This is a genomic window from Chromobacterium sphagni, from assembly GCF_001855555.1.
GTDB classification, from domain to species: domain Bacteria; phylum Pseudomonadota; class Gammaproteobacteria; order Burkholderiales; family Chromobacteriaceae; genus Chromobacterium; species Chromobacterium sphagni.
This window is the reverse complement of record NZ_MKCT01000017.1, coordinates 113126-228172: the sequence shown is the minus strand read 5'-3', so window position 1 is coordinate 228172 and position 115047 is coordinate 113126. Positions and strand designations below refer to the sequence as shown.

The window sequence follows — 115047 nt, the reverse complement described above, 5'->3', positions numbered from 1 at the left end:
GCTCGACGACGCCGAACAAGCCGCAGTGGCGGTCGCGGTGGACACCATCGAGCGAGCCATCGCCGACGGCGTCACCCGCCGCATCAACGAGGCCACCGCCGCGCTCAACCACGCCACCGAAACCTTCGCCGCCCGCCGCATGGACCGCAATATCCAACGCGCGTTGAAGGGCCACAAGATTACCGATCTGTAAGGATACGCCATGCCGCGCATCATCGTTTTGCCCCACGCCGACCTGTGTCCGGAAGGCGCCGTGATAGACAACGCCGAAACCGGCCAGAGCATCTGCGAGGTTCTGCTGGCCCACGACATCGAAATCGAGCACGCCTGTGAGCTGTCCTGCGCCTGCACCACCTGCCACTGCATCGTGCGCGAAGGCGGCGGCTCGCTGAACGAGGCCGACGAGCTGGAGGAAGACCTGCTGGACAAGGCCTGGGGCCTGGAAGCGCAATCGCGCCTGTCCTGCCAGGCCCTCGTCGCCGACGAGGACCTGGTGATCGAGATTCCGCGCTACACCATCAACCACGCCCGCGAGCACCACTGAGCCAGGAGAAGCGACATGAAATGGACCGACGTCAACGACATCGCCATCGAACTGGCCGATGCCCATCCCGAAGTGGACCCGAAAACCGTGCGCTTCGTCGACCTGCACAACTGGGTGGTGATGCTGCCCGGCTTTGACGACGACCATAGCCGCGGCGGCGAACGGGTGCTGGAGGCGATCCAGCAGGCCTGGATAGACGAAGCGGAATAATCCGCCGTTCCGCTCCCCAGCATGCCCCGCCCGCGCGGGGCATGCTGCTTTTTGCAAGCTACGCGGATGAAAAAGCGCGATGGCGGGGGTATGATCCAACAACCTGCGCCGGCAATGACGCCCGCCCGAGATACGGAGCCGCTATGTTCACCCTGGTCATCGGCAACAAGAATTACTCTTCATGGTCGCTGCGTCCCTGGCTGGTGCTGAAAATGCTGGACGAGCCATTCAATGAACAGCAGATAGACCTGTACTTGTCGGACAGCAAGGCCCGCATCCTCGCCGCCAACCCGGCAGGCAAGGTGCCGGTGCTGGTGGACGACAAGCTCAGGGTGTGGGATTCGCTGGCGATCTGCGAATACCTGGCGGAATGCTTCCCCGGCGCCCGCCTGTGGCCGGACGACGCCAGACTGCGCGCCGTCGCCCGCTCCATCGCGGCGGAAATCCACTCCGGCTTCGCCGCGCTGCGGCAGAGCCTGTCGATGGACATCTCGCTCAGGCAGATAGATTACGAAAGCTCGCCAGCGGTGGAGTCCGACATCGCGCGCATCATCTCGCTATGGGAAGAGCACCGGCAGCGGCATGCGGCCGACGGCGAGTTCCTGTTCGGCCGCTTCTCCATCGCCGATGCCTTTTTCGCGCCGATCTGCACCCGCTTCGAAACCTACAACGTCAAGCTGCCGCACGTCTCGCAGGCCTATGTCCGCCATATCCTGACCCTGCCGGCCATGCAGGAGTGGTATCGAGCCGCCCGCGAGGAAGGGCAACGGCAAGCTTAGTCAATTCTGTCGCAAATCGGGTGGAACAACGCGCCATAAGTCATTAGAATGGCGCGTTTTTTATCATTTCATTACACCAAGGAATCCCGACATGAGCACCCCCTTCATCATTGGCGTTGCCGGAGGTAGCGGCAGCGGCAAAACCACGGTTACCAACAAAGTGCTGGAAACCATTGGTTCCGAGATGGCGGCGGTGATCATCCAGGATTACTACTATCGCGACCAGAGCCACCTGACCTTCGAGCAGCGCCTGGGCACCAACTACGACCACCCTCAAGCTTTCGACTGGCCGCTGCTGATCTCTCACATCGACGACCTGCGCAACGGCCGCGCCATCGAAATGCCGGTGTACGACTTCGCCAACCACACCCGCTCCGACCGCACCGTCACCATCAACCCGGCGCCGGTGATCGTGATCGAAGGCCTGTTCCCGCTGTACGACGCCGCGCTGCGCGAAATGATGTCGCTGAAGATCTTCGTCGACACCGACTCCGACGTGCGCTTCATCCGCCGCCTCAAGCGCGACATCGCCGAGCGCGGCCGCACCATGGAAAACGTGATCGAGCAGTACCTGTCCACCGTGCGGCCCATGCACAACCAGTTCATCGAGCCGACCAAGCGCTTCGCCGACGTGATCCTGCCCCACGGCGCCAACGACCCGGCGGTGGACATCATCACCACCAAGGTGGCCAGCCTGATGGTGTAACCCTGTGTTTGGCACAGGCGACGCTCTGCGCCGCTTGTGTCCTCTCCCTGCTCCCATCTCCGGAACGCGCGTCCTGCCGCGCCAGACCGGAACTTTCCTGTCGCTCCCCGGCTCTGAACCGGCTCCCCGATGGCGTATGCCGTCAGCCCTGCTCAACCACCCCGTGATCGAAAGTGCCCATGCGCCCCGCCAAGCCACGCCTCCTCCCGCTACTGCCGTTTCTGATAGCCAGCCTGCTCTCCGCCGGCAGCCACGCCGCCTCCCGGGGCGATCCCGCCTTCGTCAAGCAAGCCGTGGATCAAACCATACAGCCGCTGATGGAAAGGCTCGCCATTCCCGGCATGGCGGTAGCCGTCACCATCGACGGCAAGCACTACCTCTACAACTATGGCCTGGCATCGAAGCAAGAGCACTTGCCGGTGACGGACAGCACCTTGTTCGAGATCGGCTCGCTCAGCAAGACCTTCACCGCCACGCTGGCGGCTTATGCCCAGGAACAGGGCAAGCTGTCGCTGGCCGACACCCCCGGAAAATACCTACCGGCCCTGCGCGGCAGCCCATTGGACCAGGCCAGCCTGTTGAACCTGGCCACGCAAACCTCCGGCCTGCCCCTGTTCGTGCCGGACAGCGTCAGCGACGACGACAAGCTGATGGACTACCTGAAACACTGGCAACCCAGCCAGCCGATAGGCAGCTACCGCGTCTACTCCAATCTGGGCATAGGCGCGCTCGGCATGATTTCGGCGCAAAGCCTGGGCATGCGCTACGCGGATGCGATAGAGAAGCGCCTGTTCCCCGCCCTGGGTTTGCGCCACAGCTACGTCGAGGTGCCGGCGGACAAAATGCCGGACTACGCCCAGGGCTATACCAAGCAGGATGCGCCGACCAGGATGAGCCCGGGAGTGCTGGCCGCCGAGGCCTATGGCCTGCGCGCCAGCGCCGCCGATCTGGCGCGCTTTTTGGACGCCAATATGCGGCAGGGCAAACTGGACAGCCAGTGGCAACGCGCCGTGGACGCCACCCATGTTCCATACTTCCAGGCCGGCGTGCTGACCCAGGACCTGATCTGGGAGCAGTACCCGTATCCGCTGCAATTGAAGCAACTGCTTGCCGGCAACGCGCCGGATTACATCTATCAAGGCATGCCGGCCCGCAAACTGCCACAGCCCCAGCCCGCCGCTGCCGATGTCCTGATCAACAAGACCGGCTCAACCAACGGCTTTTCCGCCTATGTCGCCTTCCTTCCCGCCCGCAAGCTGGGAGTGGTGATCTTGGCCAACAAGTCCTATCCGTTGGATGAGCGGGTCAGCGCCGGCTACCGGATACTCGGCAGGCTGGACGGGTCCGCCCCGTCCCCGCGCTGAGCCAGGCGGAACGGGCGCGGCCCGTTCCGGCTCCCCATTGACAGAAAGCCCGCGCAGGGTCAAGAATCGCCACGCCATCCGGCACAACCATCTGGAAACAAGCATGCACACCATCAAACCGCGCAATCCGCTGGCTTGCGCAGCCATCCTGAAGAAGGGCGGCGCGCACGCTCAGAGCCGCTCCGGCCAGCGTCGCGCGCAAAAACAGGCGCTATGGGCCGAACTGGAGCAAGACTGGGATCTTGAGCCAAACCACCGGCAATCCCACCATGCAACGGCCGCCGAACAAGACGCCGGCGAGGCGTTTTTGACTAGGCAAGCCGCAAAAGAAACAGGCCATCATCCGATGGCCTGTTTCTTTTGGGCGCATGCCGCCCGACAATTCAGCACAGTTCCTTTACACAACGGCACATGCCGCGCCGGTAAAATGACGGATTGCCTCATCGATGGAATCTCGCCATGAAATGGATCGCCACCACCCTGCTGCTATTGCTGCTTTCCGGCTGCGGCTCCTTCGGTCTCAAGAAACCGCAGGTCAGCCTCAGCAATATCGAACCGGGCAAAAGCACGCTGTTCGAACAGAACTTCACCGTCACCCTGCGCATCAACAACCCCAATCCGATACCGCTGAACGCCAGCGGGCTCAACTTCAAGCTGCTGCTGGGCGACGAGCAACTGGGGGAAGGCGCCAGCGCGCAGCAGCTGTCCATCCCGGCCCAGGGCGAGGGCCTGGTGGCGCTGCAGGTGCATACCTCGCTGGCCGCCTGGATCCGCCAATTGGCCAACTGGCAGAAACTGCCGGGGGGCAAGCTGAACTACGAAATCCGCGGCGAGCTGCAGGGCCTGAACGGCCTGGCCAACCTGCCGTTCAACAACAAGGGCGAATGGCAGCTGCCGGGCGCCGGCAAATGAGCGCTACTGGCGCGGCAAGGCCAGGCAGTTGTTGCCGTCGAAGCTGACGCTCAGCACTTCCTGGGTCTTCTTGTCCACCACAAAATTGGTGGTGCACTGGTAATGGATGCTGCCGCCGCCGCTGACGCCGCCATTCACCCAGCGGCCTGGGGTTTCCACCACCCGGGTCTGGCCGTTGCTGTCGGTGACGCTGAGCTTGGTGCCCGGCTCGAAGCGGGTGTTCTGCGTCAACGGCTGCTGCTCGGTGCTTTCCTTGTCATAGGTATAGAGCGTGTTGCCGTTGGGCATCTTCATGCTCTTGGTCGGCGCGCCCCAGGCTCCCAGCAGCTCGTTGATGTCGCGGCCCTGCCAGCGGTACACCTTCTGCGCATACCCCTCCTGGGTGGGAATCATCGAGCAGCCTGCCAGGCTCAGCAGCCATAGCGGTAACCACAGTTTGTTCATCGTCAGCCTTTTCTGATTAGCACGTTCTGCCATTTTCCCGCCTGAATAGCAAAAACGCCAGCACAGGGCTGGCGTCGGCGCGGGAAAAGCTCGCTTGTTTACAATTTGAAGCGGCTGAACGCTTCCTGCATGCTGCGCGCCACGCCGTCCAGCGTTTTCAGCGTCTGCTGCGCGCTCTGCAGGGCGGCGTCGGAATCCAGGATCTTGTTGTTGATCGACTCGGTGCTCTGCGCCATCGCGGTGGTGGCGTTGTGCTGCTCGCCGGTGGACAAGGCCACATCGCCGATCTTCTCCACCACCAGCTGCATCGCGCGAGTGATGTCCACCAGCCGGGCGCGCGCCTGCTCGGTCTGCTCCGCGCTGCTGTCCACCGCGCCTATGGTGCTGTGCATATTGCCCACCGCCTTGCCGGTTTCGGACAGGATGTTGTCCACCATCTTGCCGATTTCCACCGTGGCGGAGCCGGTGCGCTCGGCCAGCTTGCGCACTTCGTCGGCCACCACCGCGAAGCCGCGGCCCTGTTCGCCGGCGCGCGCCGCTTCGATCGCCGCGTTCAAGGCCAAGAGATTGGTCTGGTCGGCGATGTCGCGGATCACCCCGGTGATCTTGGAAATCTCCTGCGAGCGCTGCTCCAGCGAGGCCAGCAGGCCGGACAGCTCGCCCACCGACTGGCTGGTGCGCGCCATCGCGCCGCTGATGCGCTGCAGCTCCTCGGCGCTGGCCTGCGAATTGGCACCGGTGTCGCGCGCCAGCTCGTCGGTTTCGCGAGTGGCGTCGGCGATGTGGGAAATGCTTACCGTCACCTGCTCGATCGCCGCGGCGTTGGAACTGGAGATGTCGGCCAGCACATGCGAATCCTCGGCCAGCCGCTCCACGTCGCCTCCCACTGCGATCACGCCGTCGGCCAATTGCACCGCCTCACCGCGCAATTCGCGGAACAGGCTGTTCAGGCGGCCGACGAACTGGTTGAAGGCCTCGGCCATCTGCGCCACTTCATCCTCGCCGCTCGCGCTGATGCGGCGGGTCAGGTCGCCCTCGCCCTGGGCGATCTCGCGCAGCGCGTCGCGCACCTGCAGCAAGCCCTTGAGCAGGCGGCGCAGATAGGCGCCGGCCAGCAGCTGGGTCAGCGCCAGCACCGCCGCCAGCGCCAGCAGCATGTCCACCATCATCTGCCGCAGCGGAGCGTCCAAGAGCTCGCGGTCCACCACCACGCCCAGCACCCAGTCGCTGCCCGCCACCGAACTCAGGCGCAGCAGACGGCTGCTGCCTTCCAACTGCACCGTGGCCAGTTGCTGCTTGTCCAGCAGGCTGCCGATGCGGGCGGCGTCCATCTCCGGCATCAGCTCGGACAGCGGCTTGAGCGCGGTATCGGCCTTGGGATAGGCGATCAGCTTGCCGTCCTTTCCCATCAGGAACACGAAGCCGTTGCCCGGCAGCGACACCGACAGCACCGACTTCACCAGTTGGCCGATGGCGATGTCGCCGCCGACCACCTTGTTGCCGCCCGGCAGCGCCTGGGCCACGGTGATCACCAGATCCTTGATCGAAGCGCTGGCCGGCTGATACGGCGCGGTGACGATGGTCTGGCCGCTGGCCTTGGCCATCTTGAACCAGCCGCGCGAGGCCGGATCGTATTCAGGCGTCGGCTTCTGCTTGCCGGGAATGGAATAGACCATGCCCTTGGTGTCGCCATCGCCGACGAAGAGCTGGGTATAGCCGCCGGCTTCGGCCAGCTGCTGCAAGTAAAGAGTGGGATCGGCTTCGCCGCCATGGCGCAAGGCGCTGGCGATGATCTGCCTGCGCTGTTCCAGCCAGCTGGAGACAAAACGCTGCTGGCCGGTGATGGCCAGGTCGAGCTGGGTATCGACGCTGGAGGAAAGGTTGTCGCGGAACTTGAAATAAGCGCTGACGGCGGTGCTGCAGGTCGCCACCAGGATGGCTAGCGACAACAGCAGGGCAATCTTGCTACGGATGGATTTCATGGCAATCAGCTTCTCATCGACTGTTGCCAACCCGCTGAGCGCGAAGCAAGGGCCGAATTGCCCGGCCCTTCCCGCTACAAACCGCCCACGCATCGCGGGGCGGCAAGTCCATGCCTGGAGCTTGATTGACTGTCGTTTGGCGAGTTGGCGTTTTTTAAGACCGGGTGATTGTAAACAGCGCTTACAAATACCGCGATAGATTAAAACACAAATACTCGAACAGTCTGATTGTCATACCAATAATAGTTGTGCGACATGGCATTTTTGCCACACCCGCCTACGCGGACGCGGCAAGGCCGCCTGGTTTTTATAGCTTGAATCGGCCAAACGCTCCCTGCATGCTGCGCGCCAGCCGGTTCAGCGCTTCCAGCGTCTGCATCGCGCCTTGCAGCGCGGCATCGGAATCCAGGATCTGGTTGTTGATCGACTCGGTGCTCTGCGCCATCGCGGTGGTGGCGTTGTGCTGTTCGCTGGTGGACAGCGCGACGTCGCCGATCTTGTCTATCACCTGCTGCATCGCGTCGCTGATGGCGATCAGCCGGCCGCGCGCCTGGCTGGTCAGGTCCACGCTGGTATCCACCGCCGACACCGTGCGCTGCATATTGCCCACCGCCTTGCCGGTTTCGCCCAGGATGTTCTCCACCATCTGGCTGATTTCCACCGTCGCCTTGCCGGTGCGCTCGGCCAGCTTGCGCACCTCGTCGGCCACCACCGCGAAACCGCGGCCCTGTTCTCCGGCTCGCGCCGCCTCAATCGCCGCGTTCAGCGCCAGCAGATTGGTCTGGTCGGCGATGTCGCTGATCACATTGGTGATCTTGGAGATTTCCTGCGAGCGCTGCTCCAGCGAGGCCAACAGGCCGGACAGCTCGCCCACCGCCTGGCTGGTCTGCTCCATTTCCTTGCTGATGCGCTGCATGTCGCCGGCGCTCTCGCGCGAGTGCTCGCCGGTGTTGCGCGCCAGCGAATCGGTTTCGCGGGTGGCGTCGGCGATATGCGAGATGCTGACGGTCACCTGCTCGATCGCCGCGGCGTTGGAGCTGGAGATGTCTGCCAGGCGGTGCGAGTCGTTGGCCACCTGCTTCACCGCGCCGCCCACTTCGATCACGCCGTGCGCCAGTTGCTCGGCCTCGCCGCGCAGTTCGCGGAACATGCCGTTGAGGCGGCCGACGAACTGGTTGAACGCTTCGGCGGTCTGCGCCACTTCGTCTTCGCCGTGGATTTCGATGCGGCGGGTCAGATCGCCCTCGCCCTGCGAAATTTCACGCATCGCGTCGCGCACCTGGATCAGGCCGCGCAACAGTCGGGTCAGATAGCCGGAGCTCAAAGCCACCAGCACCAGCAGCACCACCGCCACGCCGCCGCTGATCAGCCAGATCAGCTGGGTCACCGGCGCCAGCACCGCCTCTTCATCCGCCGCCACGCCCAGCACCCAGTCGGTGCCCTCCACCTGGCGCAGGTCCACCAGGAAGGTTTTTCCGTCGATCTCCATCGGCGCCACGTCGCCGCTGGCCACCAGTTGCTGGAAGCGGCTGTCGTCCAGCGCCGGGATCAGTTCGCTGATCGACTTCAGCTCCTGGCCTGGCTTGGGATACGCGATCACCTTGCCTTGGCGGGTCAGCAGGAAGGCATGGCCGCCGCCCGCCAGCTTGATGTCCAGCACCGATTTCACCAGCTTGTCGATCAGGATGTCGCCGCCGACGACGATCTCCTGGCCCGGCGCCTTGTCGGCGATGGTGATCACCAGCTTGTCCTTGGTCTCCGGTTCGGAATCCTTGTACGGATCGGTGACGATCAGGCCGCCCTGGGCCTTGGCCTGCTGGTACCAGGGGCGCTGCGCCGGCTGGTAGTCGGCGCTGGGCTTCGCCCGGCCCGGCACCGAGTAGAACATTTCGCCGCTGTCGCCATGGCCGGCGTAAATGATGTTGAAGCCGCCGCCCTTGGCGATCTGCTGCAGATAGTAGCTGGCCTGCGGATCGCCGGCCTTGCCGAGGCTGGCGCTGATCAGGTTCTTGCGCACACCCAGCCATTCCGATACCAGCCCCCCTTGCAGCTGCAGCACCTGGGTGACTTCGCGCTTGGCTTCGTCGTAAGCGTGGTTGCGGATGTTCAGGCAGGCAATGATGGTGACGCTTAGGGTGGCAACCAGGATGGAGACCGCCGTCAGCAAGATGAGCTTGTGTCGGATGGAGCGCATAAGATGATTAGCCGATGCTGATAAAAGGGCTATTATCCGTCATGGCCAACAACATGCATCGTTAAAAATAACATTATATTTAAATAATCTTACCGTCTTTAAAGCAAATCCCGCAAAAAACAGCTGCAAACTACTCCTGCTCCCTGCCGGCCAAACCCGCGGATTGCTCTTGCACCAGCCTGTTGAAAAATTGCTGCAGCGGATCCGCATTGCGGCGCGGATGCCATAAATGCTCTATGCCGATCCGCAGATCGGCATCCGCCAGCCGCCGCATTTCCAGCGCATTGTCTCCCCGGCGCAACACGCCGGCTATCATGTCCGGCAGCACCGCCACCGCCGGCAGCCGCTCCAGGATCAACGGAATCGCCAACAGGCTGGCGGTGGAAGCGATCACCCGCCTTTGCCGCCCCTGGCCGCGCAGATAGTCGTCGACCAGGCTGGCGCTGTTGCCGGCGTAAGAGGTATGGATGTGCGGCGGGCGCGCCAGATCCTCCGCGCGCAGCGCGGCGGGCATATCGATCTGCGCTGCGTGGTAGAAGCAGACGAAGCGGCTGATAAACAACGGCTGCCGGCCCAGCCGGGCAGAAGCCTGCGGGAAATAGCCCAGCGCGCCGTCTATCCGTCCGTGCTCCAGCGCGCTCTCCACTTGGTCGGCCGGCATCGCCACCACCTGCAGGATCAATCCCGGCGCCTGCGCCTGCAGCGCGGCGATCAAAGCCGGCAGCAAGGCCGCCTCCAGCAAGTCCGGCATCGCCAGCCGGTACTCGGCCTGCAGCGCGGCGGGATCGAAGACCTGCGGCTGCAGCAGCCGCTGCCCCTGCTCCAGCCAGGCCTCCAGCGGCGCCAGCAGCGACTCCGCCAACGGCGTCAACAGCATGCGCCGGCCATGGCGGCACAGCAGCTCGTCGCCCGTCAGCGCCCGCAAGCGTTTGAGGATGTGGCTGACCGCCGGCTGCCCCAGGCACAGCCTGGCGGCGCTCAGGCTGACGCTGCGGGTGCTGAGCAGCGCATGCAGCGCCACCAGGCTGTTGAGGTCCAGCTTGCGCAGCTGGACGGCATCAATATTATTCACAGTAATATATTAGATGAAAAACATCGATTTTATTAAATAAATCGGGCTCTCTACACTGGGGCATCGCCATCGCCGAATGCCCGCCATGCCCCAGTCCTCCTCCGCCCGCCCTCTGCCGCAACTCCTCGCCATCGCGCTGATCGCCTGGCTGGAATTCCTGCAGAACGGCATGCTCAATTTTGCCTCCTCCCATGTGATGGGCGGCGTCGGCGCCGGACCGGAGGAATTCAGCCTAGCGGCGATGGCCTACGCGCTATGCGCGGTGGTGGCGCTGTTCAACCATCAATGGTGCGTCCAGCGCCTGGGTTCGCGCCGCCACCTGCAAATCTCGGTCGCCTTGTTCGGGCTGGGCGCGCTGATCGCCGGCAATGCGCAGACGCCGACCGCCTTCATCGCCGGACGGGCGGTGCAGGGCTTGGGAGGCGCGGCCTTCTTCACCGCCGCCCGGCTGGAAGTGGCCCAGCTACCGCCGGCCTGGCGCGCCGCCGGCCTGGTGGCCTTCGGCCAGGCGCTGCTGCTGGGTTCGGCGCTGGGCCCGCTGCTGGGAGGAATGATATTGCGCGCCGGCAACTGGCGCGGCATCTTCTGGGCCATCCTGCCCTGCCTGCCGGCCGCGCTGTGGGCCGCGCAGCGCCTGCCCCTGCGCCCGCCGGCGACATCCCGCCCCCGCTACCACTCTTCCGCCTTCATCTGGCTGATGGCGGCCGCTTTCCTGTTGCAATGGCTGATCCAGCAACTGCCCTATCAGTTGTTCGGCCATCCGCAACGGCTGCTGGGCCTGCTGCTGGCCGCCCTGGGCTGCTATGCCGTCCTGCGCCTGCGGCACCCCGGCCGCGCTTCGGACCGCGAGCACTGGCAGGCGCTGAAACAGCCGGCATACTTGCTTGGATTGCTGTGCTACAGCGGCTGCTACCTGCTGGTTTCGGCCAACAGCTACATCCTGCCGGCCATGGCCATCCAGGCGCTGGGTTTCGATGTGCCCGCCAGCGGCGCGCTGTTGGCCATCAGCTTCTTCGCCGGCATGGGCTTCGCCATGCTGTACGCCGGGCTGCTGCGCTCGCGCCGGCCGCCGGGCTTGGCGCCGACCATGCTGTGCGGCTGCCTGCTGCTGGCGCTGTACGGCTGGCTGATGAGCGGACTGAACGGCGAGGCCACCAAGCTGCGGCTGATGCTGATCCTGCTGCTCCACGGCGGCTTCATGTCGCTGTTCATCATGGCCACCGCGCAGCGCACCTTCCGCGACATCGCCCCCGCGGCGTTCGGCCATGCTTACCAGACCAAGAACATCGTGCGCCAGGTGTCCATCTCCGCCGGCATCGCGCTGGCCACGGTATTCATGCAGGCGCGCAACGCGCTGCATTACAGCCGTCTTGGCGAGAATTTTTCCTGGAATACGCCACAGTTTGTCGATGCTTTGCATCAATTGCGACAATTCATGCCCGATTTGAGCGATACTCAACGCTTGGGAGTGCTGGCCGGCGAACTCGCCCGGCAGGCCACGCTGCTGTCCTGCCTGGATTTCTTCCGGCTGGAAAGCTGGATCGCGCTCGGCCTTGCCGCCAGCGTGCCGCTTCTGCGCAAGCGGGTGTGAGCGCGGCCCCTCCCGACCATGTCCGAGTCATCAGGAAAAATCATCATGCGTAAAAGCGGCAGCCAATCGCCGACCTTTGACAAAATCATCGAAGCCAGCCTGCAGCTGTTCAACCAGGAGGGCGAACGGGTGATCACCACCAACCACATCGCCGAGCGGATGAACATCAGCACCGGCAAGCTCTACTATCACTTCCGCAACAAGGAAGAGATAGTCAACGAGCTGTACCAGCGCTACGTGAAGGGCATGGGGGAGCAGCTGTCCGCCGCCATCAACCATTGCAACTCGATAGAGGCGATGGTGGGCGCGATGGAGAAGACACTGCGCCACATCTGGAGTTTCCGCTTCCTGCCGCAAAGCCTGCCCAGCCTGTTCTGCGTCAACCCGGTGCTGGCGGAAAACCACCAGCAGATCTCACGCGGCCAGCTCAACAACAAGCTGGGCCAGCTGTTTGCCCGCCTGCGCGAACAGGGCATGTTGCAAGGCGACGACAGCCAGCTGCAACACCTGGTACAGCACTTCCAGATGGTGCAGACCGGCTGGGTCACCTCCATCCGCAACAGCGCCAGCGCAGCCGAGCTGGAGCGCATGGTGGAGGCCGGCTGCCGCAGCCTGATGTATCTGCTGTCGCCCTACGTCAGCCCGCGCTTCCAGCAGCCGTTCCAGCGCGCCTGCGCCCGCTTCGCCTGATCAGAACCCAATAAAAAACACCCCGAAGATCGCTCTTCGGGGTGTTTCGCATAGCCGGCCCGCTTCGCGGCGGGCCTGAGGCCGTGGCTTAGATCATGCCCTTGCTTTTCAGCAGTTCGAACATGGTTTTGCCGATTTCGGCCGGGCTGCGGGTATAGGCGATGCCTGCGCGCTCGAAAGCCTTGAACTTCTCTTCCGCGGTGCCCTTGCCGCCGGAGATGATGGCGCCGGCGTGGCCCATGCGCTTGCCCTTCGGCGCGGTGACGCCGGCGATGTAGCCGACTACCGGCTTGGTCACGTAGGATTTGGCGAACTCGGCCGCCTCTTCCTCGGCGGAACCGCCGATTTCGCCGATCATCACGATGGCGTCGGTGTCCGGATCATCCTGGAACAGACGCAAGGCATCGATGTGGCTGGTGCCCGGGATCGGATCGCCGCCGATGCCGATGCAGGTGGACTGGCCCAGGCCCAGCGCGGTGGTTTGCGCCACAGCCTCGTAGGTCAGGGTGCCGGAGCGGGACACGATGCCGATGCGGCCCGGATTGTGGATGTGCCACGGCATGATGCCGATCTTGCACTCGCCCGGGGTGATGATGCCGGGACAGTTCGGGCCGATCAGGCGGATGCCGGCTTCGTCGACGGCCTTCTTCACATACAGCATGTCCAGGGTGGGCACGCCTTCGGTGATGCAGACGATCAGCTTCACGCCGCTGTCGATGGCTTCCAAGATGGAATCCTTGGCGAAGGCCGCGGGCACGTAGATCACCGAGGCGTCGGCCTGGGTCTGACGCACGGCGTCCTTCATGGTGTTGAACACCGGCAGGCCCAGATGCTCGGCGCCGCCCTTGCCCGGAGTCACGCCGCCCACAACCTTGGTGCCGACCTTCAACGCCTGTTCGGCGTGGAAGGTGCCGTTCTTGCCGGTGAAGCCTTGCACCAGCACTTTGGTGTCTTTGTTTACCAATACGCTCATTTTGTATTCCTCAGCTCAGTGCGGGTCTCAGGCCACGGCCTTGACGGCGGCGACGATCTTCTCGGCAGCGTCGTTCAGACCCTGGGCGGAAGTCAGTTTCAGGCCGGATTCGTCCAGGATCTTGGCGCCCAGTTCGGCGTTGTTGCCTTCCAGACGCACCACCACCGGCACGGTCACGTTCACTTCCTTGACGGCAGCGATGATGGCCTCGGCGATCATGTCGCAGCGCACGATGCCGCCGAAGATGTTGATCAGCACGCCCTGCACCGAGGTGTCGGCCAGGATCAGCTTGAACGCCTCGATCACGCGCTCCTTGGTGGCGCCGCCGCCCACGTCCAGGAAGTTGGCCGGCTGGCCGCCCTTCAGCTTGATGATGTCCATGGTGGCCATCGCCAGGCCGGCGCCGTTCACCATGCAGCCGATATTGCCTTCCAGCGCCACGTAGTTCAGGTCGAATTCGGAAGCCTTCACTTCGCGTTCGTTCTCCTGGCTCTTGTCGCGTTGCGCCAAGAGTTCCGGGTGGCGATACAGCGCGTTGGAGTCCAGGTTGATCTTGCCGTCCACGCAGGCCAGCTCGCCGTTTTCGCGCAGCGCCAGCGGGTTCACTTCGAACAGCGCGAAGTCGTTTTCGACGAAGGCCTGGTAGGAACCCAGCATCAGCTTGCTGAAAGCGGCGATCTGCGCGCCGGACAGGCCCAGCGCGAAGGCGGCGTCGCGAGCCTGGAACGGCTGCATGCCCACCAGCGGATCCACTTCGATCTTGATGATCTTTTCCGGAGTTTCTTCGGCAACCTTTTCGATCTCCACGCCGCCTTCGGTGGAAACCATGAATACGACGCGCTGGCTGCCGCGATCCACCACGGCGCCCAGGTACAGTTCGCGCTGCACCGGGTACATGTCTTCGCACACCAGAACCGAATTCACCGGCTGGCCGGCGGCGTCGGTCTGATAGGTCACCAGGTTGGTGCCGATCAGGGTCTTGGCGACTTCGGCGGCTTCTTCGCGGCTCTTCACCACTTTCACGCCACCGGCCTTGCCGCGGCCGCCGGCGTGCACCTGGGCCTTGACGACGGCAAACTTGCCGCCCAGCTTGTCGTAAGCGGCAGCCGCTTCTTCCGGCGACTTGGCCAGAATGCCTTGTTGCACCGGCAGGCCGTAACGGCTCAGCAGCTCTTTCGCTTGGTATTCATGCAGGTTCATCTATGGTTTCCTTTCGGGGAAATGATGGCGGGCATGCGCCTCTGCCTCTATTCCTTGATCGCTTGCCAAACCTTGTTGGCGGGACCGGTCGCGAGCCCCCCGGCTCGGCGATCCGGCCCTATACCGGTCGGGTCGTGCGCATTGTACACGACCCGGCTCCCATCAACCGTGCAACGCGCGCTTGTCGGCGGCGAGCGCGGCTTCGTGGATCACTTCCGACAGCGACGGGTGGGCGTGGACAATGCGCGCCAGGTCTTCGCTGGCGGCCTTGAACTCCATCGACACCACGCCTTCGCTGACCAGCTCGGACACCATCGGGCCTATCATGTGCAGGCCCAGGATGCGGTCGGTCTTGGCGTCGGCCAAAATCTTCACCGTGCCCTGCGCCATGCCCAGGCCCAGCGCGCGGCCGTTGGCGCCGAAGCCGGAAGTGCCCTTCTTGTACTCCACGCCTTCCGCCTTCAACTGCTCTTCGGTCTTGCCGACCCAGGCGATTTCCGGCGAGGTGTAGATCACCCACGGAATCACGCCGAAATCGACATGCGGCTTCTGGCCGGCGATGCGCTCGGCCACCGCCACGCCCTCTTCCGACGCCTTGTGCGCCAGCATCGGGCCGCGCACCACGTCGCCGATCGCCCATACATTGGGCAGATTGGTGCGGCAGTGCTCGTCCACCGCGACGAAACCGCGCTCATCCAGCTGCAGGCCGACGGTCTCGGCGCCCAGGCCCTGGGTGTGCGGCACGCGGCCGATGGAGACGATCAGCTTGTCGAATTCCGCCTTGACCGCTTCGCCGTTCAGCTCGTAATTGACGACGACGCTCTTCTTGCCGGCCTTGATCTCGCCGATCTTGACGCCCAGCTTGATGTCCAGGCCGGTGTCGCGGGTCAGCGTCTTGAACGCTTCCTTGGCGATCTGCTGGTCGGCCGCCGCCAGAAAGGTCGGCATCGCTTCCAGGATGGTGACTTCCGCGCCCAGGCGCTTCCATACCGAACCCATTTCCAGGCCGATCACGCCGGCGCCGATCACGCCCAGGCGCTTGGGCACGGCGGTGAGCGCCAGCGCGCCCTCGTTGTCCAGCACCAGCTGGTTGTCGGTCGCCAGGCCCGGCAGCGCGCGCGGGCTGGAGCCGGTGGCCACGATCACGTGGGCGGCTTCCAGCGTGTCCACCACCGCGCCATTGTCGGTGACTTCGATCAGCCACTTGTCGCCCTGGCGGCCCTTGAAGGCGGCCAGGCCGTGCACATTGGCCACCTTGTTCTTCTTGAACAGGAAGCTGATGCCGGCGGCGTTCTTGGTGATGATGTCGGTCTTGCGGGCCAGCATCTGGCCCACGTCCATCTTGGCGCCGGAGACGCTGATGCCGTGCTTGGCGAAGTCGTGCTGCACCGCGTGGAAGTTTTCCGACGACTGCAGCAGCGCCTTGGACGGAATGCAGCCCACATTCAGGCAGGTGCCGCCCAGCGAGGCCTTGCCTTCCGGGTTCTTGAACGCGTCTACGCAGGCGGTATTGAAGCCCAGCTGGGCCGCGCGGATGGCGGCCACATAACCACCGGGGCCGCCGCCGATCACTACAACATCAAACTGTTGGCTCATGGGATTTCCCTTGAATCAGGCCTTGCTCACTTTGAACAGCAAGACCCCGAAAGCGATCATGAACAGAGCGATGACGATCTTGCCTACCCGGCTGTAGCCGTCCTCGCGCACGCCGCGCCGATGCTTCTTCCAGGTGAGGAAGAGCAGCACCACGCCGGCCAGTATCGAGGCGACGCCGTAAAACCAGTCAGGCAGATCCATTCATGCTCCGTTCTTGCAGATTCGGACAGGCCGGCTTGCGCCGGCCCGACGTGTTACAGGTCGAGAATCAGACGGGCCGGGTCCTCGATGGCGTCCTTGATCGCCACCAGGCTCAGCACCGCTTCGCGGCCGTCGATGATGCGGTGGTCGTAAGACTGGGCAAGATACATCATCGGGCGCACCACCACTTGACCGTTCTCAACCACGGCGCGCTCCTTGGTGGCGTGCATGCCCAGGATCGCCGATTGCGGCGGGTTGATGATGGGAGTGGACATCATCGAACCGAAGGTGCCGCCGTTGGAGATGGTGTAGGTGCCGCCAGTCAGCTCTTCAACGGTCAGCTTGCCCTCCTGGGCGCGCTTGCCGAATTCGGCGATCTGCTTCTCGATGTCGGCCAGGCTGAGCTGGTCGGCGTTGCGGATCACCGGCACCACCAGGCCGCGCGGGCTGCCCACCGCCACGCCAATGTCGAAGTAGCCGTGGTAGATGATGTTGTTGCCATCGACCGAAGCGTTGACGATGGGGTATTTCTTCAGCGCGGCGACCACGGCCTTGACGAAGAAGCCCATGAAGCCCAGCTTGATGCCGTGCTCTTTCTCGAAGCGGTCCTTGTACTTGGCGCGCAGATCCATCACCGGCTTCATGTTCACTTCATTGAAGGTGGTGAGGATGGCGTTGGTTTGCTGCGACATGATCAGGCGTTCGGCCACGCGCTGGCGCAGACGCGACATCGGCACGCTCTGTTCCGGACGGCCGGACAGGATGGAGGCCACGTTGACGGCGGACGGCGTGGACGACAGCGCCGCGCCGGCGGACGCGCCGATCACCGGGCCGGCTTGCGACGGCGCGGCCGGCTTGGCGGCGGCCTGCACGTCTTCCTTCAGCACGCGGCCGTCGCGACCGGAGCCGGCGACATTGGCCAGGTTCACGCCGGTTTCCGCGGCCAGCTTGGCGGCGGACGGCATGGCGGCTGCGCCGGCAACCGGGGCGGCGGCCTGCACCGGCGCCGGAGAGGCTGCGGGCGCCGGAGCCGCGGCGGCTGCCGGAGCGGCGTCGCCGGCCTTCGCGGCGGTGTCGATCTTGGCGATCAACTGGCCGGACACCACGGTGGCGCCGTCCTGCTCGATGATCTCAACCAGCACGCCGGCTTGCGGAGCCGGCAGTTCCAGCACCACCTTGTCGGTTTCCAGGTCGATCAGGTTTTCGTCGCGCTTGACGAATTCGCCGACCTTCTTGTGCCAGCTCATCAGCGTGGCTTCGGATACGGATTCCGGCAATTGCGGGACTTTGACTTCAATCAGCATGTTCTTCTCCATGGCGGGGCGGCGGCCATGCCGCCCCTGATCTTTCTCGTAGGCTCAGCGGGCTACCGACATTGCTTCTTCGACGAAGGCTTTCAGCTGGGCGACGTGCTTGCTCATATACCCCACCGCCGGCGAGGCCGACGACGGACGACCGGCGAACGACAGCTGCTGCTTGGCGGAAAGCAGGCCTTCCAGGCGGTGGCGGATCTGGTACCAGGCGCCCTGGTTGCGCGGCTCTTCCTGCACCCACATCACTTCCTTGGCCTGGGTGAAGCGCGCCAGCTCGGCGGCCACCTGCTCGGTCGGGAACGGGTACAACTGCTCGATGCGGACGATGGCGACCTCGTCCTCCAGGCCGCGCTCCTTGCGGCCGGCGGCGAGGTCGTAATACACCTGGCCGGCGCACAGCACCACGCGCTTCACCTTCTTCGGGTCCTGCACCGTCGCGTCGCCGATCACCGGGCGGAAGCTGCCGCTGGTGAAGGCTTCGATCGGGCTCATGGAATCCTTGAAGCGCAGCAGGCGCTTGGACAGGAAGATCACCAGCGGCTTGCGGTACGGACGCAGCACCTGGCGGCGCAGCATGTGGAACATCTGGCTGGCCTCGGACGGCATCACTACCTGCATATTGTGCTCGGCGCACAGCTGCAGCCAGCGCTCCAGGCGGGCGGAGGAGTGCTCCGGGCCCTGGCCGTCGTAGCCGTGCGGCAAGATGGTGGTCAAGCCGCACAGACGGCCCCACTTGGTCTCGCCGGAGGAGATGAACTGGTCGATGGCCACTTGGGCGCCGTTGGCGAAGTCGCCGAACTGGGCTTCCCAGATCACCAGCTGGTCCGGAGCGGAACAGGCGTAGCCGTACTCGTAGGCCAGCACCGCTTCCTCGTTCAGGATGGAGTCGATCACCAGGAAGTCGGCCTGGTTGTCGGACATATTGCGCAGCGGCACATAGGCGCCCTGGTCCCAGCTCTCGCGGTTCTGGTCGTGCAGCACCGAATGGCGGTGAGAGAAGGTGCCGCGGCCGGAGTCCTCGCCCGACAGGCGCACGCCGAAGCCGTTGGTCACCAGCGAAGCGTAAGCCAGCGTCTCGGCCATGCCCCAATCGACGTTCTGCTCGCCGGCGGCCATCGCCTTGCGCGCCGCCAACACTTTCTGCACGGTCGGATGCAGCTTGAAGCCGTCCGGTAGCGCGGTGAACTTGTCGGTCAGGCGCTGGATGTCGGCCTGCGGCAGCGAGGTGTCGGTGGGATGCGCCCAATGGGTGCCCAGATACTGGCTGAAGTCCAGCGCATGTTCGCGGCGGTAGTTGGTGAGCGCGGTCTGTTCGACGTGCTCGCCCTTGTCCAGCGCGTCGCGGTAGGCCTGGATCTGCGCGTCGGCCTCTTCGGACTTCAGCACGCCCTCCTGCACCAGACGCTCGGCGTACATGGCGCGCACGCCCTGATGCTTGGCGATCTTCTTGTACATCATCGGCTGGGTCAGGAAGGGATCGTCGCCCTCGTTGTGGCCCAGCTTGCGGTAGCAGACCAGATCGATGACCACGTCCTTCTTGAAGGTCATCCGGTAATCCAGCGCGGCCTGCATCACGTAGCAGACGGCTTCCGGATCATCGCCGTTCACGTGCAGGATAGGCGCTTCGATCATCTTGGCCACGTCGGTGCAATACATCGTAGAACGGATATCGCGGGTGTCCGAGGTGGTGAAGCCCACCTGGTTGTTGATGACGATGTGGATGGTGCCGCCGGTGCCGTAGCCGCGGGTCTGCGACAGGTTGAAGGTGCCCTGGTTGACGCCCAGGCCGCCGAAGGCGGAGTCGCCGTGGATCAGCACCGGCACCGCGGACTTGCGCTCCGCGTCCTTGCGGCGGTCCTGGCGGGCGCGCACCGAACCCTCGACCACCGGGTTGACGATTTCCAGGTGCGACGGGTTGAACGCCAGCGACACGTGCATCGGGCCGTCGGCGGTCGGGATGTCGGACGAGAAGCCCATGTGGTACTTCACGTCGCCGGAAGCCATCTGCTGGGCAGCCTTGCCTTCGAACTCGGCGAACAGGTCGCGCGGCTGCTTGCCCAGGGTGTTGACCAGCACGTTCAGGCGGCCGCGGTGGGCCATGCCGATGATCAGTTCCTGCACGCCCTGGGTGGTGGCGTTCTGGATCAAGTGGTCCAGCGCGGCGATGGCGGATTCGCCGCCTTCCAGCGAGAAACGCTTCTGGCCGACGTACTTGGTGTGCAGGTAGCGTTCCAGCGTCTCGGCCGCGGTGATCTGCTTGAGGATGCGCTGCTTCTTGGCCGAGTCATAGCGCGGCGTGGACAGGTCGCCCTCGAAACGCTTCTGCACCCAGTGCTTCTCGTCGGACTGGGTGATGTGCATGAACTCGACGCCGATATTGCCGCAGTAGGTCTGCTTCAGGCGCGCCAGGATGTCGGACAGCGGCAGCCTCTGCGGGCCCACCAGCGAGCCGACATTGAACTGCACCGCCATGTCGGCATCGGTCAGGCCGTGGGTGGCCGGGTCCAGTTCGCGCACGGTCTGCTGATCCATGCGTTTGAGCGGGTCCAGATTGGCCTGGCGCGAGCCCAGCACGCGGTAAGCCGAGATCAGCTTGAGCACGCCCACCTGCTTTTGCATCGCCTCCCAGTCGGCGGCGCTGCTGCGCGTGCCGGACTGGGGCTTCTTGGCCAGCTGGATGAACGACTCCTGGATAGGCTGGTGCGGCACGTCGCGCTCGGCGGCGCCCGGCGACTGGGCCAGCTTGTCGAAATAGTCGCGCCATTCTTGCGGAACGGCATTGGCGTCAGCGAGGTACTGTTCGTACAGCTCCTCGATGAACGGCGCATTCCCACCGAACAGGTAAGAATGGCTGTACATGGATTGCATCATGGTCTGGCTACCCTTTTGTCTTACGTTGCAGCATGGCTCAAAGCGCTTGGGCAAGGGCTGCCTTGCCCCAGCGCTCTGAAAAAAGGGCTGGCTGAAGCCCCCGCTCCAGCCAACCCCGCGTTCAGGCTGTCAGCGCTTGGCGACTTCCACGAAGTCGCGGCGCGGCGAACCGGTGTACAGCTGGCGCGGACGGCCGATCTTCATGCCCGGATCGGCGATCATCTCGCTCCAGTGGGCGATCCAGCCCACGGTGCGGGCCAGCGCGAAGATAGGCGTGAACATCGACACCGGGATGCCGATGGCCGACAGCACGATGCCGGAGTAGAAGTCCACGTTCGGATACAGCTTGCGCTCGATGAAGTACGGGTCGTTCAGCGCGATCTTCTCCAGCTCCATCGCCAGCTTGAACTTCGGGCTGTCGCCCAGGCCCAGTTCCTTCAGCACGTCGTCGCAGGTTTGCTTCATGATGGCGGCGCGCGGGTCCATGTTCTTGTACACGCGGTGGCCGAAGCCCATCAGCTTGTAGCGCTTGTCCTTCACGCCCTGCATGAAGTCGGCCACGTTCTCGACGCTGCCGATCTCGTCCAGCATCTTCAGCACGGCTTCGTTGGCGCCGCCGTGCGACGGGCCCCACAGGCAGGCGATGCCGGCGGCGATACATGCGAACGGGTTGGCGCCGGAGGAGCCCGCCAGACGCACGGTGGAAGTGGAGGCGTTTTGCTCGTGGTCGGCGTGCAGGGTGAAGATGCGGTCCATGGCGCGGGCCAGCACCGGATTCACCTTGTACTCTTCGCACGGGGTTGAGAACATCATGTGCAGGAAGTTTTCCGCGTAGGTCAGGCCGTTTTTCGGGTAGGAGAACGGCAGGCCCTTGTTGTAGCGGTAAGCCTGGGCGGCGATGGTCGGCAGCTTGGCGATCAGACGGTGCGCCGAAATGCGGCGGTGCTCCGGATTGGAGATGTCCAGCGAGTCATGGTAGAACGCCGACAGCGCGCCCACCACGCCCACCATCACCGCCATCGGATGCGCGTCGCGGCGGAAGCCCTTGAACAGGCTCATCAGCTGGTCGTGCAGCATGTTGTGACGCATCACGCCGCGCTCGAACTCCTTGTGCTGCGCCGCGGTCGGCAGCTCGCCGTTCAGCAGCAGGTAGCACACCTCCAGGTAGTCGCTCTTCTCGGCCAGTTGCTCGATCGGGTAGCCGCGGTAGTACAGGTGGCCCAGATCGCCATCTATGAAGGTGATGCCGGATTCGCAGCTGGCGGTCGCCAGGAAGCCCGGATCGAAGGTGAACATGCCGGTTTTGCCAAAGGAGCGGATGTCGACGACGTCCGGACCCAGCGTGCCCCCCAGGACCGGCAGGTCCATGGAGTCCTTACCCTCGTTGTAGCTGAGCGTGACTTTGCGATTAGTTTCCACAGCAATACTCCCAGTCGGTTTATATCGTTGTTGTTGGAGTGGTTTCAGGTTTCGGCCGTCACAGCGATCTGAGGATCACCACAATGGCCATCTCTTCCGGATCCTCGAGATCGGCCTTGCCGCTGACGATATCCAGAAAATCGGTGTCGGCCAGATCCAGCAGCCTGCGGTAGGCCTCGAACTCGGCCGGGGCCAGCCGTCCGAACGGGCCGGCGAGGAATTTCTCCAGCACCAGGTCCAGTTCGAGCAGCCCCCGGCGCGAGCGCCAGCGCATCCGTTTCAGCTCTATCGGATCGAAAGTCGTCATACCGCGCGCTTGACCATCAGGTCCTTGATCTTGCCGATGGCCTTGGTCGGATTCAGATTTTTCGGGCATACGTCCACGCAGTTCATGATGGTGTGGCAACGGAACAGGCGGTACGGGTCCTCCAGATTGTCCAGCCGCTCGCTGGTGGCTTCGTCGCGGGTGTCGGCGATGAAGCGGTAGGCGGCCAGCAGGCCGGCCGGGCCGACGAACTTGTCCGGATTCCACCAGAACGACGGGCAGGAGGTCGAGCAGCAGGCGCACAGGATGCACTCGTACAGGCCGTCCAGCTCCTTGCGGTCTTCCGGCGACTGGCGGCGCTCGCGTTCCGGCGGCGGCGTGTCGTTGATCACGTAAGGCTTGATCGAGTGGTACTGCTTGAAGAACTGCGCCATGTCGACGATCAGGTCGCGCACCACCGGCAGGCCCGGCAGCGGACGCAGCTCGATCGGCTGTTTCAGGCCGCGGAAGTCGGTCAGGCAGGCCAGGCCGTTCTTGCCGTTGATATTCATCGCGTCGGAGCCGCAGACGCCTTCGCGACAGGAGCGCCGGAACGACAGCGTGTCGTCCTTGGTCTTCAGCTTGACCAGCGCGTCCAAGAGCTTGTGCTCGGTCGCGTCCATCTCGATGCTGATGTCCTGCATGTACGGCTTGGCATCCTGGTCCGGGTTGTAACGGTAGATGCGGAATTTGATGGTATCGGTAGTCATCTCTGGTTCAACCCTTAGTAGGTGCGGGCCTTCAGCTTGATCGTGTCGACGGTCAGCGGCTTCATGTTCACCGGCTTGTATTCCAGACGGTTGCCGTCGCGGAACCACAGCGTGTGCTTCAGCCAGTTGACGTCGTCGCGGCCGTTGGGCGTAGCCTCGGTGTCCAGCGCGTCGTCGCGGACGTGGGCGCCGCGCGATTCGGTGCGGGCGTTGGCGGAAATCATGGTCGCCTTGGCCACTTCGATCAGGTTTTCCAGCTCCAGCGCCTCGATGCGCGCGGTGTTGAACACCTTGGACTTGTCGCCGATCTCGGTCCGCGCCACCATTTTTTCCACTTCCAGGATGCGCTCCACGCCCTCGGCCAGCATGTCCTTGAAGCGGAACACGCCGCAGTGGGTCTGCATGGTGCGCTGCAGTTCGGCGCGCGCCTCGTGCACCTGCACGCCGTCGGTCTGGTTGTCCAGGCGGGCGACGCGGGCGATGGAACGCTCGACATCGGCCTCGGCCAGGTCCGGCAGGTCCTCCGGCTGCTGCTTGATGAACTCGATCATCGAGTTGGCCGAGCTCTTGCCGAATACCAAGAGGTCCAGCAGCGAGTTGGTGCCCAAGCGGTTGGCGCCGTGCACCGAGGCGCAGGCCACTTCACCGGCTGCGTAGAAGCCGTGCACCGGCGCGCCGTGGATCACCACTTCGCCGTGGTAGTTGGTGGGAATGCCGCCCATCTGGTAATGGCAGGTCGGCACCACCGGGATCGGCGCCTTGATCGGGTCCACGCCAGCGAACTTGATCGAGATCTCGCGGATGCCCGGCAGCTTGGACATGATCACCTCGGGGTCGAGGTGGGTGATGTCCAGCAGCACGTGATCCTTGTTCGGGCCGCAACCGCGGCCTTCGTTGATCTCGGTCACCATCGCGCGCGACACCACGTCGCGGCTGGCCAGATCCTTGGCGTTGGGCGCGTAGCGCTCCATGAAACGCTCGCCCGCGCTATTACGCAGGATGCCGCCTTCGCCACGCACGCCTTCGGTGATCAGCACGCCCGCGCCGGCCACGCCGGTCGGGTGGAACTGCCAGAACTCCATATCCTCCAGCGGAATGCCGGCGCGCGCCGCCATGCCGATGCCGTCGCCGGTATTGATGAAGGCGTTGGTGGAGGAGGCGAAGATGCGGCCGGCGCCGCCAGTGGCGAACAGGGTGGCCTTGGCCTGGAACACGACGATTTCAGACGTTTCCATTTCCATCGCCACCACGCCCTGCACGCGGCCTTCGGCGTCGCGGATCAGGTCCAGCGCCATCCACTCGACGAAGAAGTGGGTGTTGGCGCGCACATTGCGCTGGTACAGCGCGTGCAGCATCGCGTGGCCGGTACGGTCGGCGGCGGCGCAGGCGCGGCGCACCGGCTTGCCTTCGCCGAAGTCGGACATGTGGCCGCCGAACGGACGCTGGTAGATGGTGCCGTCCGGATTGCGGTCGAACGGCATGCCGAAGTGCTCCAGCTCGACGACCACTTTCGGCGCCTCGCGGCACATGAATTCGATCGCGTCCTGGTCGCCCAGCCAGTCCGACCCCTTGACGGTGTCGTACATGTGCCAGTGCCAGTTGTCCGGCTCGGAGTTGCCGAGCGAGGCGGACACGCCGCCCTGGGCGGCCACGGTATGGGAACGGGTGGGGAAAACCTTGGACAGCACGGCGGTCTTCAGGCCGGCTTCCGACAATTGCAGCGCGGCGCGCATGCCGGCGCCGCCGGCGCCCACAACCACCGCATCAAAATGACGAACAGGTATGCCCATTACAGCCCCCAAACCACTTTAACGGAATAGATAAAACAGGAAACCAGCCATACGATGGTGAACATGTGCAGCGCCAGGCGGATGCCCACCGGCTTCACATAGTCCATCCACACGTCGCGGATGCCCACCCATACGTGCAGGAACAAGGCCAGCAGCGTGGTCTGGGTCAACACTTCCACCCAGGTGTGGCTGAACAGTTCTTTCCAGCCATCGTAGCCGGACGGCAGCGCCAGCAAAAACAGCGCCATCGCCACGGTGTAGATCACCATGACGACGGCGGTGACGCGCTGCATGATCCAGTCGCGCAGGCCGTAGCCGGCGCCGACAACGTTGCGGTTTACCATAGAGCGACTCCCCCCAGAACCACGGTCAGCACCAAGCTGACTACCAGCACGGTCTTGGCGGTCGCGCGGGCGGTCTCAAGTTCCAGACCTTTGTGAATATCGAGAAACAGGAAGCGGATGCCGGCACAGAAGTGATGCATATAGGCCCAGATCAGACCCAGCAGCACCAACTTCATCAACGGGTGCGACACCACGGCGCGGTAGGTTTCGAACGATTCGGCCGAGCTGAGCGAACCGTGCAGCAGATAGATCAATAGCGGGAGGGAAAAGAACAGCGCCACACCACTGACCCGGTGCAGGATGGAGACGAAGCCCGGCACGGGCAGTCTGATCCTGGCCAAGTCCAGATGCTTCGGTCTTTGCTTCTGCATAAGGCTTTCCTTGGATGTTTTTGTGACCACGAGGGTTACATGACGGACTGCCCACCACGGACCGCCCGCCTGGCCGGTTCTGCCCTTGTGTTCGGGCGATGCCTGCCAATACCTGGCATATTGCCGACAATTCATTTGCAATATGCGCCGGGGATTCTAACAAATCTCGGACTACCCCGTACTGCTTCCGGACCTATTTAATCTGCGTCAAACCGGCGACGCTTCAATCGTGCTTTACTGTATAAGCCAGCTGGTGCGTCAGGCAGTAGCGCTGCCGCCACTCCAGCGGCCTGCCGTCCATCGACTCCGACAAGCGCAACAGGCACAGCGCCGGCACATCTGCCACCATGCCGGTCACGCCCAGGAGCCCCGCCTCTTCCCGCGGCAGCATCTCGGCGCGGAACTGTTCGCTGCGCACCCGCAGCCGCACGCCGAAGCGCTGCTGCAAGGTGGCGTACACGCCGGCGGAGTTGCGCAGCCAGCGCGCCTCCATCCCTTCAAACGCCTCGGCCGGCAGCAGCACGTCGTCCAGTGCCACCGGCGCGCCGTGCCAGCGCCACAGCTGGCGAATTCTCAATAAAGGCGCTAAGCGCCGCAATTGCAACGCATCGGCGATGTCTTCGCTGGCATTCAGCCGCGACAGGCCGAGAAATTCGCGCGCCAGCTCGTCCGGCGGCTCGGAAAACAGGCCCGGCGTCAGCAGGACGGCGTCGCCCCAGTCGCCCGGCACCGGCGCCACATAGGTGCCGCGGCCCTGCTGCCGGTAAAGCAAGCCGGCGGACTCCAGCTCAGACAAGGCCTTGCGCACCGTACCCTGGCTCGCGCCCAGCTCGCCGGCCAGCTCCCATTCGCTGGGCAGCGCGTCGTGCGCCCGCCACTCGCCTTCGCCCATCCGCTGCAGCAGCAGCTGTTTGACTTGGACATAAAGCGGCTGTCTTTTCAGGGTATTGGCCGTCATGATCTGTGTTTTAACACCAAACAAATCAAGCGTAAAGGCAAGTCTTATATAAGACATAATACTTAAACGGCTGTTTGACTCCACATTCTTGACCAATTAGCCCAAATCGATAAACAGCCGTGATACACTTCCTGCCACACCTATACTGCAGAGCAACATCTGCAGCTCATTATCGGATACGTCAAAGGAGACTCCGCCAATGAAAGCCCCCGTTCGCGTTGCCGTAACCGGCGCTGCCGGCCAGATCGGCTATAGCCTGCTGTTCCGTATCGCCAGTGGCGAGATGCTGGGCAAGGACCAGCCGGTCGTTCTGCATCTGCTGGATCTGCCGCAAGCCCAAACCGCGCTGAAGGGCGTGATGATGGAGCTGGAAGACTGTGCCTTCCCGCTGTTGGCAGGCATGGTAGCCACCGACGACCCGAACGTGGCCTTCAAGGACGTGAAAGTGGCCCTGCTGGTCGGCGCCCGCCCGCGCAGCAAGGGCATGGAGCGCAAGGACCTGCTGGAAGCCAACGGCGCCATCTTCACCGTGCAGGGCAAGGCGCTGAACGACCACGCCGCCCGCGACGTCAAGGTGCTGGTGGTGGGCAACCCGGCCAACACCAACGCCTGGATCGCGATGAAGTCGGCTCCGGATCTGGACCCGAAAAACTTCACCGCGATGTTGCGTCTTGACCACAATCGCGCGCTGTCGCAAATCGCCGCCAAAACCGGCAAGCCGGTGGCCGCGATCGAGAAGCTGGCCGTGTGGGGCAACCACTCGCCGACCATGTACGCCGACTACCGCTTCGCCACCATCGATGGCCAATCGGTCAAGACCCTGATCAACGACGACGTGTGGAACCGCGACGTGTTCCTGCCCACCGTCGGCAAGCGCGGCGCCGCCATCATCGAAGCGCGCGGCCTGTCGTCCGCCGCCTCCGCCGCCAACGCCGCCATCGACCACATCCGCGACTGGGTGCTGGGCAGCAACGGCAAGTGGGTGACCATGGGCGTGCCGTCCGACGGCTCCTATGGCATCCCGGAAGGCGTGATGTACGGCGTACCGGTTGTGTGCGAAAATGGCGAATACAAACGAGTTGAAGGCTTGGAAATCGACGCGTTCAGCCGCGAGCGGATGGACCTGACCCTGGCCGAACTGGAAGAAGAGCGCGCAGCCATCGCTCACCTGTTTGGCTGATACCCGAGCCGGATCGAAGAAAGCGCACCGCAAGGTGCGCTTTTTGTCTTTGATCAAACCAGAATTTCATATTTGAATTTACTAATATCGACTGCCATTTGGAGTAGAGCATGATTGAAGTTGAAGTCCTGAACCAAATCGCGGCCAAGATCGAAGACCTGGCCGCCCGCGCCGCCGACATTCGGGGGTATCTTTGACTACGACGGTAAAAAAGACCGTCTGGAAGAAGTCTCCCGCCTGACCGAAGACCCGGATATCTGGAACGATCCCAAGCGGGCGCAGGATCTGGGCCGCGAGCGCAAACAGCTGGAAGACGTGGTGCTGGTGCTGGACGGCATCAACGCCACCCTCGCCGATAGCCGCGAACTGTTCGACATGGGCAAGAGCGAGGACGACGACGACACCATCTTCGCGGTGCAGGCCGATCTGGAAGATGTCGAGGCCAAGGTGGCCAAGATGGAATTCCGCCGCATGTTCCATGACCCGATGGACCCCAACAACTGCTTCCTGGACATCCAGGCCGGCGCCGGCGGCACCGAGGCCCAGGACTGGGCCGGCATGCTGCTGCGGATGTACACCCGCTACGCCGAGCGCAAGGGCTTCAAGGTGGACGTGTTGGAAGTGTCCGAAGGCGAAGTGGCCGGCATCAGCAGCGCCACGCTGAAGATCGAGGGCGAGTACGCCTACGGCCTGTTGCGCACCGAAGTGGGCGTGCACCGCCTGGTGCGCGTGTCGCCGTTCGACTCCAACGCCCGCCGCCACACCTCGTTCTCGTCGGTCTTCGTCTACCCGGAAGTGGACGACAGCTTCGAGATCGACATCAACCCGGCCGATCTGCGCGTGGACACCTATCGCGCATCCGGCGCCGGCGGCCAGCACATCAACAAGACCGACTCGGCGGTGCGGATCACCCACATCCCCACCAACACCGTGGTGCAGTGCCAGAACGACCGTTCCCAGCACCGCAACCGCGACGAGGCGATGCAGATGCTGCGCGCCAAGCTGTACGAGCTGGAACTGAAGAAGCGCAACGAAGCCAAGCAGGCGCTGGAAGACACCAAGACCGACGTGGGCTGGGGCCACCAGATCCGCTCCTACGTGTTCGACCAGTCCCGCATCAAGGATTTGCGCACCAGCCACGAGGTGGGCAACATCAAGGGCGTCATGGACGGCGACCTGGACGGCTTCATCGAAGCCAGCCTGAAGCACGGCGTCTAAGCCAAACCGGCCGGCTCCCCAGGGGGCCGGCCAAGCCGTTTTTATTGTTTTGCCGCAGGAAACCAACCCGGCACGGAGTCATCATGTCTGATCACGAACAAGCACAGGCGCAAAGCCAAGACGAAAACCAGATCATGGCGGAACGCCGCCTGAAACTGCAGGCGATCCGCGAAAAAGGGATCGCCTACCCCAACGACTTCAAACGCAGCCACTTTGCCAAACCGCTGCAGGACGACCACGCCGCTAAAGAAGCCGAAGCGCTGGAAGCCGAGAAAATCGAAGTCGCCGTCGCCGGCCGCATGATGCTTAAACGTGTGATGGGCAAAGCCAGCTTCGCCACCATGCAGGATGTCAGCGGCCGCATCCAGGCCTTCATCTCCCGCGACAACGTCGGCGAGGACATCTACGCCGACTTCAAGCGCTGGGACATGGGCGACATCATCGCCGTCAAGGGCCTGCTGTTCAAAACCAAGACTGGCGAACTGACCGTGCAGGCCACCGAAGTGCGCCTGTTGTCGAAGAACATCCGTCCGCTGCCGGAAAAATTCCACGGCATGACCGATCAGGAACAGAAATACCGCCAGCGCTACGCCGACCTGATCATGAGCGAGGAAAGCCGCGCAACCTTCATCAAGCGCTCCAGGATCGTGCAGAAGATCCGCGACGTGATGGTGGGCGAAGGCTATCTGGAAGTGGAAACCCCGATGATGCACCCCATCCCGGGCGGCGCCACCGCCAAGCCGTTCGTCACCCACCACAACGCGCTGGACATGCCGCTCTACCTGCGCGTGGCTCCGGAGCTGTACCTGAAGCGCCTGGTGGTGGGCGGCCTGGAGCGCGTGTTCGAGATCAACCGCAACTTCCGCAACGAGGGGATGAGCACGCGCCACAACCCCGAGTTCACCATGATCGAGTTCTACGAAGCCTACAGCGACTACCAGCGCATGATGGAGATGACAGAAACCATCATCCGCCAGTGCGCGCTGGTGTCCTGCGGCTCTACCACCGTGTCCTACCAGGGCAAGGAAGTGGACTTGGGCAAGCCGTTCGACCGCTTCACCATCGTCGGCGCGATCAAGCACTACAACCCGCAATACACCGACGAACAACTGTCCGACTCCGCCTGGGTAGCCAGCGAGATCAAGCGCCTGGGCGGCAAACTGCCGCCGGCGCCGGGCCTGGGCAGCCTGCAGCTGGCGCTGTTTGAGGAATGCGCGGAATCGCTGCTGTGGAACCCGACCTTCATCGTCGACTACCCGGTTGAAGTCTCCCCGCTGGCTCGCGGCTCCGACACCCAGCCGGGCCTGACGGAGCGTTTCGAGCTGTTCATCGTCGGCCGCGAGCACGCCAACGGCTACTCGGAGTTGAACGACCCGGAAGACCAGGCCGCGCGCTTCATGTCTCAGGTGGCCCAAAAGGACGCCGGCGACGACGAGGCGATGCACTACGACGCCGACTACATCCGCGCGATGGAATACGGCCTGCCGCCGACCGGCGGGTGTGGCATCGGCATCGACCGTTTGGTGATGTTGTTGACGGATGCGCCGTCGATTCGGGATGTGATCTTGTTCCCGCAGATGCGTCCGGAGTAAGATTTAGTCCAGACACTGGGCTGATGAGAAAGCCGCTCACTGCAAGGTGGGCGGCTTTTTTTCAGCCTTTAAACGCGGTCTATCTCCTATCTCATGTCGCCAATCAAATTTAACCGAATCTATTTTTACCTAGAGTACCGGGAATGACCAGTATCGCCAAAAAGAAGAAAACCCCAAATGCTGGAATAAGATTCAAAAGCACATAAAAGCCGCTTCTATCCATATCATGCCAGCGCTTGATTTTCAGTGTAAAAAAACTCCACATGAAAATACCAATGAATGGATATACCAAAAGCATCAAAACTGGGGAGATTGAATACAGCAACGGTATCAACACTGCAGTAAAAGTTGAAAAGGCCACAAAGAGCCCCAACAGGCCAAGCAAAAATGGCCATCGAGAAATACGGCCCCCAAAGCTAAACCAGAATCGAGTAAATTTTCTTTGTTCAAAGAAATAGTTTAAAGCATCTAGCATAGTGTTCTCGGAAAAATATTGTTATTCGCTCAGCTGATCAAACGTCGCCTCAAAATAGCTGAATGTATTGGAATGCGCCGGCCACGGACAACCGGTTTTAGTAGGAGTAACCCCCGGCCGCCAAACTATGGTGTGCTCGTCATTATCGCATACGCCATACCGCCTATGGTTAGACAATAGTCTAAACCTCTTCCCGACCACTCCATAGAAGCGATCAAGTACTACAACCCGCAATACACCGACGCGTAGCTGTCCGACTCCGCCTGGGTGGCCAGCGAGGTCAAGCGCCTGGGCGGCAAACTGCCGCCGGCGCCCGGCCTGGGCAGCCTGCAGCTGGCGCTGTTCGAAGAATGCGCCGAATCGCTGCTGTGGAACCCGACCTTCATCGTCGACTACCCGGTTGAAGTCTCCCCGCTGGCTCGCGGCTCCGACACCCAGCCGGGCCTGACGGAGCGTTTCGAGCTGTTCATCGTCGGCCGCGAGCACGCCAACGGCTACTCGGAGTTGAACGATCCGGAAGACCAGGCCGCGCGCTTCCAGGCGCAAGTCGCCCAGAAGGACGCCGGCGACGACGAGGCGATGCACTACGACGCCGACTACATCCGCGCGATGGAATACGGCCTGCCGCCGACCGGCGGTTGCGGCATCGGCATCGACCGTTTGGTGATGTTGTTGACGGATGCGCCGTCGATTCGGGATGTGATCTTGTTCCCGCAGATGCGTCCGGAGTAAGCTTTAGCAAGCTTACATTGGGCTAAAGAGAAAGCCGCTCACTGCAAGGTGGGCGGCTTTTTCTATCCCCCTGCCCCATACTCAACAGAAACCTTGCAGGTCAGCACTAGGCTGTCAGTGTCTGTGACTACGGCCACACTCAGTACGACAATCAAGTAACAATGGGTGCATCTGGTGAGTGCATTCATGCGTACCTTCCGCTATGATCACAAGACTCCTTGCAAATATCTCAACTTGAGATACGATGACGCCATGCGCCTGATCAGCAACAAAAAACTGCTCGATTTTTCAACTCATCATCCGAGTGCACGCATCCAATTGCAAGCATGGCGGCGCATCATCGAGAAGAACTCATTTGCAAACCATTCTGAACTTAAGAACACCTTCAATAGTGTCGATAAAGTAGATGAACTTTATGTTTTCAACATTGGAGGCAACAAGTATAGACTCATCGCATTTATCATGTTTAAAAAACAAACGCTATACGTAAAGCATATTTTAACTCATAGAGAATATGACCAAGGAGGCTGGAAATCATGAGCGCCTACCTTAAAAAAATTCAAACCGCGTGGGAAGTTTTTGCCAAAGAAACTCAAATCGGTCCGATTCGAGATGAGCAGCACTACGAATCAATGCTATCAAAACTCGAAGAATCTCTAACCAGTATTAATGGCGACGAAAACCACCCACTGTGGGAGCTTGCCGAGTTAATGAGTGAGCTTGTGCATTGCTATGAAACTGAGCATCATCCAATTCCCGAAGCTTCAGGAGTTGATGCTCTTCGCTTTCTTATGCAAGAGCATGGACTCTGCCAAGGTGATCTACCTGAAATTGGAAGCCAAGGTGTAGTATCTGAAATATTAAACGGTCACCGTGAACTCAACTTGCGCCAAGTGAAAAACTTAGCAGAACGTTTTGGTGTTAGCACTGATACTTTCATTAGCTAATAAAGTGCCTCTTGAGATGCTTCCATGACAGGAAGCATTTTTATTTAAATTTAACTATATACTGACAAGTCTAAGTTATACAAATCTTAAAATTTACACACAAGACATGCAAGTACGCCCTCTGTCCGTGGAAAACTACTAAATCTCCATTCCACGCAGCGCCGAGTAACTGATACTTTAAAATCTTGAGCTAGCTTCCGAGACCAGCTTGAACTGATAAACATAGATATGTCGGTTCGACTCAGCCAATAGGCATGGCCGCGCGAATTAATACTAAAAGCTCACAAAGAGAGGAAATATTATTCTCAAATATATTCTCTGTAAAATATTAGGATTAACATTATTCAAATCTCGCAACAGTCTCTCAGACAGCATCCCCACATTGTTTTACAATGATGACATTCCAATTGCCCCTCTAAAAAACCATGAAAAAGAATTGCTATCCATAATAAGGAAGCTTTCCCAGTCTACCTCCTCAGATGGAACCAGCCAGATCGACATTTCGATACTGATTACTGCAACATTCAAGCTCTCACTAACAAACCTGGAGAGGTTAGAGCGAACTATCCGCTGGGGCTTCTCTGAAATAATCGAAACACCCACGACACCTCACTCAAGTGCTGAAAAACCAATTAGCCGTCCTTTAAGCTGGTTGGATCTATGTCACGGAAGTGGGTTTCAGCGAGAAAAAGCTTTACGCGCTACACTTGGCCCCGCCCCCAATGCTTTTTTCTTTGCCATTGCCATGCGTCGGCTTAATGACTGGGCTCCCAAGGTTAGAGAGGCGGCCCGTGAAAGACTGTCCGCTATCGCAGAAAATACAAATCCAGAATTTGTCGCAGAAGTTCTATGTGCCACCTTGCCGCACTGGGTCTCTTGGGGACGCATAGAAGAGGAAGATAGGCAAGTTTTATTGGAAATTGCCTCTATCAATCAGGTGAGCGAATCTCTCAAAGAAAAAATCATGTCAGCCACATCAGGCCCAATGGCATCTGTACTAACACAGTTAGGCCGCAGGGATATATTTGATTTTCACCTCAACGATATTTCGAAAAAAGCCTTACAACCATCTGTTCGAGCAAAAGCCTATCGCTATTTACTGGAAGGAAAGATTACTTGGTGTGCAGGCAGAGAATGGCAATGGATTGATCAGCGCTACGGAAAAGGACGATTCAATCCCATACTATGTAATCGAGCCTTAACTGTCGTGACGCCATTCTTGGAGACATTACAGTCCGCTGCTGTCGATCGTTCGCCAATAGTCAGGCGCGTAGCTGGCGAAATTCTTATTTTCAATCTAGACAGACTCGGCGATGCAGCCTTTCCTCTTGCGGAACAACTGGCATCAGACTCTTCCCCATCTCTAGCTGAACGCGGACGATTTATTTTGCAAGAGTTGGAAAAATAAAATTGAATAGACCCGTTGAGCTTAACCACGAAAATCCCAACGTTTACCGAGCAATACAGATTGGTTTTGTGTCCGCTCCGCGGACAGATATTTTAGTGCCGGTTCCGCCCGGCAGGACGGGTCTATTTCTTTTGCTTCGCCAAAAGAAATGGACGAAAGTAAAGGCGACCCAACAGCGCTGCGAAACCCCGCCCCAAAGCTATTTTCAAGGAGCCGCCGGAACTAGCCGCGCGCGAGCGTCGCGCGGCGTCGAACAACCGGCGTCTTAAAACCTTGAAAATAGCTTCGGAGTCGGCTTGCGCTGATGGGATAGGGGCAAGTCGGTTCGGTTCTACTGAAACGGAAAAACTATACAACCATGAACCGTTATGGAACGATAAAGATTTTCCATCTAATCCTCATCCTCAATCACCACAACTAAAGCCTTTAGATTATTTTTTATAATCAAACAGCTATCGAATGTTGAATTTGTTGCAGGATCATAGCCTCCTGCCCAATTAAAATTATGCATTCCTTTTGTATTCGTTAAGAATCCAGCAGGATCAATTATTCTACTTAAAATTTTTCTCCAAAAAAATTCTGCCATCTTCATAGACATTAAATCTATTGAATGAGCCATATCATGGGTCATTAGATAAACAAACTGCTCCTTGGCCTCGACTTCACCAATTTTATGCAATTGAACTGATGAGTTAATTCCATGCATTGGAAACTGATTAAACAACCAACCTAGCTCATTTATCTGGCTCAGCGAATAAGTTTCGAATAACCGCACACAACCACAATTACGAGCGATATCAATTTTAGACTCAAGGCCAACAAGCTCCTCAAGGGGATTGAGCATTACTTTTAAATATCTCTTAGTTAATAACTAAACATAGCAGCGGACTAGCCAAGCCTTACAAGTTACACACCTTGCACGACTATTTATTCGCCTTGTCCAGCAGCCCGCCAAACATCTCCGGGTCTACCAAGTCTCTCAGCGCCACGCCCAAGGCGTCAGCCAGTGCGCCCATGTTGTCGATGGAGACATTGCGCTCGCCACGCTCGATCTCCGAAACATAGGTTCTGCTCATTCCCGCCTGCAAAGCCAATGCCTCCTGCGACACATCCTGCAGGCGTCTGGCAATCCGCAGGTTGCGGGCGAAAACCGCGCGGGCGGTTAAGGGTTTCGTTGTGTTTTCCATACCCCGATAGCATCAGCGCTTGCCAGCGCTCAAGCCACACGTTATGATTTGCAAAATGTTAACTATAAGTGACTTTTTGATAGTTATTGATATCTCCATGACACTCATTATGTGCTATGTCCTGCTTTGCCAGCCACACATGGAGGTGCTTATGCAGAAAATTCCCATTCCTTGATCTACAGCGCTTTGCCGCTGCCGCTCTGCCTTGACCACATCCAAAGCGTTCCAACCATCCACGACAACGCTCAATCAGAATGAGGGTTTTGCCATGCCTAGCATCACCCGCAGTTCCCCGCGCCTCGCGCTTTCCCTGAACAACCATCACCCCGCCCGCAGCCGCTGGCTGCTGCACAATCAAGTCCCCACCCATCCGCCCAGCCTGCTGGCCATGACCCGGCTGCATGAAGCCTTCGCCGCCTTGCAGGAGCAATTGACCGGCAAGGACCAAGCAAAGGTAAGAGAGCCGGCCGCGCGCGTGGCGCATCTGTGCCGCGACATCGAGCAGGCGGTGGTGGAGTCCATCTGCCACCTCGCCCACGGCCAGTTGGGTTTGCAATCGGTGATTGATCTGCTCGCTTGCCTGGGCGACGACGTCCGCCTGCCGTCCAGCCGCATCAAGGAATTGCTGGAGCCGCTGGATAAACGCATGGGCGAATCGCTGACTCTGCTCACCCGCGTTTTGTAAGCCGCGTTCCATAAAAGCCAACAGCCTGTCCGCTTCCCAGCGGCAGGCTATTTTTGATTTCGCGGAATGCCAAGGCGGTGCAATGCCCGGCTGGAAGGTAGTTACATCCAATCGTTTCAAGCCGGGTATTGCACCCTACTCTTACGACGTGCGCCTGCCATCCAGCCGCATCACGGAGTTGCTAGAGCCACTGGACAAACGCATGGGCGAATCGCTGACTCTGCTCACCCGCGTTTTGTAAGCCGCGTTCCATAAAAGCCAACAGCCTGTCCGCATCCCAGCGGCAGGCTGTTTTTGATTTCGCGGAATGCCAAGGCGGTGCAATGCCCGGCTGGAAGGTAGTTACATCCAATCGTTTCAAGCCGGGTATTGCACCCTACTCTTACGACGTCCGCTTGCCATCCAGCCGCATCACGGAGTTGCTGGCGCCGCTGGACAAACGCATGGGCGAGTCGCTGACGCTGCTCACCCGCGTGCTGTAAGCCCTGGGCTATACAAGCCAACAGCCTGCCCGCTTCCCAGCGGCAGGCTGTTTTTGATGTTGCGGTACACCGAGGCGGTACAATGCCCGCCACGAGGGTTGCCTCACCAGAATGTTTCTGGCCGGGTATTGCACCCTACGCTTGCCACATCCACCTGCCATCCAGCTGCATCAAGAATTACCGGACGCGGATGGGTAGCTTCTTGACCTTGCCGATCAGGGAGCGGCAAACCCTGTCAAGCGCGCCAACCTCGCCAGGCCGATTGGTCCGCATCGCTATCAGTTTGCGCGGCGCGTGGTGTAGCGCCAGGTGAAGCAGCCTTCGTGGTCGGCAAACAATTGCACGGTCTGGGCATCGGACGTGCGCAAACGCGCCCGCAATTTATCCAGCGGGAGCGCGGCCAGAGCGGGAGCCTCGACAGGCAGCGTCAAGGCGCGGACTATGGTTTCGCCGGTGAGTTCTTCTAATTTGCAGCGTATGCCGGCCTCGGCGGCTTCGCGCGCCGCGTCCAGCTCTGCGGTCTGGGTGCCGATGGCGGATTGCGCGTCCTGCAGAGACTTCAAGCCGGCATTGAGCTGGCTGAGTTGCTTGAGTTTCGGCGCAAGCTGTTCCGACATGCGTTTCCAGCTGGCTTGCTGTTCCGCCGATAATTGCAGTTCGCCTTTCTTGAGGCGGGCCGCCAGCCCGAAATAACGCTTGAGTTCCTCGGTTTCAGCCAGCGCCGCCCGCGCTTTTTGCATGATTTCAATCTTTTGCAGGCAATCTTGTTCTTGCTTTTGCAGGGCTTCTAGCTTGCGGGTGAAACCGGACAAATCCGGCAGCAAGATGGAAATCGCCGTTTCCTGATTCGCGCGCGCGCCAGCCTTGCCGATATGAAGCTGTTTGGCCGCGATGGCGCAGCCCATCGCGCGTTCGATATCGACATCCTCGGCCAGAATGACGCAGCAGCTTGCCTCGGCGATGCGCACTTTGCGGGCGATCACCAATGCATTTTCGGCGCGATTGAGCGTTATCTCGCCATGCTCGGCGCGCACTTGGGCATTGGATACCAGGCCCTCCACGCTGATCGGCCCGGCATCGTTCAGCAAGACGCCGCCCACTAGATTCTCTTTCAGCAGGATGCGTCCGCCGGTTGAGCGAACCGTGCCGTATACATTGTTGAACATGGTCAGGTTCTTGCCGGTGACGGTGCGGCGCTCCTGCACTTCGCCATGCTCTTCGTACTCATCGCCCTGCAGCGCCAAATCGCCGGTGGTGCGGACGCTGACCCCGTCGCGGTTGATGATTTTGTCGACAACCGATATCTGGTTGGTGGCGCTGTCTATGTTGAGGAAACCGTCATTGACCGCGACGATGCATTCATTGCCATCCTTGTCTATCCGCACCTCGGTGCCGGTGCCGCCCAGCGTGTCCAGCTCAAAGTCCCGGGCTTCGGCCGCGCTGATGAGGCCGCCATCGATGGCGCGTCCGGGCCGGCCGGGAATGCACGGCGTTTTCATCAGCAGCACGGTATTCGCTTTGATTTGCGGGTAGCGGTTCTGGAACTGCGTCAGATCGACGCGTCCATCGGCAAGCGTGCGTGGATGGTCATCGCGATGCATCGCCGTCGTCTGCTCCTTCACCCCGGCATCCACCCCGGGAACAGGCGGGCGCGGGCTGGCAATGCGGTAGCGGCCGGTCTTGCGCTGGGCGAGGATGTCGCCGATCGCCGCTTCGTTCAGTCCGAAGCGCACGCCCTGCTGCCACAGATAAGCGACCAGTTCGTCGAACTGCAGTTGGGTCGGGGCGGTGTAAACCTCTTCGCGGCTGCCGACAATGATGTCGTGGCCAGCCTGGTCCTTGCCGTAGACCGGCACCTCGACGCTCTGCGTCAGGTAAATCTGCTCGAACAGGTACTCTGCGCCCCCTTCCACCTCGGAAACTCCGCGGTAGAGCGAGCGCCGCTCTTCCGGGAAGGGCAGGATGGACTGCGCGATGCGTTGAGGCGGCGCGGAACCGACGTTGGCCGGGTCGAAGTCGTATGCATAGTGGCAAAGCTGCGAGTAATTGAGCCCGGATAGATAAAAGCCGGCCGCAAACAGCTGATCGATCGCTTGGAGACAGCCTCCAGCCGAAGCCAAGACGCCGGGCGCGATGAAAAGTCCATCGTCGCGGACCTGAAAGAAATCGGACAAAGTCAGTTGCTGGCTGGAATCGGACGGTCGGACTGTCCTGGAGGGCTGGGGTTTCGGGGGATCTGTCGTACTTGCCATGATCTCGCCTGCCTGGACTCTTCGCTGAGTATCCGTCGCGGCCCTGGGGTTGCACACAGCCGGCTGCGACCATCTGTTTGCTTGAAATTGAAAACCACTCCTGCTTTAGAAATGTAGCAAACTCTCGCCCGTTTTGCTGGCTTTGCGCCAGCGGCGCGCCCGGAATGCGGGTGCCTCGCCGCCGCATTCACGCCGCAAAATCCGCCAGGATCTGCCACAACCGCCGCTAGCCGCAACCTGCGCCCTGGCCGCTCTGCGCTTGCCCGCAGGCCAGCACCGCGGCCATGCTGCTTGGGCCGCTGCACGGCCTTGGCGCCAAGAACGGTCTCTGGCAGCATCGCGCCCGCCATTCACGATAATGACATTGTCTTGCTTTATAACCCTGTTGCGCGCCGCGCATCGATATCCCACATCCAACAAGGAGAAACTGCATGAACACATTCTTTTCACGGGCCCGCCGCACCGTGCCGGCAATCTTGCTGCTGCTGGCCGCCCACGCCAATGCGGCCACCGAAACCATCGTGATGATCCGCCACGGCGAAAAGCCGGATCAGGGCCTGGGGCAACTGACTTGCCAGGGCCTGAACCGCGCGCTGGCGCTGCCCAGGGTGCTGACCAGCGCCTTCGGCACGCCGGACGCCATCTTCGCGCCCGATCCCGCCACCCAGGTGTCGGACTCCGGCAGCAACTACTACTACGTGCGCCCGCTGGCCACGATAGAACCCACCGCAATCAGCCTGGGCATGCCGGTCAACACCGGCTACGGCTTCACTCAGACATCCGACTTGGCCGCCAAGCTGACCGGCGCCGGCTACGCCAACGCCACCGTGTTCGTCGCGTGGGAACACAAGAAGATCGTCACGCTGGCCAAGCAGATTTTTGCCGATCTCAAGCAGTCCGCCAATATTCCATCTTGGTCCGGATCGGACTTCGACAGCATCTACGTCATCACCATCAACGGCTCCGGCAGCCAGCGCAGCGCCTCGTTCTCCATCCAGACACAGGGCTTGAACGGCCAAAGCACCGTCTGCCCCGGCGCCAACTAAACGCCTGCCGGCCCGGCTCATCGGCAGCGGTTAGCTAAGCCTGCCAGCCGGGCTGGAGGGTGTGAACAAGTCAAAATCCACATGGCCGAAATAACAGTCCACCAAAAATGATATTGTCATTTATTCATAATAAACAGTAGCATCGCAAAGCTGTGAATCATCTGGTACCAACCCAACCACAAGGAATATGCGATGAAGAAACTATTGTGTGCGATGGCTGCCTGCTTGATGCTGTTCGGCTTGTCGGCCCAGGCCAAGTCCTTGGCCTCCGGCCAAACGCTGTCCCTCAACGACCGGATCTACTCGGACAATGGACAATACTTCCTCACTCTGCAGACAGACGGCAATCTGGTGTTTTACGGCCCCAGCGGCGCGCTGTGGGCTAGCAACACTGTCGGCAGCGGCGCCATCCGCGCCATGATGCAGCCCGATGGCCATTTCGTGCTCTACCGCCCCAACGGCGCGGTGGCATGGCAGCTCAACACCGGCTGGGCAGGCACCTTCCTCAATGTGCAGAGCGACGGCAACCTGGTGTTTTATCGCCTGAAGCCCGTCTGGGACAGCCATACCAGCGACCCGGCCACCATGCAAAATCTGCCCTCGCTGCAATTTACGCCGCCGGCGCATTTCGCGCCGGGCAGCAGCTACACTGTCGGCCAATACTTTCTGATCTTCCAGACCGATGGCAACCTGGTGCTGTACAAGAATGGCAGCCAGATTATCTGGTCCAGCGGCACGGCTGGGTCGGGCGCAACCGACATCTGGATGCAGGCCGACGGCAACTTCGTGATCTACACCAATGGCCGGCCGGTTTGGCAGTCCGGCACTGCCGGCACGCCCAATCCCTTCCTCGCCATGCAGGCGGACGGCAATCTGGTGGTCTATGGCCAACTGCCGGTATGGGACAGAAACAAGGGTCCGCTGCCGCAGGCTCGATAAGGCGGCGCGCGATTCAGGTTTAGCCAAGCGCGCGGCAATCCCGAAGGCGGAAACAACACTAGCCATCCTTGGCAAGCCGGACGGCGAACCAGCCGCCGCAGTAAAAAACAGCCAGTCCACCATGAGGTGGCCTGGCTGTTTCTCATTGCTTTGCCATCCAATTTGGATCACGTTTTATAGAAAATAGATACTGTAAGACCTAGCAGGGCACGACTCTCACTCCATCAACTATAGATTGATGGCAGGGCTCTCTACTAATCAACCACTGTCGTAGTTTTAGGAGAATCAGTCATGTCGTCCGTACCGCAAACCGGGAATTATATTTCCGCAGACAAGAATTTCACCTTCAAGATCACTTCGGCCAATCCGGCCAATGGCGTAATCACTGGGGTCTATCAAGCGAACTACAGCCCTATCGGTTCGTTCCATACCGAAGGCGACGTTGGCCATTACGGCTGGGTCTTCAACAAGGGACAAGGCAAGGATGGCGTAGCGCCGTTCAACCTGTCATTTGGCGGCAGCCAACGTCCGGACGGCCGCGCCTACAATATTGTCGACAGCTGGAACGGCGCCTACCTGACCAACAATACCATTTTGGCCGAAGGCTCCCGCGCCTTCGTCAATAGCGACGGCGTCATCCAAGTCGGCAGCCTGGGCACGCAGATCTTCACCCTGGCATAAGGGCATGGCGCGGGCGGGCCTCCGGGTCGCGCCCGCGCTCGGCAAAACACCCCCTCTCACATCCGCGCTTTTCCTGAACCCTGCTCTCCTTCCCTACCCAAGTTTTCCGCCGGCGAAACCGCTTGCGCCAGCCGAGAATCCGGAATTGGCGTTCCCACGCCTTGCCGCGCCGCAAGACACGCGATGCGCTGTAACCGCGACTGTCGGTCTTTTTCAGTGTGCTAGCGCTCCACATTATGTCTTTTGCATTAAAATGATCCATTCGACTCGACACCACCCGGCTTAAGCGCAATTCACGGTCAAGCCATGCCGGCAACGGCATGGCAGCCCGGCTACCGCCAGGAGTGTGCGCCGCCGCGCCTGCGCAAGGCGGGTATAACATCATCAATGGATAGAGGTGCAGAATGTGGAAGGATATTGTTGTCAGACCAGCGGAACAGAACGATTACCAAGCCTGGCGACCGCTGTGGGATGGCTATAACGCGTTTTACGGCAGGAGCGGCGAGACGGCGCTGTCGGAAGAGATTACCCGGCAGACCTGGGCGCGCTTTCATGATGACGCGGAGCCAGTCAACGCGCTGGTGGCCGAACATCAGGGGCGGATCATCGGCCTCGTCCATACCGTCATTCACCGCAGTACCACGCGGCTGGCCGATGTCTGTTATCTGCAGGATTTGTTCACCGTGCCGGAAGCCCGAGGGCAAGGCGTGGCGCGCGCGCTGATCAAGGCGGTCTACCAGCAAGCCACCGCGCGACAATGCAATCGGGTCTACTGGCAGACCCATGAAACCAACCAGACGGCGCGCGCGCTTTACGACAAGGTGGCGGAGAACAAAGGCTTCATCATCTACGGGCTGGAATTGCCCGCGTAACCGGCGAACACCATCGCGTGCGCAAGGCAAAGCCCGGCCGGATTGGCCGGGTTTATTTAATTGCGGTACCGGTTTATTTCCACCGCCCCATCCGTACCGCCAGGGCTGCCAGCGCCAGCAGAGCGGCCACTGCGGTGACGGCAAGCCAGCCCCACTGGGCCAGCAGCAAGCTGCCGCAAACCGCGCCGGCGGCCATGCCGATGAAGATGCTGACAAACAGCACGGCATTCAGGCGACTGCGGGCGCCGGGCTCGATGCCGTAGACGATGGTCTGATGCGCGATCAGCGAAGCCTGCACGCCCAGATCGAAACCGATGGTGCCAATGCCAAGCAGCCACAACTGCGCAGCTAGACTGAGCATCGGCGCCAGACACATGGCGGCGAAAGAAAGCGCGGTCAGGCCCGCTCCCAGCCGTGCCACCACCGCCGGACCGCGGCGGTCGGCCAGATGCCCGGCCATCGGCGCGGCAAGCGCCCCGGCGGCGCCGGCCAGGCCGAACGCGCCGGCGGCGGCGCTGCCCAGATGGAAAGGCGCGGCATGCAGCATCACCGCCAGCGTCGACCAGAAAGCGCTGAATCCCATCGACAGCAAGCCCTGGGCAAGCGCCGCCTGGCGCAGGTTGGCGTGCCGACGCAGCAAATCCCACAACGAAACCAGCAATTGTCGATATGGCAGCGTGGTGGTCGGGGCAAACTTCGGCAGCCAACGCCATGCCGAAACGCCGATCAGCGCCACCCCTGCGGCGGCGAGCATGAACATGCTGCGCCAGCCCCAATGCTCGGCCACCAGTCCGCTCACCACGCGGGACAGCAGAATCCCCATCAGCAGGCCGGTCATCACCGTGCCCACCACCTTGCCCCGGCGCTGCTCATGCGCCAGGCTGGCCGCCGCCGGCACAATGTCCTGAGCGACCGTGGCGGTCAGGCCGATGGCTAGGCTGGCGGCCAGCAGGCAAGCCAGCGAAGGCGCCAGGCTGCAAGCCAGCAGAGCCAGCACCAGCAGCACCGACTTCAGCAGAATGATGGCGCGCCGGTCGTGGCGGTCGCCCAGCGGCGCCAGCAACAGAATCCCCAGCGCGTAGCCAAGCTGGGTCAGCGTCGGCACAAAGCCTATCGCCCGACTGCTGGCGCCGATATCGGCAGCCAGGATGCCCAGCATCGGCTGGCTGTAGTACAGCGAAGCCACCGACAATCCGGCTCCGGCCGCCAGCAGAAAAGTCAGCGCCCTGCCTGGCTGGCCGGTACCGGCGGAAGTGGCGGCAGAAACTTGGTCATGCAATTTTTGGATGGAAGTCATGGCGGCGTGCCCCAGTTAACAAGTGCATGGAGTTTGCATTCCGCCGTGGGTAAAGGGTAGTAGGCCGACACGTAGATTTGTTATACATTTTACGTATGAAAAAACCCGTAATCGCCGATCTGCGCCCGCAACAGAGCGCTAGCCTACCGGCCAATGCCGGCGACCGCCTGGAACTGATGCAGACTTTCGTCCGCATCGTCGAAGCCGGCAATCTGTCAGCGGCCGCCCAACAACTGGGCACCACGCAACCAACGATCAGCCGCCGGCTGCAGACCCTGGAAAAGTCGCTGGGGATGAAATTGTTGCAACGCTCCACCCACAGCATGCGGCTGACCGACGACGGCGAGCGTTGCTTTGCCCGCGCCAAGGAATTGCTGGCCAACTGGGCGGCCTTCGAGTCCGATCTGAGAGGCGCCCGCGAAGAACCGGAAGGAATCTTGCGCGTGGTGGCGCCGCATGCCTTTGGCCAGGAGCGGCTGATCCATCCCCTGGCCGACTATCTGCGGCGCTATCCGCGCATGAAGGTGGAATGGCTGCTGCACGACGACAGCTCGATCCAGGATTTCATCGCCGCCGGCATCGACTGCGCCATCCAGGTGGGCGAGGTGACCGACTCGTCGCTAGTGGCCATCAAGCTGGCGGAAGTGCCGCGCATCGTGGTGGCGTCGCCGTCGCTGCTGCCGGACGGCGTCATTCCGCAAAGTCCCGCCCAGCTGGCCGGCCTGCCGTGGCTGGCGTTGCGAACCTATTACCGCCACGAAATCAGGCTGCGCCGGATAGACAGCGGCGAGGAGGCGCGCATTCCAATAGAGCCGCGCATGAGCACCGACAGCTTGTATGCGCTGAGGAGCGCGGCCGCGATGGGGCTGGGCGTGGGAGCGGGCTCGGCATGGGTGATGGCCGAGGATCTGGCGGCCGGACGCCTGGTCCAACTGGCGCCGGCCTGGCAGGCCTCTGCGCTGCCTGTCAGCCTGGTTTATCCCTACAGTCGCTTTTATCCGGCGCGGCTGCGCTGTTTTGTCGAAGTGATGCGCGCGGCGCTGCCGGATGCGATTCAGGCCGATAAAAAGCCTTAGCCCCCCAGGCGGCGTTTGTCGACAAGCCGGAAAACGGCAATGGCGGCCTGCCAAATTGAGAAAACGGCAGGCGGACAAAACCGTACTGAATTGGAAAAGGCCGACTCCGCCATGGCCTGGCTCTTGCTACCCGAATGCGCGCATCCGCGCAGACTGCGATCCGCACAGCGATCAAAGGCGTAGGCTTGCTTATCGCAGTCAAAACCCAATCAAACCCACGCCTCCGAAATTGATCAGACATGCCAAAAGCAAATAATGCAGAAAAAAATGGAAAATGTGCAGTGCAGAAAGATGGCCGCGCCTCGGCAAGAAAACCAAGCGCTGTGGCGCTGCGGAATCAACAGGAGGCAGGGCTGCGACGCCCTGCGTCTGAGGAACCAGGCTGCGCTGCTTGATGAAATCGGGGAGTGCCGCAGAAATTCTTTTCAAGAAACCATCGAATGAATTGCGGGAAAGCAATATCCTCGCCGCGGTTCGTCATTCTGAGTATTCATAAGCCAGTTGATAAAAACCATCTGGAAAATTAAAAAAATTCCCCTTAAATTCCACTCCGCCAAGACAGTTATCCCCCATCGAATAAATGGCCAAAATATCGCTCTGCATAAGTAGAATTACCAGTCAGGTCCCCATTTAGGATTAGTTTATTAACCAAAATGGCAATTGCCGCCCATCCATTCATGGACTAGAAAAATAGAATACCATGCTCGACAAAGACGGAGTCAAATGCCATGACCGTATCCAAAAAAATCTTGCTGCTCATTCTGCTTTCCATCCTGGCCTTGATAGGCATCAGTTCGTTCAGCCTTTACGTCCAATCAAAACTGGCTACCACCGCCACCAACTTCGCCACCAACGACTATCCCAGCCTGACCGCCATGGACAAGTTCAGCAATGCCGTCTCCTCGCTGCGCCTGGCTGGCCTGCAGGACTTGACCTCGGTGAACCCGGCCGACCAGGCCATAGCCAAAGCCAACGTCGAAAAGGAATACCAGGGCGCCAAAGCGGCTCTGGCCGAGTACGACAAGATGATCAACGACGATGTGGACCGCGGTCTCTACCGCAACGATGCCCAGTTGCTGGACAAGTATTACACCGCGCTGCAACCCATGCTGGCGGCAGCAGAGCACAGCGACATGGATGGCGCGCGCAAGATCAGGGCAAACAAGGTGACTCCTGTCGGCAACGAGCTGCGCCAGGCGATTGTGGCGCACATCGACTACAACCAGCGCTATGTCAACAAGGAGGTGGCCGATGCCCAATCCCTGATCGACTCATCGCGCAATATCAGCATCGGCGCCACCCTTCTCCTCACGCTGCTGCTGGGCTTCATCGGCGCGCGCAGCTTTCTGTCCATCACCCGGCCGCTGAACGAACTCAACAACGTGATGAACCAGATAGGCGAAAAGCTGGACTTCACGCTGCAAGTGAGAGTGCACAACCCCAATGACGAAATCGGCAATACCGCCACCACCTTCAACCAGTTGATGGACCGCCTGCGCCGCAGCCTGAGCCATATCTCGGAAAACTGCGGCAAGGTGTCCGGCTACACCTCGGACCTCGCCCGCACCGCCGGCAATGTGCTGACCGCCGCCCAGCAACAGAACGAGGCCTCCGCCGCCATCGCCGCCACCATGGAGCAGCTGACTGTCAGCATCAATCATGTGGGCGACCGCGCCGAGCACAGCAATGTCCAAACTGGCGAAGCCACTCGCCATGCCGGCAATGGCCAGCAGGTGATCGCCAAGACCGCGGAAGAAATTCGTTCCATCTCAAGCACCGTTGGCCATGCCAGCAACAGCCTGACCGAGCTGGAAGAGCAAAATGGCAGGATTGCCAGTTCGGTCAGCAGCATCAAGGACATTGCCGAACAAACCAATCTTTTGGCGCTCAACGCCGCCATTGAGGCGGCCAGGGCCGGCGAAACCGGCCGCGGCTTCGCCGTGGTGGCGGATGAGGTGCGCAAGCTGGCGGAACGCACCGCCACCCTCACCAGCGAGATCGACCAGGTGATCCGCGGCGTCACCGACACCTCGCGCAAGACCACCTCTCGCATGAGCGAAACCCAGCAGTTGGTTGAATCCGGCGTGATCCGCGCCGACGAAGCCATGGCAGCCATCGGCGAAATTGGCAAATCGTCCAATACCGCGCTGCAGATGGTGGGCGAGATCGCCGACTCCATCAGGGAACAGGCGATTGCCTGCAACACCATCGCCGGGCAGGTGGAGAAGATCTCCCAGATGGCCAACCAGTCGAGCACCGCGGCGAAAGAGACTGCGGACACCGCGCAATCCCTGGATGACGCCATGCAGACAATGAACAAAGTAGTTGCCCGCTATAAGCTGTAACCACAGACTCTTGCCGGGATGGTTTCAAGATTGCGGACAGCCCATGAATGAGCTAGCCGCTTTTGCTTCCCTCTCGGCAGGACGCTGCCGCTCCCATCCCCCATGCCGATGCGGAAAACGCTAGCAGCCATGATGAACGGGCATTGGTCTGGCCTGATCTCCGCCGATGCCAGAGTTGTCCAATGCTACTATTCACACTCGCGCCGCAACCGCACATCCGTCACTGCTGAAAAACCCTAAATCCATATACAATACGTTTACAAATTAATTTGGCATTTTTTTGCCGGAATGAGCATCAGGCTGCGCCATCCCGGCCCGTTCAACCCAGAAAGACCATCATGTCGCCGCAAGAAACCCAAGCACTGCAAAATTTCCTGAACCAACTGGTACAAACCCGTGGCGTGGCCAAAGACCCGCAAGCCAACGCCGCCATCACGCAGGCTGTGGCCGCGCAACCCGACGCCGCCTATCTGCTGGTGCTGCGCTGCATGCAGCAGGAACAGGCGCTGAATGCCGCCAAGGCGCAGATCGCCCAGGTGCAAAACGATCTGCAAGCCGCCCGCAGCGCTCCCCCGGCCACCGCTGGCGCGCCCGGCACTTTCCTTGACCCTAGCCCCGGCGCCGCCTGGAGTGGCGCGCCCGCCGCGCCGCGTCCGGCCGCCCCGGCTCCCGCCTACCAGCAGCCTGCGCCGGCTTACCCTCCGGCCGCGCCTGCCTACCAACAACCGGCTCCGGCATATCAGCCACCCGCGCCGGCCCAGCGTTCCGGTTTTCTGAGTGGCGGCGTCGGCAGCTTCCTCGGCAATGTAGCCACCACCGCCGCCGGCGTAGCGGCCGGCACCTTCCTGGTGCAAGGCATTGAAAGCCTGTTTGGCGGCAACGAGCACAGCGGCCACAGCGGCGGCGGCGGTTTTGACCATGGCTCAAGCCAAGGCTTTGCCGAACACGAAGCGCCGGTGGAGCAGTACATCACGGTCAACAACTACTACGAGTCCGACTCCGCCGGCGGCTACCAACAGGCATCCCAATCGCAGGACGACTACCCGTCGGTGTCCGACACTTCCGACGACACCGCGGATGACAACAGCGACTACGTCTAAGCGTCTGCGCAGGCTTGGCAGCGCACACCACGCTCAAGCCTGGCGATGACAGATCGGCCCCGCGCGGCTTGCCCGGGGCCGATCGCGTTTCCGCGCCGCGATGCGATGCGATGCCGGCAGGTGTGCGATCAGCAGGAGAATAACGGCGATCAGCAGCGAACGCGCGCCATGATTAACCGCCATCTCTTAGCCAGCCGACAACCGCGAGCGCGCCGGAGCCTGGCCATGGCGGAAACGCAGGCCCGATGCATAAGCGCAAGGCCGCTAAATGAAAAACCGCCGCATCCGCGACGGTTTTTCCATCCGGCGGCGCCTAGATCAGCCGCCACAGCGTGATGGCGGCGTCCGGCATCCAGCCCGGATTCGACTCATGCGCCTGCAGGCACTGGTAACGGCGGCCCTGGTAGCTGACGCCATCGCCCACCTGGTAGTAATGGCCGTTCCACCATTCCGGAAAATCCGGCTCGCCCCCTCCGCCTTCGGTATGCGCAACCACGCTGTTGCTAGGCAAAGATTCGCGGCCGGCCTCATCCAGCGCCGTCGCTTGGTAACGGTAATCCATACCGGGCCGCAAGCCGTTGTCGCGATAGCTGGTGGAAGTGGTCAAGCCCACTGCCTGGCCGTCGCGGTAGACACGGTATTGCGCCACGCCGACGGGCGCCTGCCAGTTCAGCGCGACAAAATCCTCGCCCGCTTCGCTTGCGCGCAGATTGCCCGGCGCGGCAGGACGCTCTCCCTCCGCTCCGCCTTCCAGCAACGGCGCGTAATCGGCGATGAAGCCCCAGTCGTACGATGCGCCGGCGGCATTGCGGCCACCGTCCCAGTTGACCGACCAGGTCATCAGGCCGCGGATCGGGTTGCCGGCCGCCTCCAGCCGGCTCAGCGCGCCGAACACCGCCTCTGGATCACGGACGAAGCCGGTGGCGGCGGCATCGACGTTGGCCGGCAGGCCGATGGCGAACTTGTCGGCCGGGATGCGCAGATAGCCGCGGGTGCCATGGATCAGGCTGTCGGTCAGGTAGTACAGGAAGTCTTCCTTGTGCTCGTCGTCGCTCTGCGCCAGCCACATGTTCAACTCGTCCACCCATACGCCGTCACCGCCCTGATTGTAGTATTGCGGAGCGATGAAATCGTAGTAGCCGTCCAGCGCCGCGAGATAGGCCGCATAGGCGCCGTCCGGCTTCAGGTAGGGAAACTCCGGCGCCATGCTGATGATGAAGTGCAGGCCCTGCGCCGCGTAGTGGTCCTTCACCCGCTTGAGCGCGGCCGGGATCACCGTGGCGTTGTCGGCGGCGGAAATCGCGCTCTGCTCCAGGTCGATGTCCAGCCCGTCGAAGCCGTAGGTTTCCACCAGCCGGATGATCTCTTCCGCCAGCGCGCCTTCCTGCCCGGCGTGCAGCTCGATATGAGCGTCGGCTCCGCCCAGCGAGATCAGCACCGACCGCTCCTGGCGGTTCAGCTCCGCCACCTGGGCGCGGAAGGCTTCGTCGCTCATATCGTACGGTTTGAAAGTCGGGATGCCGGCGCCCTTCATGAAAGCCACCGCTACCACGCCGTAATCCTCTGGGATGTCGGTGAGCGCCATATCCGCCGATTGTCCCCGTTGGTAGCCGTTGCCGGGCGACGATGGCCAGTTATGCCAGAAACCCATGATGAAACGGCCAGGAAGCTGCGGCATCGGCGATGCGTCGTCAGCCAGCGCGCGGCGCTCGGGTTTGGCGAATAGGTTCATGCATGACTCCTTTGCGAGTGGAAGGATCAAGGAACGGCTCCGGCCGGTTGCGGCTTCACCGCTGCCCTAACTGAGCCATCGGCATGGTATGGCCAGGACCGGAAAAGGGGTGCTGTCCCTTCAGCCAGCCACGACCGCTTTGCGATCCGCGCGCCGCCGGCATCGACACTAGCCGGTGGCTGGCAAAACCGGCCACATCTCGCTTATCCGGCCATGCTCGTATACCGCGATGTCGCCGAATTGCTGCAGCACCGCCTCGCTCTGGCGCGGGCGGAAGAACACCGTATCGTCCACCGCCAGCGCCTGGCGGCCGGAACCCAGCAGAACCTGCTGGTTGGATGAGGCGCCGTACAAGCCGCTGCCGCTCAGGCCCGGCGGCGAGACTGGGTCGGCCAACCAGTTGCCGCCATAAATGAAATAGCCGCGCCGGGCGTTGTCGTCCCAGGCGCGCAGCAGGCCGCCCAGCCATTCCACGCCGTAGGGCAGCTCGAATGGCGCTTGCGCCTTCAACACCGGCGCGGCGATGAAGCAGGCCGGCTGCAAGTCCGCCAGCATGGCGCTGTCGAAGCCGCTTGGCTTGACCATGGCCGAACCCAGCGCCACTTCGTTCTCCACGCCGGAACCGTCGTACAGCCGGTAGGTCGGCGAACCGCCGGCATTGAAACATGGCGTCTTGGCGCTGCCGAACACCCCTGGCCTGGCTCTCACCTCGTCGGCGAAAACCGCGTACCTCGCGCGCGCATGGGCGTGGGCCTGCTCGCGCAGGCCGGGCAGATTGGGAATTTTGGCGACGTGGGCGTCGTAGCCCATCAGTCCGGCCCATTGCAGCCGCGGTTCGGCCTGCACGATGTCGAGCATGCTCCGCATCGTCTCCAGGCTGGCGATGCCGCCGCGGTGCAGACCCACGTCTATCTCGAAATTGACTCGCAGCCGCAGATCCTGGCCGCGCGCCAGCTCGCGGTATTGCGCCAACCGCTGCGGGGTGTCCACCAGCCATTGCAGTTGCCGCTCAGGCTGGAAGCCGCGACCATCGAACTGACGGTAGAAAGCCAGCGCCGCCGGCGCCGGCAACGGCTTGCCCAGCAGGATGTCGCGATCCTGCCGCGCCATCGCCAACAGCTGCGGCAGGCTGAACAGCATCTGCCTTTGCGTGCCGGCAAGGCCCGCCACCTCTTCCAGCAAGGCCGGGCAAGGCAGCGACTTCACCACCACCCGCAGCGGCAGGCGGCCATTCAGATTGCGCAGAATCTGCCGCGCGTTGGCGTGCAGCCGCTCGCGGTCCAACACCAGCGTCGGCGTGCCGATGCCGGCCTGCCGCAACGCGGCGGACAATTTGCGGAAATAGCCGTCATGCGGACCGCCGCGCACCGCCGGCCGGAGAGCGTATGCCGCGGCGGCAAGCGCGCCCAAAGCGCAAGCGGCCAGCACTTGGCGCCGGTTCATGCGCGGATCCCGAATACCTGGCGCAGATGCGGATTGAGCAGGCGGCCCTTGGGATCGAACTGCCGCCGGAGCTGCAGAAAATCGTTCCAGCGCGGATACAGGGCGGCGAAATCGATAGCCCGGTGCGCATGCAGTTTGCCCCAATGCGGCCGGCCCTGGTATTTGCGGAAGATGGGCGCGATATCGCTCACCAGATAGTCGTAGGCTTCGCCCGCCGCGGCATGCACGGCGATGGAGCAGGAGTCGCGCTGGTAGAAGGGGCTGAGCCAGGCTTCGTCGGCCCCGACGAAGCGGAACTCCAGCGGGAAGAACACCTCGTTGCGCTGCTCAAGCTTGCGTATCACCTCGCGCACGCAGCGGATGCCGGCCTCGCGCGGCACATGGCATTCGGACTCGTTGAACGGAGTGGGCCGGGCGGTGGACAGCAGGCGCCAGGACTTGTCCAGCGCCAGCTCGGTCTGCGCCGGGTCTATCAGCTTTTGCGCCACCCAGCGCCGCAGGTCGGGCACGCGGCCCAGCCAGTCGCGCAGCCGGCGCAGTTCGCGCAACATGTCCTCGTCGTTCGACTCCGGGTGGGACACCGCGCCGCCGGCCCGGACGTCATGGGTGATCGCCGCCGCATAGCCGGTGAAGGGCAGGTAATAGAATTCGAAATTGCGATGCTGCCGCGCCAATTCCGGAGCCGCCTCCAGCAGCTGGGCCAACGGCCTCAACCAGACCTTGCGTTGCAGATAATAAGCCGGCACCACGCTGATGGTGGCCTGGGTGACCACTCCCAAGCTGCCCAGCGACACCCTGGCGGCCTGCAGCAGCTCCGGATCCCGGTCCCGGCTGAACTCCAGCGCCTCGCCCGCCGGCGTCAGCAGCCGCAGCGCCAACACATCGGCGTGCAAGGCTTGCAGCCGCGCGCCGGTGCCATGGGTGGCGGTGCTGATGGCGCCGGCGAAGGTCTGCACATCCACATCCGGCAGATTGCGCAGCGCCAGGCCTTGGCCATCCAGCTGCCGCGACAGCTGCGCCAGCCGGGTGCCCGCCAGCAGCGTGGCGGTCAATGCCGTCCTGTCTTGCGCCACCACGCCCGACATCCGGTCCAGCGACAGCAGCCGGCCCGCGGTGGGCACCAGCGGCGAAAACGAGTGCCCGGAGCCGACGCAACGCAAGGCGGCGTCGTTGCCGCGCAGCAGCGCCGCCAGCTCGGCCTCGTCCGCCGGCATCTCCAGCGCCAGCGCCTGGCAGCGGTTGATGCCGGTCCAGCTGCGCCAGCGGTAAGCGCTGGCGGATCCGGCGGCGGCTTGCGTCCCTCCCCGGCCGGCGATGCCGGCCAGCATCGCGGCGGAGCCCAGTTGCAGCCAGCGTCGGCGGGTCATCGCGAGTGGTTTCATTGATTGGCTCCGGTTGGCGCGCCGGCCATGAAGACGATCAGGCGTTCCAGTTCGTCGTCGCTGCAGTCATTGCAATAGCCTTGGGCCGGCATCGCCTGGAAACCGTCGCGGACATGCGCCAGCAAGGCCGGCATGCCTTGCCGCAGCCTGGGCTCCCAAGCGGGGGCAAAAGCGGTCAGCGGCGCCTGGCTGGCGGGCGCGCCATGGCAGATCAGACAGGAGCGCTGATATTTTTCCGCCAGCCCCGCGTCGCCGGGACGCAAGGCCTCGGCTTTTTGCATATCCGCCGCTTGCGGCCTGGCCTCCCGGCCGCCGCAGGCTGCCAGCCCCAGCGCAATGGGCAAACAGACCCACCACCACGCGCCAGTTCCTGCCCGGACGCGGCCTGCCGGCGCGCCGCTCCCGCGTTTTGCTCTGCAATGGATCCGCATATTTCGACTGGCTCGCTTTCCGTAACGGCCCGGCGCGGCGAAAACGGCTTCGCCATGAGCCTGGAGCAAAATATAACGCCGGTTTTTTCCGGATCGCCGCCGTCTTTATGACAGTAGATATTTACCCGCCAATGCCATCCAAAAGACCAACGCAATGCCGGCGAAGGCAAGAAGGGGACAGCGTCGACCACCCAGGGCGGCCGGCTTGACAGGATCGGGCGGGATAACCGCGCCGGATGTGAGAGAAAAACAACAGCAATCGTAAGTAGTGTTTCTTATCTTGCCATTGAGTAATTTTTTTCCAAGACGGGATTGACTATGGTTGGAACAGTCTTTTCAAATTCAATTTCCATTGAAACATTGTACGCGAGGTTCAAGTCCGGCATTGAACTCCAATAGACATTCTCATCGCTTGCCGCTGACGATAAAACTGTCCAAATTGAACTGCTTCAGTTGATGTCGCTTTGGCTCAGGCATATAGGCTTTTGCCAAAATATTTACTCGGCGCCGTTTTGTTTTTCAAACGGCAACGCCAAAAACTGACATGAATGCCCGCATTGCCGCTGGCAAAATCGCCATTTAAAACCAGCTTGATTGAATTAGCAAAGTGCCGCTTCCAATTAACTCCGCCATTCGGCAAACAGAATCCTATTCGGTTATCCGCCAGCTGCAAGCTTTGCTCCGCCATTCATGAACGGGATCGGGTGCCTGCCGCCATCGCCACGGCGTCGGCAGCCCTTCTCCGGCACTGTGGATCAACACCGAAATGGTAAAGGCCCCAGTCCGGCCCGGCGCTGCCGCGCCAGCCGGAAAACACCGGGCCATGACAGCGCCGCCATCTCCAGCCCGCCTTGCCCGGCTGGCTGCCGTGACTGGCGGTTGCGATGCCGCGCGGCCCGTTCCAGGCGCCGGCATCGCCTTCCGCGCCGGGCAGGTTCCGGCGCCAGCCCTGATGTCACCGGACTTTGCAGCATTTCAACCACTCAATGGAGAAGCAACCATGTCATCAGTCAACCAGTTCGCCTATGTTCCGAACACCAGCACCTACAAGTTCGCCTATGGCGGCGCCATCCCCAATATGGCGATCCGCAACATGCCAAGCGATACCAACTGGACGCGCTGGACCATGCTCAATGACGGCGAGTATTACCGGATGTATTTCTTCAAGGGCAGCAGCGCCAACACCTTGTACCAGGCCGCCTTCAACCCGGCCACCTCCTCCTATGAGTTCGGCTTCAACTCGATTCCGGAGTTGCAGATCACCGGCGCGCCGCCGGATGCCGACGCCAGCAGCCTGTCCATGCTCTACGACAGCAGCACCAGCACCTACCGGCTGTATCTGCGCCGGCTGGGCTCCCCCACCGTGCTCTACCAGTTCGGCTTCAACCGCGAAACCAACCACTACGAGTACGGCTACAACTCGATTCCCACCCTCAACGTCACCGGCGCGCCACCCGATACCGACTGGCACCGCTGGTCGATGCTGTTCGACGGCAGCAACTACCGGCTGTACGCCTTCAAGGTGGGCAGCACCGACACCTTCTACCAGTTCGCCTTCAACCGGCAGACCAACCATTACGAGTTTGGCTACGACTCGATACCGGAGCTGACTCTGGTCGGTACCCCCGCCAACAGCAATCTGACCAGCATGTCCATGCTGTTTGGCCAAGGTGATTACCGCTTCTACTTCCAGACGATCTGAGGCAGGCCAGCCACCGCGGCTGAAACGGCAAGGCAAACGGCGACAGCCGCCTTGCCGTTTCATCAAACAATCCCTGCCCGCCCCCCGCCAAGCCAGCACGCGAAAAACTTGCCGCCACCGCCGGCCATCCGGCAGCCGGCTATCCACACGCGGCAAGCGCCGCACCGATTCCATCGCTCAGGACAGATCGACGATCAGGGCACAATCATGTTTGTAAACGTATACAAATCGACATCACTGCTGTTGCAATCTTTGCGCTTGCGAAACAAAACGCTGCCATAGTCCGAACATACGTTTGCAACCCTGCATGCCAGAAAAGGACAGATAACATGAAACGCGTGATGACTGCCGCGGCGCTGATCGCCGCATCCCTGACCAGCATGCCCAGCCAGGCCGCCAATGTCGGCGTATCCATCAGCATTGGCCAGCCCGGCTTCTATGGCCAGATCGACATCGGCGGCTACCCGCCACCGCAAGTGGTCTATGCCCAACCCGTGATGGTGCAGCCGGTGCCGGTGGGCGTGCCTCCCATCTACCTGCGGGTGCCGCCGGAACACGCCCGCCACTGGAGCCGCTACTGCCGCCAGTACCATGCCTGCGGCCAGCGCGTGCTGTTCGTGAAAGACGACTGGTACAACCGGGTATATGTGCCGCATTACCAGCAACGCCACTTCGATCATCACGACCGCTACGATCATCGCGACCATCATGACGAGCGCCGCGACGAGCACCGCGACTACCCGCGCGACCGCTAAGCCGCGCCCAGCCTGATCTTCCCCAACCGGACAGCCGGCAAGCCCCTTGCCCCTGCCCGGTTTTCACGCCTCCCCGCCCCGCTTCATACAAATTAACCACCCTGAATTGGCAGCGGCGGCCAATACTCCTGGCCTTTCCGGACAGAAAAGGCCAGCGTCCCGGCAAAATGCCGTCAATCATGCCAAACTGCCTTGCGCGCATGCTTGGCTGCGACGTTTTGCCGCAGGCCGGGAGCCCGCCAAATGGCCATACTGCGGCGCGCCATGCCACTACAAGGAAAAACCATGCCTGCTCGCCATGCCTCCCTGCCGCGCCTGCTGCCCGCCCTCTTGATCGCCGCGTCGTCCGGCTCCGCGCTGGCCTGCGCCAGCTGCGGCTGCACCCTGAGCTCCGATTGGGAAAGCCAGGGCTTCACCACCCAGCCCGGCCTGAAAATGGACATCCGCTACGACTACCTGGACCAGAACCAGCTGCGCAGCGGCAGCGGCGCCATCACGCCGGCTGCGGCCAGCCAGTTGAGCCAGGGCAATCAGGAAGTGGAGCAATACACCCGCAACCAGTATCTGACGCTGGGCTTCGACTACACCTTCTCGGACGACTGGGGCGTGAATGTGCAGCTGCCCTACATCGACCGCAGCCACAGCACGCTGGGCACCGGCTCGGACGGCGCCAGTCCGGCCGACGGCGCCTACACCTCCAGCACTTCGGACCTGGGCGATGTGAAAGTGATAGGCCGCTACCAGGGCTTCGCCGCCGCGCGCAACTTCGGCCTGCTGTTCGGCCTCAAGCTACCCACCGGCAGCCACACCCAGGCCGGCATCTCCACCGACCCCAGCGCGCCCGGCGCGCCGGCCCCGATAGACCGTGGCCTGCAGCCCGGCACCGGCACCACCGACGCCATCGTCGGCGCCTATTACTTCGGCGACTTCAACCGCAGCTGGAGCTACTTCACCCAGGCCACGGTTCAAAGCGCGCTGGACTCGTCCGATCAGTATCGCCCCGGCACCGGAGTCAACCTCAATCTGGGCGTGCGCTACACCGGCTTCGCCGGCTGGATGCCGCAGCTGCAGATCAACGCCCGCTACGTCCAGCACGATGCCGGCAACAACGCCGACACCGTCAGCACCGGCGGCACCCTGGTCTACCTCAGCCCGGGCATCACCGCGCCGCTGAACCGGCAGATTTCGCTGTACGGCTTTGTGCAATTGCCGCTGTATCAGCACGTCAACGGCGTGCAGCTGGCGCCGCGCTACACCACGTCGATCGGGGCGCGCTTCTCGTTCTGAGCCTCAGCCGCGCAGCAGGCTGGCGGCCTCGCGCCGCTCGCGCTGCAGATAGGCGGCCAGCTCGTCGGCCGGCAACGGCATGCTGAACCAGAAGCCCTGCAACACATCGCAGCTCAGGCGGGTCAGCACATCCGCCTGTTCGCGGCTCTCCACTCCCTCGGCTATCACCTCCAGGCCCATGGCGTGGGCCAGGGAAATGATCATTTCCACCAGAGTCATCGCTTCCGGCTGCTGCTGCATGTCCCGGACAAAGGAACAGTCTATCTTCAGCGCCTGCACCGGCAGCCGGGCCAGATAGGCCAGCGATGAGTAGCCGGTGCCGAAGTCGTCGATGGCGATCGCCAGGCCAAGCTCGCGCGCCTGGCGCAGCTTGGCGATATTGCAGTCCATATCGTCCATCATCTGGCTTTCGGTGATTTCCAGCTCCAGGCCCATGTCGTCCGGATACAGCGCCAGCGCCGCCTGCAGCACCGACACGAAGTCCGCCTGCCTGAGCTGCAGCGGCGACACATTGACCGCAATCCTCGGCGCGTCCAGTCCGGCCGCCCTCCACGCATGGTAGTCGCGCGCCGCCTGGCGCAGCACCCAGGCGCCGACCTCGACGATCAGCCCCAGCTCTTCCAGCATGGGAATGAACTGCGCCGGCGGCACCAGGCCCAACTCCGGGCTTTGCCAGCGGATCAGCGCCTCCACGCCCACCACGCGGCTGCTGCCGGCATCCACCTTGGGCTGGTAATGCAGGACAAACTGCTCCTGCTCTATCGCCAGCCTGAGCTTGTTGGCCAGCGCCAGCGCCGCCACCGCCCGCTGCGTCATTTCCTGACGGTAGAACAGGAAGCGCTCCCCGGCCGCCTTGGCGCGCTTCAAAGCGGATTCGGCATGCTCCAGCAAGGTTGCCGCATCCTGGCCGTCGTCCGGATACATGGCGATGCCCAGCTTGGCGGACAACCTCAGATCGCTGCCCTCCACCGCATCCATAGTCGCGCCCAGGCAAGACTGCCGCACTTGTTCCACCCGTCTGGCGGCCTCCTCCTCATTGCCGGCATCGGGCAGTATCGCCGCGAACTGGTCGGCGCCGATGCGCGCCAGCAGGCTGTCGTCGGCAAAATACTGGACCAGCCTTGCGGTCAGCAGCCGGAGCAAATTGTCCCCGGTCTGGCGCCCAAATACATCGTTGACCGCCTTGAAATGCTCGATGTCCAAAAAGACCACCGCAAACCGGTCCCCCTTGCGCTCGGCCGCCGCCATCCGCAAGCCCAAGCGCTCCCCCAGCAGCGAGCGATTGGCCAGGCCGGTCAGGCTGTCGTAATAGGCCAGATAATCCAGCCGCTTTTCATTCTGGATGTGCTCCATGGCGAAAGCGATGTCGCCGCCCAGCTCGCGCAACAGGCTGATTTCCTGCTTGTCGAAAGCGCCGGCGTCGCCGGCGAACAAGGCCAGCACCGCCGCCGTCCTGTCGCCCACGGTAATCGGCAGACAGCACACCGCCCTCACGTTGAACTTTTCCAGATCTGCTCGCAGCGGATCAAGCGACGCGTCCGACTGCACATCATTGCACACCACCATCTCGCCCAGCCGCGCGGCGCGGCAGCCAGGCCGGTCGCGGAATGGCGAGTCGTCTCTGGCGCTCAGCTCTATCTTCTGGAAATAATCCCGCTCCACGCCGCAATCGGCGACAACACTGCCTTCCAGGCTGTCCGGGTCTATCGTTCCGACCCAGGCCATCCGGTAGGCGCCGGCCTCCACCGCGATGCGGCAGACGCCCTTGAACAGTTCATCCAGGTCGTGGCAACGCGCGATCAGGGTATTGATCCGGCTCAGCACCTCGTATACCCGGTTCAAACGCTCCACCCGCTCCCGCAGCAGCGATTGCTGCAGCCCTATGGCCAATTGCCGGGCATAGGCTTCGGCGATGTCCTGCTGTTCCGCGCTGAAGGCCCCCGGCTCCTTAGAGGCCAGGTTCAGCACGCCCAGCAAGGCGTTTTCCGCCAGCAGCGGGATGCGGATATAAGAGCCCATCCCCTGTTGCAGCAGCCGCTCCAAGGTAACCGAGCGTCGCGGCAATGCGGCCAGGTCGTCCACCCGGCAGACCTGGCCCTTCGCCAACAGCTCCAGATCGTCCAGGCCGTAGCTGTGCAAGCTCAGGCGCTGCCCCGGGTCGTAACTGGAGCCAGGGGAGCGCTCCACCGCCAACACCTTGGCGAAACGCTCCTCCCAGTCGATGATCATCGCCGTCGCGCCCCAGAACGGCACCAGCTTGCGCAGATGGCGCAAACCCACTTGCGCAATCTGGAAAGGATCGTGGGCGGCCAGGATCGCCCGGCTCAGATCGTTCAGCGATTCCAACTGCTGCAACTGGCGCGTCAGCTCCGCCAGCGTCCGTTCGCGCTCGCTGACGTCGCGCAAGATCACGCTGAACGACATCTCCCCCTTGATTTCCAATTGGGAAATGGAGGCCTCCAGATCAAAAACCTGGCCATTGGCCCGCACCCCCTGCACCTTCACTCTGCCCTGCCCCCCCATCATCCGGCTGGTCTTGCCGGTTCTGCCAAAAGCCTCCACCAGTTGACCATGCCGCTCGCGATGCTGGACAGGCAGCAAACGATCCAGCCGCTGGCCAAGCATGGCCTCTCGCGTCAGCCCGAACATGGCTTCGGCGGCGGGATTGAACAGGGTGATCCGCTGCTGCTGGTCTATGTTGATGATGCCATCCATCGCGGAGTGGATCATGCCGGCATAACGCGCCTCGCTGTCGCGCAGCCCCTGCTCCACCGCCTTTTGCTGCGTCAGGTTCTGGGTGATCTTGGTGAAGCCCAATAACTCGCCGTCCTCGCCGCGTATCGCGTACAAAATGGCCTTGGCCCAGAAACGGCTGCCGTCGCGGCGCACCCGCCAGCCTTCATGCTCATCCCGGCCAGTGCGCGCCGCGTGCTCCAATAAATGCTGCGGCACCTGATCCGCCCTATCCTCTTCGGTATAAAAACAGTCAAAACGGCGGCCTATGATTTCTTCGGCGGTATAACCCTTGATGCCCTGAGAGCCCAAGCTCCAGCTGAGCACCCTACCTTCCGGGTCCAGCCAGAAGAACGCATAATCGGTGGTGGCCTCCACCAGCAGCCGGAACTGGTATTCGCTTCTCTCCAGAGCCTTCTGCGCAAGGTATCCGGCGCTGACATTCAGCACCACGCCATGGATGTAGTCCGCTCCGGCGAAACTTATCTTCTTGAAGGAGATCAGGCCGTACAGGATGCCGCCGTCTGCGCGCGCCAGTTGCACCGGCGCGCCGCTTACCCGGCCACGGGCACGCAACTCTTCCAGCAACTGGTCTCGATCCGCCCGCGCTCTCCAGATGCCCAGTTCCAGGGTGGTGCGCCCCACCACCTCCTTCCGCTCCAGGCCGAACATTTCCAGGAAAGCATCGTTGACCTCCACAACCTTGCCGTCGCTTTGCCGGGAAATCGCCATCGCCACCGGACTGCCGGCAAACAGCGCGCGAAAGCGCTCGTCGCTTTGCTGCAGCTCGCACGACTGCGTCTGCAATTTCTGCAGCGAGGCCTGCAGCGTGGTTCGGACCCTTAGGCGTAGTTCGCTGAGCACGCTCAGGATCACCCCGTTCAACACCAGCAGGCTCAGCGGCAGGAACGCCTCGGCAGGGTGCTCGGTCGAGCCGGCGGTGTAGACGAACAGGTAGGCTAGGCAAGCGCTGGTCAGCCCGGTGGCGGTCAGTCCCGGCCCCAGTCCTCCCAACAGGGCGCTCAGGCTGATCGGAATCAGGAACAGCATCGTCATGTGATGCTGGGCAAAGGCCGGATGCAGGCTGAGCCGCACCGCCGCCGCCAGCAACGCGCCGGCCACCGCGAATCCATAGGCGAAACCGCGCCGCAGAGGCTGGCCGAAGCCTTCCACCACCGCATCGTCACCGCCCAAGCGGCGCAAACCATATATCAGCGCGGCGGAGGAAAGACCGACAAACAACGCATCCCAGGCCACAGTCAACCAGGTTTTCAGCCGCTCGCTTCCCATGTCCGCAAACAATAGATCGGGAACCGTCATCGCCAACAAGGCCAGCGCGGCATATGAGCTCGTGATCAGGATGGGGAGATATTTGGCCGACACCCGCAGCCAGAAGACCAGGCGGCCCAGCGCGGCAAGCTGGCCGGGCGGCGATCCGCGCAAGCCCAAAAACAGCAGCGAAGCGGACACAAACGTGAAAAAACTGTCCCAAGCCAGGCTGCCCGGAGAAACACCGCGGCCATCCTGCCTGCCCGCCAGCACATCCGGCACCACCACCCAGATCGTCGCGATCAGGATGTAGGCCAACACAATGATAAGGTTTAGGCGCTGCTTATGGGCTGCCATCGCGTCCCCTTGCGAGGTCCATCAGGCCGATGCTGCAGGCTTGGGATGGAATAAGGCTTGCCCGCCCGGAACGGCGGCGGCCGGCGCCATGAAATATTTATCAGTATGGCAAGTCGGCCGGGCAATGCTGCAAGATTTTGACAGGCGGCAGCCATCTCCCTAAAAGACAAAGACAAGGCCCGCGGGCGGGGCGCGCGGGCCGGAATGGAAAGGATGCGGGCAGGCTCAGCTTTGCGGCAGCAGGCTGTCGCGGGTCAGCAGGTCGGCGAAGTCGTCGGCGGCCAGCGGCTTGGCGATCAGGTAACCCTGGACGAAGTCGCAGCCCTCCTGCTCCAGAAACTGCCACTGCTCCATCGTTTCCACGCCTTCGGCCACCACCTGCATGTTCAGGTTCTTGGCCATATTGATGATGGCGCGGGCGATGGCGCTGTCGTCGGCGTCCTGCGGGATGTCGCGCACGAAGGAGCGGTCGATCTTCAGCTTGTCGGCTTTGAAGCGCTTGAGGTAGGACAGGCTGGAGTAGCCGGTGCCGAAATCGTCGATAGACAACCTCAGCCCCATGTTCTTCATATTGTCTATGGTCTGGATGGTGGCCTGGGCGTCTTCCATGATGATGCTCTCGGTCACCTCGATGTCCAGCGCATGGCCCGGCAGGCCGCTGGAGGCCAGCGCGTGCTGCAGCTGCTCGGCGAGGTCCGGCTGGCGGAACTGCAGCGCCGACAGGTTGATCGCCAGCGTCAGCTCCGGCAGGCCGGCGGTGCGCCAGGCCACCAGCTGGCGCGTGGCCTCGCGTATCACCCAGTTGCCTATCTGCACGATGAAGCCGCGCTCCTCCGCCACCTGGATGAAGCGCACCGGCCCCAACAAGCCCAGCGACGGATGGTTCCAGCGTATCAGCGCCTCGGCGCCGATGATGCGGCCGCTTTGCATCTCCACCTGCGGCTGGTAGTGCAGCACGAACTCGTCGCGCTCCAGCGCGAAGCGCAGCTGGCTCTCGATGGCCAGGATTTCGCGGGCGCGGGCGTTGAGGTCGGCGGTGTAGAACTTGTAGCTGTTGCGGCCGGACGATTTGGCGTGGTACATCGCCGCGTCGGCGTTGCGCACCAGGGTTTCGTAATCGCGGCCGTCGTCCGGGTAGACGCTGATGCCGATGGACGGGGTGATGGTGATCACGTGGTTGTGCAGCTCGATCGGATTGGCGAACACCTCGCGCACCCGCTCCGCCGCCAGCGCCGCCTCGCCCGGATCGGAAATCAGCGGCAGCAGCACGATGAATTCGTCGCCGCCCTGGCGCGCCAGCATCTCGCCCGGCCCCAGCACCGTGCGGATGCGGTCGGCCGCCACCTGCAGCAGCGTGTCGCCGGCGGAGTGGCCCAAGGATTCGTTGACGGTCTTGAAGCGGTCCAGGTCCAGCAGCAGCAACGCCAGCCGCTGGCCGTCGCGCACCGCGTTGTGGATGGCCAGCTCCACCCGGTCCTGCATGTGCATGCGGTTGGGCAGGCTGGTGAGCACGTCGAAGTGGGCCAGGAACTGGATGCGCTCGTCGGCCGCCTTGCGCTCGGTCAGGTCGCTGAAGATCGCCACGTAATGGGTGATCTCCTCCAGGCTGTTGCGCACCGCGTTGATCGCCAGCCATTCCGGGTACACCTCGCCATTCTTGCGGCGGTTCCACAGTTCTCCCTGCCAGGAGCCGTATTCGGCGATGGCCTGCCACATCTGGTCGTAGAAGGGCTGGTCATGGCGGCCGGAGGACAGGATGCTGGTCTTCTGCCCCAGCACCTCGTGCTGGGTGTAGCCGGTAATCTCGGTGAAGGCGCGGTTGACGCTGCGGATGCGGCGGTCGGCGTCGGTGATCATGATGCCTTCGACGGTGTTCTCGAACACCTTGGCCGCCAGTTGTACCCGCTCCTCGGCCGCGCGCTTTTCCGAGATGTCGCGCACCATGCGCCACACCGCGTTGATGCGGCCGAAGGCGTCGCGCATCGCCACCGTCTTCACGCTGACCGGCACCTGGTTGTCGAAGCGGTTGAGATAGGTGGCCTCGAATTCGTCGCAATAGCCGAAGCGCAGCACCTTGTTGTCGAGGTTGAAGCGCTCCAGCGCCTCGCTCTCCTCCGCCACCAGGCTCCAGAAGTTTTGCTGCTTGAGCTGGTCCAGGCTGTAGCACATCAGGTTGAGGAAGGCCGGGTTGGCGTCTATCACCTGGCCGTCCAGCGAGCTGATGACGATGCCGTCGAGATTGGACCAGAACAGTTCGCGGTACTTGTTCTCCGAGCGGCGCAGCGCGTCCTCCACCTCGCGGCGGCGGGCGATGTCCGCTTCCAGCGCCAGCGTCTTGGCGCGCAATTCGTCCACCAGGCGCTTGAGCTCGGAGCGGGTCCACTCCAGGTGGGTGCCCAACCGGCCCAGCTCGTCGCGGCGCGACCACTCGAACGGCGCATCCAGCCTCAGTTCCGCCAGCAGCCGCGCCTGCTCGGTCAACAGCCGCATCGGGCTGAGGAAGCGCGAGTGCAGAATGCTCATGATCAGCATGATGGACAGCACCAGCTGCGCCGCCAGGATCATCAGGATGTTCTTCACCTGGTTGCTCAGCGCGATGGCCAGGTTCTCGTTATCGAACTCCATCGTCACCTGGCCGATGGCCTCGCCGCGGTAGATCACCGGCTTTTCCACATAGGACACGCTGCCGATGCGGCGCTCGCTGCGCACCGCCGACAGGAACACCTGGTTGGACTGGGTATCCGTCACCCGGATGGAAATCACCCGCGGGTCTTCCATCACCGACGAGATCAGCGGATTGCCGGCCTGGCGGCTGAGGTTCCACAACGGCTCCTGCATGCCCAGCGCGACAATGTCGAGCAGACGGCGCTGGTCGGTGTCCAGCTGGGTAGTCAGATTGTCCTTCTGGATGTTGAAGCTGAGATAACTGATGATGGAGGCGGGAATCAGCAAGCCGAGTATCACGGCAATGAGAAACACATCCCTCAGATTCAGGCCAGAGCTGGCAGTGGATTTATCGTCTGCTTGTTGAGCCATGTCGCGCTAGTCTTTGTTCGCCGAAGAGTCGGAGATCGAATGCCCTGAGTTGAATTCGGTTGTGCAATCAGCAGTATACACCGGCAAAGACGGGCTTTTGGCCGGAATATTCACCAGTCATCCATCACCGTCATTTTCAAGCATATCCGCGGCATGTTCCTGGAAAATATTAAGGAATCAAAGCAGCACATTGCCTTGCCTGCCTGCTGGGCCTAAAATCCACGACACTTTTTGACCACGCATTCAGGATATGAGCCATGCCGCAGTCACGTTATGAAAAGATTATCTCCGCCCGCTGGATCATCACAGTGGAAGCTGACGGCGAAATCCTGGAAAACCACGCAATCGCGATCAAGGATGGCAGGATTGCCGCAATAGTTCCAGCGGCGCAGGCTGCGGCCTTGGACGCCGACGAACGGCTGGAATTGCCCGACCACGTGCTGATGCCGGGCCTGATCAACCTGCACGGCCACTCGGCGATGACGCTGCTGCGCGGCCTGGCCGACGACAAAGTGCTGCATGACTGGCTGAACAACCACATCTGGCCGGCCGAAGGCAAACACGTGCACGACGACTTCGTCTTCGACGGCGCGCTGCTGGCGATGGCGGAAATGATCCGCGGCGGCACCACCACCATCAACGACATGTACTTCTACAACGGCGCGATGGCGCGCGCCGGCCTGGCTTCCGGCATGCGCACCTTCGTCGGCTGTTCCATCCTGGAATTCCCGACCAATTACGCCAGCAACGCCGACGACTACATCAGCAAGAGCCTGGCCGAGCGCAGCCAGTTCCTGGGCGAAGAGCTGGTCACCTTCACCCTGGCCCCGCACGCGCCCTACACTGTAGCGGACGATACCTTCCGCAAGGTTGTGACGCTGGCCGAGCAAGAAGACATGCTGATCCACTGCCACATCCACGAAACCGCGGACGAGGTGAGCAACAGCGTCAAGGAGCACCATCAGCGTCCGCTGGCCCGCCTCAAGGAGCTGGGCCTGCTGTCGCCGCGGCTGATCGCCGCCCACATGGTGCACCTGAACGACGCCGAAATCGAACTGGCAGCCAGGCACGGCGTATCGGTGGCGCACAACCCGGCCTCCAATATGAAGCTGGCCTCCGGCATCGCCCCCATCCCCAAGATGCTGGCCGCCGGCATCGCGGTGGGCATAGGCACCGACGGCGCCGCCTCCAACAACAAGCTGGACATGCTGGCGGAAACCCGCCTGGCCGCGCTCCTGGCCAAGGTGGGCTCGCTGGATCCGACCTCGGTGCCGGCTGCCACCGCCATCCGCATGGCCACCCTCAACGGCGCGCGCGCGCTGGGCATCGCCGACAAGGTGGGCTCGGTCAAGGTGGGCAAGCAGGCCGACCTGATCGCCATCGACCTGTCGGCGCTGGAAACCGCCCCGGCCTTCGACCCGATCTCGCACGTGGTGTACGCCGCCGGCCGCGAGCAGGTCAGCCACGTCTGGGTCAAGGGCCGCGCCTTGATGGCCGGCCGCAAACTGGCCACACTGGACGAATCCAACCTGAAAGCCCGTGCCGACGACTGGCGCAACCGCATCCTGGCGAAGTGACACCATGAGCAATGTAGACGAACTCGAAATCGACAAATTCAGCCAGCTGGCGCACAAGTGGTGGGACAAGGACAGCGAATTCAAGCCGCTGCACGAGATCAACCCGCTACGGCTGGACTTCATCGACCGCCACGCGTCCATCGCCGGCAAGAAGGTGCTGGACGTGGGCTGCGGCGGCGGCATCCTGGCCGAGAGCATGGCCTTGCAGGGTGCCCAGGTAACCGGCATCGACCTGGCGAAAAAGTCGTTGAAGGTGGCGCAGCTGCACAGCCTGGAGTCCGGGGTCCCCATCGACTACCGCTGCGTGCCGGTGGAGGAGCTGGCCGCCGAGATGCCGGCCAGCTTCGACGTGGTCACCTGCATGGAAATGCTGGAGCATGTGCCCGATCCGCAAAGCGTGGTGCGCGCCTGCGCCGCGCTGGCGAAACCCGGCGGCTGGGTGTTCTTCTCCACGCTGAATCGCAACGCCAAGGCCTATCTGTTGGCGGTGGTGGGCGCGGAATACGTGCTCAACATGCTGCCGCGCGGCACGCATGAATACGCCCGCTTCATCAAGCCGTCGGAGCTGGGCCGGATGACTCGCCACGCCGGGCTGGAGCTGCACACGCTGAGCGGCATGGCCTACAACCCGCTCACCCGCATCTACTCGCTGAACGACGACACCGCCGTCAACTACCTGATGGCCACCCGCCTGCCGGCAGCCTGAGCCGCCGACGGCCCCTCCCCCCCAAGGCCCGGCCGTCCGCCGGGCCTTTTGCCTGCCCGCGCACCGATCTTGGCTTTTTCCACCCTCTGGCAGTCTTTTTCGCCAAAACCGTGCTCAACGGCAGAAAAAAGCCGCCCTACCGGTCAACACAACATCAAAACATGCGTTTTAACCATCTGGTTGATATCATGGCCGCCCCAAGGCTGGGCGGCGTGATGCGCGCTCGGCGACATGGCAGTGTCGCGGACAAGCATGGCCGCTGCTTTTGGATACAAACCGGCTGACCAACAGAATATTGCCGGACAATCCGGCATTGCCATGCCGTACAATACTTATGAAAACGAAAAAACCGCTTTCCGGAGATGATTCATGACTTTCAAGGCCAACGACCTGCTGACCGAGCAGATCGCTCAATACTTAGGCACACAGATCATCCAGGGCGACATGAAGCCGGGCGAACGCATCCAGGAATTACGCATCGCCGCCGAACTGGAGGTCAGCCGCGGTTCGGTGCGCGAGGCCTTGCTTATCCTGCAGCGCCGCCACCTGGTGGACATCTTCCCGCGGCGCGGCGCGGTGGTGGCCAGCATCAGCGCGCGCGACGTGCGCGACTTCTTCGACCTGTGGTTCCTGCTGCTGGACCGCGTGGTGCAAAACCTGGCCGCCTGTTGGCAGAACGACGACCTGGCGCGCTTCATCGAGCTGATGGCGCAGCTGGAGGAGGACAACCGCCGCGACGAGCTGCAGGCCTTCTACGAGCACGGCATAGAGTTCCTGTCGGCGCTGTACCGCCACGCCGACAACCGCTACCTGACCGATACCCTGAACGACATGCTGCCGCTGACCCAGCGCTGCCTGTACGCGATACTGCGCGCCGGCAAGAGCCAGATGAACAGCACCTACCACTTCCTGGAAAGCCTGCTGAAAACGCTGATCGCCCGCGACACCAGCCGGCTCAAGCAGATGGTGGCGGTATTCGGCCAGGATTACAGCCAGTTGGCGCAAACCTCGGCCGAGGCGCTGGAGGGCAAGGGCTGAGCCGCATCGCCGCAGGCCCTTGCCGCTCGATCTTGCGCGCCGAGTCAGGGCGACGGCCAGCGGCGCTGCCCGTTCTCGTCGTACAAGGTCTCCGTCAGCACGCTGCCATTCAGCTCCAGGCGGATGAAACCGTTCAACACCCGCTCCGGATACTGGCTGTCGTCCGCCGAGCGCGTTTCCGCCCACGCCACCTGCGGCTTGCCGTTCAGAACGCTGGCCGGGCCGTAGGGAATGGCGCCGTGGCCGATGCAGCGTCCCAGCATGCCGTTGCGCGGCTGGTAGCAGATCACATTGTGCAGATGCCCCCAGTACCAGTAGTCCGGCACGCGCCCCAGCGCCGCCACCGCCTCGTCGTAGAGCGCGGTCGTCGCCGATCCGTCCATCGAATAGCCCGCATGGTGCGACAGTAGCATGATCCTGCCCTTCCAGCCGGCGGCCGTCTGCTTCAGCCAGGCTGCCTGCTCGTCGCCCAGCGCGCCGTCCATGTACAGCGCGTACTTGTCCGACCAATAAGCGGTGTCCAGGCCCACGATCAGCCAGTTGGCGTTGTACAGGCTGAAATAGCCGGTGCCCTGCTGCAGGGGAAAGCGCTGCGCCAGCTCCTGGTAGTAGCCCAGCGCGCCGTTGTACATCTCGTGGTTGGAGTTGAGCGAAAACTGGCCGCTCGCGCCCGCCGGCCAGCCGGAGAAATCGCGCGCCTCGTCCGGGCTGGAGCCGGCGTAATAGACGTCGCCCAGATGGATGGTGTAATCCGCCGGCTGCCCGGCCATCGCCGCCGCCACCTTGCCGGCGATATAGTCGCCGCTGCCCCAGTCGCCGGCGATGTTGAAGCTGACCTGGTTCGCAATGGCCAAACGGGCCGGCGTCGCCGCCCATGGGGCGCGGTTCTGCAGGCGCTCGAACCACGCCACCAGCGCCTCGCCCCATAGCGGGTCCAGCAACTCCCACTTGCGGCAGCCCAGCAGCGTGCCGTCGTCCATCACCCGCGTGGGCAACTCCGCCTCGGTGGTGGGAAGCGGCTTGCCGTCCAGCACGCCCTCCAGGATGGACAGGCCATGGGCAAACTCCCACGGAATGCAGGCCGGGGAGGTGGAGCCGCTGTTGATCACATCCCACACCTGATCGTGCACTTGCTGCAATCGCGCCAGCATCTGCTTCTTCTGCTGCAGGCTCTGCTCGGCATCGGCCAGATCGCTCTCGATCCGGCTCTTCCAGTCGTCAAACACGCTCATCGCACACCTCCTATGCTGCTCTCCAAACCCGCTACAGGGTCTTCATGTACTCGATCAGGTCCCACTTTTCGCCGTCGCTCAAGTGGATGCCGTATGCGTGGCCGGTATTGTGGTTGCCCGGCAAACGGGTATCGAACCTGAAGTAGCCGCCCCCGCTGGCGTCCGGTCCGCCGCTGGCAAAGCCCACATTGCGGGTGTCGAACACGCTGGAGCCGCGGTAGAACGTCTTGGGCCGCTTGTCCGGCGGCTGCAGCAGGTCCCATAGCGTCGGCACCGAGCCGTTGTGCAGATACGGCGCGCGCAGCCAGATGCCGTCGGTCGGCGTGTTGCTGTAGCTCTGCGTCTTGCGGTAAGCGCCGAAATCGAACGGCGCTTTCCTGAACTGGTGGAACTTGTCCACCAGGCCGACGGTGAAGGAATTGACGCGGTACGGGTCGGTGCCCAGCTCGTCCAGGCCCACCGTCACCTGGCCGGTGGCGACCTTGCCGAAGTCATGGCAACTGGCGCAGTTTTGCTCCCATAGCGTCCGCCCGCGCGCCACCCGCACCTGGTCGAGGCCGCCGAACGGCCACTTGGGCGGCTCGTGCGTCAGCAGCCAATCGGTCACGCGCTTGAACTCGGCCGGCAGCACCGACTGCGGCGTCGCCCCCACCGCCATCGCCGCGGCGTAGTTGCGCTCATGGATGTCGTTGTTGTTGCCGTCCCAGTGCAGGTACAACGATTCGCGCGGCTTCTGATTCCAGATCTGCGGCAGATCCACCGTGCCGATGGTGGAGTCATCCGGGAAGCCGAAGATCGCCATTTTGGTCGGATTGAAGGTATCGGTGCGGCCCGGCCCCTGCAGCGGCCGCAGCTTCTGCCAGGCGTACTGCTTCTCCTGCTTGAGGAAGGCCTGCTGGGTGGCCGGCACGATCAGAAAGCGGTAGAACAACTTCTCGATCGGCCCCAGATCGTAATGCCGCTCGATCGCGTCCATTACCTTGCCCTTGAAGTCAGGATCGCCGGCGCAGTCGTACAGGAACCACTGGAACGACTCCAGATCCAGCAGCGCCGCCGGCGCGGTGGGCACCGGCACCGGCACGTCGTCGGCGCTCTTGCGATACATGCCGGTGTGGCACAGCGCGCAGTTGGGCTCCACCGACGGATAGCCTATCTGGCGCTTGGCCAGGCCTATCGGCAAATCATGCCCGCCCTCGTAGATGAAGCCGAAAGTCTGCCAGCCGCTGCCCATCCTGGGCATGCGCTGCGCGCACACCTGCGGCAGCACCGCGAACACGTACAGAGGGATGCGGGCGTCCTGTCCCAGGCCGATGGCGGCGTATTTGAAATGCTCGACATCCGACTGCAGCGCAGGCTGCGGCACCTCGCGCAGCAGATTGGCCCACGTCTCGTAGCCGACGAAGGCCAACACCAGCACCACAACGATGGCGATCTTGCGGCAGGCGCCGGCAAAGCACTTGGCCAGGCAGCGCCACAAGCCGCACAGACCGGCGAGGATCAATGGCCACGGCCGCTGCTCCGCCGGCAGGCCGATGTACAGCAAGACGCCCAGAATCACGAACATCGCGCCGTCGGTGTACAACAGCGGCTGGAAGGCGTCCGGATAGCCGGAGGTCTGGATCAGGTAAATCCAGAACGCCACCGCAATCAACCGGGACAGCACGCACAGCCAGGAATACACCGGATAGCGCGCGGCGTTGATGCCGGCGGGCGCGTAGAACAGGCTGACGCCCACCAGCAGCATGCCGGCGTTCTGCAGCCACGGGTACACCGCCTGGCTGGGCAGGCCGAAACTGCTGTTCAGATAGTCCGGCCAGAACAGCGCCGGGATGGCGAACACCATATTGATGGCGATGCCGATCCAGATGAAGCGCTGGAACCAGCGTACGCCACATTCCGCGCAACGAATCTTGTCCATGGGAATGTCCTTGTGAAGACGGCGTCGAATGGCCTAGGCGCGACCGGGGCCGGCCAGCGGCCCCGGCGCTTTCGCCTCAGCCGCCTGCGGTCTTGTCCAGATGGGCGACGATGGCCGGGTAGACATCGGCCGCCGCGTTCTTGCCGAACATGCAGTCAATGTGCCCGTAGCCCGGCACCACCAGACGGCTGTAGCGCTCCGGTCCGAAACGCTCCACCAGCTTGTTGAACGTGCGCTCGGTGCTCTCCGGCAGATAGCACTCGTTCTGCCCGCCGCTGATGAACAAAATGGGCATTTGCAACCGGTCGAAGTGCGGCATGTAGATGTCCGCGCCGTCGAACGCCACCAGCCTCCCCTCGCGGCACATCCGCGCCAGGTGCTCCATGGTTCGCATATTCGCCACGCCGAACAGCTCGTGCAGATTGTCGTGCAGCGTCTCGTTCAGGGTTTCGTGGCGGTACAGCGGCGCGTACATGAAGGTGATGCGGTGGCAGACCGGGTTGTCGCAGTAGCCTTGCGCCTCCGCCAGCGCGTAGCCCTTCAGCGCGGTGTCGTACAGCTTCTCGAACCAGTTGGAGTCGGACGCGGTGTAGGCGGTCAACGATTGCACGCCCAGCTTGTCCAGCACCGAGGGCAGATGCAGGCCGGTCTTCACCTGGGTAGCCGCCGGCACCACGATGTCGGCGGCGATCTGCGAGCACACCACCGACCTCACCCCCTCCAGCCCGGCCAGCAGGGACATGAAGAAGGTGGTAGCGCCGTAGCAGTGCACCACGCACTGCACGTCGGCCGCGCCGGTGGCCTGCCGGATCTGCCGGATCGCCGCCGGATAGTCGTAGCGCGCCACCTGGTCGCCGTCCCACTGCCCCCGGCTGGCCTCCAGCAGGATGCTGACGCGGAAGTCCAGCAGCCACACGTCGTAGCCGCGCTGGTACAGGTACTCCAGCAGATTGGTGGAAATGGTGTCGGTGGAGAAGATATTGGAACCCACGCCCAGGCCGTGCACCAGCATCACCGGCCCCTTGTCGCCGCCCTGGTAGCGGGTGAGGCGCAGGTTGACGCCATCGTCGGTCGGAAAGAACAGCACTTCGGGCGCGCCGACATTGAGCGGACGCTTCTTGCGCGGCGCTGAGTCCGGGTTGAAATAGATGTTGGGCGCCAGCACGCCGCCATAACTCTCCCACAGCGCGCCGGCGAAATACTCGCCGAAGCGGGCCATCCGCTTCAGCCGTTCCGCCTCGCTGGAGACGTTGAGCACCTTGATCGTGGCCATCTGCCGCGCGAAGTCGGCCGGCGCGATGCGCAGCACGCCGCTGCCCACCACCTCGCCGCCGCCGTCGGCGCCGCGGCATACCGTGACGTACAGCGTGCTGGTATCGGACCACACGCTGAGCACGCTGTGATTGCTCGGCACCCACTTGAAGGCGTTGAAAAAATATTCGCCGCCGTCCTCGGCCATCAGCCGCATCTGGTAGTTCATGCGCCGCACGCCCACCTGCCCGGGAAACGTCTCGAACAGGTTGAACACGCCGTGGGTGACGGTCAGCGGCAACGGTGACAGCGCCGGCGCCTCCAGCGTGCCGACGATGGCGGCCGGATGGCTGGAGTCGGAAATCAGCCGGTCCAGATCGTCCGACGCCACGGTGACGGTAAAGCCCATCGTCGAGCCCGCGTCCTTGCCAGCCTGCCAGGCGGCCTGGTAGGCGGCCAGATCGGCGCCGGCCGGCTGGCGGTGGGCGGTGGAGAAGAAGCCCTTCATCGTCTCGGTGAACTCGATGCCCGGCTTGTCCGACTGCGGTTCGGCGCGGCGGGAAGCCGATGGCAGCGTATAGTCGATCTTCCAGCCGTGGTCGGCGGCCAGCAGCGCCATCGCCCGCTCGCTGAGCGCGGAAATGGTGAGCAACGGATTGACTGCCAGCGAAGTGGGAATCACCGAGCCGTCGGTCACGTACAGGCCGGAATAGACATCGCGCCCGCTCGTCCCGCTGAACACCTGACCCTTGTGGTTGACCACGCCCTGGCTGGCGTCCTCGCCCATCACGCAGCCGCCCAGCGGGTGCACGGTGATCAGGCTGTGCTTGAACAGATCGGTCCAGATCGGGTTGCGCACATAGATGCCGCCCAGCGCCCGGGTGGCCTCCTGCAGCCTGTCGTTGCCGATCTTGAAGTTGGGCTGCTCGCCCACGTTTGGCCAGTCGAGCCGCAGCTGGTCATGTCCGTCCAGCGCCATCGTCCCCGCGCCGTCGTCGTGGCTCATGATCAGATAGGTCTGCAAGCGGTTCATCGCGCCGTGGTAGGGCCCGCGCAGCGCGCTGTCGGCCTCGCGCGCGGCGTATTTCAGCTTGGCCAGCGCCCCGGCCTCCGCCGCCTGGCCCAGTTCGGCCGCCGCCGCGGCCATCGCCGGCGCCATCATGCCGCCGATGGCGCCGGGAATCGAGCCCTCCTCTATCACCATGCGCTTGCGCCAGTCGGTCTCGTCGCGCAGGTCGATGATGGAGGTGATACAAGGTCCCACCGGACCGACCTCCCTGGCCGAATGGCTGCCGAAGCCGATGCCGTTGATCCTGTCGTCGTTGTTGTAGCCGAAGCTCAGGATGTCGCCGTTGCCGCTCATATGCCTGCCCAGCTCTCCGGACAGCGAGAGACCTTGATCGCGCGAGCGCAGCAGAATCTCGGTGGAGCCCAGCGTGCCGGCGGACAGGATGACGATATCGGCCTTGACGAACAGCGTCGGCGCGTCGAATGCCTCCCGCCCGGTACCGACGTACTGGTAGTGCACGATCCAGCCGTCGCCGTCGCGTTGCAGGTAGCGCACCGACGCTTGGCAGAAGATTTCCGCGCCGTGGTTGCACGCGTCGGGCAGGTAGTTCATCAGCGTGGTGTTCTTGGCCTTGTTGTTGCAGCCGGAAACGCAGTCGCCGCAGTAGTTGCACGGTTGCTGCTCGACGCCGACGTGGTTGCGGCCGTCCGGCAGCGGCTCGAAGGTGACGTTGATCGGCGGCCGGTAGAAGCTGTGCTTGTCCTTGAGCCGCTCCGAGGATTTCTGGTTGGCCTGCAGCTTGGGCAATGCCGGCGCGGCGTCCGGGTAAGGATTGGGCCGCAGCATGTCCCGCGCCCGGAGGAAACCGTCTTTCAGCAGGGTGTCGGCGTGTTCCCGCAGCAGGCGCGGCCAGCGCGGGTCTTCGAACACCTGCGGCTCAGGCTGCAGCGAGACGTTGGCGTTGATCAGCGAGGTGCCGCCCAGGCCGCAGCCGACCATGACGTTCTGCTGCGGATTGACGTGCAGATCGTAGAGGCCGGTGCGCGAGCCCAGGTGGCCGTCCGGATGGTGCACCTGGAATTCCGGCGTGGCCTCGGCCAGCGTCGCCGGGTATTCGCCGGGGATGATCTCGCGTCCGCGCTCCAGCAGGCAGACGCTGCGGCCGGCCCGCGCCATCCGGGAAGCGGCGATGCCGCCGCCGTAGCCGGAACCGATCACCACGACTTCATAATGCGCCTTGATCTCGCTGATGGGGGTAGCAATGCGCGCCATTTTCGTGCTCCTGTACCGAATCGGACTTCAGGCCACGAATACCATGCAGAAGGCGCGGCGCAGCCAGGCTGCGCGAGCGCGATGCCGGCCAGGCCGGCAGCGTTATCGTTTTGTAACACCTAATATTCGCTCTAGATCAAAAAAATTCCCATATCAATAATTAATGCGCGACAAACGGCGCATGACATGCCAGGGCCGCAAAAAAAGCCGGGAGCGCATGCTCCCGGCCCGGCATCTGGCGCAACGGCAGGCCCGGACGGGCCCAACGCGCTCAGCGGCGCAGATACTCGACAAAGGCGTAGGCCAAGCCGCCGGCGCCCACCGCCGCCTCGCGCGCGGCTTCGCGCCAGTCTTCGGCGGCAAAGGCCGGAAAGTGCGCGTCGCCATCGAAAGGCTGGGCGATCTCGGTCAGGCACAGCTTGTCCGCCCGCGCCATCGCCTGGCGGTACAACTCGGCGCCGCCTATCAGGCACACCTCTTCCACGTCGCCCGCCAGCGCCAGCGCCTCGTCCAGCGAATGCGCCGCCTCGGCGCCTTCGGCGCGCCAGCCCTGCTGCCGCGTCACCACGATATTGCGCCGCCCTGGCAGCGGCCGGCCGATGGAATCCCAGGTCTTGCGGCCCATGACCACCGGTTTGCCCAGCGTCACCGCCTTGAAATGCTTCAGGTCTTCCGGCAAACGCCAGGGCAGGCGGTTCTCTATGCCTATGGTGCGGTTGGCGGCCATGGCGGCCACCAGCGTCAGCCGCGGTTTCTTGCTTGTCGTCATACCGCCACCGGTGCCTTGATGTGCGGATGCGGGTCGTAGCCTTCCAGCGCGAAGTCCTCGAAACGGAAGGCGAACAGGTCTCTGACCGCCGGATTGAGCTTCATTGTCGGCAGCGGACGCGGCTGGCGCGTTAATTGCAGCTGGGTCTGCTCCAGATGGTTGCTGTACAAGTGGGCGTCGCCCAGCGTGTGGACGAAGTCGCCGGCCTCCAAACCGCACACCTGCGCCACCATCATGGTCAGCAAGGCATAACTGGCGATATTGAACGGCACGCCCAGGAAGATGTCGGCCGAACGCTGGTACAACTGACAGGACAGCTTGCCGTCGGCCACGTAGAACTGGAACAGGCTGTGGCAGGGCGGCAGCGCCATCTGGTCCACCAGCGCCGGGTTCCACGCCGACACGATCAGCCGGCGCGAGTCCGGGTTCTTCTTGATCATGTCCAGGAGCTGGCTGATCTGGTCGATATGGCGGCCGTCCGGCGCCGGCCAGCTGCGCCACTGGTAGCCGTAGACCGGGCCGAGCTCGCCGTTTTCGTCGGCCCACTCGTCCCAGATCGACACGCCGTTTTCCTTCAGATAGCGGATATTGGTGTCGCCGGACAGAAACCACAGCAGTTCGTGGATAATGGAGCGCAGATGGCACTTCTTGGTGGTGACCAGCGGGAAACCGTCGGCCAGATTGAAGCGCATCTGGTAGCCGAACACCGAACGCGTGCCGGTGCCGGTGCGGTCGGCCTTGTCGTGGCCATGTTCCAGCACATGGCGCATCAGGTCGAGGTACTGTTGCATGTTGGCGATCCCATCGATAATCACTGTATTGTACCGCCTGCGCCGCGGACAGGCGAGGCGGCGATGCTGGCCGGAACGCCCCGGCATAGGCTACCATTCAGTTTAAAATCAAGACAAAAGCATTATTAAAGCGAGCCCATGGCAGAAGATTCCGACCTCGAACGCACCGAACCCGCGTCAGCCAAACGGCTTTCGATGGCGCGGGAAGACGGCAACATCCCCCGCTCGCGGGAGCTGTCGACGTTCGCCGTCACCATGGCGGGCGTATCGTTGCTGATGGTGCTGGGCGGCAAGATGGCCAGCTTTCTCGGCGACACCATGCGCCATTTGCTGACATTCGACCAGAGCACGGTGCAAAGCACCGAGCCGGTGCTGCTGCGCTTCAAGGAGGCGATCTTCGGCGCGCTGTGGCAGCTGGCGCCGTTCTTCGCCGGCCTGGCGCTGGTGGCGCTGTTCGTGCCCATGCTGATCGGCGGCTGGAACCTCACCCTGAAAGCGGTGGGTCCCAATTTCGGCAAACTCAATCCGCTGCCCGGCATCGGGCGGCTGTTCTCGCTGAACTCCGCCGCCGAGGGATTGAAGGCCATCCTGAAAAGCATGCTGATCGGCGGCATCGCCACCTGGTATATCTGGCGCGAACGGGGCGAGATCATCGGTCTGCTGGCGATGCCGCTCGAATCCGGCATACTGAAGATGACCGACATGATCATCCACACCTTCTTCATCGTCGCCTCGGCGATGATCCTGCTGGTGGCGCTGGATGTTCCTTACCAGCTGTGGACCTACTACAAGAAGCTGCGCATGACCAAGGAAGAGGTCAAGCAGGAATACAAGGAAGCGGAAGGCTCGCCGGAAGTGAAGGGCCGCATCCGCCAGATGCAGCGCGAAGCGGCGAGAAAGCGCATGATGCAGGAAGTGCCCAAGGCCAATGTAATCGTCACCAACCCGACCCACTTCGCGGTGGCGCTCAAGTACGACGAAGGCATGCGCGCGCCGCAGGTGATCGCCAAGGGCTCGCTGAAGCTGGCGGAGAAGATCATCGACACCGGCAAGGACTGCCGCGTGCCGGTGATGCGCTCGCCCAGCTTCGCCCGGGCGCTGTACTTCAACGCCGAACTCGGCGAGGACATCCCCGCGCCGCTGTACGCGGCGGCGGCCCAGGTGCTGGCCTACATATTCCAGCTGCAGCAGTACCAGGCGGTCGGCGGCATGGCGCCGGTGTTCCCGGACAAGCTCGAAGTGCCCGCCGAGCTTGACCCCTACAGCAAACGTCCGCAAGATTCGGCGCCTGAAGAAAGCCTATAAGCCAGCATGGACTCCATCCTACAGATCCTCAGAAGCCTCAAGATCTCCCAGCTCGCCGGGCCGCTGCTCATCATCCTGATCCTGACGATGATGGTGCTGCCGCTGCCGCCGGTGCTGCTGGACATCTTCTTCACCTTCAACATCGCGGTGTCGGTGATCGTGCTCTTGGTTGGGATCAACGTCAGGAAGCCGCTGGACTTCTCGTCCTTCCCGTCGGTGCTCTTGGTCACCACCCTGCTGCGGCTGTCGCTGAACGTCGCCTCCAGCCGGGTGGTGCTGCTGGAAGGCCATACCGGACCGGACGCCGCCGGCAAGGTGATCGAATCGTTCTCCCACTTTCTGGTGGGCGGCAACGTCGCCATCGGCATCGTGGTGTTCGTCATCATCACTATCATCAACTTCGTGGTGATCACCAAGGGCGCCGGCCGCATCGCCGAAGTGTCGGCCCGCTTCACCCTGGACGCGATGCCCGGCAAGCAGATGGCGATCGACGCCGACCTCAACGCCGGCCTGATCGGCGAGGACGAGGCCCGCAAGCGCCGCTCCACCATCGCCGAGGAAGCCAACTTCTTCGGCGCGATGGACGGCGCCTCCAAATTCGTCCGCGGCGACGCGATGGCCGGCATTATGATCATCCTGATAAACATCATCGGCGGCCTGATCGTCGGCGTGGTGCAACACGACCTGCCGGTGGGCCAGGCGGCCGAAACCTACACGCTGCTGACCATAGGCGATGGCTTGGTGGCGCAGATTCCGGCGCTGATCATCTCCACCGCCGCCGGCATCGTGGTGTCGCGCGTCGGCACCGATCAGGACATGTCGGAGCAGTTCCTGACCCAGCTGTTCACCAAGCCGCAGGTACTGTACATCACCTCGGCGGTGATAGGCATGATAGGCCTGATCCCCAATATGCCCCATCTGTCCTTCCTGCTGATCGCCGGCGCGCTGCTGGCGCTGGCCAGGACGATGGAGCAGCGGCACCAGCGCGAGCTGGCGCGCGAGCAGCAGGCGGCGCTGCCGCCGCCGGCGCCGGAACAGCAAGGCGCGGAAGTCAGCTGGAACGATGTCCAGCACGTGGACCAGCTAGGCATGGAAGTGGGCTACCGGCTGATTCCGCTGGTGGACCGCACCCAGGACGGCGAACTATTGCGCCGCATCCGCGGCATCCGCAAGAAGATCGCTCAGGATCTGGGCTTCCTGGTGCCGCCAGTGCACATCCGCGACAACCTGGAAATCAAGCCCAACGCCTACCGCATCCTGCTGAAAGGCGTGGAGCTGGGCAAGGGCGAGGCCTATATCGGCCAGTTCCTGGCGATCAACCCCGGCCGGGTGAGCAAGGAAATCGCCGGCAACGCCACCACCGACCCGGCCTTCGGCCTGCCGGCGGTGTGGATAGACGCCGGCAAGCGGGAAGAGGCGCAGTCGCTGGGCTATACCGTGGTGGACGCCAGCACCGTGGTCGCCACCCATATTTCCAATTTGCTGCAAACCCATGCGGCGGAGTTGCTGGGCCGCGAGGAAGTGCAGGCGCTGATCGACCATCAGGCCAAGGAGTCGCCGAAGCTGATCGAAGACCTGGTTCCCAAGGTGGTGCCGGTGGGCACGCTGCAAAAGGTGCTGCAGCAACTGCTGAACGACGGCATCCACATCCGCGACTTCCGCACCATCATAGAAACGCTGGCCGATCACCTCCCCGCCAATCAGGATGTGGACGAATTGACCAGCACCGTGCGCACCGCGCTGTCGCGGGTGATCGTGCAGCAGCTGTTCCCCGGCGAGGCGGAACTGCCGCTGATGACGCTGGAGCCGGCGCTGGAAAACGTCTTGATGCAGGCGGTGCAATCGAAGGCAGGCGGCGGCCTGGAGCCCGGCCTGGCGGAAAACCTGCTGTCGAGCGCCGCGCAACAGACCGAACAGGTGGAGATTCAGGGTTACAATCCGGTACTGCTGACCGCACCCGGTCTGCGGCCCCTGCTGGCGCGCTTTCTGCGCCGGGCATTGCCGCAACTGCGTGTGATTTCGCATAATGAGATCCCGGACAATAAATCCATTCGTATAATTGCGGTAATCGGCGGTAGCAAGGGCTAATCGACAATGGTGGTGAAAAAGTTCTTCGGGAAGACCACTCGAGACGCACTCAGGCAAGTTCGCGAAGAACTGGGGGCGGATGCCCTCATTTTGTCCAACCGCCCCACCATGGGCGGCGGGGTGGAAATCATGGCGGTGGCCGACGCCGACGTCGCCAACCTGGCCAGCACCCTGTCCACCTCCAGCAGCAAGCATCCGCCGCGCAACGCGCCGCCGGCGGTCAACCGCCCGCAGCAGCCCGCCCCCATCCCGCCCAACGGCAGCGCGGTGAACCGCGCCATCGCCCGCACCTACGCGATGCCGGTGGAGCCGCTGGAAAGCCCGGCGCCGCCGCGGCTGGAAAGCGCCAGGCCGCGGATGGAGCCGGTCTACTCCCCGCCGGAGCCGGCCCCGGCTCCCCTGCCCGCGCAGCCGGCCGCCGCGGCGGCCCGGTCTGTCAGCGCTCCGGCGACAGCGCAGCCGCGTCCGGTCGCGGCCCGGCCGCCGCAGGCGCAACCGTCCAATGGCGAGGAGCCGGAGCAGATGGCCCAGGAACTCAGGCAGATAGGCGACGAAATCAAACTGCTGCGCAGCCTGCTGCAAAGCCAGTTGGCCAGCTTCGCCTGGTCGGACATGGAAGGCAAGGCGCCAAACCGCATCGAGCTGTTCAAACACCTGCTGGCGATGGGATTCTCCGCCCAGCTGATCCGCCAGCTGATAGAAAAGATGCCGGCGCAGTACCAGGCCGAAGTCGCCGTCAAATGGGCGCGCTCGGCGCTGGTGCACAATCTGAAATGCGCGGACGCCGACAAGGAAGTGATGGACCGCGGCGGCATCTTCGCTCTGGTCGGCCCCACCGGCGTCGGCAAGACCACCACCGTGGCCAAGCTGGCGGCTCGCGCCACCATGCGCTTCGGCGCGCAGCACGTGGCGCTGATCACCACCGACAGCTACCGGATCGGCGCGCAGGACCAGCTGCGCATCTACGGCAAGATACTGGGCGTGCCGGTGTTCTCCATCCAGAACGAGGGCGATCTGCAGCTGACGCTGGCCGACCTGTCCAACCGCCACATCGTTTTCATCGACACCGTGGGCATGGGCCAGCGCGACGCTCGCGTGCTGGCGCAGATAGACATGCTGCGCACCGCCGGCCGGCCGATAGAACGGCTGCTGCTGTTGGCCGCCAATACCGACGGCCACACGCTGGAAGACGTGGTGCGGCGCTACCGCGGCGACGGCCTGGCCGGCTGCATCCTGTCCAAGATAGACGAGGCGGTGGCGCAGGGCCCCAGCCTGGACGTGATCATCCGCAACCGCCTCAAGCTCTATTTCATCACCAACGGCCAGCGGGTGCCGGAAGACCTGCACTCGGCCAACGCCGCCTTCCTGGTGGACCGCGCGATGCGCGCCCAGCAGATAGGCTCGCCGTTTTCGCTGCAGGCCGACGAGCTGCCCATCATGCAGGCGGCCCAGGCCGGATGGCTGTAAACGTCATGCAGGACCAAGCCGCCAGCCTCCGCCTGCTCGCCGCGCAACAGAACCGCGCGCCCAGCTTCGCCTTCATCGGCTCCGAGCACTCCGGCACCAGCACGCTGGTGACCGAGCTGTCGCTGGGCCTGGCCTACGCCGGGCTGCGGCCGCTGGTGGTAGACTGTTGCCTGGGACAGGTGCAGACGCGCCGTCTGGGCGTCCCATCCACCGCCACCCTGGAAAGCCAGGTGGTCAGCGTGGGCGGACTGGATGAAATGATGATCACCTCGCGCCAGGGGGTACAGCTGGTCAACCTTTACGCAAGGCCGGAACAGCGCGCGCTGTTCTCCACCCAGCTGTGGCTTAGGCTGGGCAGCGAGTTCGGCGCGCTGGAACGCGACGCCTCGGCGCTGCTGATCGACGTGCCCAACCCCGGCCTGGACGCCATCCCGGCCAGCGTGGCCGACAATCTGGTGCTGGTGCTGACGCCAGCGGCCGAGTCGCTGACCACCGCCTACGCCAACATCAAGCGGCTGGCCAGCCAGTATGGCCGCCAGCGCTTCAATGTGTTGATCAACCGCGCGCGCCACCTGGACGAGGCGCGCGAACTGTTCACCCGGCTGTCGGCGGTCACCGGCGAGTTTCTGACGGTTTCGCTGCGCTGGGTGGGCTTCGTGCCGCACGACAATACCGTGCGCCGCAGCCAGACGCTGCACCGCCCTCTGATGGAGGCCTTCCCCGACAGCGAAGCCGCCGCCGCGTTCTCGCAACTGGCGGCGGTGCTGCTGCACTGGGATGCGCCGGAGACCGCGCGCGACAGTACCGGATACATGGACTTGCTGATTGCCGCCTCGCGCGACTGGGCCGAGGCAGATGGAGCCAAACCCTTATGAGTATCCCGTCATTCCGCCGATCGGGCTATGCCAACGCGGCCCCCAGCGTCGAGATAGACGTGGAGGCCTACGCCCCGCTGGTACGCAAGCTGGCCAGCATCATGATCGCCCGCTTGCCGGCCTCGGTGGACTTGGGCGACCTGATCCAGGTGGGCATGATCGGCCTGATCGAAGCCGCGCGCCAGTTCGATCCGGCGCAGGGCGTGATGTTCGAAACCTTCGCCAGCCAGCGCATCCGCGGCGCGATGCTGGACGAACTCAGGCGAGAGGACTGGCTGCCGCGCCAGGCCAGGCGCAACGCCCGCCAGATAGAGGAAGCGATATCCCGGCTGGAACAGCAGCTGAGCCGGGCGCCGCTGGAATCGGAAATCGCCGCCGAACTCGGGATCGATCTGGATCAATACCAGGACATGCTGGGAGAATGCAAAGGCACCACCCTGCTACACTTCGAGGACTTCAGCGGCGACGATGGTGAAAACCCGCACAACCCGGTGGCCAATGTCGCCGACGAGGATTCGCCGGACCCGCTGGCCGCGCTCGCCGACGACAACTTCCGCCAGCATCTGATCAGCGCGATCAAGTTCCTGCCAGAACGCGACCAGCTGGTGATGGCGCTGTACTACGAACAGGAACTGAACCTGAAGGAAATCGGCGCGGTGCTCGGCGTGACCGAGTCCCGGGTCTGCCAGCTGCACAGCCAGGCCATCGCCCGGCTGCGGGCCAAACTGAAAGACTGGCTGTAAGGGAGGGCCCGGTTGACATGATGCCGGGCTTCAGACCAGCTCAATAACGGAAACACCTAGTGGACAAGATCAGTCTAATCGCCATCATCCTGGGCCTGACCGCCATCATCGCCGGCCAGGCCATAGAAGGGGGCAGCCTCGGTTCGCTGATGCAGCTGACCGCCTTCATGATAGTCATCGGCGGCACCGCCAGCGCGGTGATGCTGCAAAGCACGCCCAAACAGTTCATGGCCGGCCTGCGCATGGTCCGCTGGATCTTTCGTCCGCCCAATTTCGACCACGAGAAAATGATCCGCGAAGTGGTGAACTGGAGTCAGACCTCGCGCAAGGGCGGGCTGCTGGCGCTGGAAGGGGTGATCAACATGCAAAGGGACCCGTTCACCAAGAAGGCGTTGCAAATGCTGGTGGACGGCACCGAGCCGGACACGCTGCGCGCGGTGATGGACGTGGAGATCAGCATGTTCGAGCACGCCCGCAAACAGGCGGCACGCATCTGGGAATCGGCCGGCGGCTATTCGCCCACCATGGGCATTCTGGGCGCGGTGCTGGGCCTGATCCACGTGATGGAAAACCTGTCGGACCCGTCCAAGCTGGGCGGCGGCATCGCGGTGGCCTTCGTCGCCACCGTCTACGGCGTCGGCTCGGCCAACCTGTTTTTCCTGCCGGTGGGCAACAAACTCAAGCACCTGGTGGCGTCGGAGCTGGCGATGAAGGAGCTGGTGGTGGAAGGCATCGTCGCCATCGCCAACGGCGAAAACCCGCGCATCATCGAAAGCCGGCTGCGCGGCTTCCTGGCGATGCATGAATAAACCGGCGCAGCCCCGCCGGCCAATGAAAAAGGCAAGCCCGCGCGGCTTGCCTTTTTCCATCGCTACGCTGTCTTACAACTCGATCAGCTCCCGCTCCGGCCTGCGCAATTCGCTCTCCAGCAGCTTGTAGTAGTCCAGATCGAAAGCCGGCTCGCCGGTCAACTCGCCGCCATTGCGGCGCGATCCCAGGTAGCACCAGCGGTCGAACAGGTGCTGCACCACGTCGCCGCACACCTCGTCCCGCTCCACCACCGCCACCGCGGCCTCGAACGGCCATGGCTTGACCTTTAGCCGCTGCAGCGCCGACAGCAGCCGCAGATTGTGGCTGTCCGCGCCCTCCTTGCCGACGCAGGCGCCGCGGCAGCGCTGCAGGCTGTAGGCGTTGCAGGCCGCGCCCTTGCGGCTGGTCACCTGCTCCACCCCCAGCACCGCCTGGCACAAGCCTTGCGCCAGCGCGATCTGCGCCAGCGCCTTGCGCGCCTCGCGCGCGTTGCGGAACAGGCCGTACAAGTCTGTGGTGCGGCTGAAGTCCATGTCCTGCGCCGATACCGGCCGCAGCCGCACGAAGCCGTCCGCGTCGGTCTGCAATTGCAGCGAACAGGCCTCGCCCAGCATCCGCGCGCGCGGATTGTGCAGCGGCAGGTGGTAACGCAGCCATTGCAGCTCCTGCAGATGGGCGCCGAACTCGCCCAGGCTCTCCCGCCACTCCACCCTCGCCACCGGCTCGTCTATGCGCACCTCGTGGCTCTTATGGCCGGGTTTGGCCCTGGAGAAGTGGCCCAGCACCTTGCGGTACAGATTGGCGGCGCGACCGACATACAGCGCGCGGTCCTCCAGATCGAACAACACATACACACCGGCCGAATCCGGCAACTCCTCGATCTGCTGCTGCAGTTGCGGCGCCAGGTCGCTCAACTCGGCCGGCTGCGACAGCAGTTGCGCCGCCTCATGCGTCAGCCGCTCTTGCCCCAACTCGGCCGCGGCTATCTGCAGGAAGCGGTGCACCGCCTCGGCATCGGCCAGCGCGCGATGCCGCTCCGGCATCTCGATGTCGTGCCGCGCGATCAGGCTGTCCAGGCTGTGCTTGAAGTGCTGCGGATACAGCCGGCGCGACAGCTTGACCGTGCACAGCGTCTGCGTCTGGAAACGCAGGCCATGGCGGCGGAATTCATTTTTCAAAAAACCGTAATCGAAACGGGCGTTGTGCGCCAGCAGCAGGCGGCCCTGCAGCCGCGACAGCAGTTCGCCGGCCAGCGCGGCAAACGGCGGCGCCCCGGCCACCATCTCATTGCGGATGCCGGTCATGTTTTCGATGAAGGGCGGAATCGGCTGACCGGGATTGACCAGCCAGGACTGGCGCTCCACCCGCTCGCCATCGATCAGGATCATGCCCACCTCGGTGATGCGGTCGCGGCTGATATTGCCGCCTGTGGTTTCCAGGTCGACAATGGCGCAGGGCTGTTCAAACAAGGTATTCAATCTATTTAGTCGCTTTCAGTCGTGCAGCGTCGCTCGCCGAACATGCCATTTGCCTAATCATGTTGGAGCGCTGCGACAGCAATAGCAGGCCAGTTTACCGGCTTTGCAAAAAAAATCCTACGGGGTGTTGACAGCCCAAAACACCATCTGTAATATTCACCTCCTCGCAAGACACAACGTCTAGCGAGGCAGTGCACCCGTAGCTCAGTTGGATAGAGTATCTGGCTACGAACCAGAGGGTCGGGCGTTCGAATCGCTCCGGGTGCACCACAATTCAGCGTCCCTATAGTTTAGCGGTTAGAACACCGCCCTTTCACGGCGGTAGCCGGGGTTCGATTCCCCGTGGGGACGCCAAAGCTGCACCCGTAGCTCAGTTGGATAGAGTATCTGGCTACGAACCAGAGGGTCGGGCGTTCGAATCGCTCCGGGTGCACCACAGTTTAAGTCCCTATAGTTTAGCGGTTAGAACACCGCCCTTTCACGGCGGTAGCCGGGGTTCGATTCCCCGTGGGGACGCCAAATTCAAGAAAAAGCCCAGCATGCAGATGCTGGGCTTTTTCGCATTCGTCGCGCAAACATTGAAACAAGCCGCCCAGCGGCGGACGCCCGGGACTGGCAGTGCCCGACAACGACCCAAGCGCGTCAAAGCAACGGATAGAACAGATATTCACCCCGTTTTACCCCACTAAAACCAAAGGCTGAAGCATAGGCCCGCCACCGGCGCGACAACTGATCAACAGCAACGGCAGCACCGTGCGCCATGCCCGCCGCCAGGAATAAGGAGTCCGCCTGCCGCCGACGTTCTAGCAAAGACAATATATTCTAAAAGCATTAACTATGCTTATTTTGTTTAATACACAAAAATGACAAAGTGATACATTGTATTTTTCAAAGTTTCCACAGGACCAGCCTTGCCTGGAGACATTTCGTGAAAATACATAAACAATTTAACTCATATATCATTTATGCATTACTGAGCGGAGCCGCCTGGCCTGCGCTGGCCGACACTGCCAGCTCCGACAATAGCACCGCACTGGAACGCGTCACCGTCACCGGCTCGCGCATCTCCCGATCGGAGCAGAAAGGACCGACCAGCGTCACCGTAATCACCGGCACCGACATCGAAAAACAAGGCTACACCAATGTCTATGACGCGCTGAACAGCCTGCCCCAGAACACCGGCTTCACCCAGGGCGCGGACTTCGGCAACACCTTCACCCCAGCAGCCAATGCCATCAGCCTGCGCGGCCTGGGCCCCAATCACACGCTGACGCTGATCAACGGCCGCCGAGTCGCCGATTACCCGACTGCGTACGACGGCTCGGTCAATTTCGTCAATCTGGCCAACATTCCGGCCGCCATGATAGACCGGATAGAAATCCTCAACGGCGGCGCCTCCGCCATTTACGGCTCCGACGCCATCGCCGGCGTGGTCAACGTCATCCTGAAAAAGAAAACCGACGGCGTGGATGTCAACGTCAAGGTCGGCGCCAGCGAACACCATGGCGCCGAGAATGGCAGACTACAAATCAGCGGCGGCCACAGCTGGGATCAGCTCAGCCTGATCTACGGACTGGAACTGAGCCAGCGCAACGCCATCTGGAGCAATCAACGCGGCTTCATGGCCGACAACAGCTCGGATGGCTCCGCCCCCACCACCATCTGGTCCCGACAGGTCAAGCAAGGCCCGAACAAGGGGCAATACATAGGCGCCGGAAATTGCGGCGTCTTTGCCAGCCTGTTCAACAACAGCGTCCGGCCCTACGCGATCCACACCAAGACCGGCAACGGCGTGGTTTGCGCCAGCGGCCAGGCCAATCCGGACTACTGGACCATCCAGACCGCCAACCAAAGCCAGAACGGCTACCTGAGCGCCAACTACCAGCTCAACGACCACGCCGAACTGTTCAGCGATGCCCTGCTCGGCTTCAACCATACCGAAAACAACACCCGCGGTCCGGCATGGACCTCGCTGGGCGGCTCCAACCAATACTTCCTCAACCAGAACACCGGGCAGTACGAACAATGGACCAGGCGGCTAGCGCCGGAAGAAATCGGCGGCGCCACCACCTACAACCGCAAATGGGACGACCTGTCAGCCAACCTCACCTTCGGCATACGCGGCGATCTGCCCGGCACCAGCTGGAATTACGAAGCCGCGTACAATGCCTCGATCTACACCAGCCAGCAGACCGCACCGCGGCTGCTGGCCAACGTCGACAGCCTCTTCCTCGGTCCGCAACTGGGCACCGACAGCAACGGCATAGGCATCTACGCCCCCAACGCGGCGAATTTTGCCACCCCGATCACGACGGCGCAATTCAACAGCGTCCTCGGCAGAAGCGTGGAGCAGGACAAATCCTGGCTACAGGCGCTGAGCCTCAGCGGCAGCGGCGACCTGTTCAAACTGCCGGCAGGGGCGGTGAAGCTGGCCGGCGCGCTGGAATGGGGCAGCCAGGGCTTCAGCAACGATCCCGACACCCAACTAGGGCAAGGCGTGTTCTACCGCACCTCTCCCGGCAGCCACGCCGGCGGCACCCGCGCGCGCCAGGCCGCCGGCGCGGAGCTGCTCATTCCGCTTCACCCGCGCCTGAACGTCACCCTATCGGGCCGCTATGACCGCTTGGCCATCTCTGACAGCAGCGTCGGCAAGTTCACCTATGGCAGCGGCCTGGAATTCCGCCCGCTGGACACGCTGCTGCTGCGCGGCAACTACGCCACCAGCTTCCGCGCGCCGGACATGAACTACCTATTCCTGACGCAAAGCCGCGGCTACTACCCAGGCGTGACCGACTACTGGCGCTGCCTGCAAGCCGGCCAGCCCAACGCCACCTGCGACTACAAAGACCTGGCGGCCAACTTCGTCAAAAGCGGCAATCCGAACCTTAAGCCTGAAAACGGAAAATCCTACGGCTTCGGCTTCGTCTGGTCGCCCAGCACCGACGCCGACCTGTCGCTGGACTACTGGAATATCACCATCAACGACCTAGTGACCGACCTGGACCAGGACAAAATCCTGCACGATGAGGCGGATTGCCGCAGCGGCAAGCTGGACATCGACTCCAGCCTCTGCCAGGACGCGCTACGGCGGGTGCAGCGCAATCCGGCCAATGCCGTACTGGATCCGGGCGCCATCAACCAGATCCTGACCAATCCGATCAACGCAGCCAACGAACGCACCAGCGGCATAGACCTGAACGGCAAGCTGCGCTGGAAGACCGCGCGCTGGGGCCGCTTCCAGCTGCAGGCCAGCTACTCCCAGGTGCTGACCTTCACCTATCAGCAATTCGCCGGCGACCCCACTCAGGATAGGCTGCAGGACTTGAGCAATCACGACTGGCGCAACAAGCTGAGCGCCAGCCTGGGCTGGAATATCGGCAACTGGTCGTCCACGCTGCAACTGACGCGCTACGGCAAAGTGCCGAACAATGCCGAAAACGGCTACTTGACGCCCACCATCCTGGCCAATCTGAGCGTAGGCTATCAATTGAGCAAGCAAACTTCGCTAAGCCTGATCGTCAACAACCTGCAGGACTTCATCAAGAAGGACTACAGCGAGGGCTCGCCGTTCTACCCGGTAGGCACGTACCCGCCTTACGGCCGCCAGGTCTGGCTGGAACTGAATCACCACTTCTGAAGCGGTAGCGCTCGGAAAATGAAAAACGGGATGCCTAGCATCCCGTTTTTGCTGAATCGACACTTCCGCCATTTTCCATACGGAGTTCGGTTGAATTCGATAAGGTGGAAATAGAAAAAGCCCGACATTTTCATGTCGGGCTTTTTCTGAATCCTGGCGTCCCCACGGGGAATCGAACCCCGGCTACCGCCGTGAAAGGGCGGTGTTCTAACCGCTAAACTATAGGGACGTCTTGGTGCACCCGGAGCGATTCGAACGCCCGACCCTCTGGTTCGTAGCCAGATACTCTATCCAACTGAGCTACGGGTGCAGTTTCTGGCGGAGAAAGAGGGATTCGAACCCTCGATACAGGTTTAAGCCCGTATGCTTCCTTAGCAGGGAAGTGCCTTCGACCACTCGGCCATTTCTCCGTTCAGAGAGCGCCATACTAAATATGGCTGCTCTTGCTGTCAAGCATAAATGCAAAATTATTTATGCCGCCTGGTCCAGGCCGAAAACCTTATGCAAAACGCGAACCGCCAGCTCCAGGTATTTCTCGTCCACCAGCACCGAAACCTTGATCTCGGAAGTGGAGATCATCTGGATATTGATGCCCTCCTCCGCCAGCGTGCGGAACATGGTGGAGGCGATGCCGCAGTGCGAACGCATGCCGACGCCGACGATGGAAATCTTGGCCACCTTGTCGTCGGCGTCGATCTTGGCGGCGCCGATATGGGTTTGCACTTCGCGCAGGATGGTCAGCGTGCGCTGGAACTCGCCGCGCGGCACGGTGAAGGAGAAATCGGTGGTGCCGTTCTCGCCCACGTTCTGGATGATCATGTCCACTTCGATGTTGGCGTCGGCGATCGGTCCGAGGATCTGGTAGGCGATGCCCGGCTTGTCCGGCACGCCCTTGACATTGATGCGGGCCTCGTTGCGATCGAACGCGATGCCTGCCACTACCGCCTTTTCCATGCTTTCATCTTCCTCAAACGTGATCAGGGTGCCCTCGCCTTCGTCCTCGAAGCTGGAGAGCACGCGCAAACGTACCTTGTACTTGCCGGCGAACTCCACCGAGCGTATCTGCAATACCTTGGAGCCCAGCGACGCCATCTCGATCATCTCTTCGAAGGTGACCGTCTTCAGCCGGCGCGCTTCCGGCACCACGCGCGGGTCGGTGGTGTAGACGCCGTCGACGTCGGTGTAGATCTGGCACTCGTCGGCCTTCAACGCCGCCGCCAGCGCCACCGCCGAGGTGTCCGAGCCGCCGCGTCCCAGCGTGGTGATGTTGCCTTCCTCGTCTACCCCCTGGAAACCGGCGACGATAACCACGCGGCCGTCCTTCAAATCGCCGCGCATCACGGCTTCGTCAATCGACTGAATGCGAGCCTTGGTGTGCGCCTGGTCGGTCACCACCTTCACCTGCCAGCCGCAATAGCTCTTGGCCGGCACGCCGATTTCCTTCAGCGCCATCGCCAACAGGCCAATGGTGACCTGTTCGCCGGTGGAAACGATCACGTCCAGCTCACGCGGGTCCGGATAGTCCTGAATGTCCTTGGCCAGGGCGATCAGGCGATTGGTTTCGCCGCTCATCGCGGAAACCACCACCACCACATCATGTCCCTGAGCCTTCCATTTGGCGACGCGGCGGGCCACATTCTTGATGCGCTCGGTTGTCCCGACCGAGGTGCCGCCGTACTTCTGTACGATGAGTGCCATTACGTGCTTCTTGTTTCAAAATGGTTGAAATGTCGAACTTCGATTCTGACCACAGAATGTCGATAAATGCAAGGCTGAATTGGCAAGCCCGCGGCGGATTTCCCACGCACGAGCCCGGCCGCGCCTGGCATCCGCCATCCGGATAAGACAACTGACAGGCTGTTTGCATCCCCCCAGCGCAACGGCTACAAACAGAAAGAAGATTACGCATCCGACTGACGGGACCCATGCATGATTGCCCCTGTTCAACCCTGGCGCTGGATCCGGCTGGAAATCGGCCTGATCGTCAACGGGGGAATCCAGTACGCGCTGTTCATCGACCATCCCTTTTTCTGGCCCGCGCTGGGCCTGACCACCCTGCTGATCCTGCTGCTGCTGTTGTGGCCGTCCGTCCGGCCAGCGCCGTCCCCGCCGCAGCCGCAAGACAGCGACACCCAGGCACGCTACTGGCGCGACGTCGCCAGCCATGTCTACGCGCTGCTGCCGTTGTGGGCCGGACACATCGCACTGGGACGCGAACAGATAGACGACGCAGCCTGCCATCTCACTTCGCGCTTTGACGGCATGCTGCGCCAACTGGGCTATCAGGAACAGGATCAGGATGACGCGGCTCATGCCCGGGAACCAGCCGAAACCCGCCTCGCCAACGCGTTGGAGGAGGCGCCGCTACGGAATCGGCTGGCGCCGGTGCTGGAACAGTTGCGGCAGTCGGGCCTGCGGCTGGAAGCGCTGGCGCAGGAGACGCCCCATGGCCAGTCCGCGCGCGACGAGCAGATCGCCGGACAGGTCCGGCAGCTGCTGTTGCAGCTGGAACAAGTGAGCCAGGACCTCCAGGCTCCCCGGCCATCGAGGCGGGACGACGCCGCATCCGGCTTCAATCTGCAGACCACCGCGGAAGACGTGCTGATACACCTGCAGTTCCAGGATCGGGTCAGCCAGATACTGGCGCATGTCCAGAACGACATCTGGCAACTGGAAACCATGCTGCACGGGGCGCTGACCAGCGAAGACGACTTGCCGGCCCCCCCGGATACAGAGGCCTGGCTCAACGCCCTGAAAAACAGCTACACCACCCACGAGCAGCGCTCCCTGCACAACCGCGACGGCAGCAGCAGGCCGCCGGGGCCGAGCGATATCACCTTTTTCTGAATGACGGGAATGTAGCAGATGGCCAAAACCATATTGATAGTCGATGACTCCACCACCCTGCGCCAGGTGGTGAGGATGACCTTGGCCGGCGCCGGCTACGAGGTGCTGGAGGCGGGAAACGGCAAGGAAGCGCTGGACATGCTGGATGGACGCAAGATTCACCTGATCATCTCCGATGTCAACATGCCGCAGCTGGATGGCATCAGCCTGCTGAAGCACATCAAACAGCTGCCGCAATACAAGTTCACCCCAGTGATCATGCTGACCACCGAGTCGGCCGATGAGAAAAAACGCGAAGGCAAGGAAGCCGGCGCCAAGGCCTGGGTGATCAAGCCCTTCCAACCCCCGGTACTGCTGACGGCGGTTTCCAAACTGATCCTGCCCTAAACCGGAGCCGACATGCCGCTCTCGATCCGCGCCGGCAACGAGCAAACCATCTATCAGGCAGCAGAGCTGCTGGCACAGTTGCGGCAGGCGCTGCGCGGCGAAGAGGCGATCCTGCTGGACCTGTCAGCGGTGGAGGAGATCGATTGCGCCGGCGCCCAGGTCCTGGTCTGGCTGCTGCGCGAAGGTAGCCGGCTGGGGCTGCCGGTATCGCTGCATGCGCCCAGCAAGGCGGTGCGAGACTTCGTCCGGCTGATGGGACTGCAGCGCGACCTGCCGCTGGAAGCTCAAGGGGAGGACCATGGCCATGGATCTTGAACAGGCGCTGCAGACCTTTCTGGAGGAGTCGCGCGAATTGCTGGACGAAATGGAAACCATCCTGCTGGACGCGGAGGCGGAACACGCCGATGCCGAGCAATTGAACGCCCTGTTCCGCACCATGCACACCATCAAGGGCTCGGCCGGGCTGTTCGGGCTGGAGGAGATCGTCAACTTCACCCACCAGGCGGAAAACCTGCTCGACCAGCTGCGCGACGGCCACCTGAGCCTAAACGACGAACTGATCGGCCTGCTGCTGCGCTGCCACGACCATGTCAAGCTGATGGTGCAAGCGCTGGCGGCCAAGGAAGACCTGGCCGCGTTGCGCGACGAAGGGCTGCTGACGGCATTGCTGGATTATCTGGAGGAAGCGCCGCCGATGCAGCCGGCAGCCCTTCCGCCACAATCGTCAGGCCATTCGTCGCAGACCAACCGCTGGCTGCTGTCGCTGCGTTTCGGCCCGGACGTGCTGCGCAACGGCCTGGACCCGTCATCCTTCCTGCGCTACCTGGCCACCATAGGCCGCATCGAGCAGGTCCAGGCCATCTGCGCCGGCTTGCCGCCCGGCGACGCCTTCGATGCCGAAAGCAACTACCTGCGGTTTGAAGTGCTGTACTGCGCCGATTTCAGCGCCGACATCGCGGAGGCCGCGCTGCAGGAAGCCTTCGAATTCGTCCGTGAGGACAGCGAGCTGTACATCTGGCCGCTGGAAGCCGCCGCGCCGCATCTGCAGGAAAGCTGCGCCAGCGCGGCCGAGGAGGAGGCCGCCGCGGTGCGGCAGGCCTGGCAGCGATTCGGCGCGCTGCCGGACCGCGCTGTCGACGAAGATCCCAAGCTGGCGCCGCGGGAAGACAGCGAGCCGGCGGCCAGCGACGAGCCGGCGCCGCACGACCCTGCCGCGCAGAGCGGCGGCGAAACCCGCGGCAAGGCGATGGAAAGCCGCTTCATCAAGGTGGAGGCCGGCAAGCTGGACAGCCTGATCAACCTGATAGGCGAGCTGGTGATCGCCGGCGCGGCTGCCAATCTGATCGCCCGCCGCTCGCAGCAGACGCCGCTGGTGGAGGCGACGCTGACCATCGCCAATCTGATCGAACAGATCCGCGCCGGCACGCTGTCGATGCGCATGGTGCAGATAGGCGAGATTTTCCACCGTTTCCCGCGGGTGGCGCGCGACGTGTCGCGCGAACTGGGCAAGGATATCCAGCTGCACATCGTCGGGGCGGAAACCGAGTTGGACAAGTCAATGGTGGAAAAACTGGGCGATCCGCTGCTGCACATCGTGCGCAACGCCATCGATCACGGCATAGAATCGACGCAGGTCCGGCTGGAGCAGGGCAAGCCGGCCGCCGGCAACATCTGGCTCAACGCCTATCACGAGTCCGGCAGCGTAGTGATAGAAGTGGCCGACGACGGCCTTGGCCTGGATCGCGAACGCATCCTGGCCAAGGCGCGCGAACGCGGCCTGCTGCCGCCCGGCGACGAGCCGGCGGACAACATCGTGTTTCAGCAGATCTTCGCCGCCGGCTTCTCCACCGCGACGCAGGTGACCAGCCTGTCCGGCCGCGGCGTGGGCATGGATGTGGTCAAACGCGGCATCGAACAGCTGCACGGCTCGATAGACATCGACAGCGAACCAGGCCGCGGCACCACCTTCCGCATCCGCCTGCCGCTGACGCTGGCCATCATCGACGGCTTCCTGGTGGAAGTGGCCGCCTCCACCTTCGTGCTGCCGCTGGAGGCTGTGGTCGAATGCATAGAACTGCCGGCCGGCTTGCCGGCCAACGGCGTGCACGACTGCATCAACCTGCGCGGCGAGTTGCTGCCGCTGCTGCACCTGTCGTCGTTTTTCGAACTGCGCTCCCAAGCGGCGGCGCGCCGCAATGTAGTGGTGGTCCACTACGACGACCGCAAGGCCGGCCTGGTGGTGGACGCGCTGCAAGGCGAATTCCAGACCGTGATCAAGCCGCTGGGCGCGCTGTTCAGCACGCTCAAGGCCATCAGCGGCTCCACCATACTCGGCACCGGGGAGGTGGCGCTGATTCTGGACGTGCCCTCGCTGATCCGGCACGCCTGTCGCAAGGAATCTGAGCGCCTGTCCCCGCGCCCCGATGCCGCAGCCGCTGGCCGGCCTCCGCACCAGACACAGGGAAACACGCCATGACAGCCAAACCAGGCATGCGCGTCGCCACCAGGCAGGCGCTGGGCTATGGAGCAATCATATTCCTGCTGTTGCTTTGCATCGCCGTGTCGCTGCAAGGCTTCGACAACATCAACGGCGCCATCCGCGACATCACCCGCGTCAACAATGTCGAAGCCCATCTGGCCCATCAACTGCTGGAGCTCAACCAGCAACTCCGCCTCGAAATCCGCAACGCCCTGCTGGCCGGCAACCAGCCGGCGCTGGAGCGCGCCAGCCAGGATTTCGATGACGCGTTGCGCCGCTATCAGGAAACCGAGCAGAAGCTGGCGCTGATGTTCCAGCGCGAAACCAGCACCACCGCGCGCGAGCGCGAACTGATGGCCACCATCCAGAACAGCAGCCGCGCCGTGCACCAGGACTACCAGCAGGCGCTGGCGCAAACCGGGCAGCAGAAGCTCCGCGACGCGCGCGCGCTGCTCGTCGGCAAAGGCGGCAAGCTGAACCAGCAGCTCTCCGCGCTGGCGGACGTGGAAGACAAGTTGAACGAGGATCTGGCGCGGCAAAGCGAGGCCACCTATCTTTCCAGCCGCAACCGGATGCTGCTGCTGGCCACGCTGGCGGTCGTCTGCAGCCTGCTGATCGCCGCCGTCATCAGCCGCGACCTGCTGCGCACGCTGGGCGGCGAGCCGCAGGCGGTGGCCGGCATGATGCGGGAGGTCGCCAACGGCAACCTGCATTGCAGCATCGCGCTGCGGCCCGGCGATGAATCCAGCCTGGCGGCCTCCATCATGCAGACCGTCCAGACCCTGGGCGCCATCATAGGCGAGGTGAAAAACGGTTCGGAAAGCCTGTCAATCGCATCCCAGCACATCCACTCCACCTCGCAGATGCTGGCGCGCTCGGCCAGCGAGCAGGCTTCCGGCCTAGAGCAGACCTCGTCCTCGGTGGAGCAGATGTCGGCCTCGATCAACCAGACCAACGACAATGCCCGCCTGACGGAAAGCATGGCGGAAAAGGCCTCCAGGGAAGCCGCGCAGGGCGGTGAGGCGGTGCAGCAGACCATACGGGCGATGCGCGAGATCGCCGACAGGATCGGCGTCATCGACGACATCGCCTATCAGACCAACCTCTTGGCGCTGAACGCCGCCATCGAGGCCGCGCGCGCCGGCGAACACGGCAAGGGCTTCGCCGTGGTGGCTGCGGAAGTGAGGAAGCTGGCCGAGCGCAGCCAGGTGGCCGCGCAGGAAATCAGCGCGCTGGCGCGCAGCAGCGTCAACCTGGTGGACGAGGCCGGCGGCCTGCTGGAGGAGATCGTCCGCTCCAGCAGCCGCACCTCGGACCTGGTGCAGGAGATCGCCGCGGCGTCCAACGAACAATCCGGCGGCGTCGGCCAGATCAGTCTGGCGGTGCAGCAGTTGAACCAGACCACCCAGCAGAACGCCAGCGCCAGCGAGGAACTGGCCGCCACCGCCGAGGAAATGAACCGCCAGGCGGAAAACCTGCACGACCTGATCGGCTTCTTCCACCTTGGCGCCCTGCACGCCGGTCCCCAGACCCGCCCCCGGCCGCGCCGCAGCTCGCGCCTGCGGGCCGCGCCGAGCACGGCTTCATGCAGTTCTGAACCAGCGGAGACACCGACATGGCCGCACTGAACATCCTGCGCCGCGCCGACGGCGACGCGAGCCAGGAGGAAACGGCGGAAGTCAGGCAATTCCTGACGTTCCAACTGGCGGGGGAAACTTTCGCCATCGGCATCCTGCGGATACGGGAGATTCTCGAATACATCCCGCCGACCTCAGTACCCTTGATGCCGCCCTTCATCCGCGGCGTGATGAACCTGCGCGGCGCAGTGGTACCGGTAATAGACCTGTCGCTGCGCTTCGCCCGCGACCAAACCGTGGTCAACCGCCGCACCTGCATCGTCATCATGGAAGTGGAGCATGACGAGCAATGGCAGTTGGTCGGGATATTGGTGGACACCGTGCACGAAGTGCTGGCGATTCCCGACAGCGAGATCGAGCCGCCGCCGCAGTTCGGCAGCAAGATCCGCGTCGATTTCATCGATGGCATGGCCAGAATGGACAACCGCTTCGTGGTGCTGCTGAATGTCGACAAGGTGCTGTCGGTGGGAGAAATGGCGCTGCTGTCGGAGCTGGGCCAGCGAGAAGAGGCGGAGGAGGAATAATGGCGCCCCGGCAACCGGCGGAGAAACGCGGAGAGGCCAAATGAAGAACTGCACCATTCAGCGCCAGTTCATCGCGCTGACCGCTTGCCTGCTGCTCGGTCTGGGCATCCTGACCGCCACCGCCTGGCAAGGGCTGCGCACGGTGATGATCAACGGCGCCATGTACCATCAGGTAGTGATAGGCAAGGACTTCATCAACGATCTGGACCCGCCCACGCTGGAGCTGGAGGCCAGTTTCCTGCTGGTCAACCAGCTGCGCAATTCGCAGGATCCGTCCATCCGCCAGCAGCAACTCAATCAACTGCAAATCCAGCGCGACAAGTTTTTCGATGGCCTGAAAAAATGGGGAGCCAGCGACCTTCCGCCGGAGATGCGCAATATCCTGGCGCAAAAGGTGCAGCCAAGCGGCGAGGCCTTCTACCAGGAAATGGACAACCATTTCCTGCCGGCGCTGGACGCGCACGACCAACTGGCGATCAACCGCTCCTTCGACCACCTGGCCGCGCAATACGATCTCAATCACCAGGCTATCCAGCCTCTGATCGAGCAAACCGTACGCATGCAGCGGCAAACCGAAGGCGAAGCGCAGCGCATCACCAGCCAGACCTTCGGGTGGCTGGCCGGAGTCAGCCTGACAGTGGTGCTGCTGCTGGCGGGCTTCCTACTGCAGATCTACCGCCAATTGATCCGCCGGCTGGGCGGCGAGCCGCACGAAGTCGCCCGCTTCAGCCGCGAAGTGGCTGCTGGCCGGCTGGACATCGAACTCGGGCCGGCGCCGCCCGGCAGCCTCAGCGAGGCGATGCAGCAGATGTGCCTGCAGCTGCGCGCCATCATCGGCGAAGTGAAGAACAGCTCCAACGGCATCGCCAGCGCCGCGCAGCAGATCAGCTCCACCGCGCTGGCGCTGTCGCAGGGGCCAGCACCTCCGCCGCCGGCCTGCAGCAAAGTTCGGCCTCGATCGAGCAGGTGTCGGCGTCGATCAACCAGACTAGCGACAACTCCCGCACCACCGAGGCGATTGCCGAAAAAGCCTCCGACGAAGCCACCGAGGGCGGGCAGGCGGTGCAACAGACGGTGCTGGCGATGCGGCAAATCGCTGAACGGGTCGGCATCATCGACGAAATCGCCTACCAGACCAATCTTTTGGCGCTGAACGCCGCCATCGAGGCCGCCCGCGCGGGCAAGCACGGCGCCGGCTTCGCGGTGGTGGCCGCCGAAGTGCGCAAGCTGGCCGAGCGCAGCCAGGTGGCCGCGCAGGAAATCGGCGAACTGGCCGGGCGCAGCGTCACCGTGGCCGAACAGGCCGGGCGGCTGTTGAAGGAGATCGTCCGTTCCAGCGGGCGCACCGCCGACCTGGTGCAGGAAATCGCCGCCGCCACCAAGGAGCAGGCCGGCGGCATCGGCCAGATCAACCAGGCGATCCAGCACCTGAACCATTCCACCCAGCAAAACGCCGCAGCCAGCGAGGAACTGGCCTCTACCGCCGAGGAAATGACGCTGCAGGCCGACCGGCTGCAACAGGCGATGAGCTTCTTCCGGCTCGCCGCGGACGCCCAGAGCGGCGGCGCGCCCCCGCCCGCCTGCGCGCGGCCACCGCCGCAGCAGGCCGCGCCGCCGCTTCAGGATGAGTTCAACGACATGTTCCGTTTTTGAAAGCCGCCTCTTCGGCGCTGGCGCTGTACTAGATTGAAACATGTGCAAGTCGCCGGCAGACCGCCCGACCACGACAAGGAGCGCCAATACCATGGCACAGACTCCGCCGGCGCGCCCGGCGGCCGCCGCCGCGCCTGACAACCGTCCAACCGTTCCCGCAGCGGCCGAGCCTGCGGGCGACGCCGTATTTCTTCATCCCGGCGACTGGCATTTCGGCGGCAGCGGCACCCGCATCCGCACCCTGCTGGGCTCGTGCGTTTCCATCGTCCTGTGGCATCCGCAGGCCAGGGTGGGCGGCATGTGCCACTACCTGCTGGCCCAACGCAACAACCACGGCGGCGATGCGCTGTCCGGGCGCTACGGCGACGAGGCCATGCTGCTGCTGCTGCGCGAGATTCTGGCCTGCGGCCTGCCGCTGCAGGAATTTCACGCCCGGCTGATAGGCGGCGCGTCGATGCTGATCAGCCGCGAGCGCAAACTCAGCCACGACGTGCCGGCTCGCAACATCAGCCTAGCCCGTTCCATGGTGAAACAGCTGGGCCTGCGCCTGCAGGCCGAGGACCTGGGCGGCAACTGTCCGCGCCTGGTGTTGTTCGATGTCGCCAGCGGCAACGTCTGGATCAAGCAATCGCAAGAAACCGAGCTGGAATCGATCCCGCCCAAAAATACAAGGATGCGAACATGAGTATCAAGGTTCTGATCGTCGACGACTCCGCCGTGGTCCGGCAGGTGCTGAGCCAGGTGTTCACCGAAGCCAGCGGCATCGAAGTGATGGACGTCGCCAACGACCCCTATATGGCGATGGACAAGATGAAGCTGCACTGGCCGGACGTGGTGGTGCTGGATGTGGAAATGCCGCGCATGGACGGCATCACCTTCCTCAAACAGCTGATGGCCAGCCGCCCCACCCCGGTGGTGATCTGTTCGTCGCTGACGCAAAAGGGCACCGACATCAGCATGCAGGCGATGGCCGCCGGCGCGGTGGAGGTGATCGCCAAGCCGGTTTCCGGGGTCAAGGGCTTCCTGGAAGACAGCGCCAGCCAGCTGGTGATGGCGGTGCGCAGCGCCGCCGCCGCGCGGATGAACCGGGTGCGGGTGATGCCGTCGGCCAGTTACGGCGCCGGCTCGGGCAATCCACTGGAAACCCGCCCCAAGCTGTCGGCCGACGCCATCCTGGCCGCTCCCACCGGCAGCAATGTCTTCGCCACCACCGAGCGCATCATCGCCATCGGCACCTCCACCGGCGGCACCCAGGCGCTGGAAACCGTGCTGACCGTGCTGCCGCGCACCTGCCCCGGCCTGGCCATCGTCCAGCACATGCCGGAAAAATTCACCCGCTCCTTCGCCGAGCGCCTGAACAGCCTGTCGCAGATCGAAGTGAAGGAAGCCAGCAACGGCGACCGCATCCTGCCCGGCCGCGCGTTGATCGCTCCCGGCGGCAAGCACATGATGGTCAAGCGCAGCGGCGCCTTCTACCAGGTGGAGGTGGTGGACGGCCCGCTGGTCAGCCGCCACAAGCCGTCGGTGGACGTGCTGTTCCGCTCGGCCGCCAAGTTCGCCGGCAAGAACGCGCTGGGCATCATCATGACCGGCATGGGCGACGACGGCGCCAAGGGCCTGAAGGAAATGCACGACTGCGGCGCCAAGACCATCGCCCAGGACGAGGAAAGCTGCGTGGTGTTCGGCATGCCCAAGGAGGCGATCAAGCTGGGCGCAGCCGACGAGGTGATGGCGCTGGAAATGATTGCCAAGGCGATCTGCCGCTGAGCCGGGCGCGCCGGCTCAGGAGCTCAGCAAGACCAGAGCGGCGGCTCGTCCATCAGCGCGATCTGCTCGCGCAGCCCCAGTATCTGCTCTTCCCAGTAGCGCTGGCCGCCAAACCACGGGAAGGCCGCCGGGAAGGCCGGGTCATGCCAGCGCCGCGCCAGCCAGGCGCTATAGTGGATCAGCCGCAGCGTGCGCAGGCCTTCCAGCAGATACAGCTCGCGTTGGTCGAACTCACAGAAATCCTCGTAGCCGGCCAGCACCTCGGCCAGCTGCCGCGACTGCTCGTCGCGCTCGCCAGACAGCAGCATCCACAGGTCCTGCACCGCCGGCCCCATCCGGCTGTCGTCGAAGTCGACGAAATGCGGACCGGCGTCGGTCCACAGCAGATTGCCGACATGGCAGTCGCCGTGCAGGCGCAGCTGGCCCAGCTTGCCCGCCCGCTCGAAACAGCGCGCCACGCCGTCCAGCGCCTGCTCCAGCACGCCGCGGTAGACATGCTCCAGCTCGGGCGGCAGCCAGTTGCCCTGCAGCAGAAAATCCGCCGGCTCGCGGCCAAAGCTCAACTGATCCAGGGTCGGACGGTGGCTGTAGCCTGCCGTCCGTCCCAGCGCGTGGATGCGGCCCAGGAAGCGGCCTATCCATTGCAGCGTGTCCTGGCGGTCCAGCTCCGGCACCCGGCCGCCGCGGCGCTCGAACAGCGCGAAGCGGAATCCGCCATGATGGTGCAGGGTTTGTCCTTGCAGGCGCATCGGCGGCACCGCCGGAATTTCCCGTTCGGCCAACTGCCAGGAAAATTCGTGCTCCTCCAGAATAGCCTCGTCGCTCCAGCGCTCGGGCCGGTAAAACTTGGCCACCAGCGGCGCGCCTTCATCCATGCCTATCTGGTAGACGCGGTTTTCATAGCTGTTGAGCGCCAGCAAGCTGCCGCTGACGCGCAAATCCAGACTCTCGACCGCATCGAGAATGGCATCCGGCGTCAGCGTGGCGAAGGGAGGGGTCAAAGTGGTATCCATGTGCGGATTATACTCACAAGCGCCGCCCCCACCAGCACAACAGATCCGCCCCGCAGAGACAGCCGCTATCTGCTAAGCCTAAAGAAGAGACCGCCGCGCCGGGGAGAAAGACCATGAAACTGCATTACCCCCATCTTTCCTTCCACCTGGATGGCGACCAGCTGCTGCGCGGTCCCGAGCGCTGGGCCGACATCACGCTGCAAGGCTGGCAGATGCTGCTGGACCGGTCTGCGCGGCGACAGGCTTGGCGGCGCTTGCGCGAACACCGGCTGGGCGCGCGGCGCGCGCTGGCCAGCTTCGCCTGCTGGCTGAGCGGCAGCCTGGTCCTGGTCGGCTTGGCCTATCTGCTGTACCTGGTTTCCACCCGCTGGTAAAACCACTGCCCGCGCCATGGGCTCTGCGGCTCATTCTCGTTCTCATTGTCATTTACTTTTGCAATCAATTTTTAATGACCGATAGCAAAAACAATGAGAAAATGCAGGCCGACTCCCCGACAGGAAGCCCGCGATGACGCATCCGCACCACTCCGAAACAGCCGACAACACCGAACGCCAGCGGACAGCCCGCGTCAGCACCCTGGTCAGCGTGGTGGTCAATACGCTGCTGTCAGCACTGCAGATCATTGTCGGCGTCTGGGCCCACTCTTCCGCGCTGATCGCCGACGGCATTCATTCCCTGTCCGATCTGGTGTCCGACTTCGTGGTGCTGCTGGCGGGCCGCCACAGCGGCAAGGGTCCGGACAGCGACCACCAGTACGGCCACCAGCGCTATGAAAATGCCGCCTCCATGATACTGGGCCTGCTGCTGCTGGCAGTCGGCGGCGGCATGCTGTATACCGCAGCGAACAAATTCATCCATCCCGCCGACATTCCCTCGGTGCACTCGCTGGCGCTGTGGATTGCCGCGTTGGCGCTGATCGCCAAGGAAAGCCTGTTCCGCTACATGCTGGCCGCCGCGCAAAAAGTCCGCTCCAGCATGCTGGTGGCCAATGCTTGGCATGCGCGCTCCGATGCAGCCTCCTCGCTGGTGGTGGCCGCCGGCGTGGCAGGCAATCTGATGGGTTATCCGATACTGGACCCGGTGGCGGCGCTGGTGGTGGGCTTGCTGGTCGGCCGCATGGGCTGGCGCTTCGCCTGGAACGCGCTGCACGATCTGATGGACCGCGCCGCCAGCGAGGACGATATCGCCGCCATCCGCGCCACCCTGCTCGCCACTCCCGGCATCATCGGCATCCACGACCTGCGCACCCGCAAGATGGGCGATCTGATCCTGGTGGACGTGCATCTGGAGGTGGACGGCAACATCAATGTGTTCCAGGCCCATGCCATCACCGAAGACGCGCAGCAGCGCGTGTTGCAGAAGCACCGGGTGCTGGACGTGATGACCCATATCGATCCGGCCGAGCATTACCGCGCCGGCGGCATGTCCGCCGCAGGTTAGGTCCGCGCGGCGCAAGCCTAAGCGGGGCGCGGTTTCCGGCTGCGCCATCGGGCGCGGCGGACGACATTTTGTACGTAAACGAAGTTTTTACGTGCAACTTTTCGGCTATCGTCGTAGTCTACCCATACTATGACGATACCATTTCAATCCTCTCCGCGCTGGCTGCTGCATGCACTGCTGTTGTTGCCGCTGTTGTGGCAATTTGAAAACTACGCCGTCAGTCGCGCCCCGATCAACGGCAATCCCCAGCCCACCACCATCAGCACCTGGACCGAGCATTGGCCGGCCGATACCCCCTTCCTGCTGGTGCAGGAAGTGCGCGACCAGTTCCGCCACGCCGATGCCAAGCGCGACGCCGGCACCCCGGTGCGAGATATCGCCGCCATGCCGCTCCGTCCCGCCGACGCGAGCTGAGCGCGCACCGCCCCACAATGCAAAATGCCGGCCATAAGCCGGCATTTCATCAGTGACGAACATGCGCTACAACGGCGTACTCGGCCGCGGATTGCAGATCGGACAGCTCGGATTGCTGCAATGAATCGAGCTGTTGTGCACCAAGGCGCGCAGCTGGCTCAGCCGCTCGGCCTCTCCCAATGCGCGCTGCTTGTCCTGGATCAGGCTGGCGCTGCCGTGGCTGTCCAACGAAAGCGCGCTTGCCGACATCAGCATCGGCGCCGCTTGGCAGGCCGCACTGGCCCCCAGCATCATGCCGCCCGCGCCAAGCGCGTGAACCCATTTTCTTTTCATCATCGACTCTCCTTGACTGATCTTGTCATCGGCTGTCATGCCACGCCGGTTTCATCACCTAAGACTACGGGCTATCGGCAACCATTGCAGCCAAAACAAACCCCGCTGGCGGCGGGGTTTGTTAACAGGCTTAGCGGATGATTTCCACCTTGTAGCGCGGCGGCAGCAGCAGCGCCGGAATTTCACGCCTGGTCTTGCGGCTGCGGCGGGCTGGCCGAGCCTGCTTCAGACCCTCGCCATTGCCGGTCAGCGCCGGCGCGGCAGGAATTTCGCGCTCGCGCACCACCGGTTCGCGCATGGGCTCGCGCATGCTCTGCTCGCGCGCAGCCGGCTTCGGCCGCGCCGGCTGCGGCACCGGCATGAAACCATCGACATTCTGCGGGGTCAGCGTCTGGCGGGTCAGCTTCTCGATCGCCTCGTGCTGGCGGGTCTCATCCGGACTCATCAGGGAGATGGCCACGCCCTTGGCGCCGGCGCGGCCGGTGCGGCCGATGCGGTGCACATAGTCTTCCGGCGAATTGGGCATTTCATAGTTGACCACGTACGGCAGCTCGGAAATGTCCAGGCCGCGCGCCGCCACATCGGTGGCCACCAGCACGCGCAGTTCGCCATCCTTGAACGACGCCAGCGTCTCCAGCCGCGCGCCCTGGGTCTTGTCGCCATGGATGGCCTCGGCCTGCAGGCCGTCGCGCTTCAAATCGCGCGCCAGCTGGTCGGCGCTGATCTTGGTCTTGCAGAACACGATCACCTGGCTCATATCGCGCGAACGGATCAGATGCGCCAGCACCTGGCGCTTCTTGAACGCGTCAACCTTGAACACCAGCTGTTCCACCTGGTCGTTGGTGGCGTTCTGGCGCGCCACCTCTACCGTCTGCGGCGAACGCATGAAGTCGGCGGCCAGGCGCCTGATCTCCGGCGCGAAAGTCGCGGAGAACAGCAGGGTCTGGCGCTCCTTGGGCAGCATGCTCATGATCTTGCGGATATCCTGGATGAAGCCCATGTCCAGCATGCGGTCGGCTTCATCCAGCACCAGCACTTCCACCTTGCCCAGCTGCAGGTTCTTTTGCTGGATGTGGTCCAGCAAACGACCCGGCGTGGCGATCAGGATTTCCACGCCGCGGCGCAACTCTTGGGTCTGCGGGTCCATATTCATGCCGCCGTAGACGGTGGTGGCGCGCAGAGGCAGGTATTTGGTGTAGCTTTTTACGTTTTCGCCGATCTGGTCGGCCAGTTCGCGGGTAGGAGAAATCACCAGCGCGCGCACCGGATGCATCGCCGGCGAAACGCTGGTATTGGCAAATTTCTTCAGTCGTTCCAGGATGGGCAGCATGAAGGCCGCGGTCTTGCCGGTGCCGGTCTGGGCAGCGGCCAACAAGTCACGACCGGACAGCACCAGCGGGATCGCCTTCTCCTGGATCGGCGTCGGCTGGCTATAGCCCTGCTCCTCGATGGCGCGCAGGATCTCCGGCGACAGGCCGAGTTCGGAAAACAACATGTAACACACTCCTGCAATACGTAAGGGCACGTTGCGCCTGATGCGTCAACGCGCCCCGATGTTCATTAAGTAAACCGGCGGCAGATAAATCAAATGCCGCCCAAAGGGCGGCAACTCCATCGTCAGCCCATGCGGCTGGCCACGCTGATCAGCAGGGTGACGGCCAGCCACAGCAGGGCCGAACGCCACACCAAGCCTACCGCGCTTTTCAGATAGCTGGGATCGGCATCATCACCCAGGCCCAGCTCCGGCCGGTATTTCACCGAGTAATCCTGCCGCAGCGGATCGCCCAGCTTAACTCCCAAGGCTCCTGCCGCCGAAGCCAGCAGAATGCCGTTGGCGTAGTTGCCCCAGGTCCTCGCCTGCGAACGCCAGCAGTAGATCGCGTCTTCAAAATCGCCGACGATGGCGAAAGCGGCAGCGGTCAGCCTGACGGGCATCCAATCGAGCCAACCCGCCACTCTGGCGGCGAACAAACCGAACGGATCCTCTGCGGCGTTGCGGCTGCCCCACTTCTGATTCAGCATAGAACACAAGCGGTACAACAAAGCGCCCGACGGTCCCGGCAACAACACAAACCAGAACATGGTGCCGAATACATGACGGTAGCTGTCCAGAATGCCCTGCTCGATCGCCAGACGGGAAATCTCCTCCACCGACAGCTCAGCCGTCGGCAAACCGGTCCAGTTGGACAGCGCCAGTCTCGCATCCAGATCCCGGCCTTCGGCTAGCGCCTGCGATATCTCGGAAAAAGCGCTGGAGAAATGACGGAAGCCCATGGTGAGATACAACACCAGCACATTGAAGGCAAGCGCCAGCAGCGGGCTCACCGCCTTCAGTGAATAGAACAGTAGCAGGCTGAGCAGCAGCGCGGGCACGATGGCGACCAACCAGGCCAGCACGCCATGGCGCTCGGCGCCGGCATTCAGGTTGCGCTCAAGATGGTTGGCATATCGGGTAAACAACAACCACACCCGGTTACGATTGCCGAGCGGTCGCAGTTGCTCCAAAGCCAGAGCAAGAATCAGGGAAATCAGGGTCATGGTTTCTGGAGGTGATTTTCACGGGACCGCTGAGGAAGATACCATAAAGGCGGCGCCGCCGCCCACCGAATGATGCCGCCGCGCCCGATCCATGACAAAGGGCGCCGACAAGGCGCCCTTGGTTTGTCCTCTGCGGCGCCGTCTCAAGCGGAACCCAGGAGGCGGCGGCCGCTAACCACATCCGGCTGATTGCCGCCGCGGTCGTACCCCAGCGTGGCGGCGGCGGCGGTGCGCAGCACCAGCAGCGACTCCTCAATCACGGCCAGCTTCTCGCTGACGAAGCTGCCGTTCAGCTGATTGATGCTCTGCGCGCGGTTGACGGCGTCTTCCAGCCACGTCCACGCCTCGCAGGCAGGCGGCTTGTCCGCCAGCCAGATGTACAGGGTGTCGCGGTCGAGCACGCCCAAGGCCGACATAAGGCGACCGCGCGCGGCGGACTGCTGCGCCAGCTCGTCCAGCACGCCGCTCTTGCTGTCGGCCAATTCCTCCAGCTTGTGCTCCTCGCCCTGGATCAGCAGCGCCTGCTCCTGTTCCAGCAAGACGACAAGCCGGGACACCGAGTTGGCCTCGTCCCGGCACAGCTGTACGAACTCATCAATGACAGACATATTCCTGCTTCTTTGCGCTGCTTGTCCGTAAACGGATCAACCTCAACCCTGCAACAGTTCCTGAGCCGAGGAAATCAGCCCATCGGCGATCTTGTCCGGATTGATGCTGAAACTGCCGTTGGCGATGGCGGACTTGATCGACTCCACCTTGGCGGCGTCGAACGCCGGCTGCTGAGAGCTGGGATCGTTGCCGATGGCGCTCAGGCGGCTGGCGACGGAATTGATCTGCACACTGTCGCTGCTGCTGCCTGCGCTGCTGGTCGAACTGGACGGCGCACGGGCGGTGGTCTTGCTCTGGGTGCTGTAGGTTCCCGACAGCTTGCCCGAATTATCGATCTTCATGGCCTGGCCTTCCCGTAGCTAATCTCAACTGATCCTATTATCGACCGAAAAAACAATCTCTTGAACTATTTTCTCATCAAAAAATCACGGCCACGCTGCCATCGGCCTGCACCGTGCCGCGTACTACCCTGCCATTGCTCAACCTGACCGTCACCTGCTCGCCCTGCGCGGCGTTTCCCATCGCCATGCCTTCGGCTTCAGCGGCGAAGCCATCGCCCTGCGCCTGCACCTTCACCTGCTGGTTGCTGCGCACCAGATAAGGCGCCCGCACCATGAAACTTCGCAGCCAGGCCCCGCTCGGCGCCCCGGTCCTCATCACCTGGCCGATGGCCAGATTCAAGTCCACCAGCACATTGCTCGCCAACGCCGGATTGGCGATATCCACCAGCCTGACATCGGCGGCGCTGATCATTTCGCCGGCGGCCATCGGCCGGCTCAGGACCACTCCCAGTCGCTTCTCGTTGATGCTGACCGGAATCCGCAGCGACCACCCCAGATCCGGGCAGGACACCGCGACAAAAGTCGCGCCGGTGGTCACTCCCGGCGTCGCCCAATCCGCCTTGGGCCGGCTGCAGGCCGGCAAGGCCAGCCTTCTGTCCAACTGGCCCAACTTCCAGGTGGCAGCGCGCAACTCCAGTTCGTGTTTGAGAAACTGGTTTGCCAGCCATTCCAGTTGGGCAAGGTTCTGAACGCCATCGGCCCATGCCGGCATGGTAGCCAACAGACAGCAAAACCACAGAATTAATCTTCGCATGCTTTTATTTTAGCGCAAGCCGCCATGGCTGAGCGATGGCGATTGACAAGCATCGGCAACATTCGAATAATCGTTTGAATAGAGCTTAGACTCTTGACACTAAATAAGACGAAAACATAAATCGTTCGTCCGAGGAGAAACACAATGCGTAGTCGCTTGACCGCTCTCGCCCTGGCCACCGCCCTAGCCCTGCCGGCCGCCGCAAATGCTTACAGCAACATCTATTTCTTCGGCGACAGCCTGTCCGATGTCGGCGCCTTCGGCGGCCAATCGGGCCTGCCGGCCGGCGCCCGCTGGACCACCGGCAACGGCCCCAACTGGACTAATGTGCTCACCGGCCACTATGGCCTGCAATCGCTATCCAACAATCCGCTGAACGGCGCCACCAGCAACAGCGGCAACAATTATGCCCAAGGCGGGGCGGTTGCCCAGACCTATCAATCCATCACCCAGTTTCCCGGCACCACCGGCAGCAACGGCTCGGTTGAGCAATATGGCCCTGGCGGCACCTTGCTGATTCAGGAACTGCCGCAGCAAACCGCCGCCTACCTCGCCAGCACCGGCGGCAAGGCCGACCCGAACGCGCTGTACTCCGTCTGGATCGGCGGCAACGACATCGCGGCAGCCGCAGGCACCTTGACCAGCGACAGCTCAGGCACAGCTGCAGCCAGGCTCACCGCCACGTCCGCGGCCACCGCCAGCTCGGTGATCGGCCAGTTGCAAAGCGCCGGCGCCAAAACCATCATCGTACCCAACGTGCCCAGCCTGGCATCGACTCCGCTCACGCTTTATCAAATCGTTCAGGGCGTCGCCACCAAGGCCGGCACGGTCGGAGGCTTGTCCGGAGCCGCGCTAAACACTTATGTCAACAACGCTGTCAGCGCGGCATGGCAGGTGCTGAGCAGCGGCAACGCCACCCAAAGCAACCAGGCGACACTGACCCAGCAAGCCATCGCCGCCGCGAATGCCTCCATGGGCTTGCCGGACTCAATAACAACGCTGACCTCCACCTACAATGCCGCCCTTGGCGGCCTGCAGACCCTCAGCAGCCTCTACAACTCCCAGGTCGACAACGCCTTGCTGGGCAACAACCAGCAACACGGCATAGTCCGCGCCAACATCGCCGGCTTAATGACCGAAATCTCCGCCAACCCGGGCAAGTACGGCTTCACCAACATACTCGGTTCGGCCTGCGTCACCAGCGCCATTACCTGCTCGCAAGCCACCTACCCTCAAAGCTATGTATTCACTGATGGCCTACACCCCACTCCGGCCGCGCACCAGATCATCGGCGACTACGTCTACGGCCTGCTGCAGGCGCCTTACTACGCCGCGGCGCTGCCTGACTCAGCCCTGAACAACGCCCGCCAGCTGGGCGGCGCGCTGGACAGCCGCTACCAGGCCATCCGCTCGCAAAAGCGCGCGGTCGGCACCGTCAGCGCCTTTGTCGACGGCGCCTTCAGCGACGACAAGGTCGGCTACAGCGGTATGACGGCAAAACCCAAGGGCCAGTTGTACACCCTGGGTCTGGACTATCAGGCCAGCCCGGCGCTGAGCATAGGCCTGGCGATGTCCCGCCAGCAGGGCAAGACCGACATCACCAGCACCGGCACGCCGGGCAGCGTGGATGATCGCACCACACTGATGTCCGGCCTCGTCAGCTACAACCAGGACAAATTCTGGGTGGACGGCGACATTCACCTGGGTTCCGGCGATCTGGACACCAGCCGCGCCGTCATCCTGGGACCGACGCAGGTACAGATCAACGGCAGCAGCCGCCAGACCCAGTACGGCCTGCGTGTCGGCGGCGGCTATCGCCTGCAGTACGGCAACTTCACCACCGGTCCGGTCGCCGGCCTGGATTACGCCCATGTCAAGGTGGCCGGCTTCACCGAGCAGGGCGGCAACAGCAGCAGCATGGCCTTCGGCGGACAGAACGCCAGCTCGCTGGTGGGCCGCATCGGCTGGCAGTTGGATGCCGATGTCGGCAAGTTCAGTCCCTACGCCAAGGTGAGCTTCGCCCACGAATTCCAGCAGGACGACCGCAACATCACCGCCGGCCTGGCCACCACGGTCGGCGACTGGACTACCGATATCGGCAAGGCGGGCGCCAACTGGATGGAGTGGACCGCCGGGGTCAGCGCCAACTTCAACAAAACCGTCACCGCCTACGGCCAATTCTCGCTCACCAGCGGCCGCAGCGGCGGCAACCAGACCGGCGGCAACATCGGCGTGGCCGTATCGTTCTGATCCATATCTGCGCCATGCAAAACAGGCTCCGGATTCGGAGCCTGTTTTTTTATCTGCCGCTTAAGCTGCGGCGGAAGCGGATTATTCCAGCGACTGCTCGATATAGGCCTTTACCAAGCCGGCCTCCGCCGGCAGCACCGTCACCCGCTGCGGCAGGGCCTCCAGGCCCTCGAAGCCGGCCGGACGCGGCGGCTCGCGGTCCAGCGCCTCGCGTATGGCATCGGCGAACTTGGCCGGCAGCGCGGTTTCCAGGCAGACGATATTCTCGCCGGTGCGGCGCAGTTCGCGCGCCACCTTGATGCCGTCAGCGGTGTGGGTGTCCACCACCACGCCGTCCTCGGAGTCCAACTGGCGGATGGTGACCAGGCGGTCGGCATGCGCGCTCTTGCCGGAGACGAAGCCGAACTCGTCGCTCACCCGTCGCATCTGCTCCGCATCCAGCTGGAAACCTCGGCCAGCGTCCACCTCGGCCCACAGTTTGGCCACCGCCGCGCCATCGCTGCCCAGCAGATCGAACACAAAGCGCTCGAAATTGGACGCCTTGGAGATGTCCATGGACGGGCTGGAGGTCACCCAGGTATTGGCGCTGCCGCGCGGCGCGTAGCGGCCGCTCTTGAAGAACTCGTCCAGCACGTCGTTTTCGTTGGTGGCGACGATCAGCCGGTCGATCGGCAAGCCCATCCGCCGCGCGACGTGGCCGGCGCAGACATTGCCGAAGTTGCCGGACGGCACGCAGAAGCTCGCCTTCTCGTCGTTGCCGGCCGTAGCCTGGAAATAGCCTTTGAAGTAGTACACTACCTGGGCGACGATGCGCGCCCAATTGATGGAGTTGACGGTGCCTATCCTGTGACTCGCCTTGAAGGCATGGTCATTCTGCACAGCCTTCACGATGTCCTGGCAATCGTCGAACATGCCCTGGATGGCGATGTTATGGATGTTCCCGTCCTGCAGGCTGTACATCTGCGCGCGCTGGAAGGCGCTCATCTTGCCGTCCGGGCTCAGCATGAACACATTGATGCCGGCCTTGCCGCGCATCGCGTATTCGGCGGCGGAACCGGTGTCGCCCGACGTCGCCCCTAGGATATTCAGCGTTTCGCCTCGCCGCGCCAGCACATATTCGAACAGCTGGCCGAGGAACTGCATCGCCATGTCCTTGAAGGCCAGCGTCGGACCGTTGGACAATTCCAGGATGGCGATGCCGTCATGCAGGCGCTTGAGCGGCGTGATGGCCGCGCTGCCGAACAGCTCGGGCCGGTAGGCGCGCTGGACGATGCCCTTCAGGTCGGCGTCCGGGATGTCGTCGGCGAACAGGCGGATGATCTCGAACGCCAATTCGGCATAGCCCAGGCCGCGCCAGGCGTCGAGCTGTTCGCGGCTGATCTGCGGGTAGCGTTCCGGCAACAGCAGGCCGCCATCCGGCGCCAGGCCCAGCAACACGGTTTCGGAAAACGGCAGCGGCGCCATCGCGCCGCGAGTACTGATATATCGCATCAATGTTGTTCCAGGTATTGGCCGCAGGCGGCGGAGGCTTCCTTCAGCCGCTGCTTGCCGCGCGGATCGTCTTTCTTGATCTGGCCGGTGACCACCCCCATCACCTCTTCCGAAGTGAAGGTGCTGGCCAGCTTTTCGCTGGCGCACTGGCAATAGCGCTGCACCTGCTCGTTGCCGGGCAGGCCGACACCGTCCGAGGCCGGCGTGCGCTTGACGCAACCGCGCATCAGAAAGCCCTGCAGCAGCTGGTGCTGCCCCGGGCTGAGCGGCGTGGCCGCGGCGAAACCGGTGAACAATGCGGCGCACAGGCCGGCTTGCCAATACCTAGTCATTCAATTCTTCCATCCGCAAACGCACCACCTTGCCAGCCACGCTGTCCAGCGCCTCTATGCCGGCGATGGCATGGTTGATCGCTTTTTCCTGCACCCGGTGGGTGAGGATCACCACTTCGGCGGTGCCGTCGGACACCGATCCTTTCTGGATCAGCGCCTCGATCGAGATGCCGTTTTCCGCCAGCAGGCGGGTGATGTTGGCCAACACGCCGGCGCGGTCTATCGCGCCGATGCGCAGGTAATACGAGCTGGTCACCTCGGCTATCGGCAGGATGGGCAGGTCCTGCAGCTGATCCGGCTGGAAAGCCAGATGAGGCACGCGGTGCTCGGGGTCGGAGGTGAGCAGCCGGGTGATGTCGACGATGTCGGCCACCACCGCCGAGGCGGTGGGCAAGGCGCCGGCGCCGGCGCCGTAGTACAGCGTCGGCCCCAGCGCGTCGCCCTTGACCAGCACCGCGTTCATCACGCCGTCGACATTGGCGATCAGCCGGCTCTCCGGGATCAGCGTCGGATGCACGCGCAGCTCCACGCCCTTGTCGGTGCGGCGGGTCAGGCCCAGCAGTTTCACCCGGTAGCCCAGTTCCTCGGCGTAGCGGATGTCGCGGCCGTCGAGCTGGCTGATGCCTTCCAGATAGCACTGGTCGAACTGCATCGGGATGCCGAAGGCCAGCGCCGCCATGATGGTCAGCTTGTGGCCGGCGTCGTGGCCCTCGATGTCGAAAGTGGGGTCGGCCTCGGCGTAGCCCAGCTTCTGCGCCTCGGCCAGCACGTCGGCGAAGCTGGCGCCCTTGTCGCGCATCTCGGTCAGGATGAAGTTGGAGGTGCCGTTGATGATGCCGGCGATCCACTCGATGCGGTTGGCCGCCAAGCCCTCGCGCAGCGTCTTGATGATGGGAATGCCGCCGGCCACCGCCGCCTCGAACGCCACCATCACGCCTTTTTCCTGCGCGCAGGCGAAGATTTCGGTGCCGTGCAGCGCCAAGAGCTTCTTGTTAGCGGTGACCACATGCTTGCCGTTGGCGATCGCCTTCAGCACCAGTTCCTTGGCGATGGTGTCGCCGCCGATCAGCTCGACCACGATGTCGACGTCGGGGTTGTTGACCACTTCCAGCGCGTCGGCCACCACCGGCACATCCGGCCCCAGCACCGCCTGCGCGCGGGCGCGGTCGCGGTTGGCCGCCTGGATCAGGCGGATTTCGCGCCCGGCGCGGCGGGAAATCTCGCCGGCGTTGCGCTTGAGCACCGTGGCGGTGCCGCCGCCCACCGTGCCCACGCCCATCAGGCCGATATTGATCGGTTTCATATTATGTCTCCGTTTAGTCCCTTGATTCTTGTTCCGGCAAAAGGCCGTCTGGACAGGCGCGTCCTGTCCGGACGGTCCTCGGGCGGGGAAAGGCCCGCCGGCCTCCCCGCCGTCCGGCGCTTACACGGCGCTGCCGTGGCGCTTGCGGTAGTTTTCCAGGAAACGGGCGATGCGGCCGATGGCCTCCACCAGATCGTCCGTATTGGGAAGGAATACCACGCGGAAGTGATCCGGCGCAATCCAGTTGAAGCCGCTGCCCTGCACCAGCAGCACCTTCTCCTGCTGCAACAGTTCCAGGATGAACTGCTGGTCGTCGCCTATCGGATAGACCTTGGGATCGAGCCTGGGGAACAGATACAGCGCGCCCTGCGGCTTGACGCAGGATACGCCCGGAATTTCCGTCAGCAGCTTGTAGGCCAGGTCGCGCTGGCGCGCCAGCCGCCCGCCCGGCGACACCAGGTCTTCGATGCTCTGATAACCACCCAGCGCGGTCTGGATCGCATACTGCGACGGCACATTGGCGCACAGCCGCATCGAGGCCAGCATATTGAGGCCTTCGATATAGTCCCGGGCGTGCTTCTTCTCGCCGGACAGCACCATCCAGCCGGCGCGGTAGCCGCAGGCGCGGTAGTTCTTGGACAAGCCGTTGAAGGTCACCACGAACAAGTCAGGCGCCAGCGAGCCGATGGAGGTATGGCTGGCCGCGTCGTACAACACCTTGTCGTAGATTTCGTCGGCGTAGATGATCAGCTGGTGCGCTCGCGCCACTTCGACGATCTGCTGCAACAATGCCGGCGGATACACCGCGCCGGTGGGGTTGTTGGGGTTGATGATGACGATGGCGCGGGTGGATGGGGTGATCTTGGCCTGGATGTCGGCGATGCTGGGGAACCAGCCCTGCTCCTCGTCGCACAGGTAATGCACCGCCTTGCCGCCGGCCAGGCTCACCGCGGCGGTCCACAACGGGTAGTCCGGCGCCGGCACCAGCACTTCGTCGCCGTTGTCCAGCAGCGCCTGCATCGCCATCACGATCAGCTCGGACACGCCGTTGCCGACGATGATGTCGTCCATCGCCACATTCGGCAGATGCTTCTGCTGCGCGTAATGCATGATGGCCTTGCGCGCGGCGAACAGGCCCTTGGAGTCGGAATAGCCCGACGCCGCCGGCAGGTTGACGATCACGTCCTCGATGATCTCGTCCGGCGCGAAAAAGCCGAACGGCGCCGGATTGCCGATGTTCAGCTTGATGATGCGGTGGCCTTCGTCCTCCATCTTCTTGGCATGCTCGAGCACCGGGCCGCGGATGTCGTAACAGACGTTGGCGAGTTTCTGCGATTTATGTACGGGCTGCATGGCGGCGGCGACTTCCGTATCTGGCCGCCCGCCGGACGGGACGGCATGCTTGTGGCGGTGTGGTTGCTGTTTCATGGGATCTCTTTGTTCCGCCCGGCGGCTAAAGCCACATTCAGGGCGTGGTCGCTTGAGCCCCGGGTCTGGGTATAATCCTATCCCAATCTTTGGTGCACTGCACGAGCGCCGCCAGATGCGCCGCGCGGTGGCCGCAAACCACTGCCAAGGGAGCCATTCCGATGAAAATGCACCAGTCGCTGGGACAAGGCAAAAACCTGTTCACCGGCTACGGCGCCGGCCATGTGCTGATCAACGCCCAGCGCCACGACGGCAACCTGATCGTCAGTTCGGATCAGCTTGCCGCCTGGAGCGCGCCGGACTTCGCCAGCCTGGCCGCGGAGCACTTCGAGACGCTGCTGGCCTACCGCCCGGAAGTGGTGCTGTTCGGCTCGGGCGCAAGCCAGCGCTTCGTCCACCCGCGGCTGTACGCGGCGCTGACCCAGGCCGGCATCGGCGTGGAATGCATGGACACCCAGGCCGCCTGCCGCACCTTCAACATCCTGCTGGCGGAGGACCGCCGCGTGGTGGCGGCGCTGCTGGCGATCTAGGCCGCGCCCTGCCGCTGCGGCTTGCCGCCCTGGCGGTGGTAAGCCCACACCGCCGCCGCCGAAGCCAGCGCCACCAGCGAAAGCAGGCCGAACAAGGCCTGCTGATTCCAACCCAGGCCTATCAGCACTCCGCCCAACCCCGGGCCCAGCACCGAGCCGATGCGGCCCACCCCAAGGCTCCAGCCGACGCCGGTGGCCCGCAGAGCGGTGGGATAGGAGCTGGCCGCCAGCGCATTCACCGCCGGCTGACCGCCGATGATGGCGAAGCCGGTGCCGAACAGCAGGATGAACAGCCACAGCGCCTGCCCTTCGGTCCGCCCCAGCAGCCACAACCCTAGTGCCGCCGCCAGGAAACCGGCCAGCAGCACGCGGCGATAGCCGTCCCGATCTATCCAGAAGCCCATGCTCAAGGTGCCCAGCACGCCGCCCAACTGCAACATGCTGCCGGCCAGCAGCGCGTGCCGCATGGTCAGACCCTGCGCGCGCAGTAAGGACGGCATCCAGTTGGACAGGAAGTACAACACGATCAGGTTGAGAAAACTAAGCAGCCACAACAGCAGCGTGCGCCGCGCCAGCCCCTGGGCGAACAGCGCAGCCACCGGGCTGCTGGCGGACGGCTTTTCATCCAGCCACAGCCGGGCATCCGCCGGCAGTTCGGGCGCCATCTTGCGCAGCCAGCGCGCAGCCTGCGCCGCGCGGCCGCGCAGCAGCAAAAACTGCGCCGACTCCGGCAAGGCCCGCAGCATCGGCAACCACAACAGCAGCGGCAATACGCCGCCCGCCAGAAACACCGAGCGCCAGCCGTGGGCCGGAATCAGCCAGGCCGCCAACA

The 115047-nt window shown here is 63.0% G+C and carries 103 protein-coding genes, 7 tRNA genes and 1 pseudogene (2 of these 111 only partly in view); 60 read left to right on the top strand and 51 right to left on the bottom strand.

Annotation, left to right across the window (positions count from 1 at the left end; translation table 11 throughout):
* The 8 genes from hscA to BI344_RS09295 form a co-directional block, all read left to right on the top strand.
* Window positions 1-193 carry the end of a Fe-S protein assembly chaperone HscA gene (gene hscA, locus BI344_RS09330; RefSeq protein WP_071112678.1) on the top strand. Its footprint begins 1667 nt before the window's first position, so 193 of the gene's 1860 nt are visible here — the last part of the coding sequence; its start codon lies beyond the left edge, outside the window; its stop codon occupies window positions 191-193.
* Window positions 194-202: 9 nt separating this feature from the next.
* Entirely contained in the window at window positions 203-544 is a 342-nt protein-coding gene (gene fdx / locus BI344_RS09325; protein ID WP_071112677.1) for an ISC system 2Fe-2S type ferredoxin, read from the top strand.
* A 15-nt stretch (window positions 545-559) separates the two neighbouring features.
* Window positions 560-754: a Fe-S cluster assembly protein IscX gene (gene iscX / locus BI344_RS09320; protein WP_071112676.1), complete on the top strand. Its 195-nt coding sequence runs from the start codon at window positions 560-562 to the stop codon at window positions 752-754.
* Window positions 755-897: 143 nt separating this feature from the next.
* The gene (locus BI344_RS09315) at window positions 898-1533 is read left to right on the top strand and encodes a glutathione S-transferase family protein (protein WP_071112675.1); all 636 of its coding nucleotides are present in this window, start codon (window positions 898-900) and stop codon (window positions 1531-1533) included.
* Window positions 1534-1624: 91 nt separating this feature from the next.
* Complete coding sequence (udk, locus tag BI344_RS09310; protein ID WP_071112674.1) at window positions 1625-2239, top strand: uridine kinase; 615 nt, start codon at window positions 1625-1627, stop codon at window positions 2237-2239.
* 179 nt (window positions 2240-2418) lie between these two features.
* Window positions 2419-3603 carry a class C beta-lactamase gene (gene ampC, locus BI344_RS09305; RefSeq protein ID WP_071112673.1) on the top strand — a complete coding sequence of 395 codons (1185 nt, stop codon included), beginning with the start codon at window positions 2419-2421 and terminating at the stop codon, window positions 3601-3603.
* Window positions 3604-3706: 103 nt separating this feature from the next.
* The gene (locus BI344_RS09300) at window positions 3707-4066 is read left to right on the top strand and encodes a hypothetical protein (protein WP_071112672.1); all 360 of its coding nucleotides are present in this window, start codon (window positions 3707-3709) and stop codon (window positions 4064-4066) included.
* Window positions 4063-4515: an LEA/WHy family protein gene (locus BI344_RS09295; RefSeq protein ID WP_071112671.1), complete on the top strand. Its 453-nt coding sequence runs from the start codon at window positions 4063-4065 to the stop codon at window positions 4513-4515. Before BI344_RS09300 ends, BI344_RS09295 begins: the two co-directional genes overlap by 4 nt.
* Before the next feature lie 3 nt (window positions 4516-4518).
* On the opposite strand, the gene BI344_RS09290 is transcribed toward BI344_RS09295, so the two are convergent.
* The 4 genes from BI344_RS09290 to BI344_RS09275 all read right to left on the bottom strand — a co-directional run bounded on the left by BI344_RS09290 (window position 4519) and on the right by BI344_RS09275 (window position 10207).
* The gene (locus BI344_RS09290; RefSeq protein WP_071112670.1) at window positions 4519-4959 is read right to left on the bottom strand and encodes a hypothetical protein; all 441 of its coding nucleotides are present in this window, start codon (window positions 4957-4959) and stop codon (window positions 4519-4521) included.
* 98 nt (window positions 4960-5057) lie between these two features.
* Window positions 5058-6941: a methyl-accepting chemotaxis protein gene (locus BI344_RS09285; protein WP_071112669.1), complete on the bottom strand. Its 1884-nt coding sequence runs from the start codon at window positions 6939-6941 to the stop codon at window positions 5058-5060.
* A 307-nt stretch (window positions 6942-7248) separates the two neighbouring features.
* The gene (locus BI344_RS09280) at window positions 7249-9108 is read right to left on the bottom strand and encodes a methyl-accepting chemotaxis protein (protein WP_241499294.1); all 1860 of its coding nucleotides are present in this window, start codon (window positions 9106-9108) and stop codon (window positions 7249-7251) included.
* Between the two features lie 157 nt (window positions 9109-9265).
* Entirely contained in the window at window positions 9266-10207 is a 942-nt protein-coding gene (locus BI344_RS09275) for a LysR family transcriptional regulator (RefSeq protein ID WP_083370145.1), read from the bottom strand.
* A gap of 85 nt (window positions 10208-10292) precedes the next feature.
* Here BI344_RS09275 and BI344_RS09270 point away from each other — a divergent pair, with 85 nt between their 5' ends.
* Together BI344_RS09270 and BI344_RS09265 are read left to right on the top strand one after the other, a co-directional pair.
* Window positions 10293-11798, top strand: a complete 1506-nt coding sequence (locus tag BI344_RS09270; protein ID WP_158020768.1) for an MFS transporter — start codon at window positions 10293-10295, stop codon at window positions 11796-11798.
* Between the two features lie 45 nt (window positions 11799-11843).
* A complete protein-coding gene (locus BI344_RS09265) occupies window positions 11844-12488 on the top strand; it encodes a TetR/AcrR family transcriptional regulator (RefSeq protein WP_071112665.1) in 645 nt (214 codons plus the stop codon).
* Between the two features lie 88 nt (window positions 12489-12576).
* Here BI344_RS09265 and sucD read toward each other — a convergent pair whose 3' ends face one another.
* The 13 genes from sucD to BI344_RS09200 all read right to left on the bottom strand — a co-directional run bounded on the left by sucD (window position 12577) and on the right by BI344_RS09200 (window position 26538).
* Window positions 12577-13461 carry a succinate--CoA ligase subunit alpha gene (gene sucD / locus BI344_RS09260; RefSeq protein WP_071112664.1) on the bottom strand — a complete coding sequence of 295 codons (885 nt, stop codon included), beginning with the start codon at window positions 13459-13461 and terminating at the stop codon, window positions 12577-12579.
* 27 nt (window positions 13462-13488) lie between these two features.
* Window positions 13489-14661, bottom strand: coding sequence for an ADP-forming succinate--CoA ligase subunit beta (sucC, locus tag BI344_RS09255; protein WP_021478969.1), 1173 nt, complete (start codon window positions 14659-14661; stop codon window positions 13489-13491).
* Window positions 14662-14823: 162 nt separating this feature from the next.
* Window positions 14824-16257 carry a dihydrolipoyl dehydrogenase gene (gene lpdA, locus BI344_RS09250; protein ID WP_071112663.1) on the bottom strand — a complete coding sequence of 478 codons (1434 nt, stop codon included), beginning with the start codon at window positions 16255-16257 and terminating at the stop codon, window positions 14824-14826.
* 15 nt (window positions 16258-16272) lie between these two features.
* Window positions 16273-16458 (bottom strand): hypothetical protein, encoded by a 186-nt coding sequence (locus tag BI344_RS09245; RefSeq protein WP_071112662.1) that lies wholly within the window; start codon window positions 16456-16458, stop codon window positions 16273-16275.
* Window positions 16459-16511: 53 nt separating this feature from the next.
* On the bottom strand, window positions 16512-17762 hold the full coding sequence (gene odhB, locus BI344_RS09240; protein ID WP_071112661.1) for a 2-oxoglutarate dehydrogenase complex dihydrolipoyllysine-residue succinyltransferase: 1251 nt from the start codon (window positions 17760-17762) through the stop codon (window positions 16512-16514).
* Between the two features lie 54 nt (window positions 17763-17816).
* Window positions 17817-20642, bottom strand: coding sequence for a 2-oxoglutarate dehydrogenase E1 component (locus BI344_RS09235; RefSeq protein ID WP_071112660.1), 2826 nt, complete (start codon window positions 20640-20642; stop codon window positions 17817-17819).
* A gap of 129 nt (window positions 20643-20771) precedes the next feature.
* The gene (gltA, locus tag BI344_RS09230) at window positions 20772-22061 is read right to left on the bottom strand and encodes a citrate synthase (protein WP_071112659.1); all 1290 of its coding nucleotides are present in this window, start codon (window positions 22059-22061) and stop codon (window positions 20772-20774) included.
* A 58-nt stretch (window positions 22062-22119) separates the two neighbouring features.
* On the bottom strand, window positions 22120-22368 hold the full coding sequence (locus tag BI344_RS09225) for an FAD assembly factor SdhE (protein ID WP_071112658.1): 249 nt from the start codon (window positions 22366-22368) through the stop codon (window positions 22120-22122).
* The gene (locus BI344_RS09220; RefSeq protein WP_071112657.1) at window positions 22365-23075 is read right to left on the bottom strand and encodes a succinate dehydrogenase iron-sulfur subunit; all 711 of its coding nucleotides are present in this window, start codon (window positions 23073-23075) and stop codon (window positions 22365-22367) included. The genes BI344_RS09225 and BI344_RS09220 overlap by 4 nt, the downstream gene beginning before the upstream one ends.
* Before the next feature lie 14 nt (window positions 23076-23089).
* Window positions 23090-24865, bottom strand: coding sequence for a succinate dehydrogenase flavoprotein subunit (sdhA, locus tag BI344_RS09215; RefSeq protein ID WP_071112656.1), 1776 nt, complete (start codon window positions 24863-24865; stop codon window positions 23090-23092).
* Complete coding sequence (gene sdhD, locus BI344_RS09210; RefSeq protein ID WP_071112655.1) at window positions 24865-25209, bottom strand: succinate dehydrogenase, hydrophobic membrane anchor protein; 345 nt, start codon at window positions 25207-25209, stop codon at window positions 24865-24867. Before sdhD ends, sdhA begins: the two co-directional genes overlap by 1 nt.
* Window positions 25203-25580: a succinate dehydrogenase, cytochrome b556 subunit gene (gene sdhC, locus BI344_RS09205; RefSeq protein ID WP_071112654.1), complete on the bottom strand. Its 378-nt coding sequence runs from the start codon at window positions 25578-25580 to the stop codon at window positions 25203-25205. The genes sdhD and sdhC overlap by 7 nt, the downstream gene beginning before the upstream one ends.
* Window positions 25581-25803: 223 nt before the next feature.
* Window positions 25804-26538, bottom strand: a complete 735-nt coding sequence (locus tag BI344_RS09200; protein ID WP_071112653.1) for a GntR family transcriptional regulator — start codon at window positions 26536-26538, stop codon at window positions 25804-25806.
* A 199-nt stretch (window positions 26539-26737) separates the two neighbouring features.
* Here BI344_RS09200 and BI344_RS09195 point away from each other — a divergent pair, with 199 nt between their 5' ends.
* From BI344_RS09195 to lysS, 3 genes are all read left to right on the top strand, one after another.
* Window positions 26738-27718 carry a malate dehydrogenase gene (locus BI344_RS09195; protein ID WP_071112652.1) on the top strand — a complete coding sequence of 327 codons (981 nt, stop codon included), beginning with the start codon at window positions 26738-26740 and terminating at the stop codon, window positions 27716-27718.
* 110 nt (window positions 27719-27828) lie between these two features.
* A protein-coding gene (gene prfB / locus BI344_RS09190; RefSeq protein WP_139166937.1) for a peptide chain release factor 2 occupies window positions 27829-28936 on the top strand; the annotation gives its coding sequence in 2 pieces (ribosomal slippage) (window positions 27829-27912 and window positions 27914-28936; 1107 coding nt in all).
* Between the two features lie 83 nt (window positions 28937-29019).
* A complete protein-coding gene (gene lysS, locus BI344_RS09185) occupies window positions 29020-30528 on the top strand; it encodes a lysine--tRNA ligase (protein ID WP_071112651.1) in 1509 nt (502 codons plus the stop codon).
* A 109-nt stretch (window positions 30529-30637) separates the two neighbouring features.
* Here the strand turns inward: lysS and BI344_RS22815 are convergent, their stop codons facing one another.
* Window positions 30638-31003: a DUF805 domain-containing protein gene (locus tag BI344_RS22815; protein WP_083370144.1), complete on the bottom strand. Its 366-nt coding sequence runs from the start codon at window positions 31001-31003 to the stop codon at window positions 30638-30640.
* 204 nt (window positions 31004-31207) lie between these two features.
* Between BI344_RS22815 and BI344_RS09180 the strand changes: the two are divergent.
* The 4 genes and pseudogenes from BI344_RS09180 to BI344_RS23805 form a co-directional block, all read left to right on the top strand.
* Window positions 31208-31735: pseudogene (locus BI344_RS09180) on the top strand (amino acid--tRNA ligase-related protein); the annotation flags it as partial.
* Window positions 31736-31921: 186 nt separating this feature from the next.
* Entirely contained in the window at window positions 31922-32275 is a 354-nt protein-coding gene (locus BI344_RS22810) for a type II toxin-antitoxin system HigB family toxin (RefSeq protein WP_206600353.1), read from the top strand.
* Window positions 32272-32682, top strand: a complete 411-nt coding sequence (locus tag BI344_RS22805; RefSeq protein ID WP_083370143.1) for a helix-turn-helix domain-containing protein — start codon at window positions 32272-32274, stop codon at window positions 32680-32682. The genes BI344_RS22810 and BI344_RS22805 overlap by 4 nt, the downstream gene beginning before the upstream one ends.
* Window positions 32683-33064: 382 nt before the next feature.
* Window positions 33065-34090, top strand: a complete 1026-nt coding sequence (locus BI344_RS23805; protein WP_139166936.1) for a hypothetical protein — start codon at window positions 33065-33067, stop codon at window positions 34088-34090.
* A gap of 391 nt (window positions 34091-34481) precedes the next feature.
* On the opposite strand, the gene BI344_RS22800 is transcribed toward BI344_RS23805, so the two are convergent.
* Entirely contained in the window at window positions 34482-34934 is a 453-nt protein-coding gene (locus tag BI344_RS22800) for a hypothetical protein (protein ID WP_083370142.1), read from the bottom strand.
* 79 nt (window positions 34935-35013) lie between these two features.
* Window positions 35014-35277: a helix-turn-helix domain-containing protein gene (locus BI344_RS09175; protein WP_071112649.1), complete on the bottom strand. Its 264-nt coding sequence runs from the start codon at window positions 35275-35277 to the stop codon at window positions 35014-35016.
* Between the two features lie 268 nt (window positions 35278-35545).
* On the opposite strand from BI344_RS09175, the gene BI344_RS09170 reads away from it, so the two are divergent.
* The 3 genes from BI344_RS09170 (at window position 35546) to BI344_RS25185 (ending at window position 36444) form a co-directional block, all read left to right on the top strand.
* Entirely contained in the window at window positions 35546-35962 is a 417-nt protein-coding gene (locus tag BI344_RS09170; protein ID WP_071112648.1) for a DUF1484 domain-containing protein, read from the top strand.
* An 82-nt stretch (window positions 35963-36044) separates the two neighbouring features.
* The gene (locus tag BI344_RS26100; RefSeq protein ID WP_420912601.1) at window positions 36045-36203 is read left to right on the top strand and encodes a DUF1484 family protein; all 159 of its coding nucleotides are present in this window, start codon (window positions 36045-36047) and stop codon (window positions 36201-36203) included.
* Window positions 36204-36285: 82 nt separating this feature from the next.
* Window positions 36286-36444, top strand: coding sequence for a DUF1484 family protein (locus BI344_RS25185; RefSeq protein ID WP_239690868.1), 159 nt, complete (start codon window positions 36286-36288; stop codon window positions 36442-36444).
* A 278-nt stretch (window positions 36445-36722) separates the two neighbouring features.
* On the opposite strand, the gene BI344_RS09165 is transcribed toward BI344_RS25185, so the two are convergent.
* On the bottom strand, window positions 36723-38618 hold the full coding sequence (locus BI344_RS09165) for a flagellar assembly protein A (RefSeq protein ID WP_071112647.1): 1896 nt from the start codon (window positions 38616-38618) through the stop codon (window positions 36723-36725).
* 509 nt (window positions 38619-39127) lie between these two features.
* On the opposite strand from BI344_RS09165, the gene BI344_RS09160 reads away from it, so the two are divergent.
* From BI344_RS09160 to BI344_RS09145, 4 genes are all read left to right on the top strand, one after another.
* Window positions 39128-39742, top strand: a complete 615-nt coding sequence (locus BI344_RS09160) for a histidine phosphatase family protein (protein WP_071112646.1) — start codon at window positions 39128-39130, stop codon at window positions 39740-39742.
* A 192-nt stretch (window positions 39743-39934) separates the two neighbouring features.
* The gene (locus BI344_RS09155) at window positions 39935-40681 is read left to right on the top strand and encodes a hypothetical protein (protein WP_083370140.1); all 747 of its coding nucleotides are present in this window, start codon (window positions 39935-39937) and stop codon (window positions 40679-40681) included.
* A gap of 291 nt (window positions 40682-40972) precedes the next feature.
* Entirely contained in the window at window positions 40973-41362 is a 390-nt protein-coding gene (locus tag BI344_RS09150) for a hypothetical protein (RefSeq protein WP_071112644.1), read from the top strand.
* Window positions 41363-41766: 404 nt separating this feature from the next.
* Window positions 41767-42234, top strand: coding sequence for a GNAT family N-acetyltransferase (locus BI344_RS09145; protein WP_071112643.1), 468 nt, complete (start codon window positions 41767-41769; stop codon window positions 42232-42234).
* A 73-nt stretch (window positions 42235-42307) separates the two neighbouring features.
* Here BI344_RS09145 and BI344_RS09140 read toward each other — a convergent pair whose 3' ends face one another.
* Window positions 42308-43531, bottom strand: a complete 1224-nt coding sequence (locus tag BI344_RS09140; RefSeq protein WP_071112642.1) for an MFS transporter — start codon at window positions 43529-43531, stop codon at window positions 42308-42310.
* A 95-nt stretch (window positions 43532-43626) separates the two neighbouring features.
* Between BI344_RS09140 and BI344_RS09135 the strand changes: the two genes are divergently transcribed.
* From BI344_RS09135 to BI344_RS09120, 4 genes are all read left to right on the top strand, one after another.
* On the top strand, window positions 43627-44607 hold the full coding sequence (locus BI344_RS09135; protein WP_071112641.1) for a LysR family transcriptional regulator: 981 nt from the start codon (window positions 43627-43629) through the stop codon (window positions 44605-44607).
* Between the two features lie 255 nt (window positions 44608-44862).
* Window positions 44863-45051 carry a hypothetical protein gene (locus BI344_RS24785; RefSeq protein ID WP_071112640.1) on the top strand — a complete coding sequence of 63 codons (189 nt, stop codon included), beginning with the start codon at window positions 44863-44865 and terminating at the stop codon, window positions 45049-45051.
* 284 nt (window positions 45052-45335) lie between these two features.
* A complete protein-coding gene (locus BI344_RS09125) occupies window positions 45336-46952 on the top strand; it encodes a methyl-accepting chemotaxis protein (RefSeq protein WP_071112639.1) in 1617 nt (538 codons plus the stop codon).
* Window positions 46953-47290: 338 nt separating this feature from the next.
* A complete protein-coding gene (locus BI344_RS09120; RefSeq protein ID WP_071112638.1) occupies window positions 47291-48052 on the top strand; it encodes a DUF2076 domain-containing protein in 762 nt (253 codons plus the stop codon).
* Window positions 48053-48365: 313 nt separating this feature from the next.
* Here the strand turns inward: BI344_RS09120 and BI344_RS25795 are convergent, their stop codons facing one another.
* The 5 genes from BI344_RS25795 to BI344_RS23795 all read right to left on the bottom strand — a co-directional run bounded on the left by BI344_RS25795 (window position 48366) and on the right by BI344_RS23795 (window position 53713).
* On the bottom strand, window positions 48366-49784 hold the full coding sequence (locus tag BI344_RS25795) for a carbohydrate-binding protein (RefSeq protein WP_071112637.1): 1419 nt from the start codon (window positions 49782-49784) through the stop codon (window positions 48366-48368).
* Window positions 49785-49952: 168 nt separating this feature from the next.
* Window positions 49953-51227, bottom strand: coding sequence for a DSD1 family PLP-dependent enzyme (locus BI344_RS09110; protein WP_071112636.1), 1275 nt, complete (start codon window positions 51225-51227; stop codon window positions 49953-49955).
* The gene (locus BI344_RS09105; protein ID WP_071112635.1) at window positions 51224-52609 is read right to left on the bottom strand and encodes a D-arabinono-1,4-lactone oxidase; all 1386 of its coding nucleotides are present in this window, start codon (window positions 52607-52609) and stop codon (window positions 51224-51226) included. Before BI344_RS09105 ends, BI344_RS09110 begins: the two co-directional genes overlap by 4 nt.
* Entirely contained in the window at window positions 52606-52890 is a 285-nt protein-coding gene (locus BI344_RS09100; RefSeq protein WP_204378031.1) for a c-type cytochrome, read from the bottom strand. Before BI344_RS09100 ends, BI344_RS09105 begins: the two co-directional genes overlap by 4 nt.
* Before the next feature lie 619 nt (window positions 52891-53509).
* Window positions 53510-53713, bottom strand: a complete 204-nt coding sequence (locus tag BI344_RS23795) for a hypothetical protein (protein ID WP_139166934.1) — start codon at window positions 53711-53713, stop codon at window positions 53510-53512.
* A 327-nt stretch (window positions 53714-54040) separates the two neighbouring features.
* Here BI344_RS23795 and BI344_RS09095 point away from each other — a divergent pair, with 327 nt between their 5' ends.
* From BI344_RS09095 to BI344_RS09085, 3 genes are all read left to right on the top strand, one after another.
* Complete coding sequence (locus BI344_RS09095) at window positions 54041-54742, top strand: hypothetical protein (RefSeq protein WP_071112633.1); 702 nt, start codon at window positions 54041-54043, stop codon at window positions 54740-54742.
* A gap of 329 nt (window positions 54743-55071) precedes the next feature.
* Window positions 55072-55497 (top strand): hypothetical protein, encoded by a 426-nt coding sequence (locus tag BI344_RS09090; protein WP_071112632.1) that lies wholly within the window; start codon window positions 55072-55074, stop codon window positions 55495-55497.
* Window positions 55498-55782: 285 nt separating this feature from the next.
* Window positions 55783-56784: a hypothetical protein gene (locus tag BI344_RS09085; protein ID WP_071112631.1), complete on the top strand. Its 1002-nt coding sequence runs from the start codon at window positions 55783-55785 to the stop codon at window positions 56782-56784.
* 3 nt (window positions 56785-56787) lie between these two features.
* On the opposite strand, the gene BI344_RS09080 is transcribed toward BI344_RS09085, so the two are convergent.
* Window positions 56788-61143 (bottom strand): EAL domain-containing protein, encoded by a 4356-nt coding sequence (locus BI344_RS09080; protein ID WP_083370139.1) that lies wholly within the window; start codon window positions 61141-61143, stop codon window positions 56788-56790.
* A 225-nt stretch (window positions 61144-61368) separates the two neighbouring features.
* On the bottom strand, window positions 61369-64179 hold the full coding sequence (locus BI344_RS09075) for an EAL domain-containing protein (RefSeq protein WP_071112629.1): 2811 nt from the start codon (window positions 64177-64179) through the stop codon (window positions 61369-61371).
* Window positions 64180-64436: 257 nt separating this feature from the next.
* Between BI344_RS09075 and BI344_RS09070 the strand changes: the two genes are divergently transcribed.
* The 3 genes from BI344_RS09070 (at window position 64437) to BI344_RS09060 (ending at window position 67500) form a co-directional block, all read left to right on the top strand.
* Complete coding sequence (locus BI344_RS09070; RefSeq protein ID WP_071112628.1) at window positions 64437-65756, top strand: TRZ/ATZ family hydrolase; 1320 nt, start codon at window positions 64437-64439, stop codon at window positions 65754-65756.
* 4 nt (window positions 65757-65760) lie between these two features.
* Window positions 65761-66462, top strand: coding sequence for a bifunctional 2-polyprenyl-6-hydroxyphenol methylase/3-demethylubiquinol 3-O-methyltransferase UbiG (ubiG, locus tag BI344_RS09065; RefSeq protein ID WP_071112627.1), 702 nt, complete (start codon window positions 65761-65763; stop codon window positions 66460-66462).
* Window positions 66463-66831: 369 nt separating this feature from the next.
* Window positions 66832-67500 (top strand): GntR family transcriptional regulator, encoded by a 669-nt coding sequence (locus BI344_RS09060; RefSeq protein WP_071112626.1) that lies wholly within the window; start codon window positions 66832-66834, stop codon window positions 67498-67500.
* A gap of 44 nt (window positions 67501-67544) precedes the next feature.
* Here BI344_RS09060 and BI344_RS09055 read toward each other — a convergent pair whose 3' ends face one another.
* The 5 genes from BI344_RS09055 to BI344_RS09035 form a co-directional block, all read right to left on the bottom strand.
* Window positions 67545-68732, bottom strand: coding sequence for a metallophosphoesterase family protein (locus tag BI344_RS09055; RefSeq protein ID WP_071112625.1), 1188 nt, complete (start codon window positions 68730-68732; stop codon window positions 67545-67547).
* A gap of 31 nt (window positions 68733-68763) precedes the next feature.
* Window positions 68764-70650 carry a c-type cytochrome gene (locus BI344_RS09050; protein ID WP_071112624.1) on the bottom strand — a complete coding sequence of 629 codons (1887 nt, stop codon included), beginning with the start codon at window positions 70648-70650 and terminating at the stop codon, window positions 68764-68766.
* A gap of 76 nt (window positions 70651-70726) precedes the next feature.
* On the bottom strand, window positions 70727-74182 hold the full coding sequence (locus BI344_RS09045; RefSeq protein ID WP_071112623.1) for an alpha/beta fold hydrolase: 3456 nt from the start codon (window positions 74180-74182) through the stop codon (window positions 70727-70729).
* 271 nt (window positions 74183-74453) lie between these two features.
* Complete coding sequence (locus tag BI344_RS09040; protein WP_071112622.1) at window positions 74454-74951, bottom strand: dihydrofolate reductase; 498 nt, start codon at window positions 74949-74951, stop codon at window positions 74454-74456.
* The gene (locus BI344_RS09035; RefSeq protein WP_071112953.1) at window positions 74948-75742 is read right to left on the bottom strand and encodes a thymidylate synthase; all 795 of its coding nucleotides are present in this window, start codon (window positions 75740-75742) and stop codon (window positions 74948-74950) included. The genes BI344_RS09040 and BI344_RS09035 overlap by 4 nt, the downstream gene beginning before the upstream one ends.
* Window positions 75743-75880: 138 nt before the next feature.
* Between BI344_RS09035 and flhB the strand changes: the two genes are divergently transcribed.
* From flhB to BI344_RS09005, 6 genes are read left to right on the top strand one after another with little or no spacing between them, the layout of a single operon-like run.
* Window positions 75881-77047 carry a flagellar biosynthesis protein FlhB gene (gene flhB, locus BI344_RS09030; protein ID WP_071112621.1) on the top strand — a complete coding sequence of 389 codons (1167 nt, stop codon included), beginning with the start codon at window positions 75881-75883 and terminating at the stop codon, window positions 77045-77047.
* A gap of 6 nt (window positions 77048-77053) precedes the next feature.
* Window positions 77054-79135, top strand: coding sequence for a flagellar biosynthesis protein FlhA (flhA, locus tag BI344_RS09025; RefSeq protein WP_071112620.1), 2082 nt, complete (start codon window positions 77054-77056; stop codon window positions 79133-79135).
* A gap of 6 nt (window positions 79136-79141) precedes the next feature.
* Window positions 79142-80602, top strand: a complete 1461-nt coding sequence (gene flhF / locus BI344_RS09020; protein WP_071112619.1) for a flagellar biosynthesis GTPase FlhF — start codon at window positions 79142-79144, stop codon at window positions 80600-80602.
* A gap of 5 nt (window positions 80603-80607) precedes the next feature.
* Complete coding sequence (locus BI344_RS09015) at window positions 80608-81477, top strand: MinD/ParA family ATP-binding protein (protein ID WP_071112618.1); 870 nt, start codon at window positions 80608-80610, stop codon at window positions 81475-81477.
* Window positions 81474-82220 carry an RNA polymerase sigma factor FliA gene (locus BI344_RS09010; RefSeq protein ID WP_071112617.1) on the top strand — a complete coding sequence of 249 codons (747 nt, stop codon included), beginning with the start codon at window positions 81474-81476 and terminating at the stop codon, window positions 82218-82220. Before BI344_RS09015 ends, BI344_RS09010 begins: the two co-directional genes overlap by 4 nt.
* 59 nt (window positions 82221-82279) lie before the next feature.
* Window positions 82280-83029, top strand: a complete 750-nt coding sequence (locus tag BI344_RS09005; RefSeq protein WP_071112616.1) for a flagellar motor protein — start codon at window positions 82280-82282, stop codon at window positions 83027-83029.
* 72 nt (window positions 83030-83101) lie between these two features.
* On the opposite strand, the gene BI344_RS09000 is transcribed toward BI344_RS09005, so the two are convergent.
* Window positions 83102-84508: an exonuclease domain-containing protein gene (locus BI344_RS09000; RefSeq protein WP_241499292.1), complete on the bottom strand. Its 1407-nt coding sequence runs from the start codon at window positions 84506-84508 to the stop codon at window positions 83102-83104.
* Window positions 84509-84701: 193 nt separating this feature from the next.
* Here BI344_RS09000 and BI344_RS08995 point away from each other — a divergent pair.
* From BI344_RS08995 to BI344_RS08975, 5 genes are all read left to right on the top strand, one after another.
* A tRNA-Arg gene (locus BI344_RS08995) sits at window positions 84702-84778 on the top strand.
* A 9-nt stretch (window positions 84779-84787) separates the two neighbouring features.
* Window positions 84788-84862: transfer RNA gene (locus tag BI344_RS08990), tRNA-Glu, on the top strand.
* A 5-nt stretch (window positions 84863-84867) separates the two neighbouring features.
* Window positions 84868-84944, top strand: a tRNA-Arg gene (locus BI344_RS08985).
* A gap of 8 nt (window positions 84945-84952) precedes the next feature.
* Window positions 84953-85027, top strand: a tRNA-Glu gene (locus BI344_RS08980).
* Between the two features lie 409 nt (window positions 85028-85436).
* On the top strand, window positions 85437-88145 hold the full coding sequence (locus BI344_RS08975) for a TonB-dependent receptor plug domain-containing protein (RefSeq protein WP_083370138.1): 2709 nt from the start codon (window positions 85437-85439) through the stop codon (window positions 88143-88145).
* Between the two features lie 154 nt (window positions 88146-88299).
* Here BI344_RS08975 and BI344_RS08970 read toward each other — a convergent pair.
* From BI344_RS08970 to BI344_RS08955, 4 genes are all read right to left on the bottom strand, one after another.
* Window positions 88300-88374 (bottom strand) — tRNA-Glu (locus BI344_RS08970).
* Window positions 88375-88378: 4 nt separating this feature from the next.
* Window positions 88379-88455 (bottom strand) — tRNA-Arg (locus tag BI344_RS08965).
* 6 nt (window positions 88456-88461) lie between these two features.
* A tRNA-Ser gene (locus tag BI344_RS08960) sits at window positions 88462-88555 on the bottom strand.
* 61 nt (window positions 88556-88616) lie between these two features.
* Window positions 88617-89843, bottom strand: a complete 1227-nt coding sequence (locus BI344_RS08955) for an aspartate kinase (protein WP_071112615.1) — start codon at window positions 89841-89843, stop codon at window positions 88617-88619.
* A gap of 231 nt (window positions 89844-90074) precedes the next feature.
* Here BI344_RS08955 and BI344_RS08950 point away from each other — a divergent pair, with 231 nt between their 5' ends.
* From BI344_RS08950 to BI344_RS08905, 10 genes are all read left to right on the top strand, one after another.
* Window positions 90075-90992 carry a hypothetical protein gene (locus BI344_RS08950; protein ID WP_071112614.1) on the top strand — a complete coding sequence of 306 codons (918 nt, stop codon included), beginning with the start codon at window positions 90075-90077 and terminating at the stop codon, window positions 90990-90992.
* A gap of 18 nt (window positions 90993-91010) precedes the next feature.
* Window positions 91011-91379, top strand: coding sequence for a response regulator (locus BI344_RS08945; protein WP_071112613.1), 369 nt, complete (start codon window positions 91011-91013; stop codon window positions 91377-91379).
* Between the two features lie 12 nt (window positions 91380-91391).
* Window positions 91392-91694, top strand: a complete 303-nt coding sequence (locus BI344_RS08940) for an STAS domain-containing protein (protein ID WP_071112612.1) — start codon at window positions 91392-91394, stop codon at window positions 91692-91694.
* Window positions 91678-93855 (top strand): chemotaxis protein CheA, encoded by a 2178-nt coding sequence (locus BI344_RS08935; RefSeq protein ID WP_071112611.1) that lies wholly within the window; start codon window positions 91678-91680, stop codon window positions 93853-93855. The genes BI344_RS08940 and BI344_RS08935 overlap by 17 nt, the downstream gene beginning before the upstream one ends.
* On the top strand, window positions 93852-95486 hold the full coding sequence (locus BI344_RS08930) for a methyl-accepting chemotaxis protein (RefSeq protein ID WP_071112610.1): 1635 nt from the start codon (window positions 93852-93854) through the stop codon (window positions 95484-95486). The genes BI344_RS08935 and BI344_RS08930 overlap by 4 nt, the downstream gene beginning before the upstream one ends.
* The gene (locus BI344_RS08925) at window positions 95474-96019 is read left to right on the top strand and encodes a chemotaxis protein CheW (RefSeq protein WP_083370137.1); all 546 of its coding nucleotides are present in this window, start codon (window positions 95474-95476) and stop codon (window positions 96017-96019) included. The genes BI344_RS08930 and BI344_RS08925 overlap by 13 nt, the downstream gene beginning before the upstream one ends.
* Before the next feature lie 40 nt (window positions 96020-96059).
* Window positions 96060-97172: a methyl-accepting chemotaxis protein gene (locus tag BI344_RS25175; protein WP_071112609.1), complete on the top strand. Its 1113-nt coding sequence runs from the start codon at window positions 96060-96062 to the stop codon at window positions 97170-97172.
* The gene (locus BI344_RS24780) at window positions 97082-97672 is read left to right on the top strand and encodes a methyl-accepting chemotaxis protein (RefSeq protein WP_241499291.1); all 591 of its coding nucleotides are present in this window, start codon (window positions 97082-97084) and stop codon (window positions 97670-97672) included. The genes BI344_RS25175 and BI344_RS24780 overlap by 91 nt, the downstream gene beginning before the upstream one ends.
* Before the next feature lie 91 nt (window positions 97673-97763).
* Complete coding sequence (locus BI344_RS08910; protein ID WP_071112607.1) at window positions 97764-98357, top strand: chemotaxis protein CheD; 594 nt, start codon at window positions 97764-97766, stop codon at window positions 98355-98357.
* Window positions 98354-99439 (top strand): protein-glutamate methylesterase/protein-glutamine glutaminase, encoded by a 1086-nt coding sequence (locus BI344_RS08905; protein ID WP_071112606.1) that lies wholly within the window; start codon window positions 98354-98356, stop codon window positions 99437-99439. Before BI344_RS08910 ends, BI344_RS08905 begins: the two co-directional genes overlap by 4 nt.
* A gap of 23 nt (window positions 99440-99462) precedes the next feature.
* Here the strand turns inward: BI344_RS08905 and BI344_RS08900 are convergent, their stop codons facing one another.
* On the bottom strand, window positions 99463-100452 hold the full coding sequence (locus BI344_RS08900) for a serine/threonine protein kinase (RefSeq protein ID WP_071112605.1): 990 nt from the start codon (window positions 100450-100452) through the stop codon (window positions 99463-99465).
* Window positions 100453-100565: 113 nt separating this feature from the next.
* Here BI344_RS08900 and BI344_RS08895 point away from each other — a divergent pair, with 113 nt between their 5' ends.
* From BI344_RS08895 to BI344_RS08885, 3 genes are all read left to right on the top strand, one after another.
* Complete coding sequence (locus BI344_RS08895; protein WP_071112604.1) at window positions 100566-100826, top strand: hypothetical protein; 261 nt, start codon at window positions 100566-100568, stop codon at window positions 100824-100826.
* A 133-nt stretch (window positions 100827-100959) separates the two neighbouring features.
* Window positions 100960-101892, top strand: a complete 933-nt coding sequence (locus tag BI344_RS08890) for a cation diffusion facilitator family transporter (RefSeq protein ID WP_071112603.1) — start codon at window positions 100960-100962, stop codon at window positions 101890-101892.
* 129 nt (window positions 101893-102021) lie between these two features.
* Window positions 102022-102306: a hypothetical protein gene (locus tag BI344_RS08885; protein WP_071112602.1), complete on the top strand. Its 285-nt coding sequence runs from the start codon at window positions 102022-102024 to the stop codon at window positions 102304-102306.
* Between the two features lie 66 nt (window positions 102307-102372).
* On the opposite strand, the gene BI344_RS23785 is transcribed toward BI344_RS08885, so the two are convergent.
* The 6 genes from BI344_RS23785 to flgA form a co-directional block, all read right to left on the bottom strand.
* The gene (locus BI344_RS23785; protein ID WP_139166932.1) at window positions 102373-102642 is read right to left on the bottom strand and encodes a hypothetical protein; all 270 of its coding nucleotides are present in this window, start codon (window positions 102640-102642) and stop codon (window positions 102373-102375) included.
* 127 nt (window positions 102643-102769) lie between these two features.
* On the bottom strand, window positions 102770-104134 hold the full coding sequence (locus BI344_RS08875) for a DEAD/DEAH box helicase (protein ID WP_071112600.1): 1365 nt from the start codon (window positions 104132-104134) through the stop codon (window positions 102770-102772).
* 122 nt (window positions 104135-104256) lie between these two features.
* On the bottom strand, window positions 104257-105177 hold the full coding sequence (locus BI344_RS08870; protein WP_071112599.1) for a CobD/CbiB family protein: 921 nt from the start codon (window positions 105175-105177) through the stop codon (window positions 104257-104259).
* A 143-nt stretch (window positions 105178-105320) separates the two neighbouring features.
* Window positions 105321-105785 carry a flagella synthesis protein FlgN gene (locus BI344_RS08865; protein ID WP_071112598.1) on the bottom strand — a complete coding sequence of 155 codons (465 nt, stop codon included), beginning with the start codon at window positions 105783-105785 and terminating at the stop codon, window positions 105321-105323.
* 42 nt (window positions 105786-105827) lie between these two features.
* Complete coding sequence (gene flgM, locus BI344_RS08860) at window positions 105828-106127, bottom strand: flagellar biosynthesis anti-sigma factor FlgM (RefSeq protein WP_071112597.1); 300 nt, start codon at window positions 106125-106127, stop codon at window positions 105828-105830.
* Between the two features lie 76 nt (window positions 106128-106203).
* The gene (gene flgA, locus BI344_RS08855; protein ID WP_239690863.1) at window positions 106204-106881 is read right to left on the bottom strand and encodes a flagellar basal body P-ring formation chaperone FlgA; all 678 of its coding nucleotides are present in this window, start codon (window positions 106879-106881) and stop codon (window positions 106204-106206) included.
* Between the two features lie 144 nt (window positions 106882-107025).
* Between flgA and BI344_RS08850 the strand changes: the two genes are divergently transcribed.
* Complete coding sequence (locus BI344_RS08850) at window positions 107026-109131, top strand: autotransporter outer membrane beta-barrel domain-containing protein (RefSeq protein ID WP_083338821.1); 2106 nt, start codon at window positions 107026-107028, stop codon at window positions 109129-109131.
* Window positions 109132-109212: 81 nt separating this feature from the next.
* On the opposite strand, the gene thrC is transcribed toward BI344_RS08850, so the two are convergent.
* The 4 genes from thrC to BI344_RS08830 form a co-directional block, all read right to left on the bottom strand.
* Window positions 109213-110622, bottom strand: coding sequence for a threonine synthase (gene thrC, locus BI344_RS08845; RefSeq protein WP_071112595.1), 1410 nt, complete (start codon window positions 110620-110622; stop codon window positions 109213-109215).
* Window positions 110622-110954, bottom strand: coding sequence for a hypothetical protein (locus tag BI344_RS08840; RefSeq protein ID WP_071112594.1), 333 nt, complete (start codon window positions 110952-110954; stop codon window positions 110622-110624). The genes thrC and BI344_RS08840 overlap by 1 nt, the downstream gene beginning before the upstream one ends.
* On the bottom strand, window positions 110947-112257 hold the full coding sequence (locus BI344_RS08835; protein WP_071112593.1) for a homoserine dehydrogenase: 1311 nt from the start codon (window positions 112255-112257) through the stop codon (window positions 110947-110949). The genes BI344_RS08840 and BI344_RS08835 overlap by 8 nt, the downstream gene beginning before the upstream one ends.
* Window positions 112258-112377: 120 nt before the next feature.
* Window positions 112378-113610 (bottom strand): pyridoxal phosphate-dependent aminotransferase, encoded by a 1233-nt coding sequence (locus BI344_RS08830; RefSeq protein WP_071112592.1) that lies wholly within the window; start codon window positions 113608-113610, stop codon window positions 112378-112380.
* Between the two features lie 236 nt (window positions 113611-113846).
* Between BI344_RS08830 and BI344_RS08825 the strand changes: the two genes are divergently transcribed.
* Window positions 113847-114215, top strand: a complete 369-nt coding sequence (locus BI344_RS08825; protein ID WP_071112591.1) for an Mth938-like domain-containing protein — start codon at window positions 113847-113849, stop codon at window positions 114213-114215.
* On the opposite strand, the gene BI344_RS08820 is transcribed toward BI344_RS08825, so the two are convergent.
* On the bottom strand, window positions 114212-115047 hold the 3' portion of the coding sequence (locus BI344_RS08820) for an MFS transporter (RefSeq protein WP_239690862.1). Its footprint extends 490 nt past the window's final position; 836 of the gene's 1326 nt are visible here — the last part of the coding sequence; the start codon falls outside the window, past its right edge; its stop codon occupies window positions 114212-114214. The two genes, BI344_RS08825 and BI344_RS08820, sit on opposite strands and share 4 nt — an antisense overlap.

Coding starts and splice junctions, on each gene's coding strand:
- fdx (WP_071112677.1), top strand. CDS start 203: ATGCCGCGCATCATCGTTTTGCCCCACGCCGACCTGTGTCCGGAAGGC.
- iscX (WP_071112676.1), top strand. CDS start 560: ATGAAATGGACCGACGTCAACGACATCGCCATCGAACTGGCCGATGCC.
- BI344_RS09315 (WP_071112675.1), top strand. CDS start 898: ATGTTCACCCTGGTCATCGGCAACAAGAATTACTCTTCATGGTCGCTG.
- udk (WP_071112674.1), top strand. CDS start 1,625: ATGAGCACCCCCTTCATCATTGGCGTTGCCGGAGGTAGCGGCAGCGGC.
- ampC (WP_071112673.1), top strand. CDS start 2,419: ATGCGCCCCGCCAAGCCACGCCTCCTCCCGCTACTGCCGTTTCTGATA.
- BI344_RS09300 (WP_071112672.1), top strand. CDS start 3,707: ATGCACACCATCAAACCGCGCAATCCGCTGGCTTGCGCAGCCATCCTG.
- BI344_RS09295 (WP_071112671.1), top strand. CDS start 4,063: ATGAAATGGATCGCCACCACCCTGCTGCTATTGCTGCTTTCCGGCTGC.
- BI344_RS09290 (WP_071112670.1), bottom strand. CDS start 4,959: ATGAACAAACTGTGGTTACCGCTATGGCTGCTGAGCCTGGCAGGCTGC.
- BI344_RS09285 (WP_071112669.1), bottom strand. CDS start 6,941: ATGAAATCCATCCGTAGCAAGATTGCCCTGCTGTTGTCGCTAGCCATC.
- BI344_RS09270 (WP_158020768.1), top strand. CDS start 10,293: ATGCCCCAGTCCTCCTCCGCCCGCCCTCTGCCGCAACTCCTCGCCATC.
- BI344_RS09265 (WP_071112665.1), top strand. CDS start 11,844: ATGCGTAAAAGCGGCAGCCAATCGCCGACCTTTGACAAAATCATCGAA.
- sucD (WP_071112664.1), bottom strand. CDS start 13,461: ATGAGCGTATTGGTAAACAAAGACACCAAAGTGCTGGTGCAAGGCTTC.
- sucC (WP_021478969.1), bottom strand. CDS start 14,661: ATGAACCTGCATGAATACCAAGCGAAAGAGCTGCTGAGCCGTTACGGC.
- lpdA (WP_071112663.1), bottom strand. CDS start 16,257: ATGAGCCAACAGTTTGATGTTGTAGTGATCGGCGGCGGCCCCGGTGGT.
- BI344_RS09245 (WP_071112662.1), bottom strand. CDS start 16,458: ATGGATCTGCCTGACTGGTTTTACGGCGTCGCCTCGATACTGGCCGGC.
- odhB (WP_071112661.1), bottom strand. CDS start 17,762: ATGCTGATTGAAGTCAAAGTCCCGCAATTGCCGGAATCCGTATCCGAA.
- BI344_RS09235 (WP_071112660.1), bottom strand. CDS start 20,642: ATGATGCAATCCATGTACAGCCATTCTTACCTGTTCGGTGGGAATGCG.
- BI344_RS09225 (WP_071112658.1), bottom strand. CDS start 22,368: ATGACGACTTTCGATCCGATAGAGCTGAAACGGATGCGCTGGCGCTCG.
- BI344_RS09220 (WP_071112657.1), bottom strand. CDS start 23,075: ATGACTACCGATACCATCAAATTCCGCATCTACCGTTACAACCCGGAC.
- sdhA (WP_071112656.1), bottom strand. CDS start 24,865: ATGGGCATACCTGTTCGTCATTTTGATGCGGTGGTTGTGGGCGCCGGC.
- sdhD (WP_071112655.1), bottom strand. CDS start 25,209: ATGGTAAACCGCAACGTTGTCGGCGCCGGCTACGGCCTGCGCGACTGG.
- sdhC (WP_071112654.1), bottom strand. CDS start 25,580: ATGCAGAAGCAAAGACCGAAGCATCTGGACTTGGCCAGGATCAGACTG.
- BI344_RS09200 (WP_071112653.1), bottom strand. CDS start 26,538: ATGACGGCCAATACCCTGAAAAGACAGCCGCTTTATGTCCAAGTCAAA.
- BI344_RS09195 (WP_071112652.1), top strand. CDS start 26,738: ATGAAAGCCCCCGTTCGCGTTGCCGTAACCGGCGCTGCCGGCCAGATC.
- lysS (WP_071112651.1), top strand. CDS start 29,020: ATGTCTGATCACGAACAAGCACAGGCGCAAAGCCAAGACGAAAACCAG.
- BI344_RS22815 (WP_083370144.1), bottom strand. CDS start 31,003: ATGCTAGATGCTTTAAACTATTTCTTTGAACAAAGAAAATTTACTCGA.
- BI344_RS22810 (WP_206600353.1), top strand. CDS start 31,922: ATGCGTACCTTCCGCTATGATCACAAGACTCCTTGCAAATATCTCAAC.
- BI344_RS22805 (WP_083370143.1), top strand. CDS start 32,272: ATGAGCGCCTACCTTAAAAAAATTCAAACCGCGTGGGAAGTTTTTGCC.
- BI344_RS22800 (WP_083370142.1), bottom strand. CDS start 34,934: ATGCTCAATCCCCTTGAGGAGCTTGTTGGCCTTGAGTCTAAAATTGAT.
- BI344_RS09175 (WP_071112649.1), bottom strand. CDS start 35,277: ATGGAAAACACAACGAAACCCTTAACCGCCCGCGCGGTTTTCGCCCGC.
- BI344_RS09170 (WP_071112648.1), top strand. CDS start 35,546: ATGCCTAGCATCACCCGCAGTTCCCCGCGCCTCGCGCTTTCCCTGAAC.
- BI344_RS26100 (WP_420912601.1), top strand. CDS start 36,045: ATGCCCGGCTGGAAGGTAGTTACATCCAATCGTTTCAAGCCGGGTATT.
- BI344_RS25185 (WP_239690868.1), top strand. CDS start 36,286: ATGCCCGGCTGGAAGGTAGTTACATCCAATCGTTTCAAGCCGGGTATT.
- BI344_RS09160 (WP_071112646.1), top strand. CDS start 39,128: ATGAACACATTCTTTTCACGGGCCCGCCGCACCGTGCCGGCAATCTTG.
- BI344_RS09155 (WP_083370140.1), top strand. CDS start 39,935: ATGAAGAAACTATTGTGTGCGATGGCTGCCTGCTTGATGCTGTTCGGC.
- BI344_RS09150 (WP_071112644.1), top strand. CDS start 40,973: ATGTCGTCCGTACCGCAAACCGGGAATTATATTTCCGCAGACAAGAAT.
- BI344_RS09145 (WP_071112643.1), top strand. CDS start 41,767: ATGTGGAAGGATATTGTTGTCAGACCAGCGGAACAGAACGATTACCAA.
- BI344_RS09140 (WP_071112642.1), bottom strand. CDS start 43,531: ATGACTTCCATCCAAAAATTGCATGACCAAGTTTCTGCCGCCACTTCC.
- BI344_RS09135 (WP_071112641.1), top strand. CDS start 43,627: ATGAAAAAACCCGTAATCGCCGATCTGCGCCCGCAACAGAGCGCTAGC.
- BI344_RS24785 (WP_071112640.1), top strand. CDS start 44,863: ATGCAGAAAAAAATGGAAAATGTGCAGTGCAGAAAGATGGCCGCGCCT.
- BI344_RS09125 (WP_071112639.1), top strand. CDS start 45,336: ATGACCGTATCCAAAAAAATCTTGCTGCTCATTCTGCTTTCCATCCTG.
- BI344_RS09120 (WP_071112638.1), top strand. CDS start 47,291: ATGTCGCCGCAAGAAACCCAAGCACTGCAAAATTTCCTGAACCAACTG.
- BI344_RS25795 (WP_071112637.1), bottom strand. CDS start 49,784: ATGAACCTATTCGCCAAACCCGAGCGCCGCGCGCTGGCTGACGACGCA.
- BI344_RS09110 (WP_071112636.1), bottom strand. CDS start 51,227: ATGAACCGGCGCCAAGTGCTGGCCGCTTGCGCTTTGGGCGCGCTTGCC.
- BI344_RS09105 (WP_071112635.1), bottom strand. CDS start 52,609: ATGAAACCACTCGCGATGACCCGCCGACGCTGGCTGCAACTGGGCTCC.
- BI344_RS09100 (WP_204378031.1), bottom strand. CDS start 52,890: ATGCAAAAAGCCGAGGCCTTGCGTCCCGGCGACGCGGGGCTGGCGGAA.
- BI344_RS09095 (WP_071112633.1), top strand. CDS start 54,041: ATGTCATCAGTCAACCAGTTCGCCTATGTTCCGAACACCAGCACCTAC.
- BI344_RS09090 (WP_071112632.1), top strand. CDS start 55,072: ATGAAACGCGTGATGACTGCCGCGGCGCTGATCGCCGCATCCCTGACC.
- BI344_RS09085 (WP_071112631.1), top strand. CDS start 55,783: ATGCCTGCTCGCCATGCCTCCCTGCCGCGCCTGCTGCCCGCCCTCTTG.
- BI344_RS09080 (WP_083370139.1), bottom strand. CDS start 61,143: ATGGCAGCCCATAAGCAGCGCCTAAACCTTATCATTGTGTTGGCCTAC.
- BI344_RS09075 (WP_071112629.1), bottom strand. CDS start 64,179: ATGGCTCAACAAGCAGACGATAAATCCACTGCCAGCTCTGGCCTGAAT.
- BI344_RS09070 (WP_071112628.1), top strand. CDS start 64,437: ATGCCGCAGTCACGTTATGAAAAGATTATCTCCGCCCGCTGGATCATC.
- ubiG (WP_071112627.1), top strand. CDS start 65,761: ATGAGCAATGTAGACGAACTCGAAATCGACAAATTCAGCCAGCTGGCG.
- BI344_RS09060 (WP_071112626.1), top strand. CDS start 66,832: ATGACTTTCAAGGCCAACGACCTGCTGACCGAGCAGATCGCTCAATAC.
- BI344_RS09055 (WP_071112625.1), bottom strand. CDS start 68,732: ATGAGCGTGTTTGACGACTGGAAGAGCCGGATCGAGAGCGATCTGGCC.
- BI344_RS09050 (WP_071112624.1), bottom strand. CDS start 70,650: ATGGACAAGATTCGTTGCGCGGAATGTGGCGTACGCTGGTTCCAGCGC.
- BI344_RS09045 (WP_071112623.1), bottom strand. CDS start 74,182: ATGGCGCGCATTGCTACCCCCATCAGCGAGATCAAGGCGCATTATGAA.
- BI344_RS09040 (WP_071112622.1), bottom strand. CDS start 74,951: ATGACGACAAGCAAGAAACCGCGGCTGACGCTGGTGGCCGCCATGGCC.
- BI344_RS09035 (WP_071112953.1), bottom strand. CDS start 75,742: ATGCAACAGTACCTCGACCTGATGCGCCATGTGCTGGAACATGGCCAC.
- flhB (WP_071112621.1), top strand. CDS start 75,881: ATGGCAGAAGATTCCGACCTCGAACGCACCGAACCCGCGTCAGCCAAA.
- flhA (WP_071112620.1), top strand. CDS start 77,054: ATGGACTCCATCCTACAGATCCTCAGAAGCCTCAAGATCTCCCAGCTC.
- flhF (WP_071112619.1), top strand. CDS start 79,142: ATGGTGGTGAAAAAGTTCTTCGGGAAGACCACTCGAGACGCACTCAGG.
- BI344_RS09015 (WP_071112618.1), top strand. CDS start 80,608: ATGCAGGACCAAGCCGCCAGCCTCCGCCTGCTCGCCGCGCAACAGAAC.
- BI344_RS09010 (WP_071112617.1), top strand. CDS start 81,474: ATGAGTATCCCGTCATTCCGCCGATCGGGCTATGCCAACGCGGCCCCC.
- BI344_RS08955 (WP_071112615.1), bottom strand. CDS start 89,843: ATGGCACTCATCGTACAGAAGTACGGCGGCACCTCGGTCGGGACAACC.
- BI344_RS08950 (WP_071112614.1), top strand. CDS start 90,075: ATGATTGCCCCTGTTCAACCCTGGCGCTGGATCCGGCTGGAAATCGGC.
- BI344_RS08945 (WP_071112613.1), top strand. CDS start 91,011: ATGGCCAAAACCATATTGATAGTCGATGACTCCACCACCCTGCGCCAG.
- BI344_RS08940 (WP_071112612.1), top strand. CDS start 91,392: ATGCCGCTCTCGATCCGCGCCGGCAACGAGCAAACCATCTATCAGGCA.
- BI344_RS08935 (WP_071112611.1), top strand. CDS start 91,678: ATGGCCATGGATCTTGAACAGGCGCTGCAGACCTTTCTGGAGGAGTCG.
- BI344_RS08930 (WP_071112610.1), top strand. CDS start 93,852: ATGACAGCCAAACCAGGCATGCGCGTCGCCACCAGGCAGGCGCTGGGC.
- BI344_RS08925 (WP_083370137.1), top strand. CDS start 95,474: ATGGCCGCACTGAACATCCTGCGCCGCGCCGACGGCGACGCGAGCCAG.
- BI344_RS25175 (WP_071112609.1), top strand. CDS start 96,060: ATGAAGAACTGCACCATTCAGCGCCAGTTCATCGCGCTGACCGCTTGC.
- BI344_RS08910 (WP_071112607.1), top strand. CDS start 97,764: ATGGCACAGACTCCGCCGGCGCGCCCGGCGGCCGCCGCCGCGCCTGAC.
- BI344_RS08905 (WP_071112606.1), top strand. CDS start 98,354: ATGAGTATCAAGGTTCTGATCGTCGACGACTCCGCCGTGGTCCGGCAG.
- BI344_RS08900 (WP_071112605.1), bottom strand. CDS start 100,452: ATGGATACCACTTTGACCCCTCCCTTCGCCACGCTGACGCCGGATGCC.
- BI344_RS08895 (WP_071112604.1), top strand. CDS start 100,566: ATGAAACTGCATTACCCCCATCTTTCCTTCCACCTGGATGGCGACCAG.
- BI344_RS08890 (WP_071112603.1), top strand. CDS start 100,960: ATGACGCATCCGCACCACTCCGAAACAGCCGACAACACCGAACGCCAG.
- BI344_RS08885 (WP_071112602.1), top strand. CDS start 102,022: ATGACGATACCATTTCAATCCTCTCCGCGCTGGCTGCTGCATGCACTG.
- BI344_RS23785 (WP_139166932.1), bottom strand. CDS start 102,642: ATGATGAAAAGAAAATGGGTTCACGCGCTTGGCGCGGGCGGCATGATG.
- BI344_RS08875 (WP_071112600.1), bottom strand. CDS start 104,134: ATGTTGTTTTCCGAACTCGGCCTGTCGCCGGAGATCCTGCGCGCCATC.
- BI344_RS08870 (WP_071112599.1), bottom strand. CDS start 105,177: ATGACCCTGATTTCCCTGATTCTTGCTCTGGCTTTGGAGCAACTGCGA.
- BI344_RS08865 (WP_071112598.1), bottom strand. CDS start 105,785: ATGTCTGTCATTGATGAGTTCGTACAGCTGTGCCGGGACGAGGCCAAC.
- flgM (WP_071112597.1), bottom strand. CDS start 106,127: ATGAAGATCGATAATTCGGGCAAGCTGTCGGGAACCTACAGCACCCAG.
- flgA (WP_239690863.1), bottom strand. CDS start 106,881: ATGCGAAGATTAATTCTGTGGTTTTGCTGTCTGTTGGCTACCATGCCG.
- BI344_RS08850 (WP_083338821.1), top strand. CDS start 107,026: ATGCGTAGTCGCTTGACCGCTCTCGCCCTGGCCACCGCCCTAGCCCTG.
- thrC (WP_071112595.1), bottom strand. CDS start 110,622: ATGCGATATATCAGTACTCGCGGCGCGATGGCGCCGCTGCCGTTTTCC.
- BI344_RS08840 (WP_071112594.1), bottom strand. CDS start 110,954: ATGACTAGGTATTGGCAAGCCGGCCTGTGCGCCGCATTGTTCACCGGT.
- BI344_RS08835 (WP_071112593.1), bottom strand. CDS start 112,257: ATGAAACCGATCAATATCGGCCTGATGGGCGTGGGCACGGTGGGCGGC.
- BI344_RS08830 (WP_071112592.1), bottom strand. CDS start 113,610: ATGCAGCCCGTACATAAATCGCAGAAACTCGCCAACGTCTGTTACGAC.
- BI344_RS08825 (WP_071112591.1), top strand. CDS start 113,847: ATGAAAATGCACCAGTCGCTGGGACAAGGCAAAAACCTGTTCACCGGC.